We start from the raw sequence: 110893 nt of genomic DNA, 5'->3' as shown, positions 1-110893 counted from the left end.
CGGAGCCCGACTCGGCTGCAGCATCAGGACATGGAAATGCTGATGCTGGTGCTGCAATGACGGCAGCCAATGTACTGGACTGGATCGTGGCCCTCCTCGTCTGCTGGGCGAGCCTGACCGCAATCTTCGAGCCTCGGCGCGGTGCCTCGCAGTGCGACGTGCCCACCGCAACAAGCAGCGCGCCGCAAGTCTCACTGGCGACCCTGACGCAAGCGGAGATTGAGGAGATGATCCGCGACATGAAGCTGCATGATTGAACGGGATCGGCAAACCGCGAAAATCCTTCCTCGTCGTCCCCCAAATGAAACAGGGCGGCGCCGAAGCGCCGCCCTGCTCTGATTGCCGTTTGCTCGCCGCTTACTTCGCGAGATCGAAGCGGTCGGCGTTCATCACCTTGGCCCAGGCCGCGACGAAGTCGTTCACGAACTGCTCCTTGGCATCGGACGAGCCGTAGACCTCGGCGAACGCGCGCAGCTGCGAGTGCGAGCCGAAGATCAGGTCGACGCGGGTGCCGGTCCACTTCACCGCCTTGGTCTTGCGGTCGCGGCCCTCATAGACGCCCTGACCGGCATCGCTCCACACCGTGCCCATGTCGAGCAGGTTGAGGAAGAAGTCGTTGGTGAGCGTCCCCGGCTTGCTGGTGAACACGCCGTGCTTCGACTTCTTGGCATTGGCGCCGAGCACGCGCAGGCCGCCGACGAGGACCGTCAATTCCGGTCCGGTCAGCCGCAGGAGCTGTGCACGGTCGACCAACGCTTCCTCGGGCTGCAGGAACTGATGCTTGCCGCCGATATAGTTGCGGAAGCCGTCAGCCCGCGGCTCGAGCGGAGCGAACGATTCGACGTCGGTCTGGTCCTGCGTCGCATCGGTGCGGCCCGGCGTGAAGGGGACCTTCACATTGGTTCCGCCGTCCTTGGCCGCCTTCTCGATCGCAGCCGCGCCGCCGAGCACGATCAGATCGGCCAGCGAGACCTTCTTGCCGAACTCCTTCTGGATGGCTTCGAGCTTGCTCAGCACAGTCTTGAGCTGCGCCGGCTCGTTGACATCCCAGTCCTTCTGCGGCGCAAGGCGGATGCGTGCACCATTGGCACCGCCGCGCTTGTCGGAGCCGCGGAACGTGGAGGCCGAGGCCCAGGCGGTCGACACCAGTTCGGACACCGACAGGCCCGAGGCGAGGATCTTCGCCTTGAGCGCCTCGATATCCTTGTCGTCGATCACGGCATGGTCGAGCGCCGGTACCGGATCCTGCCAGATCAGCGTCTCCTTCGGCACCAGCGGGCCGAGGTAGCGCTGGATCGGACCCATGTCGCGATGCGTGAGCTTGAACCAGGCGCGGGCGAAGGCGTCCGCGAACTGATCCGGATGCTCGTAGAACCGGCGCGAGATCTTCTCATAGGCCGGGTCGTAGCGCAGCGACAGGTCGGTGGTCAGCATCGTCGGGACATGCTTCTTCGACGGATCGAACGCGTCCGGAATGACGGCGTCCGCGCCCTTTGCCTTCCACTGCTTCGCACCCGCCGGGCTCTTCGTCAGCTCCCATTCGTACTTGAACAGGTTCTCGAAGAAGTGGTTGCTCCACTTGGTCGGGGTCTGGGTCCAGGTGACCTCGGGACCGCCAGTGATCGCGTCAGCGCCGACGCCGGTGCCGAACTTGCTCTTCCAGCCGAGACCCTGTTCCTCGATCGCGCCACCTTCCGGCTCCGGACCGATCAGCGACGGATCGCCCGCACCGTGGGTCTTGCCGAAGGTGTGGCCACCGGCGATCAGCGCAACCGTCTCCTCGTCGTTCATCGCCATGCGGAAGAACGTCTCGCGGATGTCCTTCGCGGCGGCGACCGGGTCCGGATTGCCGTTCGGGCCTTCCGGGTTGACGTAGATCAGGCCCATCTGCACCGCGCCGAGCGGCTCGGAGAGCTGGCGCTCGCCGCTGTAGCGCTCGTCACCGAGCCAGGTGCCTTCCGGACCCCAGTACAGCTCTTCCGGCTCCCACACGTCGGCGCGGCCACCCGCAAAACCGAACGTCTTGAAGCCCATCGATTCCAGCGCGACGTTGCCGGCGAGGATCATCAGGTCGGCCCACGAGATCTTGCGGCCGTACTTCTGCTTGATCGGCCACAGCAGCCGGCGCGCCTTGTCGAGGTTGGCGTTGTCCGGCCAGCTGTTGAGCGGGGCGAAACGCTGCTGACCGGCACCGGCGCCGCCGCGGCCGTCGGTGATGCGATAGGTGCCTGCCGAGTGCCAGGCCATGCGGATCATCAGGCCGCCGTAATGGCCGAAGTCGGCCGGCCACCACTCTTGCGACGTCGTCATCAGGGCCGTGAGGTCCTTGATCACGGCATTGAGATCGAGGGACTTGAATTCCTTGGCGTAGTCGAAGCCCTTGCCCATCGGATCGGACAGGCTGGAGTTCTGATGCAGCACCTGAACGTCGAGCGTCTCCGGCCACCAGTCACGATTCGTGTGCCCGCGGGGCCCGCCCGTGAATGGGCATTTGCCCGCGCCTTCGTCGGTTTTTGCGTCCATGTTTCTTCTCCGAGGTAGTGGATTCTGGAATGTGCTGGAGCTCTTCCAAGAGCGATTCTACGCGCCGCAATCCATCAGAGGAAATTGACTTTAATGATCGTGTCGATAAGATTATCTGATGATAAATGTCACACTCCGGCAACTCAGGTATTTTGATGCTCTGGCCCACCACCGCCATTTCGGGCGCGCCGCGGATGCCTGCGCGATCTCGCAGCCGGCGCTGTCGATGCAGATCCGCGAGATGGAACAGGCCGTCGGCGGCGTGCTGATCGAGCGCAATGCGCGGCAGGTGACGCTGACGACATTCGGCGAGGACCTGCTGCGCCGCGTGCGCGACATCCTGCGCTCGGTCGACGAGCTCGGCGACTTCGCGCGCGCCTCGCGCGACAAGCTTGCCGGACGGCTGCGCGTCGGCATGATCCCGACCGTCGCGCCATATCTGCTGCCGAAGGTGATCGAGAACCTGGCGCGGCTGCATCCCGAGCTCGACATCCATGTCCGCGAGACGCTGACGCCGAAGCTGATCAAGGAGGTCGCCGAGGGCCGGCTCGACACCGCGATCGTGGCGCTGCCGGTATCGGAACCGTCGCTGACCGAGGTCGCGCTGTTCTCGGAAAACTTCCTGCTGGTGCGGCCGGGCGAGGATGCCAAGACGCCGGTGCCGAGTGCCGAGATGCTGCGCGAGATGCGGCTCTTGCTGCTCGAGGAGGGCCACTGCTTCCGCGACCAGGCGCTGTCGTTCTGCAACATGCAGTCCTCGCCGCCGCGCGAGGTGCTGGACGCGAGCTCGCTGTCGACGCTGGTGCAGATGGTCGGCGCCGGCATCGGCGTCACCCTGATCCCCGAGATGGCGGTGACGGTGGAGACGCGCTCGGCGCCGGTCACGGTCTCGCGCTTCAAGCACCCGCAGCCGTCGCGCACCATCGGCATGGTCTGGCGCAAAACCTCTCCGCTCGCCGCGCAGCTCCAGCAGATCTCCGAGGTCGTCAGCCTCGCCGCCCGCGCCCTGCGCGCGCCGAAGCAGGACGGCGCCAAGGAGCCGGCGAAACGTGCGGGGCGAAGGAAGGTGGCGTGATCTCGGCTGTGTAGCGGAGACGATGCCGTCGGTGTTTAACGCACCAAGCGCGCCACGCTTACAGCAGTCGTCCCTGCTTTCGCAGGGACGACATCGAACATGTTGCGTGGTCTGGGAATCATACGTCCGCATTCTCGCGGCGAATGACGAGATGAGGCGGCGGCGCCCTACTTCTCCAGATACTTCTTCATCTCGGCGATCAGGCCGTCGCGCAGTTCGGGGCGCTTGAGGCCGAAGGCGATGTTGGCGCGGAGGAAGCCGGGCTTGGAGCCGCAATCGTGACGCTCGCCCTCGAACTCCACGCCGTAGAACTTCTGCGTCTTGGCAAGACCGATCATCGCATCGGTGAGCTGGATCTCGCCGCCGGCGCCGCGCTCCTGCGTCGCCAGGATGTTGAAGATCTCCGGCTGCAGGATGTAACGGCCGGTGATCGACAGGTTGGACGGCGCGGTGCCCTGCGGCGGCTTCTCGACCATGCGATCGACCTCGAAGATGTTGCCGGTGCGTTTGCCGACGCTGCAGATGCCGTATTGATGGGTGAGTTCGTCGGGCACCGCCTCGACCGCGATCAGGTTCGACTTGTCACCAAGCCTGCTCGCGGCGTCGATCATCTGCTTGAGGCAGCCCGGCGTGTTCAGCACCAATTCGTCCGGCAGCACCACCGCGAACGGCTCGTTGCCGACGATATCGCGCGCGCACCACACCGCGTGGCCGAGCCCGAGCGGCGCCTGCTGCCGGGTGAAACTCATCGCGCCGGCCTCAGGCTGGTTCTGCGCCAGGATATCCTGCTCGGTCTTCTTGCCGCGCTGCGCCAGCGTGGTGTCGAGCTCGAACATGCGGTCGAAGTGATCCTCGATGACACCCTTGTTGCGGCCGGTGACGAACACGAAATGCTCGATGCCGGCTTCCCGGGCCTCGTCGACCACGTACTGGATCAGCGGCTTGTCGACGATCGTCAGCATCTCCTTCGGCATCGCCTTGGTGGCGGGCAGCACGCGGGTACCGAGACCGGCGACGGGGAATACGGCTTTGCGGATCTTCATGGGATTATCGGAAGCCTTGAAATGGGTGGGACGGCGGCACGAAATGAATCATGCCTTTGGTACCCCGTTTTGCAGCCGCCAACAAAGGCGGATGTGTGGTGCGGCTTAATTCCGCCGTTCCCGTCAGCCAATGCGGGCCGCAACAAAATCTCGCCCTTGTTAAGTTATTGGAAACCGTGCCGGGGCCTTCTGGAACAGCACGATTTTGACAGGCACACGACAAATGCGCGCGATGGGAACATCAAGGATCAAGCTTTTCAGCGCGAGCCTGATCGCTCTGGGCCTGCTGCTGCCCGGCAGCACGCAAGCCCAGTCGGCGGGCAACGGCCTGACCAACCTGATCGACAGCATCTTTTCCGGACCGAATGCGACGCCGCCGCAGGCCGCGACAGGACAGGATGGCGCAGCGCCGCCGTGGAGCGGTGAAGACGGCGCCTCCGGCCATCCGCTGATGACGGCTGCGGCGATCCGCCAGGCCGCGTCGGACTTCCCGAACTGCGTCGCAGCGATGTGGCCAGATGCCGCACGGCGCAACATCAGCCAAGAGAATTTCGAGCGCTTCACCGCCGGCCTCACGCCCGATCTGCGCATCATGGACCTGATGGATTCGCAGCCGGAATTCACCAAGGCGATCTGGGATTATCTCGACATCCTGGTCAGCGACACCAGGCTCGCCAAGGGCCGCGAGATCCTTGCGAAATACAAGCCGCAGTTCGATGCCACCGAGAAGGCCTATGGCGTCGACCGCTACATCATCGCGGCGATCTGGGGCATCGAGTCGAACTACTCGACCCAGATGGGCGATCGCAACGTGGTGCAGTCGACCGCGACGCTCGCCTGCATCGGCCGCCGTCAGGCCTATTTCAAGGACGAGTTCCTGTCGGCGCTGGAAATCCTCAACCGCGGCGACCTCAGGCCCGAGCAGATGCGCGGCTCCTGGGCCGGCGCGTTCGGCCCGACCCAGTTCATGCCGACCGCGTTCAAGCGCTATGCCGTCGACGGCGATGGCGACGGCCGCCGCGACGTCGTCGACAATCCGAGCGACCTGATCGCCTCGACCGCCAACAATCTGAAAAAGGACGGCTGGCAGACCGGCGCGAGCTGGGGCTACGAGGTCGTGCTGCCGCAGGGCCTCAATTACATGCTGGCCGACCGCGCCAAGGCGATGCCGCTGTCGCAATGGGAGCATCTCGGCCTCAAGCGGCCGAACGGCCAGCCGTTCCCGCGGCCGTCCGACAAGGCCTATCTGCTGGCGCCGGCCGGCGCCGAGGGGCCCGGCTTCCTGATGCTGCAGAACTTCCGGGTGATCATGAAGTACAACCCGGCGGAAGCCTATGCGCTCGCCATCGGCCATTTCGCCGACCGCCTGCGCGGCGGCCAGCCCTTCGCGCAGCCCTGGCCGCGCCAGGAGCGGGTGCTGTCGCGCGCCGAACGGCTGGAACTGCAGCAGCTGCTCGCCCAGCGTGGCTTCTACAAGGGCACGCCCGACGGCCAGTTCGGCGGCCAGACCCGCGAGGCGCTGCGCGGCTTCCAGGTGTCGATCGGGGCGCCGGCCGACGGCTTTGCCACATCAGAGGTGCTGGAGCGGCTGCGGGGGCGGTAGGGCTGAAGCCGCAGGCTGGCCCAGCCCGTAGCCCGGATGGAGCGCAGCGAGATCCGGGGTTTTCGCATGCGGTTCGTCTGGTCCCGGATTACGCTTCGCTCCATCCGGGCTACGGGCCATTCGCGGCCACAAGCTCCCTGTACCTCTCCCGCTTGCGGGGGAGGTGCCCCGGTTCCGTCGCCGCGACATCCGCCCCCTCCCCCCCCCAAAAGTAACCGTGAAATCCGATATTTGCCGGCTGCCTTGACGGCGGCCGAAGGCACCCGATTTATGGTGGAAAAGCTGCCCGCTTGCGGCCCGATTCCGCTAGTATGCTCACGTACTTCCAGATCATTTGCGACCGAACGCGATGCGAGAGCCAAAGTCCTTTTTGCGCATATTCACCGAAGCCGGCCCGCTGGTCGCGCTGACGGTGGCGCTTGCGCTGTTGATCGGCATCGCCCAGCCCGCCTCGGCGCAGTTCTTCGGCTTCCCCGGCTTCGGCGGCGGACCGCCGCAACCGCAGCGCCGCGCTCCGCCGCAGCACGGCGGTGGCGGCTGGTTCGGCGGTGATTTCTTCGCGCCGTTCCAGCAGCAGCAGCCGCAATCATCGCAGCCGCAGCGGCCGCGCGAGGATTTCTCGCGTGCCCCGGCACCGGCCAAGCGCGAGGCCGCCGCCGAGCGCAACGTGCTGGTCATCGGTGATGCCATGGCCGACTGGCTCGGCTACGGCTTGGAGGATGCCTATTCCGACCAGCCCGACATGGGCGTGATCCGCAAGCACAAGACGGTCTCCGGCCTGATCCGCTATCAGCCCAAGGGCGATCCGGCGGATTGGGCCGCGGCCGCGAAGGGCATTCTCGCCACCGAGAACCCCGACGCCATCGTCGTGATGCTCGGCCTCAACGATCGCACCGCGATCCGCGAACCCGTCGTGGAGAAGAAGGTCGACAAGAAGGACGAGAAGAAGGACGCGCGCGGCAAGCCGGAGGCCAAGCCCGGCGACAAGCCCGATGCCGCCGCCAAGAATGATGGCAAGCCCGCCGATCCCGAGCCGCCGGCCGACGACGCCGACAACGATCAGCAGGCCGCGCCGGAAAAGACAGCGCGCTCGCCCAACGGCCTCTATGAATTCCGCGACGACCGCTGGGTCGAGCTCTACGGCAAGAAGATCGAGGAGCTGATCAACGTGCTGAAGAGCAAGGGCGTGCCGGTGCTGTGGGTCGGCCTGCCTGCGATCCGCGGTCAGAAGGGCACGTCGGACATGTTGTTCCTCGACGCGCTCTATCGCGACGGCGCCGGCAAGGCCGGCATCACCTATGTCGACGTCTGGGACGGCTTCGTCGACGAGGCCGGCCGCTTCATGCAGAAGGGCCCGGACTTCGAAGGCCAGCCCCGCAAGCTGCGTACCGATGACGGCGTGTTCTTCACCAAGGCCGGCGCGCGCAAGCTCGCGCATTATGTCGAGCGCGAGGTGACGCGCCTGCTCGCGGTACGCTCCGGGCCGATCGCGCTGCCGAGCGAACCGGCGACGCCGGACACCAGCGCCGAGCCCGGCAAGCCCGCGCCGCGGCCGCTGGCAGGCCCGGTGCTTCCGCTGGTCGCCTCCACGGTCGGCACCGATCAATTGCTCGGCGGACCGGGTTCGCGGCCCGCCGCCGTCGATGCGCTCGCCGCGCGCACGCTGGTGAAGGGCGAGGCGCTGGCACCACCCGCCGGCCGTGCCGACGATTTCGCCTGGCCGCGCCGCGAGATCGGCCGCGAGCAGGCCAAGGGCGATGTGCCGGTTGCGGCGGCGACGCCAGCCGCGCCGGCGGGCGGACCGGCCAATCCGCCGCCCTCGACCACGGCGATCGCGCCCGACGGCTCGATCATCACCGCCCCGAAGCCGCCAAGGCGTCTGTTCCGTCCGGCCCAGACGCAGGCCCAGCCGCAACAGCAGCCGCAGACACAGCCCTGGCTGCGCGATTTCTTCGGGTTCGGCGCGCCGCAGCAGCGCCCGCTGGTCGCTCCGCCGCCGCGTCCGCCGCGCGGTGTCGGACAGCGGGCCGCAGTGCCGGGGAATCCGTGGCAGTAAGCCGCGCACACGCGCGACCAGCTGACCGATGACTGGAAATTTGAGGGCGGGTCGGGCGAAGCCGTAACCCGCCGATGTCTTGCGCGGCGAGATGGCAGGTTACGCTGTCGCCGATCCGACCTGCGGTTTCGTCGTATGGCTCGCTCAGCCGTAATAGCGCCAGCGCGAGGGCGGCGGGCGGCGCGGCTGGCGCGTCATCAGGAGCGCGAGCGCAAAGCCGATGCCGCCGGCGATCAGCAGCGATCCCAGCGGGTTCTCCTGCACCGCATGCGCAATTGCCTTTTGTCCGCTGCGAACGGTCTCGCCGCGATGCTCATAGGCGTCCTTGAAGGTATCTTTGGCGTAGTTGACCGCGGTGTCGGCGGCGTCGCGGGCGGCGTCCTTGGCCTGGCCGTAGAGATCCTGCACCGAGCCTGCGGCTTCGCGCACGCGGCCCGAGGCTTGGGTCTGCGCATCGCCGGTCGCATCGCCGACTGCGCCTTCGGCCTTGCCCGCGAACTCCTTCGCCGTTCCGAAAATCCGATCCTTGTCCATCGTCACGCTCCCTGATCTGTCCGGGAGCTAACCGGGAAACGGCGCGCAGGTTCCTGTGGTTACAGGATCAGCCCGCCGTCGACGACGATGGTCTGGCCGACGATGTAGGAGGCGAGCGGCGAGGCCAGGAACAGCGCGGCGCCGGCCATGTCGGCGGGCGTGCCGAGACGCTTCAGCGGAATGCGCTCGAGCGCGCCTTCGAGACGCTTCGGATTTGCCGTGGTCGCCTTGGTCATCTTGGTGTCGACGAGGCCGGGCGCGATGCCGTTGACGCGGATGCCGTTCTCCGCCCAGGCCTCGCCGAGCGTGCGCGTCAGCCCGACGGCGCCGGTCTTCGAGGCGTTGTAGGCCGGATTGCCCATGGTGGAATGATAGGCCGCGGTCGAGCTTACGATGATCAGCGAGCCCTTAGCTGCGCTCAGCATCGGCTGGAATTTGGTGGCGCAGGCCATCAGGCTCATCAGGTTGACCTCGAGCACCTTGCGAAAACCCTCCATTTCGAATTCCCCGCGGCGGTAAATCACCGCGCCCTGCGCCAGCACCAGCACGTCGAGCCGATCGAACGACGGCCTGAAGGCCTCGATCGCCTGCGGGTTGCTGACATCGAGCTGCGCGTAGGCGAGGCCTTCGAGATGCGAGCCTTCCTCGGTGGAATAGTCGCTCGCCTGCGCGCGGGTGCCGCAGATCGCGACGCGCGCGCCCTTGGCGCGGAACGCCTGCGCGATGCCGTTGCCGATGCCGCTGGAGCCGCCGACCACCAATATTTGCTTGCCGCCGAAATCGAGCTCGTTCATCGCGCGTTCCTCTCTCGTGCTGTTGTCTTGATTGAGCATGATCCTTTTCGGAAAGCCAGCCGGGAAACTTGCGTTAACGCGCTGCGCGCATGCCGATATCGGATCAGTGGTTTGACGTATCTTGCGATCGGTGCCAGCGTTGCCGTCTCCTACAACGCAGAAAATCAACGGGGGGTCGGTGATGTCCGAATACAAGCAGCTCAGCCGTTCGGTGAAGGGCCTCACCGTTCTCGTCACCGGCGCCGCCAGCGGCATGGGCCGCGCCACCGCGCGGGTGTTCGCCGATGAAGGCGCCAATGTCGCGGTTACCGACCTCACCGAAGAAGGCACGCAAGCGGTGGCGAAGGAGATTTCGGCAAGCGGCGGCTCGGCGAAGGCCTGGACGCTCGACGTCAGCGATCGCGACGCCATCACCAAAGTCGTCAACGATGTCGCCGCGCATTTCGGCGGGCTCGACATCATCGTCAACAATGCCGGCATCTCGGTGCGGGTGCCGATCGACGATCCCGCTTACGAAGACGCCTGGGCCAAGGGCATCGCGGTGATGCTGACGGCGCATCCGCGCATCATCCGCGCGGCACTGCCATACCTGCGCAAGTCGCGCTCGCCGCGCATCGTCAACATCGCCTCGACCGAGGCGCTCGGCGCGACCGCGCTGCACAGCCCCTACTCCGCGGCGAAAGGCGGCGTCACCAGCCTGACCCGCTCGCTCGCGGTGGAACTGGGACGCGAAGGCATCACCGTGAACTGCATCTGCCCGGGTCCGATCCGCACCGCGATCACCGACCGCATCTCCGAGGAGCACAAGACGCTCTACGCCAAGCGCCGCACCGCGCTCGCCCGTTACGGCGATCCGGAAGAGGTCGCGCACATGACGCTGAGCCTGTGCCTGCCCGCCGCATCGTTCCTGACCGGCGCCGTGATTCCGGTCGACGGCGGGTTGATGGCGCGGAATGCCTGATCCGCGCGCCGCCGCGAAGCGTTGACAGCGCGCGCGCGGTGAGTAGCCTTCCCGTCAAACGAAGCGGGAAAGCCGCCCGCGACAGACGGGGAGATACGCCAATGACGGTCCTGATCCGGCAGCTTCACAAGCATTTCGTCGGCGAGGTCTCCGGCGTCGATCTGCGCAAGCCGCTGACGCAGCAGGAAGCGATCGACATCGAGGCCGGCATGGACAAATACGCCGTGCTCGTGTTCCACGGCCAGGACATCTCCGACGAACAACAGATGGCATTCGCGCTGAATTTCGGCGAGCGCGAAGATGCGCGCGGCGGCACGGTGGCGAAGAAGGAGGACTATCGTCTTTCCGCAGGGCTCAACGACGTCTCCAATCTCGACAAGGACGGCAAGCCGCTACCGAAGGACCACCGCACCCATCTGTTCAACCTCGGCAACTGCCTGTGGCACTCCGACAGCTCGTTCCGGCCGATCCCGGCGAAATTCTCGCTGCTGTCGGCGCGCGTGGTGAACCCGAAGGGCGGCAACACCGAATTCGCCGACATGCGCGCCGCCTATGACGCGCTCGACGACGAGACCAAGGCCGAGATCGAGGACATGATCTGCGAGCACTCGCTGATGTATTCGCGCGGCTCGCTCGGCTTCCTCGACTACACCGAAGAAGAGAAGCAGATGTTCAGGCCGGTGCTGCAGCGCCTGGTGCGGACGCATCCGGTGCACGGCCGCAAGTCGCTGTATCTGTCGTCGCACGCCGGCGCCATAAGGGGCATGAGCATGCCGGAGGCGCGGCTGCTGCTGCGCGACCTCACCGAGCACGCGACGCAGCCCGAGTTCGTCTATGTGCACAAATGGACGGTGCATGACCTCGTGATGTGGGACAACCGCCAGACCGTGCACCGCGTCCGCCGCTACGACCAGTCGCAGCCCCGCGACATGCGACGCGCCACGGTCGCGGGCACCCAGCCGACGGTCGCGCAGGAAGCGGCGGAGTAGCGGGCGCCGCCATCGTAGCCCAACTCACCGCTGTCGTAGCCAACCCAACAGCCGTCGTCCCGGGCAAGCCAACGGGTCGGCGCGAAGCGCCGCCCGATGACAGGTTCCGCGCGACCTGGGACCCATAACCACAAATGTGCGAGATTGCGCGACGCTGTGGCCCCAGCGAGGCGCCACAACCGCATGCGGTGGTTATGGGTCCGGCTTTCGCCGGGACGACACCGAGAACGCACCATCGCTCGCAAAAAAAGCAACGCGCTACGCGTGGCCGGCGTCGTTCGACAGCATGCCGGCCTCGATGCCGATCTTGCGCAAGGCGCGCGCGTATTTCTCGTCGACGTCGGTACCGAAGATCAACTCCGGATCAGCGTCGCAATGCAGCCAGCCATTGTGCTGGATCTCGTTCTCGAGCTGGCCCGGCGCCCAGCCGGCATAGCCGAGCGCGAGGATCGCGTGCTTGGGCCCGGCGCCCTTGGCGATCGCCTTGAGAATATCGACGGTCGCGGTGAGCGAGATGCCGTCGTCGATGTTCAGCGTCGCATCCTGAATGTAGAAGTCGCTGGAATGCAGCACGAAGCCGCGGCCGGTGTCGACCGGGCCGCCCTTCATCACCTTCATCATCTCGGCATTCTCGGGCAGCTGGATCTGGTCCGACTTCTCGATGATGTCGAGTTGCACCAGGAGCCCGGGGAAATCGATGCTGCCGGCCGGACGGTTGACGATGATGCCCATCGCGCCCTCGGAGGAATGCGCGCACATGTAGATCACGGAGCGTTCGAAGCGCGGGTCGTCCATGACAGGCATCGCGATCAGCATCTGGCCGTCGAGATAGCCGCCTTCGGCGGCATGGGCACCGACGGCCGGGCTTCTGCCGGCGGCGGTCTTGCGAGTCTTGCCTGGTTTGCCTTCAGGGCGCATCCGCAAAGGCCTTTCCTGCTGATTTGGCATCCTGATATCGGGTGGCGGTTCTGTCAATCAACCATCGACCGCCGTGCGGCGATGCATCACAAGCAATTCAATGGTTTGCACCGAAAGTTGCAGGTAAAGACGTCTCATGATCGTCATAGTTCCCTTGCGGGCCGCATTTGGCGTCGCCGCCCTGTTTTCCGTCGCATGTATGGCAACGGAGGTGCGCGCCGACGACGCCTCGCCGTGGCAACAGGACACGCATTCGGCGGTGCGGCTGCTCGCCGGATCGCGGAGCGGCGCGGTGCTGCTTGGCGGCATTGCGTTCCGGTTGCAGGACGGCTGGAAGACCTATTGGCGGACGCCTGGCGATTCCGGCGTGCCGCCCCGGTTCGATTTCTCCAGGTCGGATAACGTCGAGGCGGTTACCGTGATGTGGCCGGCGCCGCGGCAATTCGACGACGGCGCCGGCGGCACCTCGCTCGGCTACAAGCACCAGGTGGTGCTGCCGCTGCGCATCGTGGCGAAGAATCCCGACAAGCCGCTGGTGCTGCGCGCTGACATCAACTACGCGGTGTGCGAGAAGCTGTGCGTGCCGGTAGAGGCGAAGGCCGAGCTGGCGTTCGCGAGCGTCGCATCGACCGAGGACGCCGCGCTGTCGGAAGCGCTCAACGCGGTGCCGAAGCCCGCCAATATCGGCGACCCCATCCCGTTTTCGATCCGCGACGTCAAGCGCAACGGCAAGAACAACGTGCTGGTCGATGTCAGCGCGCCCGAGAGCAAGGACCTCAGCCTGTTCGTCGAGGGGCCGACGCCCGACTGGGCGCTGCCGGTGCCCAAGCTCGTCGAACACGCGCCGCCGGGCGTGAAGCGCTTCTCCTTCGAGCTCGACGGCCTGCCGCCCGGCGCCAAGGCCGACGGCGCCGCACTGAAGCTGACGCTGGTCGGCGGCGACAAAAGCTACGAATTCAATATCAATTTGAATTGAGCCGCAGGGTCATTCCGGGGCGATGCAGCGCATCGAACCTCAAGGGCGCAATTGCGCCCGAGGGAATCTCGAGGTCCCCCGGTGCGCAATTGCGCACCTGAGGTTCAGCGCTTCGCACTGCCCCGGGACGACCCCGAGGGGGTGCAGTCGCCGAACCCAATATTAACGTTTCGTTGATAGATCGGAGGCCATTGCCGCCGTGCGGCGCTTTAGGAATTTTCCGCCTTGGCTGTGATGGAGACACAATCCGCAACCTCTGCGCCATTGGGCCGGGTCGCACGCCTGCGTGACCTCGCCGCGCGCGCGCTCGGCGGCACCAAGGAGGCGTCGGTCACCAAGCGCCTCGCCGGCATGATCTTCGCCATCCGCGTCGTCAGCGCCGCCATCGCCTATCTCGCGCAGATCCTGCTGGCGCGCTGGATGAGCGGCTCGGACTACGGTATCTATGTCTATGTCTGGACCTGGGTGCTGCTGCTCGGCAGCACCATGGATTTCGGCATCGCGCCCTCCGCGCAGAAGATCATTCCGGAATACCGCGCCCGCGGCGACCTCGCGGCGCTGCGCGGCTTCCTCTCCGGCGGCCGCTGGGTGGTGCTGGCGACGTCCAGCATGGTCGCGTTGCTGCTCGCCGGCGTGATCCACCTCGCTTCGCCCTGGATCGATCCCAACGCAATCGTGCCGCTCTATATCGGCTGCCTGACCTTGCCGCCCTTCGTCGTCGCCAACACCCAGGACGGCATCTCCCGCGCGCATGACTGGATGCAGCTCGGCCTGATGCCGCAGTTCATCGTGCGGCAGGGGCTGATCATCGCCCTGACCGCCGGCGCGCTGGCGCTCGGCCTCAATCTCGGCGCCACCGCAGCGATGATCGCGAGCGCGGCCGCGGCGTACATCGCGGCGATCGGCCAGATGGTCGTGCTCAACCGCCGCCTCGCCGCCCATCTCGGGCGGGGCGAGAAGACCTACGACGTCAAGGGCTGGTTCGCGATCTCGCTGCCGATCATGCTGGTCGAGAGCTTCTATCTCCTGCTCGGCTACACCGACGTGCTGATGCTGCAGCAGTTCCGCTCGTCCGAGGAGGTCGGCATCTATTTCGCCGTGGTGAAGACGCTGGCGCTGGTGTCGTTCGTGCACTACGCAATGGCGGCGACCACCGCGCACCGCTTCGCCGAATACAATGCGCTCGGCGACAAGGACCGGCTGTCGGCCTATGTCGCGCACGCCATCAGCTGGACGTTCTGGCCCTCGCTGTTCGCGACCGTCGCCCTGCTGGCGTTCGGCAAGCCGCTGCTGTGGCTGTTCGGCCCGAAATTCGTCGACGGCTACAGCATCATGTTCGTCGCCGCGATCGGACTCGTGGTGCGCTCGGCGATCGGGCCGGTGGAGCGGCTGTTGAACATGCTCGGCCACCAGAGCATCTGCGCCACCGCCTATGCGGTGTCGTTCCTGATGAATGTCGGGCTCTGCATCGCCCTCGTCCCGCGCTACGGCGGCATGGGCGCCGCCGCCTCGACCTCGCTGTCGCTGACCTTCGAGACGATCCTCTTGTTCTATGTGGTGCGCTCACGCCTCGGGCTGCACGTGCTGGCGTTCGGCAGGCGGCGGCCGGCGTCATAGCATTCCGCCGGGCGCGGCCTAATGCGATGGCATGCCCGCCGCCGGACTGGAACACCTGCCTGACCGCGTTCAGCCTTGCGCCGGTCAGGCGCGCCTGATGTCCGCCTGCCCCCAATCGTGGCCGGCAACCATGCGGCGGAAGAACCACAGCACGGCCGGGCAGGCCAGGAGCACCGCGGCGCCGAAGTCGAGCGCCGCGCTGGCGGAGCCGACCGCGGTGGAGAGCCTTCCTCCGATCGCCGGTCCCGCCAGCATGCCGGCGTAGTAGACGGTGTAGAATATTCCCATTCCGATCGGCCGCGTCTTCTGCTCAAGCACACACGCAGGCAGGCTCATGATCGGACCGGCAGGCAGGCCGCAGAGGATTCCAAGAGCGATGACGACGGGAAGCACAGTGCCGCTGCGCGACAGGAGCAGTGTCAGGAGCGCGAAGGCGACGCAGCCCGTGGCCAGGATGACCTCGCCGCGCCTGGTCCGATCGGCGAGGAAGCCGCCCAACGGCACCGAAAGGGCTGCGAGCCAGAGCACGATACTGATGGTTGATCCGGCTGCGGCGCCGGACCAGCCCTGCTCGACAAGCATCGACGGACCGAAACTGAAGATCATCGCAAAACCGATGTTGTAGAGACACCAGATCAGGCCGGCGGCAGTCACGGCGCAGATCGTATCGGCGGTCAGGCTGCGGCGCCCGCTTTCAACCGCGACCGCCGCATCCGGCGCGCGATAAACCAGAGCAATGAGGCCAAGACCGATCAGGATCACCCCGGCGACGGCAAGATTGACGGCATGGAGGCCGAGCGTGGCTCCGATTGCCGGCAACAGCATGAGAGCGACTGCGATGCCGGCCGGCCATGAGTTGATGAAAATGGCCATCGCGGTGGCGATTTCCCGGCCGGCAAACCAGTCCGCGACCATCTTGGTCATCAGAACGTTCAGGAGGACGCCGCCGATGCCGGCAGTCAGTCGGCCCGCGATCTGCGCGCTCCACGACGTTGACGCGGTCATCAGCAGTTCGCCTGCCAGCATCATCAGGAGGCCGGCAACGACCACCACCTTGTCGCCATAGCGGCGGCCGATCGCGCCGCCAGGCAAGGCAAGCAGGGCGCCCGGCGCGAAGTAGAGCCCGATCAGAACGCCGATATCGGCCAGGCTCGCGCCCAGACCCTGGCTGAGCTGCGGCGCGATGGCCGCGACGCTCTGAAACTGAAAGGCGATGGTGGCACGAGCGGCGAACAGAGCAGCAAGAATGGTCCAACGGCTTCGCATTTGGATTTTCTCCGATGCCCTGAACTATGTCGTCGGCTTGATATTCTGGTTCAGGCGGAAGAAATTCGTCGGATCATATTTGTTCTTGAGCGCGACAAGGCGCGCGTAATTTTCGCCATAGGCGTCGCGCACCCGGTCTTCGCCCTCATCCCCCAGATTGTTGGCATAGACACCGCCGGTCGAATAGGGCCTGACGGCACTCCACAGCTCGCGCGCCCAATGCATGTTCGCCTCGTCGCCGGCCGGATCGTCCCAGATCGCGACCGGAAAGCAGTCGAACGCCGCATCCCGGTTTGCGTAGGGCGAGCTCGATACCGGAACCCGTGCAATTGCGCCGCCGACATGCTGGAGGACCAGCAAGGACGAGGTGTTGGGGGCTCTCGCATAGGCGTCGAGCAGCGCGTCGATCGCGCCCGCACCGATCTCGCGCAGGAACTGCGCCTTCCAGTAATAGCGACGTCCCCGCGGAAACAGGGCATCGCCACCCGATTGGATCTCGAGATAGGGGACGGTTGCGAGGCGCGTCTCGACGGGCGAGCCGAACTTGACGATCGGCGAAAGCGCGCGCTCCCCGTCACGATGCGAGCCGACGTAGCAACCGGAGATGTTGAAGAACCGGTCGCCCGACGGCAGCGTCACAAGGGCCGCATCGACGTTGACCTCATCGGCAGCGTTTCGCGCGAACTCGTCGTAGAACCGCATGGCCTCGCGCGCCTGATCGTAAGGATAAAGCGTTGACGCGACCGGCAACGACGTGCCGATCGGATGCAACCGGTATTCGAACGCAGTCACGATGCCGAAATTGCCGCCGCCGCCTCTCAAGCCCCACAGCAGGTCGGGGTGTTCGGTCGCGCTGACCCTCAAGACCTGTCCCTCGGCTGTCACCACTTCGGCGGCAATCAGGTTGTCGCAGGTCAACCCGTATTTTCGCCCGAGCTTGCCGAAGCCGCCGCCAAGCGTCAGCCCGGCGATGCCGGTGTCGCTGTTGACCCCCATGGTGGTCGCCAGACCGTGCGCCTGCGTAGCACGATCGAATTCGCCGAGATCGAGGCCGGCCTCCGCGCGCGCGGTGCGCCGGACCGGATCGACATCGATGCGTTTCATCCGCGACAGGTCGATGACGATGCCGCCGTCACAAACCGAGAGGCCAGCGACATTGTGGCCTCCGCTGCGAACGGCCACCGGGAACGTGCGGGTCCGCGCGAACGTCACCGCCTCGACCACGTCCCGGGTATCCGCGCAGTAGGCGATCATCGCCGGCCGCCTGTCGACGGCACCGTTCCAGACCCTGCGCGCCTCGTCGTAACCGGCGCTCCCGGCGAGGACCACCTGACCCTTGAGCCGTAGCTGGGAGGCGGGCCGAAGCTCGGAATGCGATTTGCCCATCACCTCGTCATATGGCTGCCGCTGCTCCATCCGATTTGCTCCTCGCCACGAATGCCCTTGCCATCATCTCACGGCGTGCCAAATCGTCCTGAATCCGATCGGAAAAAGTTGCGAAAATTTGCCGAAAAGGGATGGCTCCAAGCGATGGCGACGACGCCCACTTGCGCACAGCTCGCGATGTCGTCCACCCCGGCCCGCTGCCTCCAAAACAAAAGCCGGCCCTGATCCAATCAGGGCCGGCTCGTTCTGAGGCCGCCAAATCGCGCCGGAGAATTACTCCGCGGTCCAGCCGCCGTCGATCGAGTAGTTGGAGCCGGTGATCTGCGCGGCGTCGTCGCTGCACAGGAACAGCGCAAGCGCTGCGACCTGATCGGAGGTCACGAACTCCTTGGTCGGCTGCGCGGCGAGCAGCACGTCCTTGATGACCTGCTCCTTGGTCATGTTGCGCGCCTTCATGGTCTCCGGGATCTGGTGCTCGACCAGCGGGGTCCAGACGTAGCCCGGGCTGATGCAGTTGCAGGTGATCTTGTGCTGCGCGAGCTCCAGCGCCACCGTCTTGGTGAGACCGGCGATGCCGTGCTTGGCCGAGACATAGGCCGACTTGAAGGGCGATGCGACCAGCGAGTGCGCCGAGGCGGTGTTGATGATGCGGCCCCAGCCGCGCTTCTTCATGCCGGGCACCGCGGCGCGGATGCCGTAGAACGCCGACGACAGATTGATCGCGATGATCGCTTCCCACTTCTCCGGCGGGAATTCCTCGATCGGCGCAACGAACTGGATGCCGGCATTGTTGACGAGGATATCGACCGAACCGAAAGTCTTCTCGCCGAGCGCAATCATATCGGCGATCTCGGCCGGCTTGGTCATGTCGGCCGGCGAATGCACGGCCTTGACCTTGAAGTCGGTCTCGATGCCCGAACGCTCCTTCTCGATATCGGCCGGAACGCCCATGCCGTTGAGAACGATATTGGCGCCGGCACCCGCGAAGGCGCGCGCGATCGCCAATCCGATGCCGCTGGTCGAGCCGGTCACAACGGCGGTCTTGCCTGTCAACGTACCCATTATCGGTCGCTCCTATTTGCTTGCGGGGGGTGTGGGTTCATCCCCCGTGAGGTCGTAAGTCACCATGGTTTCCCCGGACTGCGGCCGTTCTAGCCATTCTTTGTGACGCATCGACAAATGCACGTCGCGGACGCCCGCGCCCCAGTGCTCGACCATCGCAACATGGGAGAAGTCGTAGTCCTTCGAGGAGCTCTCGTAGTTCTTGCTCTTGTAGATCAGGTGAACCACCGTGACGGTGTTCTCCTTGGACGCCTTGCGCAGCAGCTCCACCGACGGATCGTTCTTCAGATAATCGGGCAGCTTGCCGATCAGGTCGCGCACCGCCATGCGGGCGTTGTGGATCTGCCTGTTCTTGTCGGTGTTCATCCGCGTCCGGCTGGAGTAGCGGATGTCCTTTTCGCGCTCGGCGGCCTCCAGCAGCGTCTCCGGCAACGGCCCGCGCGCGCTGAACAGATCGACCTGGAAGATCAGGAGATCACGGCTGATCTCCTCGTCGAGCACGAAGTCGAGCGGGGTGTTCGAGGCGATGCCGCCGTCCCAGTAGTGCTCGCCCTCGATGACGACGGACGGAAAGCCCGGCGGCAGCGCGCCCGAGGCCATGATGTGCTCGGGGCCTATCTTCTTGCCGAGCTTCCTGAACTCGTAATTGTCGAAATAGCGGAAATTGCCCGAGGTGACGCTGACCGCGCCGACCGACAGGCGCATCTTCAGATCGTTGATGCGGTCGAAATCAACGAGGCCCTCCAGCGTCTTCTTCAGGGGCGCGGTGTCGTAATAGCTCAGCGACTGCGAGCTGCCGGGCGGCCACAGCGGCGCCGGCGGGATCCGCGGCGTGAAGAAGCCGGGCACGCCGAAGGTCGCGATGATGGCGGCGCTGGTCTCGTTGAACAGCGAGCGGGCGCGTTCATGCTTCGAGACCGGATTCCACGGCACCGGCGCCGACACCATCTCCCAGAATTCCTTCAGCCGCGGCACGCGCTTGGCCGGCTCGTTGCCGGCGATGATCGCGGCGTTGATGGCGCCGATCGAGATGCCGGCGATCCATTCCGGCTCGAAGCCGGCGTGACAGAGCGCCTGAAAGGCGCCGGCCTGATAGGAGCCGAGCGCGCCGCCGCCCTGAAGAACCAGCACGCGCTGCGCTTGCGCAGGCGTCGAGGCCGGCGCGGAATCCGAAGTATCCATTCGTAACCGTTGGGTCAGGAAATGACTTGAGACGCACCGTGGCGGCTGTTCGCCGCGGCGTCAATCAACGAGATTCGGAGCTCTTTGCTTGAGCATGACCTTCCCGGAAAACCGCCTCACACTTTTCCGGATCATGCGCCAGATCACGCGGAATTTATCGAGATCAGGTTGCCGCCAAAATGAGCGTCCAGAACACCTTGTACTTGGTGTTTGGAGCATAGACCGCCGCGATGCCCATTTTTGTGACACCGCTCTTCAGCATATTGGCCTTGTGCGGCGGTGAATCGCGCCAGCCCGAAAAGGCTTCGGCCAGCGTGTGATAGCCGGCCGAGATGTTCTCGACCGCCACCGCCGCTGGATACCCCCCGGCCTGCAGCCGCTTGCCGAGCGGGGCCTTCACGTCGTGGTCCATCTTGTTGCGGGCGGCCATCGCCTGCGACTGCTGCTCGGCGAGCTTGGTCAGGTCCGGATCCACCGCGACGGTGCCGAGACCATTGTTCTGGCGGTACTGCGAGAACATGATCGCGGCGGCCTGGCTGTCCAGCACCGCGCCGGGCTGTGCCATGTTGAGATACATGGCCGGTTCTTCCGGGAGTTTGGTGTCGGCGGCGCAGCCGGCAAGCACCAGAAGCCCGAACAGGGCGACCGTCGTCCGTTTCACTTTTGAGAACCCCCAAGGTTGGCCTGCCGTTGTTGCATACCAACCGTGGCTGAATGGTGAACAGCGGCTAACTTTTGGCCACACAAAACGCCGTCATTCCGGGGCGCTGCGGTTGCATCGAACCCGGAATCTCGAGATTCCGGGTTCGGTCCTGCGGACCGCCCCGGAATGACGGGTGAGATCGTTGGCCCGGTAGCCCGGAGGCAGCGGAGCGCAATCCGGGACAGCCCATCGGCGGAGCGAGGGGGCTACGGCTCTACTCCTGGGCGGCAAAGATCCGGTAGCGGCGGGGCTGCAGGGAGACGATTTCGCCGGCCTGGAGCTCTCGGTCGCGGGGGGCGTCGATCTCGATCACGGTCTTGCCCTCGCTCCCCGACAGCGCCACCTCGGCGCGCTGGATCGGGCCGAACGAACGGACATGCCGGATGGCGCCTTCCAGGGCGCCCGTTCCGGCCGGGCCGACCGCCATGTCGTGGCGGCGGACGAACAGTTTTGCCGCGCCCGATGCCGCGCCGAGCGCCGGAATGTTCAGGGGACGGCCGTCCAGCCGCACCGCATCGCCGGCGACGTCGACCGGCAGCACGATAGATTCGCCAATGAAGCCGTGCACGAAGGCGGTCGCCGGATTGTCATAGACCTCGCCGGGCGAGCCGATCTGCTCGATCTTGCCCTTGTCCATCACCACGACGCGGTTGGCGACTTCGAGCGCTTCTTCCTGGTCATGGGTAACGAAGATCGAGGTGACGTGGATCTCGTTGTGCAGCGAGCGCAGCCATTGCCTGAGCTCCTTGCGCACCTTGGCATCGAGCGCGCCGAACGGCTCGTCGAGCAGGAGGATCCGCGGCTCGATCGCGAGCGCGCGCGCCAGCGCGATGCGCTGGCGTTGGCCGCCGGACAATTGGCTGGGATAGCGGCTGGCCAGCCAATCGAGCTGCACCAGGTCGAGCAGGTTCTTGACGCGGGCGCGGATCGTCGCCTCGTCCTTGCGGATCGCGCGCGGTTGCACGCGCAGGCCGAAGGCGACGTTCTCGAATACCGTCATGTGCCGGAACAGCGCGTAGTGCTGGAACACGAAGCCGACCTGGCGCTCGCTGGCGCCGCGCGAGAGCGCATTCTCGCCGTCGATCGCGACCTCGCCCGAGTCAGGCCAGTCCAGGCCCGCGATGATGCGCAGCAGCGTCGTCTTGCCGGAACCCGACGGACCGAGCAGGGCCAGCAACTCGCCGTCGGCGACCTTGAGATCGACATTGTCGAGCGCGGCAAAGCTGCCGAACGTCTTTACGATATTCTTGACGTCAATCGCCATCGGGCACCTCTGCCTCGTCGAGCCGCCGCTCGAGAACGGTCTTCGCCACCAGGGTGATCAGCGCCAGCATCGCGAGCAGCGACGCGATCGCGAACGAGGCGACGAACTGGTATTCGTTATAGAGAATTTCGACCAAGAGCGGCATCGTGTTGGTCTCGCCGCGGATGTGGCCGGAGACGACCGACACCGCGCCGAACTCGCCCATCGCGCGCGCGTTGCAGAGCAGGACGCCGTACAGCAGGCCCCATTTGATGTTGGGCAGCGTGACGCGGAAGAAGGTCTGCAGGCCGGAGGCGCCGAGCGAGATCGCCGCCTCCTCTTCCTGGGTGCCCTGCTCCTGCATCAGCGGGATCAGCGCGCGCGCCACGAAGGGGAAAGTGACGAAGATCGTCGCCAGCGCGATGCCGGGGACCGCGAACAGGATGTGGACGTTGTGGGCCTGCAGCCACGGCCCGAAATAGCCCTGCGCGCCGAACAGCAGCACGAAGACCAGGCCCGAAATCACCGGCGAGACCGAGAACGGCAGGTCGATCAACGTGATCAGGAAGGTCTTGCCGGTGAACTCGAACTTCGAGATCGCCCAGGCCGCGATCACGCCGAACACGAGATTGAGCGTGACCGAGATCGCGGCAATCAGCAGCGTCAGCTTGATGGCGGCGAGCGCCTCGGGCTCCGCCAGCGCCGCGAGATACGCGCCGATCCCCTTCGAGAAGGCCGACGCAAACACCACGACCAGCGGCAGCACGACGAAGATGCTAAGGAAGGCGATCGCCAGCGCGATGATGATGAAGCGGATCGGGCCGGGCTCGGTGCGCAGATTGCGCTGCGCCGTCCCCGGCTCCGCGCGCGCGATCTCGAGCCGCGGCGCCGGCGCCGCCACGCTGACATCGGTCGCGGGTGCGTAAGTCCGCAGTTGCGTGGTCGAGGTCACCAATCCCGTCTGCATCGACATCTTGAGACCTCAATGCACGGGGATGCGGGCTTGCGCCCAGCGCTGCAGCCGGTTGATCAGGAAGATGATCAGGAACGAGGCCACCAGCATCACGACCGCGATCGCGGTGGCATCAGCATAGCGGAATTCGGACAGCCGGATCACGATCAACAGCGGCGCGATCTCGGAGACATTGGGCAGATTGCCCGCGATGAAGATCACCGAGCCGTATTCACCGATGGCGCGGGCGAAGGCCAGCGCGAAGCCGGTGAGCAGCGCCGGAATCAAACTCGGCAGGATGACGCGAAACACCGTGTGCCACCGATTGGCGCCCAGGCTCGCCGCCGCCTCCTCGATCTCGGGATCGAGATCGATCAGCACCGGCTGCACCGTACGCACCACGAACGGAATGCCGATGAAGATCATCGCGATGAAGATGCCGATCGGCGTGAATGCGACCTTGATGCCGAGCTCGGCGAGCGGCGCGCCGAGCCAGCCCTTCTGGGCGAACAGCTGCGTCAGCGCGACGCCGGCGACCGCCGTCGGCAAGGCAAAGGGAATATCGACGATGGCGTCGAACAGCCGCCGGCCCGGAAAACGGTAGCGCACCAGCGCCCAGACGATGATGGTGCCCATCACCAGGTTGACGCAGGCGGCCGCAAACGAAAGCCCAAACGAAATCTTCAGGGCGTTCAGGGTGCGGCGGCTGGTGATGATGCCCCAGAACTGGTCGAGGCTGAGCTCGAACGTCTTGAGGAACAGCGCGGCCAGCGGAATCAGGATGATAACGGAGAGCCATGTCAGGGTCAGTCCCATGGTGAGACCGAACCCCGGCAGGGTACTGCGCCGTGCAACCGCTGTGCTCACATATCCCCCTGATAATCCGATCAGTTCTTGTAAATCTGATCGAAGATGCCACCCTCGGCGAAGTGCTCCTTCTGCGCCTTGGTCCAACCACCGAAAACGTCGTCGATGGTGAAAAGTTCAACCTTGGCGAAGGATTTTTCGTACTCCTTGGCGATCTCGGGATCGCGCGGCCGGTAGGAGTTGCGCGCGGCGATCTCCTGGCCCTCCTTGGTGTACCAGTACTTCAGATAGGCTTCGACGACGCCGCGGGTGCCTTTCTTGTCGGCGACCTTGTCGACGACGGCCACCGGCGGCTCGGCCAGGATCGATTGCGCCGGCGCCACGATCTCGAACTTGTCCTGGCCGAATTCGCGAAGCGCCAGAAAGGCTTCGTTCTCCCACGCCAGCAGCACGTCGCCGACGCCGCGCTCGACGAAGGTGACGGTCGAGCCGCGCGCGCCGGTGTCGAGCACCGGGACGTTCTGATAGAGGTCGGCGACGAACTTCTTCGCCTTGTCGACTGATCCGAACTTCTTCTGAGCATAGCCCCAGGCGGCGAGATAATTCCAGCGCGCGCCGCCCGAGGTCTTCGGGTTCGGCGTGATGACGCTGACACCGGGCTTGATCAGATCGTCCCAATCCTTGATGCCCTTGGGATTGCCCTTGCGCACCAGGAACACGATGGTCGAGGTGTAGGGCGAGGCATTGAGCGGCAGCCGCTTCTGCCAGTCGGCCGCGATCAGGCCCTTGCCCGCGATCGCATCGATGTCATAGGCAAGCGCCAGCGTGACGACATCGGCCTGCAATCCGTCGATCACCGAGCGCGCCTGCGAGCCCGAGCCACCATGCGACTGCTTGATCTCGACGCTCTTGCCGGTTTCCTTCTGATAGGCCGCGGCGAACGCCTTGTTGAAATCGACATAGAGCTCGCGCGTCGGATCGTACGACACGTTCAGCAGCGAATAGTCGGCCGCAAAGGCCGAGCTCGCCCACAACAGTCCCGCGACCAGCGGCAGGATACGACGGATCATTTCTGTCTCCATTCAACCTGAGAAATGTCAGGGAACACGCAAGACATAACTCACGGCGAAGTGGTCTTAAGTCAACGAAACCGGTTTTCTTTGTTTTCGGCGGCGCAGCGCGCTTGTGCTACGAAGTCGCCGCACTGCGAAGGCTTTGTCGCGTCGCCAAATCACGATGAACCGTCATCGCGATCGAGCGCCCCGCTCCATGCCCTATGACATCTTCATCGTATGGATGCCGCATTCCGTCTTGGCCCGGCCGCGCCAGCGGCCGTCGCGCGCATCTTCGCCGGCAGCGGACCGGCTGCTGCAAGGCATACACCCGACCGACTGATATCCCGATGCGACAAGTGGATGCGGCGGCAGCTTGCCGAGCGTGTAGATCGCCTCGATCTCCTCGCGGGAGACGTTGGCGAACGGATTGAATTTCAGCCTGACGCCGTCATCCTCGACAACCGGGATGTCGGCACGGGCACCGCCCTGAAAACGCTTGCGGCCGTTGATCCAGCCGGCGAACGGCTTCAGCGCGCGCGCCAGCGGCTCGACTTTGCGGATGCGGCAGCAGGCGTCGGGATCGGTGAACCACAATTCGCGGTCCGGATCCTGGCGCGACAGCGCTTCCTCATCGGGCCTGATCGAGCGCACGTCGGTGAGGCCGAGCGTTTTGATCAGCGTGTCGCGATAAGCCAGCGTCTCCTCGAACAGCCAGCCGGTATCGAGAAACACCACCGGGATCGCCGGATCGACATCCGCCATCACCTTGAGCAGCGCGGCGGACTCGGTGCCGAACGACGACACCAGCGCCACCTTCTCGCGGCCGAGCGTCTTGACCGCGGCTGCGATCACCTCGGCTGGCGAGGCCGTGCGCAGCGCACGATCGAGCGCATCGGCCGCGGGCAATGCGGTCGGCTCCACTGCGAGCTCTGGTGCAAGCGTGCTCACTGGCCGGCGCTCTCCGAGTGACGCAGCTGCATGCGGCGGTTGAGTGCGGTGACGCGGCCGTCGCCGGTCGGCTGGTAGAACACCGAATAGCGCTTCATGGTCGCGGCGAACGCGTCCGCGTCGGCATCCTTCTTCACCTCGAAGGCATCGAAGCCGGCGCGCGTCATGAACACGAACTGGTCGCGCAGGATCTGGCCGGTGGCGCGCAGCTCGCCGTCATAGCCGTAACGCTCCCGCAGCAGGCGCGCCTGGCTGTAGGCGCGACCGTCGCGGAAGGTCGGAAACACCAGCGCGACCGAGGCCAGCCGATCAAGATGCGGCACGAGATCGTCGAGATTGCGGTTGTTCGGCCAGATCACGCCGGTTTTGCCGGGACGACGCAGCAGCGCCTCCGGATCGGCGAGAAAGCGCTCGGCGCTCACCAGGACCGCGCCGTCGCCCGGCAACTCGGCGCCGTCGGCGACATGCACGAACAGATCGGTGGTGATTCTTCCCTGCTTAACGAGTGGCATAGACCCGCTCCCTGATAGGCTCGACGCCCAGACGCTTCACCGTATCGACGAACAATTCCTCGGGACGGTCGCGCAGCGCGAGATAGGCTTCGACAATGTCTTCGATCACGTCGGCGACTTCCGCATAGGGAACGGCCGGGCCGATCAGCGTTCCCAACTGCGCGTTCTCGTCGGCGCGGCCGCCGATCGTGATCTGGTAGAACTCCTCGCCGTTCTTCTCGACGCCGAGAATGCCGATGTGGCCGACATGGTGATGGCCGCAGGCATTGATGCAGCCGGAGATGTTGATGTGCAGCCGCCCGATCAGGTCGGCGGTGTCGTGGTTGGCGAAACGCCGCGTCAGCTCCTGCGCGATCGGGATCGAGCGTGCGTTCGCCAGCGAGCAGTAATCCAGCCCGGGGCACGCGATGATGTCGGTGAGGAGGTTGACGTTCGGCGTCGCGAGGCCGAGGCGGTCGAGTGCCTTGAACAGCTGCGGCAGGTCGCGCTTGGCGACGTGCGGCAGCGCCAGGTTCTGCTCGTGGCCGACGCGGATCTCGCCGAACGAATATTTGTCGGCGAGATCGGCGACCGCGTCCATCTGCTCGGCGGTGGCATCGCCCGGAGGGCCACCGACCGGCTTCAGCGACAGCGTCACGATCGAATAGCCCTGCACCTTGTGCGGCGCGACCGAGTTCTTGCGCCAGCGCTCGAACAGCGGATCATGCGCGGCCTGCTTCAACTCGTCCGGCATGTGCGGCAGCTTCTCGTAAGGCGGATAGGAGAAGCGCGAGCGGACCTCCTCGATGGCGGCGTGATCGAGCGTCAGCCCGACATCGCCCATCGCCTTCCACTCCTCCTCGACTTCCCTAGCGAACTTCTCGATGCCGAGCTCGTGCACCAGGATCTTGATGCGCGCCTTGTAGATGTTGTCGCGGCGGCCATACTGGTTGTAGACGCGCAGGATCGCCTCGACATAGCTCAGGATGTCGCGGCCGTGCACGAACGGCTTGATGGTCTTGGCGATGAACGGCGTGCGGCCGAGGCCGCCGCCGACCAGCACCTCGAAACCGGTCTCGCCGTCGGCGTTCTTGTGCAGCCGCAACCCGATGTCATGGATCTTGATCGCGGCGCGATCGTGCTCGGAGGCCGTGATCGCGATCTTGAACTTGCGCGGCAGGAACGAGAATTCCGGATGCAGCGTGGTGTGCTGGCGCAGGATCTCCGACCAGATCCGCGGATCCTCGATCTCGCCGGGCGCGACGCCGGCCCACTGGTCCGACGTGACGTTGCGCATGTTGTTGCCGGAGGTCTGCATCGCATGGATGCCGACTTCCGCGAGATCGGCCAGCGCGTCGGGCAGCTCGGCGAGCTTGATCCAGTTGAACTGGATGTTCTGCCGCGTGGTGAAGTGGCCATAGCCGCGATCGTAGCGGCGCGCCACATGGGCGAGCCGGCGCAGCTGCTTCGACGACAGCGTGCCGTAGGGAATCGCGACGCGGAACATGTAGGCGTGCAGCTGCAGGTACACGCCGTTCTGCAAGCGCAGGATCTTGAATTCGTCCTCGGTGAGCTCGCCGGAAAGGCGGCGCTTCACCTGGTCGCGGAATTCCGAAACACGCTCGTTGATCAGCGTGCGGTCGAGTTCGTCATATGCATACATGATGGATGAGCCTTACGCCGGCACCTGGAGATCGATCGTGACGCCCTTGGCGCGGATGTGTTCGCGAAGATTGCCCGGCTTGAGCTTGCCGCCGTCCTTGAGCTCGACCGGCGCGATGTAGGGGCCGACCGCACCGACATCGTCGGCGGTGGCTTCGGCCAGCAATGCGCGCGCATCGTCGGAGGTGCTGACGACAGCAGAATCGGACAGTTCGGTGGACCAGCCTTGCTTGGCGGTTCGATACACCACGGCACCATCCCAAGTGCGGTTGGCGGTCACCACGGAGGGGCCCGTGATCCTGATTTTCTTCTGTTCAAGCGGAGAGGTCATTCGGCAGCTTTCAGCAGTTCGGAGAACATCTGGTTGGAGAAGAGTTGGGTGACGTTGGACCGGCTCCACGGCGCGGAATGCGCGACCACGTCGCCGATGATGAGAATGGCGGGACCGCCATCGACCTGTTTGACGAGCTCGGGCAGCCGCGCCAGCGTGCCGACCGCGGCCTTGGCATCCGGCCGCGTGACGCGCGCGAACACGCCGACCGGCGTCTCCGGCGAGCGGCCCGCGGCAAGCATGCCTTCGCGGATCGAGGGCGCCGCGGTCATGCCCATATAGACGACGACGGTCATCTTCTTGTCTGTCAGCACCGACCAGTCGACGACCTCGGCATCGCGCGCCTTGTGCGCGGTGAGGAAGGTGATGCGCAGCGCCTCGTGCCTGAAGGTCAGCGGCACCTCGAACTGCGCGGCCGCGCCCAGACCGGCGGAGACGCCCGGAATGATGGAGTAAGCGACGCCGGCGTCGCGCAGCGCCTCGATTTCCTCGCCGCCGCGGCCAAAGATAAAGGGATCGCCGCCCTTCAGCCGCACCGCGCGCTGGCCCGACTGCGCGGCCTCGATCATCAATGCGTTGATGGCGTCCTGGCCGATGCCGGGCTTGCCGACGCGGCGGCCGACCGGGATCCGCGTGGCATCGCGCCGGATGCGGTCGAGAATTTCAGGCGACACCAATTCATCATAGAACACGACGTCGGCATCCTGCAGCGCGCGCAACGCTTTCACCGTGAGCAGATCCGGATCGCCGGGACCGGCGCCGACCAGCGTCACGTGACCAATGGCTTTGCCTTCCGCGCTCGCGCCGGCGAATGCGGCGGGATCGGAGATCGCGTGCAGCGCCTGCTCGGCCTCGTCCTTGCGGCCGGCCAGCACCAGCGCAGCGATCGGGCCGTCGACGATGCGCTCCCAGAAGCGGCGGCGCAGCGGAAACTCTTCGATGCGGGCGTGGATCGATTTGCGGACGCCGCCGATGAAGCCGGCGAGATCGCCGATCCGCGCCGGCAGCACCGCCTCGATCTTCTCGCGGATGCGGCGCGCCACCACCGGCGACGTGCCGCCGGTGCCGACCGCGACCACGACATCGCCGCGATCGACGATCGCCGGCATGATGAAGGTGGAGTGTACGAGGTCGTCCATCACGTTGACCGGCAGGCCGATCGCTTTGGCGCGCACCGACATCGCAACACCGATCTCGCCTGCGCCGGCACAGAGGACGGCGATGACATCGGAGAGATCGGCGGTGAGCGGATCGCCTTCGGCGCGCTCGATCCGCGCGGCGTCCTCCGCCGTGAGACCGGCAATGTCATGGTCGCCGTCGGTCGCGTACCAGCGCACTGCGGCGCCGGCGGCTGCAAGCAGCCGCAGCTTGGCGCGCGCGAGGTCGCCCGCTCCAACGAGCAGCACCTTGCCGCTTTGCAGATCCAGAAACACCGGCAGATATCGCATCAGACGCTCGCTTCCCCAATTTGGGGGTTGACTGAAATTATTTTCTATTTATCTCTCGATCAAGCCCAGCAAAGAGAAAATTATTTCTTCTCTATTGCAGCGCAACTTTAGAATTTTCAACTCCACAGGCCAAGGCCAAGAGATGCATCTTCTCGACAACGAATCCGTCGCCGCCAGGACGCGGTCCGCAGCCCTTAGCAATGCATCTTCCGTGCCGGGGATTCCTGCCAATCAGGACTCTCCGTCGATGGATCATCTCGACGAGCTGGAGGCCCAGAGCATCTACATTTTGCGCGAGGCGTTCGCCCGGCTGAAGAAGCTCGCGCTGCTGTGGTCGCTCGGCAAGGATTCCAACGTGATGATCTGGCTGGCGCGCAAGGCGTTCTTCGGCCGCGTCCCGTTCCCCGCGCTGCATGTCGACACCGGCAAGAAATTTCCGGAGATGTACGCGTTCCGCGATCGCTTCGGAAAGGAATGGGACCTCGACCTGCGCGTTGAGCCCTGCCCGCCGATCGACAGCGTCGACCCGACTTTGCCGCCGGCCGCGCGCTCCGCCGCGCGCAAGACCGAGGGGCTGAAGCTCGCGCTCAACAAATTCGGCTTTGACGGATTGATCGCCGGCATCCGCCGCGACGAAGAGGCGACGCGCGCCAAGGAGCGTGTGTTCTCGCCGCGCGGCCTCGAGGGCGAATGGGACGTCCGCGACCAGCCGCCGGAGTTCTGGGACCAGTTCAACGCCTCGCCGCCGCAGGGCGCGCATTTGCGCATCCATCCGATCCTGCATTGGACCGAGGCCGACATCTGGGCCTACACCAAGCGCGAAGGCATTCCGATCATCCCGCTCTATCTCGCCAAGGACGGCAAGCGCTACCGCTCGCTGGGCGATGCCGACATCACCTTCCCGGTCGCCTCCACCGCCGCCAACATCGACGAGATCCTCACCGAGCTCGACGGCACCAAGGTCCCGGAGCGCGCCGGCCGCGCGCTCGACCACGAGACCGAGGATGCGTTCGAGCGGCTGCGCGTCGCCGGCTATCTCTGATCGACACTCGAAGCAACACCTGACTCCAAGCAACTTGGCTTCCCACTTCGTGCGAGCGTTCCGATGAACATGATCCTTCCCACCGCCTCGATCTCGGCAACGCCCAACGGCACGACGCGGCCGCAGGTGCGCATCGTCATCGTCGGCCATGTCGATCACGGCAAGTCGACGCTGGTCGGGCGCCTGCTGCATGAGACCGGCAGCCTGCCGGACGGCAAGCTGGAAATGCTGAAGGCGGTGAGCGCGCGGCGCGGCATGCCGTTCGAGTGGTCGTTCCTGCTCGATGCGCTGCAGACCGAGCGCGACCAGGGCATCACCATCGACACCACGCAGATCCGGTTCCGCACCCGTTCGCGCGACGTCGTGCTGATCGACGCGCCCGGTCACGCAGAGTTCTTGCGCAACATGATCACCGGCGCCTCGCAGGCCGACGGCGCGGTGCTGATCATCGATGCGCTCGAAGGCGTGCGCGACCAGACCAGGCGGCACGGCTATCTCCTGCATCTGCTCGGCGTGAAGCAGGTCGCGGTCGTGGTCAACAAGATGGACCGCGTCGAGTTCAGTGCCGACCGCTTCAAGGAGATCAGCGACGAGATTTCCGCGCATCTGATCGGCCTCGGCGTGACGCCCACGGCGGTGATCCCGATCTCGGCGCGCGACGGCGACGGCGTCGCCGAGCGCACGGCTCGGATCGACTGGTACCAGGGACCGACCGTGGTCGAGGCGCTCGATGCGCTCGAGCCGGCACGCCCGCTGGCCGAGCTGCCGCTGCGGCTGCCGGTGCAGGCGATCTACAAGTTCGACGACCGCCGCATCGTGGCAGGCCGCATCGAGTCCGGCAGCCTGAAGGCCGGCGACGAGATCGTGATCATGCCGACCGGCAAGATCGCGCAGGTCAAGACCGTCGAGAGCTGGCCGGTGACGCCGGTGGGCACGCCGCAGGGCGCCGGGCGCTCGGTCGGCATCACGCTCGACCGCGAGCTGTTCCTCGAGCGCGGCGACATCATCGGACATTCCGGGCAGAGCCCGCGCGACACGCGCCGCATCCGCGCCCGGATCTTCTGGCTGCACGACAAGCCGCTGACCAAGGGCGAGCAGATCCTGATCCGGCTCGGCACCAAGGAAAGCCGCGCCACCGTGGTCGCGATCGAAAAGGCGGTCGATCCCGGCGCGCTGTCCAACGAGGAGAACACCGCGATCGCGCGCAACCATGTCGGCGAGATCGACATCTCGCTGGCGCAGCCGGTTGCTACCGATCCCTACACCGACAATCCGCGCACCGGCCGCCTCGTCATCGAGGTCAACGGCCGTATCGCCGGCGGCGGCCTCGTGCTGTCGGTCGACGCCGGCCGGCCCGCGGTGCCGGTCGATATCGTGCCGGTGGGGTCCGCGCTGCGGCCGGACGAGCGCTCGGCGCGCTACCACCACAACGGCGCGGTGATCTGGCTGACCGGCCTGCCCGGCTCGGGCAAGTCGACCCTGGCGCGGGCGCTGGAGCGACGCCTGTTCGGCAATGGCGGCTCGCCGATCCTGCTCGATGGCGACACGCTGCGTGCCGGGCTGAACGGCGATCTCGGCTTCTCGCCGCAGGACCGCGCTGAAAACATCCGCCGCCTCGCCGAAGTCGCGACCCATCTGGCGCGCAACGGCCATATCGCCATCGTCGCCGCGGTCTCGCCATCGGCCGCCGACCGTGCGGCAGCTCGCCGTATCGCCGACAGCGCGTTCCGCGAGATATATGTCGCGACGCCGGCCGAGGTCTGCGAGACCCGCGACCCCAAGGGCCATTACGCCAAGGCCCGCTCCGGCGGATTGCCGTCTTTCACCGGCATCACCAATGACTACCAGCCGCCGACCGGCAATGAACTGACCATCGACACCTCGAACCGCTCGGTCAGCGATGCCACCGACGAGATCGAGCGGATGCTGGCCGCGACCGGCATCCTGTTCGACGAACTGACCGACCTCGCGGCGAATATCTAGGCGGCATGGCCTCCTCCTCTGGGGGGCCTTCTCAGAGCCGTGGCTTTAGGGCTAAAAGGGCCGTGAACGCGGCCCTTTGGCGCGTTTTTTGCTGATTTCTTCTGAAAACAGCCCCTAAACGCCCCATTTCTTTGAGAAAGCCCATCATGACTCGTGTCGATGCCCATGGATTGAAGATCGCCCCTGTCCTGTTCGATTTCATCGCTAAGGAGGCGACGCCGAAAACCGGGATCGCGCCCGACGCGTTCTGGGCAGGACTAGCCGCCATCATCCAGAAGCTCGGACCGAAGAACCGCGAGCTGCTCGCGGTCCGCGACGCGCTGCAGGCCAAGATCGACGACTGGCATCGCGCCAACAAGGGCAAGGCGTTCGACATCAACGCCTACACCGCGTTCCTCAAGGACATCGGCTACCTGCTGCCCGAGCCCGCGACCCACAAGGTCGAGACCGCAAATGTCGACGAGGAAATCGGCAAGATCTGCGGCCCGCAGCTGGTGGTGCCGCTCACCAACGCTCGCTACGCGCTGAACGCCGCCAACGCGCGCTGGGGTTCGCTGTACGACGCGTTCTACGGCACCGACGCGATCCCGCACGATCCGAGCGAGGCTGGCCGTGGCTACAACAAGGCCCGCGGTGACAAGGTGATCGCCAAGGCGAAGGCGTTCCTCGATGCCGCCGTGCCGCTTGCGACCGGAAGCCACACCGACGTCACCTCCTACGCCGTGATCGCGGGCCAGCTCTCGGTCAAGCTGAAGAGCGGCAATTCGACCGCGCTGAAGAACGCCGCCCAGTTCGCCGGCTATCAGGGCGACGCCGCCCAGCCTTCTGCGATCCTGCTCGTCAACAACGGCATGCATGTCGAGGTCAAGATCGACCGCAGCAACGTGATCGGCAAGGATGACCCGGCCGGCGTCGCCGACATGATCCTGGAATCGGCGGTCTCCACCATTCTCGACATGGAAGACTCGGTCGCGGCCGTCGACGCCGAGGACAAGGTGCTGGTCTATCGCAACACGCTCGGCCTGATGAACGGCACGCTGTCGGCCGATTTCGAGAAGGGCGGCAAGACGCTGACCCGCTCGCTCAATGCCGACCGCGTCTACAAGAAGCCCGACGGCAGCGAGCTGAAGCTGCACGGCCGCAGCCTGCTCCTGATGCGCAACGTCGGCCACCACATGTTCACCGACGCCGTGCTCGACGCCAAGGGTGAGGAGATCCCGGAAGGCATCCTGGATGCCGCGGTCGCCGGCCTGCTCGCGATCCACGACCTCAAGGGCAATTCCAAGGTCAAGAACAGCCGCACCGGCTCGGCCTATATCGTCAAGCCGAAGATGCACGGCCCCGACGAGGTGACGCTGACCTGCGACCTGTTCGCCGAGGTCGAGAAGATGCTCGGCCTGCCGGAGAACACGCTGAAGGTCGGCATCATGGACGAGGAGCGCCGCACCACGGTCAACCTCAAGGCCTGCATCCAGCGCGCCTCCAAGCGCATCATGTTCATCAACACCGGCTTCCTCGACCGTACCGGCGACGAGATCCACACCTCGATGGAAGCGGGTCCGATGATCCGCAAGAACGACATGAAGGCGCAGCCTTGGATCAAGGCCTATGAAGACTGGAACGTCGACAACGGCCTGATCGACGGCCTGCCCGGCCATGCCCAGATCGGCAAGGGCATGTGGGCCGCCCCCGACAAGATGGCCGACATGCTGGCGCAGAAGATCGGCCATCCGCAGGCCGGCGCCACCACCGCCTGGGTGCCGTCGCCGACCGCGGCCACGCTGCATGCGCTGCACTATCACCAGGTCAACGTGATCGCCCGGCAGCAGGAGCTCGCCAAGGGCGGCCCGCGCGCAAAGCTCTCCGACATCCTCACCATTCCGGTGTCGCAGTCGAACTGGGCGCCCGACGATGTGAAGCAGGAGATCGACAACAACTGCCAGGGCATCCTCGGCTACGTCGTGCGCTGGATCGACCAGGGCGTCGGCTGCTCCAAGGTCCCCGACATCCACGATGTCGGCCTGATGGAGGACCGCGCCACGCTCCGTATCTCGAGCCAGCACCTCGCGAACTGGCTGCATCAGGGCGTCATCACCAGGGACCAGGTGATGGAGTCGCTGAAGCGCATGGCCGTCGTCGTCGACAAGCAGAACGCCGGCGATGCCCTCTACAAGCCGATGGCGCCTTCATTTGATGGCGTTGCCTTCAAGGCGGCCTGCGACCTGATCTTCGAGGGCCGCACGCAACCGAACGGCTATACCGAATACATCCTCACCGCGCGCCGCCGCGAGGCCAAGGCCCCGGGCTGATCCGCAAGCGATCGCAACGACTAAGCAAAGCCCCGGTGCGAGCCGGGGCTTTTTTGTTGGCACCGCGAGCCCGCCGTCGCAGGGCGCACTGCCAAAATATCGAAAACAACCCCATGCAAAGGAGCCGGCGGACATGGCAACTTGACATTTGCGGTATTATTCTACTATTCCGAAATTGTGCGGCCTTGTGGCCATCCTTCGAGACGCCCCGCCATTGGCGGCTCTTGGGATGACGAGGTGATTGCGCAGCTTGCTCGGTGCCGCGCATGCGGGTGATCCAGTATTCCAGAGGCCGCAGAGCTTGAGCCGAGAGGCCGCGGCGTACTGGATCGCCCGGTCCATGTGCGCAATTGCGCACAGGCCGGGCGATGACAGCGGTGTATCCACGTCAGTGCGAGGAGCGAAGCGACGAAGCTAGAACACCGCCAAATATTTCAGCAGCGAGACGATGCCGATGATGATGACGACGGCGCGTGCAATCTGCTTGGCGCGGCCGTCGAGCGGCAGCATGTTGATGAGATAGAGAACGAGAATAACGACAAGGAAGGTGACGAGTACGCCGACGAGCATGGAGAGCCCCCTGATGGCATCGGTGAATGTGCTGTTCGTCCGTTGCTAACGTGCAGGAGGCGGGCCGGTTCCGCGCCGGGAACCGAAAGCGGCCGGCCGCGTGTGATCGACGCTACTCGCGTGCCACCACCGCCGGCCGGCCATATTTGGCGCGGATGCGATCCGGCGCCGGCGTGAAGTTGAGCTGCGCACCGCGCCGGTCCGGACGGCTCACCGACATCAGACCATCCTTGCCGGCGACGATGTCGCCCTTGCGCAAGGTTGGGTCGTCTTCAATCTTGATCGCCGCCAAGCCGACCGAGTCCTTGCCGTTGCAGGTGCAGCCCGAGACCATCTCGTCGCGATAGCGGAACGCGTTCGGCAGCTCGGAATACGGCTTGCCGTCTTCCGTCGCGGCGTTGTCGATACTGCCGCCATAGACCACTTCGGTCGCGCTCGCCGGGCAGAAGCTGTTGCAGCTTTCCGCCTTGCTCTGGTTGCCGGTCGCCGCAAGCGGGAAATAGCGGCCGTCGCAGGTCCGCACGCAATAGGCCTGGCCGACGTCATAGCGCGGACGGCGCTCGATCCGCGGCGCCATCGGCGCCGGGCCGTCGTCGAACGGCATCCGGATCACCGGCGGGCGGCCATGCATGAAGCCGCCGAACAGTTGCGAGAAGAAATCCTGAGCTTGCGCCGCAGGCGCAAGGGACAGGCCGAGCAATGCCGCCGTCCCGAACGCCCAGCGCCTCACGTGCCGTCTCACCATCACCGACCCCGGTACAATGCCGATCCCTGAAGCACGACGAGATTGGATCATCGTCGCGCTTCAGCTTGTTGTTCGTGCATGATCTTTTCGAAAAACCGCCTCGCACTTTTCCGGATCATGCTCAGTACAACGAGGAAGCCGTCGGGATGTTCATCGCCTGACGCCCGGAAGGCAGCGTCATCGCTGCGGGGCGCGGCCGCGCCGCGGCCGGGCGGACCGAAATCTGCGTCGTGGTCGGGCCGATCTCGCGCGCAGCGAGGTGCGGCGCGTTCTTCGGCAGCACCACGACCCTGGTGCCGACATCGACCCGGCTGAACAGGTCGGAAACGTCTTCATTGGTCAGGCGGATGCAGCCGGACGAGACGAACTTGCCGATCGTCGACGGATCGTTGGTGCCGTGGATGCGGTATTCACTGGAGCCGAGATACATCGCGCGCGCACCCAGCGGGTTGCCCGGGCCACCGGCCATGAAGCGCGGCAGATAGGGCTGGCGCCTGATCATCTCGGCCGGCGGATGCCAGTCCGGCCATTCCGCCTTGCGGCTGATGCTTTGCACGCCGGCCCAGGTGAAGCCTTCGCGGCCGACGCCGACGCCGTAGCGGATCGCCCGGCCGCCGCCGAGCACGTAATAAAGTGCGGTGTTGCCGGTATCGATGATGATGGTGCCGGGCGCCTCAGTCGTGTTGAGGGCGACGGTGGTCCGGCGCAGCCGCTCCGGCAGCGCGCCGTCCTCGCCGACCCCACTCGAAGGGTCGTTCATCACCTCGTCGGCGGGAAATGCGCCCGGTTGCGTCGACGCATAGCCGAGCGCGGAAGAGCGGACCTGGGCGCTGGCCGACGTGCTGACGACAAGCGGCGTCACCAACAGGACGCTGCCGATGGCAAGAGTGTGGGCAAGGGTGCGCGCGGCGCGCGACGCAAGCCGGCGGCTGGAAACAGACTGCTGTGTCATGTGCTGCCCCTGGACGGGATGCGCATCGTGGTGATGCGATGCCGGGCCAACGCGCATGGCCGCGAGTCAGTTCCGCCGCGAATCGTCGCGAGACCGCGATTGTCAACCCGTCACGTCTCACGAAGCCGCGATGGAACTTTTTCCGCAGCGATCAGTTGTCATCGCGCAATTCGGCGCGCGGGGCGACCACGCGACGGGTTTGTTCGTCCTCACGCGGGAGGAGTTCGGTGCGCGCCTTTCCGAGTGAAGACCTGCTTGGCAATGCGCCCGAAGGCACGCCCGTCCCCGACAGCAAAATCGAACTGCCGCCGGTTGTCAGCCGCGCCGAGGCCGTCGCCTTCGCATTGATCGCCCTGCTGGTCATTGTCGTTGTGGCGGTGCTCTATTTCGCACGCGCCTTCTTCCTCCCGATCACCATGGCTTTCATCGTCGGCACCATGCTGTCGCCGGCGGCGAGCATGCTCGAACGCTATCGGATCCCGCGCGCGCTCGGCGCGGTCGTCATCGTGATCGCGGTCGGCGCCGCCGTCAGCTTCATGGTCGGGCTGATCGCCTCGCCGGTGATGGAGTGGAGCACGCGGCTGCCCGAGCTCGGCGCGATCCTGAAGGAGAAGCTGCATGTGTTCGACCGGCCGCTCGCGCTGTGGCAGGAATTGCAGACCATGGTCGGCGGCTCCGATACGCTGGCCACGCTCCAGCTGCCGAAATTCGAGTGGGTGCAGCCGACGCTGGAATTCCTGTCGCCGACCTTCGCCGAATTCCTGCTGTTCATCGCGACCCTGATCCTGTTCATCGCAAGCTGGAAGGACCTGCGCCGCGCACTGGTGATGGCCTTCAGCGAACGCACGGCGCGGCTGCGTACGCTGCGCATCCTCAACGAGGTCGAGACCCATCTCGGCAATTATCTGTTGACGGTGACCATGATCAATGTCGGCGTCGGCATCGTCACCGGCGCGATCTGCGCGGCAACGGGCATGCCAAATCCGGCCGGGCTCGGTGCGCTCGCCGCGACGCTGAACTTCGTTCCGATCATCGGGCCGGTCGCAATGTTCGTCGTGCTGGTCGCGGTCGGCATCATCTCCGCTCCGACCATCGGCGCCGGGCTGATCGCGCCGGCATGTTTCGCGGTCGTGACCTTCCTGGAAGGACATTTCGTGACGCCGACGATCGTCGGCCGCAGGCTGTCGCTGAACGCGCTCGCGGTCTTTCTGGCGCTGGCGTTCTGGACCTGGCTGTGGGGTCCGATGGGCGCCTTCCTGTCGTCGCCGCTCTTGATCGTGGCGCTGATCGTCAAGGAGCATTTGATGCCGGTCAATTCGCCGCAGCTGCCGGAAGACTAGCCTTGGTTTCGTATCGGGAACCATGCACAGCGCGGCGCGTTTTTGTTCCAGCACGCAAGTTCTCCGGGAGCTTTTCGATGTCGAGCACGGACAGCGCATTTGGGATCAAGAACATGACGGACAAAGCGACCTACGAACGCCTTGAAAAGGATGTCACCGCCGTGAAAAACGATATCGCCGCCCTCACCGAACAGATCACCGACGCGCTGAACTCGTTTGCCAACAACGCGGGCAAGCAGGCCCGCCGCCGCTACAAGGATGCGCGCGCAAGTGCGGAAGATACGCTCGACGACATGTCGGAGCGCGGCAGCGCGATGATGGGCGCGGCGCAGGATGCCGCATCCTCGATCGAGGAATCGCTGGAAGATATGATCACGCAGCGGCCGCTGGCGACGGTCGGCCTTGCGCTCGGTCTCGGCTTCCTGATCGGCGTCACCTGGCGCCGCTAGGCAAATTGCGGTCTCCGGGGGGATGAGGCCCATGGTGGCGATCATGCGAAAACCACCGTTCTGGATGCGATGGCGGCGCTGGCGCGCCGCCGCCGCGTTTGTCGATGCGCTCTTCAGGGCAAGATTCAACGCAAGATTCAAGGCTAGAATCAAGGCAGGGCTGGTCGATGCTTCAGCGGCTGATCAATGACGTCAAGGATTCCACCGGCAACGCGCTGCGGCTGACGTCGCTGGCCGCGGCCGCCGCGATCGCGCTGTTCATCACCATCGCCTTTCTGTGCGCGGCCGCCTTCGTCTACGTGCTGCAGCATTACGGGCCGGTCGAAGCGTGCCTCGCCGGCGCCGCGCTGTTTCTTGTCGTTACGTTGATCGTCGCCAGCGTCTACGTCGTGCGCAAGCGCGAAATGCGCCGCCGCGCCGAGAAGGCGGCAAAGGCCGCTGCGGCCAATGTGTTCGCCGATCCGGTGGTGGTCGCGACCGGCCTGCAGATCGTGCGGGCCATCGGCGCGAAGCGGCTGATCCCGCTCCTGGCGGTGGGCGGCCTCGCGCTCGGCCTGATGGCAAGCCGCAGCGCCAGCAGCAGCGAGGCGGACGAGGAGGAATAGGACCGACCATCACCACGCACTGCTGTCATCGCCCGGCTGGACCCGGCGATCCAGTACGCCGCGGCCTATCAACCAACAACAACTGTCTCTGGAATACTGGATCGCCCGGTCAAGCGGGCGATGACATCGTGCAAGGGGTCTCAGGTCACGCAGCGGCCGGGCTGCAGCAGCTTGGCCACTTCGGTCAGCACGCTGACCACGGGCTCGCAGGCCACCTTGCGGGTGTCGCCGGGCCGGGCCCGAGCCGGCGCTGCTGCGGGGCGATGGCGCGCCTCTTCCCTGGCCATGGGGACGCGAACCAGCACCGACGTATCGGGAAGCCGCTCGACCTTCAGCGCAACAGTCCGGCTCGGCAGGCCGGTGACTTGAGCCGTGGCACGGTCGGTCTTGGCGGCGCGATTGACGGCGCTCTCCGGCGCCAATGCGGTGGTGACCTGCTGGCCGCCGATGAGATCGTGGCCAGATGCCAGCTGGACGGCGCCAAGCGTTAGCCCAGCCGCCAGCGCAGCGAAAATTCCCATCTGAATCTTTGACATGGTGATGTCCCTCGCCCCATGGAAATTCGCTCGACGATCCCTTGGCGATCCCGGACACAACGCGAACGAAACCCGCGGGGTTCTCGCGTCCAGCCATCACTTAACCGTGTACGAAAATATTTTCACTTGCCCGGAACGACTCAGGGGGTCTGCGAGTCTTTGGAAGAGCCGGTTATTCCCCCTGCCCCATTGACCGGCGACGTAGGGCGCGACCGTGGTGATGCCGGTCGCGCCCTGCTCTTTTTCTGGGATGCCGCGAACATATGTCAGCCGGCCTGTCGCTCACCGGTCGCAATCGAAAACCTGAAGCCAAAAGCCCGGTCCTGACCGTCCACGTCAGGCATTGTCGTTCGATGGTATGTCCTGGGATCGAACTACCGTCACTTCACGGCATGACGGGCAACGGCCGACGTGAAACTTGATTCCGGTGGTCTGGTCGTCGACGAGCATCAATTCGCTCAAGGGCTCACCGCATTTGCAGGTGATCGTTTTCTGATCGGCAAAGTACATCTGACATTCTCCATAAACTTGGAGATTTCTCGTCGTCGGGGCGAGCTCGTTTGCGCCGTGCTCGCCCCTCGCTTCCGCTCCTTCTCGTTCGGTCAGATCCGGGCCGTCCGGATGGTTGGTGTGGCTCCTGGCGCTTATTTCGAAGCGGATTGTGCCTTCCGTGACTCCGCGGCTTCGCGCGCCTGCCGCTCGGCCTTGAGGCGCTGGAAGTTGTCGTAGAACGCCTTCTCGTTGGCGCGATGCTCCTTCATCGCCTGCGATGCGTCTTGCTGACGCTGCGCATCACGGTCCTTGCGCTGCTGGGGAGTAAGATTCATACGACCTCCGACTAAGCTCTTGAATCAACGCTGGATTCAACGCACGAGGCCGGAAAAGGTTGCACCTTGGGAAGGAACTGGGTCTATTTGCGCAGGCTCGCCCAGACGCCGCCGAGGATCAAAAGACCGCCAACCAAATGGATCAGCTTCGGCGGCTCGCCGAGGATGATCCAGGACAGCAGCGCACTTGCGACCGGTGCGACGTAGAGCACCAGCGAGCTCCGCACCGAGCCGAATCTCGCGCCGAGCCAGGCGAAGCCCGCATAGGCGATCAGGCCGGGCACGAGGCCGGCGAAGACGTAGGCCTCGAACGCCCGGGTGTTGAACACCTCCGCCGGCGCAGCCCACATTTCCTGCAGCGCCGGCGGCAGCGAGCACAGCGCGCCGGCCGCCGAGAACAGGCTGACCCGCGCCAGCAGCGAGGCGCGCGGCGCGACGCGCGACTGCAGCAGCGTGTAGCCGGACCAGCCGAGCATCGCGCACACCACGAGGAGATCGCCCCAGGCTGCGCTCGATTGCGTCAGCGTTTCCAGATGACCGCCCGAGACGATCAGGAGCGCGCCGCCGAGCGCCAGCGCCGTGCCGAGCCATTGCAGCGGACCGATATGCTCGATGCCGAGCGCCGCCGAGATCAGCAGCACCATGATCGGCGACAGCGCGAAGATCAGCGCGATGTGGATCGCCGTGGTCGTGATGCCGGCGATGTAGACCGGGGCGCCGCACAGGAACATGCCGAGGAACCCGGCGGCGAGGATCGGCCAGAGGTTCTGCGCCAGCGGGATCTTGCCGTCGCGGATCGCTGCGATCGCAAACGGCGCGAGGCCGATGGCGATGATGCTCCAGCGGAAGAAGGCCAGCGAAAACGGCGGCACCGAGCCGGCAAGCCCGCGCGCCAGAACCTGGTTGGAGGCCTGCCCGACCGCGACCAGGATGAATCCGGTGAGCGCGACCGCGTCCTCCCAGCCTTTGGCGGGGCGGCTGACCTGCGCTTTCGGCGGCTCCGCATCCATGACACCGCCCCCTCAGCCGGCGCGCGATCGGCTCACACGTCCGCTATTGCTCGGCCGCCTCGCGCTCCATGTCGCGGCCGGCGAGATCCTCGCCCTGCATGTTGGCGTATTCGCGCGCCATCTCGCGCATCAGGAATTTGGCGGGGACGTCGTGATAGCTGCCGTGATCGTTGACATACTGCATGTAGGCGCGCCCTTCGCCGTCGAAGGGATGCAGCAGCGCGTCGGCGTGGCCGTCGAAATCGAGCGGCTTGACGCCGAGCTTGGCGCACAGCGTGTCGTTGAAGGTCGGGGTCGCCTTGCGCCAGGCGCCGTCGACGAACACTTCGGTGAAGCCGTGCCAGGTGAACAGGTCCGAGCCCATGCTCTGGCGCAGCTTCTCGGTGGTGAGATGGTTGCGCACGTCGGCGAAGCCGACACGCGCCGGGATGCCGTGGACCCGGCAGGCCGCGGCATAGAGCGCCGCCTTGCCGACGCAGTAGCCGTTGCCGGCGGCGAGCACGCTCGAGGCCCGGTAGCTCTCGGGCGTGCGCATGCTGACATAGGGGTTGTAGCGGATGCCGTCCCGCACTGCGGTATAGAGCCGGCGCGCCTTGTCGCGCGCGCTGGCGTCAGACGGAACGGCGGCGCGGGCGAACGCCTCGACGGCGGGATGGTCGCTGTCGACATATTCGCCAGGGTCGGTGTAGAGGCGGCTGATCGTATCGGGAAGATGCTCGGTCATGGCATAAGTTTAGCAAGCCATCTGCGCAGTTCAATGCAGCAGGTGCGGCCCTCCCGCAGCCCTGCCCCGCCAGAGCCTCGTCCGTTCCAATTGGATCGGAACGGGGTCTCTTGATTTTGGTTTTGACGCGTTTTCTTCACGCGAACCGGTGCCCACTTCGCTCGAAAACGCGCTAGTTCTCGAAGTGTTCGTCCAACCGCGGTGACGGGTAGCTGCGCCGCTTCGCCTTGAAATATTGGCGTGCGAAATGGATGCCGATCCCGATCAGGAACGGCGGCGCGAGCGCGGCGGCGATCATCAGCGCGGTGATCGACTTCGGCGTCACGATGTCCAGCACCATCGACGCCAGCAGCCACAGCGTGGCAGCAATCACCGCGACGTCGACGTGCTTCATTCCCGGTCTTTCCCTTGGTCCCTGGCTACCATCCGGGTTCCATCCTACCGGCTGGCCCCGGACGCGCCAAGGATTCCGGGCGGCAGACGGCACCTCGGGCCCTTCACTTTTTTGGAACGGCGCTTGTTTGGAACGGCGCCTGCGCGGGCCACGTTCATCCAGATCGAACCTTGATCAACCGAGCACGGAGGCCGCGATGGGCAACTCCAGTGACATCCACAGCGGCGTCGACCGTCCCGCCAGCCGGAACGGCGTCAACGATCCCGTCGGCGGGGTCGATGTGAAGCGAACCTTCGACGACAACCAGACGCCGCATGAACGCGCGCAATGGGCCGCCGATGTGCGTGCCGACCCCTCGCCTCGGCGGGACGAACCGTTCCTGCCCGAAGCGCTGCGACGGCCGCCGACCGCGCCGCTCAATCCACGCACCGGCCGCCGTTCAACTGACTAGGCTGTGAACGCCCGCACCAGCAGCAGCCCGCCGAACAGCGAGAGAATCGAGAGCGCGACGGAGGCTGCGATATAGGCGCCGGCCGCCCATAGCTCGCCGCGCTGTATCAGCACGATCGCGTCGAGCGAGAAGGTCGAGAAGGTGGTGAAGCCGCCGCAAATGCCGACGGTAAGAAACACCCGCGTCACCTGGCCGGCATTCCAGCTCAGCGCGAACGACTCCGCAAAAACGCCGATCAGGAACGAACCCACGATATTGATCACCACCGTGCCCCAAGGGAATTCCGTGCCGACCAGGCGCCCCGCGCCGATCGCCACCAGATAGCGCGCGACCGATCCCAGCGAACCGCCGATCGCGACCGCCGCCAACAACTGAACGTTCAATGCTCCGCCTTTCCGGCTCGCCATTCGACGAAGCCCGCCACCAACCCAAGCACGAAGGTCGCGGCGACCAGCTCGCCCGACGCGTCGACCAGCAAGGCGGCGACACCGACGAGCCAGATCGACCCGACCAGCGACAATGCGATTGAGAGTGAACCAGGAAGACCCGTCATGTGCTGTCCCTTCTCATTCGCGGGACACGGCGGATCGGCGGTGGCGCATGCTCCTACCGACGCTGTCGCGCCCGGTAGGAGTCATCAGCCTCGCGGCGGTTATCGGGGGGACTCCATCCCCATCAACATGGCGATGGTAAGGGAGCGGAGCGGCAGGAGCAAGTGGGCGCCCGCCGTTTCGCTTCTCGGCTTAGCTGGTGGTCGACAGCATCGCGTTCAGCTCGACGGCTGTCCGAAGCTGCTCGATGCGCGCGACAACCTGCTCGCGCTCAGCTCCGCGCGGCAATTCAGCGAGCCGGCGTTCAAGTCGCACGCGATGTTCCTCGAGGCGCTGCTCGAATGTGTGGGGTTCAGATCGCTTCCGCTTTTGAATCGTCCTCTGCATTATCGACCTTTGGCGGTTGAAGACCGGGGCTGTTGGCCCAGCGGTCCAGTTGCTCGATGACTTTCGCGTGGCTCGGGCGCCGCGGTTTCGGGGCTTCCGGCTCCTCGGATAGCTTGCGGGGAAGCTTGACTTGGTTGGCCATGGCATCTCTCCAGCATCATAACGAGACGAGCCGCCTGATCGTTCCCTTTTTTTTACATAAGCCTTTGATTTTATTTGATAATCCTACTAAATCAGCGTCTTTGCCTCAACCGATGGAACCCAACGCGAGTTGGGCGGTTTAGCAAGTTACTCAACAAGCTAAGTCCGGGTGTTTTGCGATGAATGAGCTTCGCGCTGAACGTCTTCAGGTCATGCTGTCGCCGGAGGAGTTGGCAGCCCTCGACGACTTCCGCTTCAAGCACCGCATGCCGACCCGCGCTGCGGCGGTCCGCGAACTGCTCAAGCTCGGTCTGGCCGGCGTCGGCACCGATGGGGCGGCAGGGGTGAAATCGAGCGATTATGGGGTGTTCAACCGGGGGCCCGATGGGCACACCCAGAGCGACGCGTCGCCGGAGGATTGACGACGCGTTGGCGTTGATGTGGCGGTTCAGCCCGCGGCGAACAGGTCCACAATCGACTTCAGGATGCACACCACGAGGGCCGACGCGAACATCGCCGTACCGAGATCTGCGAGATAAAGCAGTTGCGCCCTCTGCTCCGCGTCAAGCCGCGCGATCGCTTTGCGCATGGCCAAGCTCCCTTTTTCGGGAGAACGCGATGCGCCGATGTCCGTTCCCTCTCTTGCGTCAGGTCCGCTGCAGCGCCAGCGTCACGCCGCCGAGCGTCAGCGCCATGGCGCCGATCTCGCGCAGGCCCAGCGGCTCACCGAGAATGATCGCGGCCGATACCACGCCGATGACCGGCACCAGCAGCATACCCGTTGACGCCGATGTCGGCGGCAGGCGGCGCAGCGTCTCGAACCAGGTGAGATAACAGATGCCCATCGGCATCAGCGTCATGTAGGCAAAGCAGCCGAGGCCGAGCGGCGTGATCGCGGCATAGTTCGGGTGCTCGAAGAGAATGCCGAGCAGGAGCATCACGAGACAGCCTATGCCGACCTGCCAGGCCACCACCGCGAGCGGCGACATCGGCAGCGGCTTGCGATTCAGCACATTGCCGAGCGCGAACAGGATGGCGCAGGCGAGCGCCAGCGCGATACCGGTCAGCTTGTCGGCGCTGAACACAAAGCCGTTGCCGCCGAGCAACAGCGCAACGCCGGCGACGCCCAGCACCAGCGCCGCAAGATCCCGCAGCGTCGGGCGGCAGTGCAGCACCGGCCAGGCGAACAGCATCGCCCAGATCGGCATCGTGTAGGCGAGCAGCGCGCCCTCGCCGACCGTGACGAATTTCATTGCGATGGTGCCAAAGCCCATCCAGGCAAAGACATTGGTGAAGGAAGCGAACAGCAACCGCGGGATCGCCTCGCGCGGCACGGCGAGCGACTGGCCGCGGGCCAGCGCCAGCGTGCCCAGGATCACCGCCGCGCAGGTGCCGGCAAGCCCGCGGGCGAACAGCGGCGGCCATTGCTGCAGCAACAGCTTCATCAGCGGCCAGTTCAGGGCCCAGCCGAACGCCGTCACCACCAGGCAGAGAAAGCCCACCGTTCTATCGCGCTGCGTCGTATCCATGGGCCGCGCTTAGCAGGCGAAGGCGCGGGATTCCACATCGCTTCGCGGATGAGGGGCACCTCGCGTATGCAGGGGCGCGTGGCATGCGCGAATAACCGGGCGTGGACCTTCGGACACCGCGCCGTCAGGCGAAGGTGCCGATCGTGACCCGCGGCCAGCCGTCGCTTTTCCGCGCGGCGGCAAGCCTCGCCGTCCAGGCATCGATCAGGCTTGCGATGAGCAGGCGGCCGGTGCCGCGCATGTCGGGCAGTTTCATGGTCGGCGTGCCGAGCGTCAGCGCGACCACGCCGTGGGTCGCCGCCAGCAGCGCGGTCGCGAGCCGCTGCGACAGGCCGGGCGCCGGCTCGGCGCCATGTGCCGCCAGAAATTCCCGCACCGAGATCACGAACAAGTCGTAGCTGCGGCGCGCGATCTCGGTCTCGCCGAAATAGACGCCGTCGGGAAAACGGCGGTCCTCGATCGTACCGGACATCGAGAACAGTGAGCGGAAGTGATCGGGATTGTCGGCCCAGTAATCGAGATAGGTTTCCATCACGCGCCGCAGCCGCAGATCGCGGTCGGCCGTCTCCGCGCGGACCCGCTCGAGGCGTTCGGCGACCGCCTCGAGGTTCTGCTGCTTCACCGCGAGCAGCAGCAGCAGCTTGGTCGGGTAATATTTGAGGACGGTGCCCTTCGAGTAGCCGATCGCGTCGGCGATCTTCTGGATCGACACGGTCTCCAGCGTGCCGGCGGCGAACTCCTTGCGCGCGGTCTCGAGGATCAGCGCCTTCAGCGCCGCCTTGTCGGCCTCCTGGCGCGCCCTGCGCTGAAAGCGCCGTGCGCCTTTGGCTCGCTCCACGATCAACATCCCCATCTGCCTTGCGCCTCCATGCCGCGCACCCGCCCCGATGGCAACCCCCGCCCTTGCAATATGCAAGTTAATTGACTATGGTCAATTAACTTGTGACAAGATGGGAGGATCCGATGAGCACCCATGTGAGTCCCCCTGCGAGCTCCCTTGCAGGCGAAATTGTCCGCAGCGATTTCGATCCGTTCAGCCCGTCGACGCGGGCCGATCCCTACGGCACCTATGCGGAGCTGCGCGCCGCGGCGCCGGTCGTCCGCCTGACCAGATATGACATCTGGGCGGTGCCGCGCTTTGCCGAGGTCAAGACGATCTTCGGAGACCATGTCAATTTCAGCAACGCCGGCGGCGCGGGACTTGCGAACCACTTCAAGGAAAAGCCGTGGCGGCCGCCGAGCATCGTGCTGGAAGCCGATCCGCCGCTGCACACCCGAACCCGCGCGGTGCTGGCGCGGATCCTCTCGCCCGGCGCGATGCGGCGGCTTGCCGATGATTTCAAGGCGATGGCGATGCGGCTGGTCGACGGGCTGGTCGAGCGCGGATCGTTTGACGCCATCAAGGATATCGCCGAGGTGTTTCCGGTCAGCGTGTTTCCCGACGCGCTCGGCATCGACCAGGAGGGCCGCGAGAACTTCCTGACCTATGGCGCGATGGTGTTCGCCGGCTTCGGGCCCGAGAACGACTATTTCCGCGATTTGATGCAGCAGGCGCCCCGCGTGCTGCCCTGGGTCGCGGCGCGCTGCCAGCGCGAGGCGCTGCGCCCGGGCAGTTTTGGCGCGCAGGTCTACGAGGCGGCCGACGCTGGGGAGATCAGCGCGGAGGAAGCGCCATTGCTGGTGCGTTCGCTGCTCTCGGCCGGGCTCGACACCACGATCAGCGCGATCGGCATGGCGCTGTACACGCTTGCGCGCCATCCCGAGCAATGGTCGCTGCTTGCTGCCGATCCGTCGTTGTCGCGCGCGGCATTCGACGAGACCCTGCGCTTCGATTCACCGGCGCCGTTCGTGTTCCGCACCACGCCGCATGACACCGAGATCGCAGGCGTCAGGATCGGCAAGCATGAGAAGGTGCTGCTGTTGCTCGCCTCCGCCAACCGCGACGAGACGCGCTGGGAGCACGCCGACCAATTCGACGTCAGACGGCGGCTCTCCGGACACATGGGCTTCGGCGTCGGCATCCACGGCTGTGTCGGGCAGATGGTGGCGCGGCTGGAGGCCGAGGCCGTGATCACGGCGCTCGCCGGCCGCGTCAAGCAGTTCGAGATTGCAGGCCCCACCGCCTTCCGCGACAGCTCGGGCCTGCGGGCGCTCGGCACAATGCCGGTCCGCGTGATGCCGAAGTAACGTCGCTAGCGAAGGTCTGCTCAAAAAAAACCGGCGTACCTTTCGGCACGCCGGTCTGGATTTTGCCGCTTGCGTAAGTTCAGCTCATGCCGATGCCGCGCGCGGCGTGCGGTTGCGCGAGTTGCGCTGGAAGAACAGCGCCTGGCTCGCCACCGCCGACACCATCGCCGGCTGGAACGGCTTTGAGATCAGGAACGCCGGCTCCGGCCGCTCGCCGGTCAGGAAGCGCTCGGGATAGGCGGTGATGAACACCACCGGCACCTCGAAGGTCCGCAGCAGCTCGTTGACGGCATCGAGGCCCGACGAGCCGTCGGCGAGCTGGATGTCGGCGAGGATCAGGCCGGGCTTCTTGTTCTTGGCAAGCGCCACCGCATCGGAATGCGTGCGCGCGACCCCGATGACGTTGTGGCCGAGATTCTTCACCAGGCTCTCGAGGTCCATGGCGATGAAGGTCTCGTCCTCGATGATCAGGACGTCGGTGGCGATCTCGGCGGCCATCTCGCGGCCGGCAGCATCGGTCAGCTTGCGCGTCTCGGCGATGTCGGTGCCGAGAATATAGCCGACCTCCTCCTCCGAAAAGCCCTCCAGCGACAGCAGCAGGAAGGCCTGGCGCGGCAGCGGCGTGATGTTGGACAGCCGCCGCTCCGGCGGCAGCGACAGCGTCGCCACGTCGGCATTGTCGTTGTTGTTCACCGACACCGAATTCCATATCTGGGTGAACAGCCGAAACAGGCCGGCGCGCGGCCCGTGGGTCTGATCCAGCAACGATCCATCCTGCAACAGGGCCTCGAGCATGGCCCCGACATAGGCGTCCCCCGACGCCTGATTTCCGGTCAGTGCGCGAGCATAACGGCGCAACAGCGGAAGGTGTTCGGCAACGATCTGCGATCGGGACATTCCCACTCCATCCTTGTTCGTGAGGCCTTTGGCCTGAAACCCGTTGTCTGGGGGCGACAGAATCCAGTTCTGGGACGACCCCGGTTCCCCTGCATGCCCGACTACGCGCGAAAGCCGAAAAAGTTCCACGAAATAGTTCCAGCATTCCGGAACTTTCTGCGCAACTTCGCATTAGCTCCTAACCGACGAGGCAACGCGGCCAGCCTCTTTTTTCGAGGAAACGACTTGGAAATCAGAGACTTAACTCCCGGGGAAACGTGGATCACATCATGAAGGAAGTAAAGAAGCAGGGCGGTCTCAACGCCGAGATTCAATCGAGAATCGGCCACCAGCTTCGCGCCATGTACGATGACGTGGTGCGACAGGGCGTACCCGACCGCTTTGCGGAGCTGATCCGCAAACTCGACGGGCCGGAGGCAGCGGCTGCGGCGGTCGCCGGGGGCGATACCGACAAGAACAATGGAGGGGACTAATGCCTCTCACGAATGAACTTCGCGACGATATCCTTGCGTCGGTCCCGAGCCTGCGCGCGTTCGCGATCTCACTGTCCGGTAATGGTGATCGCGCCGACGACCTGGTGCAGGAGACCCTGCTGCGCGCGATCGCCAATATCGACTCGTTTCAGCCCGGCTCGAACCTCCCCGCGTGGCTGTTCACCATTCTGCGCAACCTGTTTCGCTCCGACTACCGGAAGCGGCGGCGCGAGGTGGAGGATGCCGAGGGCAATTATGCCAAGACGCTGAAGAGCCAGCCTTCGCAGGCGGCGCATCTGGAGTTCGAGGAATTCCGCGCCGCGCTCGAAAAGCTGCCGCAGGACCAGCGCGAGGCGCTGATTTTGGTCGGCGCGTCCGGCTTCTCCTACGAGGATGCCGCGGCGATCTGCGGCTGCGCGGTCGGCACCATCAAGAGCCGCGTCAACCGCGCGCGATCGAAGCTCTCCGCGCTGCTCTATGTCGACAGCGCCGAGGATTTCGGTCCCGACAACACCGTGCGCGCCGTGATCGGCGGCAATGGCGGCTGAGCGCGACCGCGACGATAAACAGGAAAGGCGGCCCGCGGGCCGCCTTTTTATGTTGGCCTGCAAGGCCCGGTGACGCTCAGCGCGCCGTCAGCTGGCCATCGCCGTCTTGACGGAGGCCGGCTTGAAGCCGTTTCTCAATTCGAGGATCTTGGCTGCGATTTCGGTCACCGGGACCGGATGACTGAGCAGGAAGCCCTGCGCCTCGTTGCAGCCTTCGGCCCGCATATGATCCAGCTGCTCGACGGTCTCGATGCCCTCCGCGATCGTGGTCATGCCGAGGCTTCTGCCGAGGCTGATGACGGCGCGGACGATCGACTTCGATCCATGGGTTGCGGTCGCGTCGCGCACGAAGGATTTGTCGATCTTGAGCTTGTCGAACGGGAAGCTGCGCAGATAGCTCAGCGACGAATAACCGGTGCCGAAGTCGTCCAGCGCGATGCGCAGCCCCTGCGCCTTCAGCTTGTGCAGCGTTGCAAGGGTCTCGTTGCTGTTCGCGAGGAACACGGACTCGGTGATTTCGAGCTCCAGCCGGCGCGGCGACAATTTTGACGCCGCGAGCGCGTTGACAACGACGTCGATAAAGTCGGCATCACGAAACTGGACCGCGGAGACGTTGACCGCGAGCTTCATCTCGCCGGGCCAGGTCGTCGCCTGTTCGCAGGCGCGATTGAGCACCCATTCTCCCAGCGGGCCGATCAGGCCGATCTCTTCGGCGATCGGGATGAACTGGTCCGGCGACACCAGCCCGCGCTTGGGGTGATGCCACCGCAGCAGCGCCTCGAAGCCGCAGATGCGGTCGAGATGAAGATCGTAGAGCGGCTGGTAGTACAACGAGAACTCGTCCTTGGCCATCGCCTCGCGAAGGTCGAGCTCGAGCGCCCGGCGCCGCTGCAGGCTGGCGTCCATCGCAGGCTCGAAGAAGCGCCAGGTGCCGCGGCCTTCCATCTTGGCGCGGTACAAGGCGACGTCGGCGTTCTTCAGCAGCTTCTCGCCGGTGGTGCCGTCGCCCGGCGACATCGAGATGCCGACGCTGCATCCGACGACGACGCGATGCCCGTTCAGCTCGTAGGGCGCACCCACGCATTCCACGACGCGGCGCGCGAGGCGTTCGGCCTCGTCTCCGCCCTGGACGCCACACTGGATGACCGCGAACTCGTCGCCGCCCAAACGCGCGACGGTGTCGACCTCACGGACGCAGGCGTTGAGCCGGTCCGCGACCGCACACAGCAGTTCGTCGCCGACCGGATGCCCGAGCGTGTCGTTGACCTGCTTGAAATTATCGAGATCGAGGCAGAACACCGCGAAGCCGAGTCCGCGGCCGACCTGTGCAACCGCCAGCTCGATCCGCTCGGCCAGCAACGTCCGGTTCGGCAGCTTGGTCAGCGCATCGTGGCGGGCCATGAACGCGATCTGCGATTCCGCCCGTTGCTGTTCGGTGACGTCCTCGCAGGTGACGAGCCAGCCGCCATCCGATGTCGGCCGCTGCGCGATCGCAATGATCCGTCCATCGCTGAGATGCTGCAGATAGTTGCCGTCGTGCTGGGCCATCGACCGCTCGCGCTCCGCCAGCAGGTCGGCGACGGTCCGCTCGCCGTGATTGCCGGCGGCGATGCTGAGGTCGAGCACCTCCTCCATGGTCATTCCGGGAATGACAAGCTCCGGCGATATATCGAAGATCTCGCAGAACCGGCGGTTGGCGACCTGCAGCCGCGCCTCGCTGTTGTAGAGGCACAGCCCCTGCGACATGTGCGTGAGCGCCGCGTCGAGCCGCAGATTGGTTTCATGCAGCTCGGCCTTCTGCTGCTTCAGCGCGGAGATGTCGCTGTAGACGAGGACGACGCCGCCCTCCTGCGTCTCGCTGCGGCTGACGCGCAGCCAGCGTCCATCCGAAAGCTGCGCCTCGCTCGCAAAGCCGTCGATGTCACCATCGGCGGGCGCCAGGCTGGCGGCATCGAGCGGATTCGACTGCAGAAGTTGCGGCGAGAGACGGATCAATTCACTCGCGCGCGAGTTGGCCAGCGCGACCTGGCCATCCGCGTCGAGCAGCACGACGCCCTCACGCGACGTTTCAAGCGCATCGGAAAGCCGTGCCTGCGCCGAGCGGCGTTGCGATACCTCTTGATTGACCATCCGCCGGATGTTGTCGCGCATCGTTTCCATGGCTGTCAGAAGCGTGCCCAGCTCGTCGGTACCGCCCTTCGGGATGGTCGCGTCGAGGTCGCCGCCGGCGATGCTTCGCGCGGCCCGCGATGCGATCGCGACCGGTCCGATGATGCGGCGCGCCAGCAGCCAGGAAAACAGGGCCGACAGAAACAGCGCGACGGTCAGCCCGGCCACGTTGAGCTGCAGGTCCCGCTTGATCGTCGAGAGCGCCTTTTGCCGGAACAGAAAGCCATCGCCGGCCGTATAGTTGACCAGCAGCTCGACCTGCTGGCTGACGATCTTGGAGTAGCGATCGACATCGCCGACCGTCGCACCCGGTTCGCGCGGATCAGCCGCCGCGCTTCCCTCCGTGGACGATCCGATCGCGCGTCGGTGCAGCGCCATCCAGGCGTCGGCGGCTTCCTGAACCTTTGCGGCGGCTTGCGCGGCGCGCGAGGATTGCGACCGATCGGCGGCAATCGCCAGGTCTTCCGAGAGCGTCTTCGCGAGCTTTTCAATCTGGTCATCGAGATTGGCGCGGATCTCCGGATCCGTGGTCAGCAGGCGTTGCGACGAGGCGACCCGCATCGTGGCGAAATCCGCACCGGCCGCGCGTGCATAGTTGATCGACATCAGGGATTCGTCGAACGTCTTGGCCACCAGATCGCCGGCATGGCGGATGCCGAGGATGGAGTATCCGCCGAGGGCAACCGCAACGGCGCTCATCGCAAGGCAAAAAATCAGAATCTGGCTGCGGATCGAACCCTTGGTCAGGGCAAGACGCGAAAGGCAGCCGGCCGCGAACCGAAAGGCCGCACCGCTCTTTACCTTGAGGTTGCCAAATAGGCTGTCCATGCCCGCGTTTCGCCGTAGTGCTCGATACTCAAGCTACGCAGAAACGCGCAGCACTGCGGAAAATAACTGTCTGCTCAAAATTGCCTTAGTAGTGACTGGAACTCATGCTGAAATCGTTAAGATCAGCTGGCGATAATCACCCTTACAGGTAATCCGGGAGCGACATTTGCAGCCCGGGATAGCCGATATTTGGTGTTCGAGCTTCAGCGGGGGTCTCATGCAGTCAGGCTTGTTGCGCGCCTTGCGCCTAAGCCAGTTCGGCCGCGTGCCATTTGCGGCGGCGATCGTTACGGGAGCGCTTGCGGGAGCCGCTTTGGGCGCAGCCCCTTATGTCATTTCGCAGAAGGATCGTGAATTCAAACCCGCGCAGATCTCGATCAAGCGGGGCGAGGTTTTACGATTCGTTAACGATGACGGTGAACTGCTGCATCACGCTTATTTGAGCACCGAGACGTTCAGTTTCGACTCGGGCGACCAGCAGCCGGGCAGCAAGTTCGACGTCACCTTCTCGGTGCCCGGCGACTACACGGTGCTGTGCGGCATTCATCCGAAGATGAAGCTCGCCGTCCACGTCGCCAAATAGCCGCCCCAGGCGGCGGCGATCTACAGGACCGACGTCTTGAAGATCGCAGCGTGGCCGAAATAGTAGACGAACAAGGTCACCGACAGCGCGGCACAGAGCGCGACCGGGGCAAGCCACGGCGCACGACGGTCGCGCGGCAACACCTTGTTGTCGGCGACAATCGCAAGCAGGACGGCGATGATCGCCGAATGGCCGATCGTGTCGATCTTGCCGAATTCGAAGCACGCGCTGATGAACATCCCCGTCAGCACGGTGGCGGCGCAGCGCCGGATCAGCGGCGTCCAGATCAAGGCAAAGGCGAGCGTGAATTCCACCATGCCGGCAGCGCGCATGTAGAACTCGTTGTCGAAGCCCAGCGTCATCGCGGAATGCTCGATCAGCAGCGGGAAGCTCCACTCCGGATAGGCCCATTTTTCGACCGAGGCCCACATCAACGTCACCGCGGCGGCGTAGCGCATCACGTCGATCGGCCGGATTCCGAACAGATCCTTGTTCAGCCCAACGAGCGCGAGATAGGCGGCAACACCGAGGAAGATCGGATAATCGGCGAGGTGAAAGGCACCATAGTCGCGCACGCCGATCCCGAACAGGACCACCATCCCCGCCGCCGACAGCGGCAGCGTGCGTCGTGAAAGCATCCCGGCAGCGATCGCAAGCTGCAACGCGCCGACGTACGGCGACGTCGTCTTCAACTCGGGCGTCAGCAGGATGCCGCCCACGGCCCAGATCGAGATGAAGAAGAACGCACAGACGGCGCGCATCATCAATTCGGTGCGCAGCCGCAGTCCCTCGGTGACGCGGTCCATCACACGGATCGTGGCATCACCCAGCGAGGTGGGCTCGATCAGGCAACCCGCAAACAGCCAGAAGACCGCGACGCCGAGCAGCAGCTCGAAGTCCAGGCAAAGGACATTCTCGAGTCCGCGGGGCTGACCGGCGACATCGTAAGCACAAAACCATTTAACATGTGCCTCGGCACTGCGCGCGGCGACGACACAAAACAAAACCGCTGCAAGGCACGTGGCGAAAAAGGAGCGCACCGCCGAGACGGCATCTCGCGCCCATCCACTAAACATTGAACCAACCGCCCACACACTTAAGGACTTGTTTAACTTATATCAAATTTTAAGTTTTGCGCCTGCCGGGACACCCCATGGTTGCATTGTGGTTAATCGGGGCTGGCGAGCCCCCGGCCTGTCCCTTAGTGCGGTATTTACAGCCGGTTCCCTCAAATTTTAGCTAATTCCGGCACGGGAGCTCAATTCAACTGTCGTAGTGAAATCCGGACAAATCGGATCGGGAGGCCGGTAAAGTGTTCGGAGCGTTGAGCGTCGTAAGTATCGGGGTGGGGTCGGCCCTCGCCTACATGACAAGATCGTCGGCTGCGCGTACAGCGACACTCGAGACCTGCGCCGGCGCATTCGTGATCGTCGGGCTCGGCCTGCTGGGCGCAGCGCTGCCGCACCTGTCCTGAACGAACCTCGTCTGAACCGCGTCGGGCCGAGGTCAGCGCGGCAATTTGGGGACTCCTGCCACCGGCGGGGCCGTTGAGGTCAGGGTTTGCAGGAAGGCGATGAGATCGTTCTTCTCGCCTGCCGTCAGCGACAGCGGCTTGATGTCGGGCGATCGGCTCGGCCGATCGATCCCGCCCTTGTTGTAGAGCTCGATGACATCTTCCAGCGTCGCCATCGATCCGTCGTGCATATAGGGCGCGCGGCGCGCGACGTCGCGCAATGTCGGCGTCTTGAACGCATATTTCAGCTTCGCCGAGGTCGGAAAGAAACGGCCGCGGCCGATGTCATGGCCCTTGGCGGTACCGATATCCTGGAAGGATCCGTCGGAAAACGACGGGCCGCTGTGGCAAGCCGAACAACGCGCCTTGCCGTTGAAAAGCTCAAAGCCGTGCTGGGCTGGCTTGCTTATGGCGGTATCGTCGCCCTTGATCCAACGGTCGAACGGAGCCTCGCCTGCGATGATAGAGCGCTCGAAGGTCGCCAATGACGCCTCGATCCTCGGCCGCGTGATCGCGCCGTCTCCGAACGCGTGGGTGAAGGCATCGACATAGCCGGGGATCGCCGACAGTCGCGCGATCAATTCCGGCTCGGTCATGTTCAGGTTCGCCGGACTGAGGATCGGCCCGAACGCAACGGATTCCAGATCCTTGAACTTGCCGTCCCATCCCAGCGGCTCGAAGAAGGCCACATCGATCAATGTCGGCGAGCGGATCGGCAGGCCCTTGGGATCCTCACCGATGGCACGCGGAAGGCCGTCGGCCCATGAAAGGGACGGCCTATGGCAGCTCGCGCAGGAGTGCGTCTTTGACCTCGACAGCAGCGGATCGAAGAACAGCAGCTGCCCAAGGGTGGATTTCGCCTCCGAATAGGGATTGCTGCTCGGGAACGGAACGACGTCCGGCCGCCGATACCTGGCACGGATTGTCGCAGGGTCGCTAGGTGCCGTCGCCGGGGTCAAGGCAAGCGACAGCCCTACCGGCAAAACTGCCGCGAGCAAGGTCAGGCTGACCCAAAGCCTCATCGGGGTCCTCAGACGGTATCCTGCTCGGTATATGCCCAAGCAAGCTCAACGAAGTTTTAACAAACGGTTGCGGTCTATTACGGATGCCGGGCATTGGTCACGATGACGCGGGGCCTGCGCGCGCCTGATTTCGATCAATCCGCGCGGCGGCCTGATCACACAACCTGAGGCAGCCGCTACTTCTTCACCGGGCGCAGCGGCGCGGAGAACTGTTCGGTGCGGTCGCGCTCGGTCATGTCGACGACGGTGTCCATCGGCGCGGTCAGTTCATAGACATAGGAGACGTCGGTGAAGTAGCGCTTCGCAGTGCCGCCGAGCGCCTCGGGCGCGACACGGTCGAGCAGGATCAGGCCGAAGTCGCTGTCGGCCCGCCGCGTCGCCTGGCTGGTATTGAACTCCTCCCAGCGGAAATGGAAGACCAGGTCGACATCCTCGCCGACGACCTCCCAATTGGCGACGATGTGGGGGTGCTTGCCGACCAGCGACAGCCCTTCGTCGGAATGCGAGGCGAGCTCGAAGAACAGCAGCGACAGCGATTGCGCGGCGCGGGCGCTGACGGTGATGTCGGGACCGTTCACCGCGATCCGGTCGGCATGCGGGATCGAGCGCGATTCGAACAGGCCCTTCAGCTTGACGCCCTGCCACTGGCTCTCGCTGAGCAGCGTGACGACGTTCGACATCGCGTGGATGCGCCCGATCAGGAGCTCGCGCGCGACGTCGATATCGGCGCCATGCCGCAGCGTGCGGGTCACGATCGACTGGATCACCGCGAGGATGTTCTTGACGCGATGGTTGAGCTCGTCGATCACGGCGGTCAACCGTCGCTCGAAGCCGATGCGGACCTCGATCTCGCGGCTGAGGCGCAAATTGTTGTAGGCGACATAGCCGAACAGGCCGCAGACGATGCCGGTCAGCGCGAGGCCGATCGCCGCGACGATGGTCGCGGTCTGCTGCGCACGCACCGTGGCGTTGCTCTTGGCGTAATAGTCGAGCGACCAGTCACGGCCGCCGAACGTCACCGTGCGCACCATCGACGGCACCGGGCCGTCCTGGCGCACCGCGCGCGAGGTGACGATGCCCTGCTCGTTGGCGGTGAACTCGTCATTTGAATCGCGCGGATCCTTCAGCGCCACCGCGAACAGCGAGCTGTCGTCGTTGGTCAGCATCAGCGACGACAACTCATAGGAGAAGGTGATGAAGCCGGCCGGCTCGGATGCGCCCTCCTGGAACACCGGCGCGGCGAGCACGACCCCGACCGGGCCGTTCTGCCGCAACAGCGGCACCGGGTCGGAGGCCACCGGCTTGGCGTTGGCCATCGCCCGCGCCAGCATCGGGCCCACCACCGAGTGGCGGTCGAAGGCGCGGCCCGGAATGCTCAGGGTCTCCGGATTGCGCGGCTCGACGTCCATCAGCACATTGATCGGCTTGTCGAGCGCCTTGAGGTCAAGCGCCTGGTCGTCGAAATCCCGGATGGTCGGATTGGTGAAGCCGTTGGCCTTCAGCTCGGCCTCCGCCGCGGCGAGCTCGTCCGGCTTGAGCCGCGCGATCCAGGCGGCGACGACGAAATCGGTCTTGAAGGCGTAGATCGCCGAGCGCAGCGGCTGCAGCATGTTGGCCTTCACCATCGACGGCGCCCGGAACAGCCCCGAGGCCACCCGCGCCAGCAGCTCGCGCTCGGTCAGGCGGTCCTGCACCAGGCTGGCGTGGACGTCGATCGCACGCGCCAGCGCGATGCCGTCGATCGCGAGCTCCTGATCGTGCACCCGATAGGCGGCAAGACCGGAGAGCAGAACTCCGATCAGCGCAATCAAGGCAACGATGAAGCCCAGTCGAACCACACGCTTACTCGGCAATCAGGGGGTCGCGAAAGGGGACGGAAGGCATCTGGCTTCTGCAAGGGCGGCGACAAATCGGGATGCGATGAAAGCCCGCCGCAAAGGAATATGGAATAGCGATCATCGGTCCGCAACAGGAGCCGGTCGGCAACATTAACGACGACGCCACCCGGCGGTCTTTGGCGGCGCCAACGGTTGCTAATCGTCAAAGTTGGAAATTGTTCCGGCTATTGCGCAGCTTTTTTGCGGCGGCCGTGATCACCGTTACCGACGCCGCCACAATGATTAACGTCAGCTTGCCTTGACCTTGCCCTGCGACCGAAGGCCGCCCTTCGTCTCGATGAAGCTGATGATGCGATCGAGGCCGTCGCTCTTCTTCAGGTTGGTCATGACGAAGGGCCGCTCGCCGCGCATCCGCCTGGCGTCGGTGTCCATCTTCTCGAGCGACGCACCGACATGGGGTGCGAGATCGATCTTGTTGATCACCAGGAGGTCGGATCGCGTGATGCCGGGGCCGCCCTTGGAGGGGATCTTGTCGCCGGCGGCAACGTCGATGACGTAGATCGTCAGATCGGCCAATTCCGGCGAGAAGGTCGCCGCCAGATTGTCGCCGCCGGATTCGATCAGCACCAGATCGAGGTCGGGGAATTTCGCCCGCATGTCGGCGACCGCGGCGAGATTCATCGAAGCGTCCTCGCGGATCGCGGTGTGCGGACAGCCGCCGGTCTCGACACCGGCGATGCGGTCCGGCGTCAGCGAGCCGGAGCGCACCAGAAACTCGGCATCCCATTTGGTGTAGATGTCGTTGGTGATCGCGGCGATGTCGTAGCGCTCGCGCATCGACTTGCAGAGCAGGTCCATCAGCGCGGTCTTGCCGGAGCCGACCGGACCGCCGACGCCGACGCGAAGTGGGCCGTGGGAAGTGGGCATATCAGGTGCTCTCTCCGTTATCGTCGTCCCGGCGCAGGCCGGGACCCATTACCACCGAATTGAATTGTTCCGCGAAGCTGGGGCCGCAGACTTGCATAACCACAGAGGCCATGGTTATGGGTCCGGCGGCTTTCGCCGGGACGACGCGGCAGTATAGCGCATCATGACCGGAACAGCCTCGTGTACTGCGTCTCGTGACGCAGGCTTGCGAGATCGGCGCGAAAGGTCGCGCCGCCGGGATCGTCGAGCGAGGCCGCGTCGGCCCGCGCTGCGGTCGCGGCAACGACCGGCTCGAGATCGGCCAGCACGCGCTGGCTGTCGGTCTGCCCGAGCGGGATCAGCCGACTGCCCGCGGAAATCCAGTTCGAGAGCACGGCATGCAGGAAGGCGTGCAGCGCCGGCGCAAGCCGAACGCCGTGCGCGGCGCTGACGAGGCCGACTGCGACCGGATAGACGATCGGTCCGTCGCAAGCCGCGATCATCGCGTCGAGGCCGGGTGAATTCCAGGCGGCACGGGCAATCTCGATGAAGGCGCGCCCCTGCGTCGTGGTCTCGAGCTGCCGCTCGCGCGACGGCACGAAGGCCGCGGCAAGCTCGGCGATCTCCTTCAGCCCGGCATGATTGGGCTGCAACGCCGCACGAAAACTCTGCGCGAGAAATACGGCGTCGCAAAATCCGCTGCCGTCGGAAAGCATCGCGGCGAGCCAATCGCGCAGCGACGCGGCATCGGTGATGTCGCCGGCCTCGACCGCCCATTCGATGCCGCTGGAATAGGCGAACGCCCCCACCGGAAAGGACGGCGACAACCATGTCATCAGCCGGTACAGCGCGGCCGCCTCGTCCTCCGCCATCCCGCCGCACAGCACGGCGGGATCAGGCTCATTTGTGGTCATGAGCATGGGAGTGGTCGTGGTGATGATGGGCATGCTCGCAATGCTCATCATGATGATGGTGGTTGTCATGGTCGGGCCCATGATCATGGCCATGGTGGTGACCGTGATCATGCGCATGGCTGTGGACATGATCGTGCCCGGTGTGACCATGCGCGTGCGCGTCGGCATGCGCATGCTCGGCATAGGCGCCGCCCTCGGGATCGAACGGCGCCTCGATCTCGATGACACGGGCCCCTAACCCCTTCACCATCGCCTCGATCACGTGATCCCTGCGGATGCGCAACCCCTTCGGCATGATCTGCGTCGGCAGATGACGGTTGCCGAGATGCCAGGCGACCCGGATCAGATGATGCGGATCGCTGCCGCGGATTTCCGCGAGCGGCTCGGGAGCTGCGACCACCTCGACGAGGCGGCCGTCCTCCAGTACCAAGGCATCGCCGCCGCGCAAAGCTGTGGCGTTTTCGAGATCAAGCAGGAATTCGAGCCCGCGCGTCCCGGTCATCACCATCCGCCGCCGGTGCCGGTCGTCGAAATCGAGCACGACGGTGTCGGCTGCCGCTTCCTTCCAGCGATGCTGTCCCAGGACCTTGGTGGCGCGGATCATCGATGCCTCAGAGCTTCTCGACCTTGGCGTCGCTGATGATCTCGATCACCGTCGGCCCGGTCTTCATGTTAGCGGAATATTCGCGCCAGACCTTCATGTGCGGCGCCCTGGCATGGGCGTTGAGATCCTCGCGGCTCTCCCAGCGCTCGACCACCACATAAAGGTTGGGATCGTTGACGCTGACATTGCCGTCATAGGAGATGCAACCCTTCTCCTTGCGGGTCTCGACCGTGCAGGCCCTGTGCCCCTTGATGAAGTCGTCCTTGTTCTCCGGCTTCATCGGCGTGGTGGCGATGACATAGATCATGCTGTTGCTCCCGTTCTTCTTATTTTAGCGGACGTCGACCTTCTCGGGCGTGATCACCTCGATCTTCGGCGGCGCGGCCATGCATTTCACCGCGACCCGGCCGAACGTCTTCATGTGCTCGGCGGCGCGATGCGGCACGAGCGCCTCCGCGTTCTCCCACTGCTCGACGAACACCATCTTGCTGTTGTCGGTGACGCTCTCATGCAGATCGTAGGCGATGTTGCCGGGCTCCTTGCGGGTTTCCTTGATGCAGGCCGTCGCCGCGGCGATGAATTCGGCGCGGGTCTCGGGCTTGATGGTCAGCGTGGCAACGACGTAAATCACGGAAATTCCTCCCGGTTTTCTTTTCTAGGTGAGATACCGGGTTGGGTTTTAGAACATAAAATAGCGTTGTGCCATGGGCAGCACCTCGGCCGGCGCGCAGGTCAGCAGTTCGCCGTCTGCGCGTACCTCATAGGTCTCGGGATCGACCTCGATCTCGGGCGTCGCGTCGTTATGGATCATGCTTGTCTTGGAGATCTTGCCGCGGGTGTTCTGCACCGCGTAGAGCTTCTTGCTGATGCCGAGCTTGCGGGCGAGACCGCCGCTCGCCGCGGCCTTCGAGGTGAACACCACGGAAGACGCGGTGAGCGACTTGCCGAAGGCGGCGAACATCGGCTGGTAATGCACCGGCTGCGGCGTCGGGATCGAGGCATTGGGATCGCCCATCGGCGCCGCCACGATCGAACCGCCCTTGATGATGCAGTCCGGCTTGACGCCGAAGAACGCCGGCGACCACAGCACAAGGTCCGCGAGCTTGCCCTTTTCGACCGAGCCGATCAGCTTCGACACGCCGTGCGCGATCGCGGGGTTGATGGTGTACTTTGCGATGTAGCGCTTGACGCGGAAATTGTCGTTGTCGTTGCCCTTGTCCTGCGGCAGCGCCCCGCGCTGCTTCTTCATCTTGTCGGCGGTCTGCCAGGTGCGGATGATGACCTCGCCAAGCCGGCCCATCGCCTGCGAATCCGACGACATCATCGAGAGCGCGCCGAGATCGTGCAGGATATCCTCGGCGGCGATGGTCTCCTTGCGGATCCGGCTCTCGGCGAAGGCGAGGTCTTCGGCGATCGACGGATCGAGATGATGGCACACCATCAGCATGTCGAGATGCTCGTCGATGGTGTTGCGGGTGAACGGCCGCGTCGGATTGGTCGAGGACGGCAGCACATTCTTGAGGCCCGCGATCTTGATGATGTCGGGCGCGTGGCCGCCGCCGGCGCCTTCGGTGTGGAAGGCATGAATGGTGCGGCCCTTGAAAGCCTTGATCGTGTCCTCGACGAAGCCGGATTCGTTCAGCGTATCCGAATGCAGCATCACCTGGACGTCGTAATCGTCGGCCACCGAGAGACAGGTGTCGATCGCGGACGGCGTGGTGCCCCAATCCTCGTGCAGCTTCAGCGCGCAGGCGCCGGCCTTGATCATCTCGACCAGCGCCGCCGGGCGGGAGGCGTTGCCCTTCCCGGAGATGCCGAGATTGACCGGGAAGGCGTCGAACGACTGGATCATCCGCCCCATGTGCCAAGGGCCGGGCGTGCAGGTGGTGGCAAAGGTGCCGTGCGAGGGGCCGGTGCCGCCCCCTAACATCGAGGTGACGCCACTCATCAGCGCGTGCTCGATCTGCTGCGGGCAGATGAAATGGATGTGGCTGTCGAAACCGCCCGCGGTGAGGATCTTGCCCTCGCCGGCGATCACGTCGGTGCCGGGGCCGATGATGATGGTGACGTTGGGCTGGATGTCGGGATTGCCGGCCTTGCCGATCGCCGCGATCATGCCCTCCTTGATCGCGACGTCGGCCTTCACGATGCCCCAGTGATCGACGATCAGCGCGTTGGTGATGACCGTATCGGCCGCGCCTTGCGCGTTGGTCACCTGCGACTGCCCCATGCCATCGCGGATCACCTTGCCGCCGCCGAACTTCACCTCCTCGCCATAGGTGGTGAGATCCTTCTCGACCTCGATGATCAGGTCGGTGTCGGCGAGCCGCACCCTGTCGCCAGTGGTCGGCCCGAACATGTCGGCATAGACGGAACGTTTGATCTTCACGGACATGTCAGCCCCCAGTTTCAGCCAGCGCGGCCCTGGCGCGCGCAATGGTGTCGTCGAAAATGCGGTCGAGCCGCGGATTGATGCCCCGGCAACCGGCAACGACCTTGTCGGCCCAGGCCGCATAGTCGGCGAGATCGTCGCGCTCGTCCTTGCTTGGATGCGGCACGATCCGCGCGCCGATATTGCTGATCTTGTCGGCGATCTTGATCAGCTTTGCATCGGGAGATTTGTGCGGAGCATCCTCGATCTGCCTCTGCCGGCGGGCAGCCTTTGGCAGACGCATGTCATCGGTGCATTCGGCCACCAGCGAGGCAACGCGCGCGCTGAACTTCCGCGCGAGTTCCTCGCGCGTGGTCTCGGTGTCCTCGATGGTGTCGTGCAGCCAGCCTGCCGCCACCAGCTCGGCATCGGCGCCATCGGTCACCTGCGCCAGCAGGTTCGCGACCTCTGCAAGGTGGTTGATGTAAGGCTCGCTGCCCCGTCCCTTGCGCGCCATCCCGTTGTGACGGCGCGCGGCAAGCTCGGCAGCTTCGGAGACCAGGCGGACTGGGGGAAGCATGCTGCTACAGCGCTCCTCTGCAGAGGCGCGCGTTGCAGATCCGCGTTGCACCAGGTTGCCAAATCTCTGCGGTCAGCGTCCGGGGCTTACCCCTCTCCCCAACCCTCCCCCGCAAGGGGGGAGGGAGCCTGGCCGATGTGCTCACCTCACGTCGCCCCACCACTGCTCCGCGCCGCATCACAGCTTCTCCGCTCCATCGGGATCAGATGTAAGGGAGCTACCAGCGGTAAAGTTCCCTCCCCTCTTGCGGGGGAGGGTTAGGGAGAGAGGTGCCGCTTGCACAGCAGCTTCCGCGATGCGGAGAACGACGCCCTCCAGATTTTTCAACACATCGTCGTTGGTAAAACGAATGACACGATAACCGCGCGACGTGAGCCACGCATCCCGCCGGTCGTCATGACGGATGCGTTCCTCGAAATCATGACTCTCGCCGTCGACTTCAACGATGAGCTTGCAGGCATGCACAACAAAATCGGCAATGTAATTGCCGATCGGCGCTTGGCGGCGAAAGTTGAGACAGGCGAGACGGTCGGCTTTCAGATGCCGCCACAGCAGCGTCTCCGCACGCGTCATCGTACGGCGGAGCTGCTTGGCGCGATCGCGCCGGATGTCGCTCACTTGAGTGTGCGGCATACCCCTCTCCCCACCCTCCCCCGCAAGGGGGGGAGGGTGCCTGACCGGCGTGCTCACCTTACTATCGACCATCGCAGGAACTCTCGTCGCGTCGGAGCCGAATTAAAGCTTCCCCTTCACCTCGGCGCGAAAACCGTGGATCACGCGCTTGCCGGCGAGCGCGACGAGTTGGACGTCGCGGGTCTGGCCGGGTTCGAAGCGGACGGCGGTGCCGGCGGCGATGTCGAGGCGCATGCCGCGGGCTTTCTTGCGGTCGAATTTCAGCGCCGGGTTGGTCTCGAAGAAGTGGTAGTGCGAGCCGACCTGGATCGGACGGTCGCCGGTGTTGGCGACCGAGAGCGTCACAGTCTTGCGGCCGGCATTGAGCTCGATCTCGCCGTCCTTGATGAAGAGTTCGCCGGGGATCATGTCGCGCTCCTATCGGATCGGCTCGTGCACGGTGACGAGCTTGGTGCCGTCGGGGAATGTCGCCTCGACCTGGATGTCGTGGATCATCTCCGGGATGCCATCCATCACCTGCGCGCGGGTCAGGACCTTGGCACCGGCCTGCATCAGATCGGCGACGGGGCGCCCATCGCGCGCGCCTTCGACGATGAAATCAGTGATCAAGGCCACCGCTTCGGGATGGTTCAGCTTGACGCCGCGCTCGAGCCGGCGCCGCGCCACCATGGCCGCCATCGACACCAGGAGCTTGTCCTTTTCGCGGGGAGACAAATTCATGCGAGCACTCTGATCGTTCTTGAAAGGTCTAGTTGAGCCACAGCCGCGGCAGCGGGACAGTGGAGGCGCGGCCGAGCACCGTCATCATGTCGGCGCGCAGCCGGGCCGCATCTTGGGCACAGAAGCGGGCCATTGCAAAGCCATTCCAGGCGGAGATGCCGACCTCGCCGCCGAAGCTGTCCGACGCCTCGCGGATGCGCTCGACCAGGGCTTCGTCGCCCGGCACGATCAGCGCCGTGCCGATCGCGCAGCCGCCATTGGCAATCGCGGGCCTTGCGAGCTTCTCGCCGATCTCGCCGTCGAGCCTGACGGTCTCGGCAAACACCAGCCTGCCGCCACGCCGCATCCGCCAGCGATCGACAAATTCGCCGTGCCGCATGATCTCGCCCATCGCGGCCCGGCCGAACACCACGATCTCGCAGAGCAGGAGCGAAGCACCCTCGGCAAGGTCGATGTCGAAGCCGCGGTGAATGCGGGCACGGTCGAACAGGATGGTTTCCTGCGGCAGCCAGGAGAGATGCGCGCCTGCGGCAACGGTCAGCGCGATGTCGATCCGTGCCGCCGCTGCCGGTGCGCGATAGACTTTCTCAGCCGCCGCCGTGGTCAGGGTCAGCCGAGCGCCCTCGCCGGCCGCGATCGCAATCTCGAAGCGGTCCCCGCCGGCAATGCCGCCGGCGGTGTTGACGAACATGGCCGAGAGACCGTCGTCCTCCGGCGATGGGAAGCGGACGCGCAGCGAGCCCGACTCATGCAGGTCGCCGCGGCGGGTGGCGTGGTCCTTCAGATGCACGCCAAACCGGACCGCGCCCCGGGCGCGGTTTGCCGCAAACGTCGCCGCTGCCGCGCCTGCGATCCCGGTCCGCATTCCCCGACGCTCCCTTCGCGCGCCACGACAGGCGGCGTCACATCCTGTTCACAGCGCCATCTGGCGGCTGATCTCGGCGGGATCGAGGCTTGCGCGGTCGCAGGCGTATTTCACCGCACCCCGGTCCATCACCGCAAAACTGTCGCCGAGTTCGCAGGCAAAGTCGAGATATTGTTCGACCAGCACGATCGCGATGTTGCCGAGGTTGCGCAGATAGGAGATGGCGCGGCCGATATCCTTGATGATCGAGGGCTGGATGCCCTCGGTCGGCTCGTCGAGCAGCAGGAGCTTTGGCCGCATCACCAGCGCCCGGCCGATCGCGAGCTGCTGCTGCTGGCCGCCGGAAAGGTCGCCGCCGCGGCGGCCCAGCATGGTCTCCAGCACCGGAAACAGCGAGAACACGTCGTCGGGAATGTTGCGGTCTTCGCGCTTCAGCGGACCGAAGCCGGTCTTCAGGTTCTCTTCCACCGTCAGCAGCGGAAAGATCTCGCGGCCCTGCGGCACGAAGCCGATGCCGCGCCGCGCCCGTTCATAGGGCTTGAGCGCGGTGATGTCCTTGCCGTCGAAATTGATCGCGCCGGACGCAATCGGATACTGGCCGACCATGGCGCGCAGCAGCGAGGTCTTGCCGACGCCGTTGCGGCCGAGCACGCAGGTCACCTTGCCCGGCTCGGCGGTCAGCGATACCCCGCGCAGCGCCTGCGCCGCGCCGTAATAGAGGTTGATGTTGTCGATCTTCAGCATCGCCCTAGCGCCCCAGATACACTTCGACCACCCGCTCGTTCGACGACACCTGGTCGATCGAACCTTCGGCGAGCACCGTGCCTTCGTGGAGACACGTCACCTTGACGCCGAGCTCGCGCACGAAGGTCATGTCGTGCTCGACCACCATGATGGTGTGGTTCCTGTTGATCTCCTTCAGCAGCTCCGCGGTCAGATGGGTCTCGACATCGGTCATCCCCGCGACCGGCTCGTCGACCAACAGCACCTTCGGATCCTGTGCCAGCAGCATGCCGATCTCGAGCCATTGCTTCTGGCCGTGCGACAGGCTGCCGGCGAGGCGGTTGCGCGCATCGGTCAGGCGGATGGTCTCGAGCACCTTGTCGATCCGTTCGGATTCCGCCTTGCTGCCGCGCCAGAACAGCGTGCCGCGTACGGAATGATCGACATTGAGCGCGAGCAGCAGATTGTCCTGCACGGTCTGGCTCTCGAACACCGTCGGCTTCTGGAATTTGCGGCCGATGCCGAGCTCGGCGATCCGGGTCTCGTCGAGCCGGGTCAGGTCGACGGTGCCGTCGAACAGCACCGTGCCCTCGTCCGGCTTGGTCTTGCCGGTGATGATGTCCATCATCGTGGTCTTGCCGGCGCCGTTCGGGCCGATGATGGCGCGCATCTCGCCGGGCTCGAGCGCCAGCGACAGATTGTTGATGGCGTGGAAGCCGTCGAACGAGACGTGCACGCCGTCGAGATAGAGCATGGCCGAGGTGGCGCGGGTATCCATGACGTTCATCTGCCTACTCCGCCGGGTTCGGTGCGCCGACGCCGTCTTCGCGCGCCGCGCTGTCCCTGTCGGCCGCGATGGCCGCACTGCGCCGCGTCTCGCGCCAGCTGCTGAAGGTGCCGACGATGCCTTTCGGCAGCAGCAACGTCACCAGGATGAACAGCGCGCCCAGCATGAACAGCCAGTACGGTGCGAGCGGCCCCGAGGTGAAGAACGTCTTGGCGTAGTTGACGACGACGGCGCCGAGCGCCGCGCCGACCAGCGTGCCGCGGCCGCCGACCGCGACCCAGATCACCGCCTCGATCGAGTTGGCGGGCGCGAATTCGCTCGGATTGATGATGCCGACCTGCGGCACGTACAGCGCACCGGCGACGCCGGCCATGCAGGCCGACAGCGTGAACACGAACAGCTTGTAGGATTCGACGCGATAGCCAAGGAAACGGGTCCGGCTTTCGGCATCGCGCACCGCAATCAGGACCTTGCCGAGCTTCGAGGTCACGATCGCGCGGCAGATCAGGAAAGCGATGATCAGCGCGAGGCAGCTCAGCAGGAACAGCGCGGCGCGGGTGCCTTCGGCCTGCACGTTGAAGCCGATGATGTCCTTGAAGTCGGTCAGCCCGTTGTTGCCGCCGAAGCCGAAATCGTTGCGGAAGAACGCCAGCAGCAGCGCATAGGTCATCGCCTGGGTGATGATCGACAGATACACGCCGGTGACGCGCGAGCGGAAGGCGAGCCAGCCGAAGCAGAAGGCGAGCAGACCCGGGACCAGCAGCACCATCAGCGCGGCAAACCAGAACTTGTCGAAGCCGTACCAATACCAGGGCAACTTGCTCCAGTTCAGGAACACCATGAAGTCCGGCAGGATCGGGTTGCCGTAGACGCCGCGGCTGCCGATCTGGCGCATCAGGTACATGCCCATCGCGTAGCCGCCCAACGCGAAGAACGCGCCGTGGCCGAGCGAGAGGATACCGCAATAGCCCCAGATCAGATCGATCGAAAGCGCGAGGATGGCGTAGCAGACATATTTGCCCCACAGCGCGACCAGATAGGTCGGCACCTGGAACATCGAGCCCTGCGGCAGCAGCAGGTTCGACAACGGGATCAGCACGCCGATCGCGGCGACGATCAGGACGAACGCGGTCGCCGCGCGGTCGAGCGAACGGGTGAGGATGTGCGGCGTCATGCTTCCACCGCCCGCCCCTTGAGCGCGAACAGGCCGCGGGGCCGCTTCTGGATGAACAGGATGATCAGCACCAGGATCGCGATCTTGCCGAGCACCGCACCCGCGACAGGCTCGAGGAACTTGTTGGCGATGCCGAGCGTGAAGGCGCCGACCAGCGTGCCCCAGAGATTGCCGACGCCGCCGAACACCACGACCATGAAGCTGTCGATGATGTAGCTCTGGCCGAGATTCGGGCTGACATTGTCGATCTGCGACAGCGCCACGCCGGCGATACCGGCGATCCCCGAGCCGAGGCCGAAGGTCAGCGCGTCGACGCGCGAGGTGGCGATCCCCATCGAGGCCGCCATGCGGCGGTTCTGGGTCACCGCGCGCATTTCGAGTCCGAGCGCGGTGTAGCGCAGCATCGCCAGCAGGATGGCAAACACCGCGAGCGTGAAGCAGAGGATCCAGAGCCGGTTATAGGTGATGGTGATCTGGCCGAGCTCGAAGGCGCCGCTCATCCAGGAGGGGTTGCCGACCTCGCGGTTGGTTGGACCGAACGCGGTGCGCACCGCCTGCTGCAACACCAGCGACAGGCCCCAGGTCGCAAGCAGCGTCTCCAGCGGACGGCCGTAGAGGAAGCGGATGATGGTGCGCTCGATCACGACACCGATCAAGCCGGCGACCAGGAAGGCGAGCGGCACCGCGATCAGCAGCGAGTAGTCGAACAGCGCAGGATAGCGGCTGCGGATCACCTCCTGCACCACGAAGGTGGTGTAGGCCCCGAGCATCACCATCTCGCCATGCGCCATGTTGATGACGCCCATCACGCCGAAGGTGATGGCAAGCCCGATCGCGGCGAGCAGCAGCACCGAGCCGAGCGACAGGCCGTACCAGGCATTCTGCACCATCGACCACATCGCCAGATTGCTCTGGATCGAGGACACCGCGCTCGCGGCCGCGTTGGCGACCAGCGGCGGCTGGTCGGTGCCGAGCCCGGTGAGCAGCGCCAGCGCCTCCTGATCGCCGCGCGCCTTGACCACGGCGACGGCGTCGAGCTTGTCGCTGTCGGATGCGTCCGACTTGAACAGGATGATGGCGGCGCGTGCCTCGGCGAAGGCCTGCTTGACCGACTTGACGCTCTCCTTGGCAAGCGCGCTCTCCACCGTCGGCAGCAAATTCTCCTCGTGGCTTTTGAATACCGACTGCGCGGCGGCGAGGCGCTTGGCCGGATCCGGCGACAGCAGCGTCAGGCCGCCGAGCGCGGCCTCCACGGTGCGGCGCAGGCGGTTGTTGAGGCGGACGGCGGCGGCGTTGTCGGGCAGCTTGTCGACGGCAGCACCCGTTGTAGCGTCGACGATCTTGCCGTCGGTCCGCGTGATGAAGACCTTCTTGCTGTCGGGATCGGCCGACAGCCGGCCGTCCTGCAGCGCGCTGATGATGGGCGAGGCCAGCGCATTGCCCGACGCAGCAACCTCACCGATCGCAGCCTCGGTGTCGGAGAACTCGTCATTGGCGAATTTGGCGACCGAATCCTCGAACGGACCAGCCAGAGCCGGCGCAGCAAGGCAGCTCAGCAGCACGATCGAGAGAAACAGCGCACGAAAACGATCAATACAATTGGCGAACACGTCAGTACCCCGGCAGGAGTGTGAGGAGAAGGCGGCGAGCTGTGCCGCCTTCTCCAGGTTCTTGGATGGTTGTGTCGTGTCGTTGATCAGGTCAGGAGTTCAGGAGCCCTCTTGTTAGGAGCCCTGGCCGCCGCACTTGTTGGTCTTGGTGTTGTAGTTGCCGCACTTCTTGCCGACCCAATCGCCGATCAGGTCCTTGGAGCCCTCGAGCTCCTTCGACCAGGCGTCGCCGGCCACCAGGCCCGGGGTCTTCCAGACCACGTCGAACTGGCCGTTGCCCTTGATCTCGCCGATGAACACCGGCTTGGTGATGTGGTGGTTCGGCAGCATCTTCGACACGCCGCCGGTCAGGTTGGGCGCCTCGATGCCGGGAAGCGCATCGATCACCTTGTCCGGATCGGTCGACTTCACCTTCTCGACCGCCTTCACCCACATGTTGAAGCCGATGTAGTGCGCTTCCATCGGATCGTTGGTCACGCGCTTCGGATTCTTGGTGTAGGCCTGCCACTCCTTGATGAACTTCTCGTTCGCCGGGGTCTTGATCGACTCGAAGTAGTTCCAGGCGGCGAGATGGCCGAGCAGCGGCTTGGTGTCGATGCCGGCGAGCTCTTCTTCGCCGACCGAGAACGCGACCACCGGGATATCGGTCGCCTTGATGCCCTGGTTGCCGAGCTCCTTGTAGAAGGGAACGTTGGCGTCGCCGTTGATGGTGGAGACCACCGCGGTCTTCTTGCCGGCCGAGCCGAACTTCTTGATGTCGGCCACGATCGTCTGCCAGTCGGAGTGACCGAACGGCGTGTAGTTGATCATGATGTCGTCCTGGGCGACGCCCTTCGACTTCAGATAGGCTTCCAGGATCTTGTTGGTAGTGCGCGGATAGACGTAGTCGGTGCCGGCCAGCACCCAGCGCTTCACCTTTTCTTCCTTCATCAGATAGTCGACGGCGGGGATCGCCTGCTGGTTCGGCGCAGCGCCGGTGTAGAACACGTTGCGCTCGGACTCCTCGCCCTCATACTGCACCGGATAGAACAGGATGTTGTTCAGCTCCTTGAACACCGGGAGCACGGATTTGCGCGACACCGAGGTCCAGCAGCCGAACACGACCGCAACCTTGTCCTTGGTGATCAGCTCGCGCGCCTTCTCCGCGAACAGCGGCCAGTTCGATGCGGGGTCGACCACGACGGGCTCGAGCTTCTTGCCGAGCACGCCGCCCTTCTTGTTCTGCTCGTCGATCAGAAAAAGGATCGTGTCCTTCAGCGTGGTTTCGCTGATGGCCATGGTGCCCGACAGCGAGTGAAGGATGCCGACCTTGATGGTGTCGTCGGCCGCGTGTGCGGGCGCAAGCGGCGAGGACGCAGCCAGGCCCAAAACCAGGCCGGCCGTCGCCGCGAGCGCGCGGCGGCGGGTCATCGTCGCTATTCCGTGAGTAAGCTGAGTAAGCATGAAATGTCGTCTCCCTGACGCAGGCGTGAACGCTTGCGAAACGGCCGCATGGCCGCCTGCGGTTAAGGGAATCGCAAGAACTGTGCCACGGTGCGCAGGCACCTTAAGCCAATGTATCGGCTAGATAATTTCGTGAGTTCCGGGCAAATACGGAAGCCGCTTGCTCAATCATTGAGCCGCCAACTTGACTGTCGAAAGAGCAATCAGATCATTTTGTAGGCAAAATCGACGTCTTGGCTAAATTTACGGCATCGATTTGTGACAGTTTGCGCGATGGTTCAGCGACCTCCGGGCACCAAAGACGGCGATCTCATCTTGAAACCGCCCAGTTCCTGGTCCATATCTTCGCCATGCCCGCGAGAGTCGCGGTGCCTTCGCGAGCTGCGTGTTCAAGCCGCCCCAAGCGGCTTCTGGCTCGCCTTCCAGCTAACCCAGCTTGACGCCCCAGACACGCGGGTGTCCCCGAATGCCTTCCAGCGCTTCCGGCCGATATGGGCTGGGACGACGATGGCTTTTATGGAAAGAACCACCTTTTGACCTCCTTTCAGGATTTCGGCCTCGCCGATCCCATCGCCCGCGCGCTTCGAGAAGAGAATTATCTCACGCCGACCCCCATCCAGGCACAGACCATCCCGCTAGCCCTTGCCGGCCGCGACGTCGTCGGCATCGCCCAGACCGGTACCGGCAAGACCGCCTCCTTCGCGCTGCCGATCTTGCACCGGCTGCTTGAAAACCGCGTCCGCCCGCAGCCCAAGAGCTGCCGCGTGCTGGTGCTCTCGCCGACGCGCGAACTGTCCGGGCAGATCCTCGACAGTTTCAACACCTATGGCCGTCACATCCGGCTGTCCTCGGCGCTCGCCATCGGCGGCGTGCCGATGGGCCGCCAGGTCCGCGCCGCGATGCAGGGCGTCGAGGTCATGGTCGCCACCCCCGGCCGCCTGCTCGACCTCGTGCAGAGCAACGGCCTGAAGCTCAATCAGGTCGAGTTCCTGGTGCTCGATGAGGCCGACCGCATGCTCGACATGGGCTTCATCAACGACATCAGGAAAATCGTCGCCAAGCTGCCGGTCCGGCGCCAGACGCTGTTCTTCTCGGCCACCATGCCCAAGGACATCGCCGAGCTCGCCGAGGCGATGCTGCGCGACCCGGCCCGTGTGGCAGTGACGCCGGTGGCCTCGACCGTGGATCGCATCGCCCAGCGCGCGATCCAGGTCGATTTCGCGGCCAAGCCGACGGTTCTCGCCCAGCTGCTGAAGCAGGAACCGGTCAACCGCGCCCTGGTCTTCACCCGCACCAAGCACGGCGCCGACAAGGTGGTGAAGAGCCTTGCCAAGGCCGGCATCGAGGCCAATGCGATCCACGGCAACAAGTCGCAGAACCACCGCGAGCGCACGCTGGCGGCGTTCCGTTCCGGCGAGATCCGCACGCTGGTGGCGACCGATATCGCCGCCCGCGGCATCGACGTCGACGGCGTCAGCCACGTCGTGAACTTCGACCTGCCCAACGTCCCGGAGACCTACGTCCACCGCATCGGCCGCACGGCGCGCGCCGGGGCCGACGGCGTCGCGATCTCGCTGATCGCCGGCGCCGAGGAGATGGGCTATTTGCGCGACATCGAGCGGCTGATCCGGATTACCGTGCCGCGGGAAGACCGCCGCACGCAAGGCGGCTCCCCTGGCGGCCGCGAGGCCACAGCGCCGGCGCAGGCCACCCACCCGCACCGGGGCGGCCGTTCTGCGCCCCGCGCGCACAATGTCCGTGGGAATGAGGCCGCTCCGGGCGCAAAAGGCCCTCGCCGCCGCCGCCGTCGAGGTGGTAATAATGGCGCGCCGCAGACGAGCCGGGGCGAGTCGCCGCGTCCGTCGCAGGCCGGCAACAGCGAAGGCATTCAGGGCGTCGCCTTCTTGCATCGCGAGAGCCGGCCGAATCCGCAACACAACCGCAACAACCGACCGAAGCACTAGCCGTCGCTCGATCTGGAGAAACATATGGCTAAGGAAGAGCTGATCCAGTTCGAAGGACTGGTGACCGAAATCCTCCCCGACGCTCGTTACCGGGTGCAACTCGATGCCGGGCACGAGATCGTCGCCTACACCGCCGGCAAGATGAAGAAAAACCGCATCAAGACGCTGGCCGGCGACCGCGTTACGATCGAAATGTCGCCCTACGATCTCGAAAAGGGGCGCCTGATCTTCCGGCACAAGGACGAACGTCCGAGCGGCGCGCCCGGCGGCCCGCCGCGGGGCGGAGCCCAGCGCGGCGGCCAGTTCCGCCGCCGGTAAGCGGGGTATTGCAACCGCTGCGGGCATGATGTCCTGATGTCCTGCGCACAATTGGCCGGCGGCTGCGCCGGCCAAAAAATCGCGCACGTCAGGATTGTTTTCAGGATTGTTTTGAAGCCTTCTATCGAATAATATCCTACCCATCGATTTTCGGCCGGACGACATTAGCCAATACCGGTACAGCCGGTTCAGACGCTGACGACCCTTCCAAAAATTCGATCTCACCACCCCGCCGATCAGCGGGTCTTGAACTTGTATATCTGAGAAGGGACTACCCACGTGAGCATGGGAACCGTGAAGTGGTTTAACGCGACCAAGGGCTACGGCTTCATCCAGCCGGATGAAGGCGGGAACGACGTGTTCGTGCACATCAGTGCAGTCGAGCGCGCCGGCCTTGGCACTCTGCGTGAAGGCCAGAAGATCTCCTACGAGATCGTGGCTGACCGCCGTTCCGGCAAATCCTCGGCCGACAATCTGCGCGCCGCCGGATAAGCCGATTTCCCGGGAGCGCGAAGCTCCGGGAAATTGTCGTTAAAGCATCAAGGGCCGCACCTTCGGGTGCGGCCCTTTTTGTTTGCGAGTCTGCCGCCGCGGCCCGGAGCACGATCCGGAAATGCGCGAAGCGGTTTTCCTCGCGACAAAGGCGGAACGCGTTTGCGCGGAGCTCGCGCTTGAGCAACGAGCTCAAGCGCGATGACGATTCAACCTCATCTCATCGCGCTTCAGTAGGTCGAGCAGGTCGTCGGCATGGTGGCGGACGTCGGGGCGTAGAACACGCAAACCGACTGCCGCGGCCTGGTGAAGGCGACGTCGGTGAGATTGATGCCGCTCTTGGCCATCACATAGCCGACCGTCGGAACGTATTTGTAGCTGACTTCGCTGAAGATCAGATAGGTGCCCGCAACCAGCAGCGCCGCCGGCACGACGCTGGTCACGACATCACCCTGACTGCGGCTCGAGGCCGTCAATGTGGCCTGCGTGGCGCCCGCGGCCATCACCCCGGCCTTGCTCCACTGGATCCGCGCGACCTTCGAGGCGTCGACGTAGATTTCCGACAAGGTGACCTTGGTCGGCGTCGGATCGTACGGCGTCATGATGCCGACGCTGGCGCTGAAGAAGTTCTGCAGGTCGGCGTCCACCACCTGCGTCGACTGCGAGGTCAGGTCCGACGCGGCGCGCGCCATCAAGGTGACCTTGCGGTCGACCGCGACGCCGGATGAAAACTCGACGGTGCCGAAGAACAGCACCAGCATCAGCGGCAGGACGAAAGCGAACTCGACGGCGGCAAGGCCCCGGCGGTCATTGCAGAGGGCCGCGACGGAGCGCAGCAAGGCCGCTGCCCGGGTTTTCATGACGTTGCTCATGAGCATGTCGCCCCGGCGGTCCCGGACGGCTCGTTCTTGAATGTCGCGGTCGCGGTCAGCAACCGCTTGCCGTTGGCGAGGTTGGCGACATTGAAGCCGAGCTTGGTGACGAACAGCGGCCACTGATAGAACAGCCGGACCACCACGACGTCGCCGTCCTTGCCTGGACACCATTTCATGGTCGGAATGAATGCGTTGTTGGCATCGATCGGAGGCGCGATGTTGACGCTGCTGAAGCCCGTCGCAGCGGGATAGCTGCGCACGTCGACCGATATGCCGTTGGCACAATCGAACAGCGCGCTGACCTGGCTGCAGACGAAGTTCTTGAACTGCTGCTGGGTATAGCTTGCGCCCTGCGCCTGACCGGTCATGATCATGCGCGCCGAATCCTGCGTCACCGTCTCCAGCACCTGGCTCGCGAAGAAGATCATCGCCACTTCGATGATCGCAAACAGCAGTCCGAAAAACAGCGGCGCGACCATCGCGAATTCGACCGCGGTCGCGCCACTGCGGTTTCGGCGAAAGCGATGGAGAAGGCGCGCGAAGGAATGAGCGGGCAGCGACATCAACGACCCCGGATCAACATGGCGGCAACAACTACCCAAGACTCATTGTCGAAGTATTTCGGCGGATCGAGACAGAGCGACCCGATCCGTCAGGCTTTTATTAACCATGTCGGATGAACCGCCTGCGGCCGGCGGCTGCCCCGGCGTGCGAAGCGCCGGCGCGGACACGCGTTAGTTCTGCGGCTTCGCGGCCGCGCCCGAGCCGGAGGCCTGGCTGTTGAGCGAGCCGGCCTGGTCCATGGTCGACTTGAAGTAGGTCTCGCCGTCGCCGAGGGTGATGCGGCGCTGGCAGACCGGCATGCAGCTGTAGGTCTCGCGATCGACGCCGCGATAGACGGTGACAAGCTGGTCGGTCGGACCCTCGACCTGGATCTGGCGATCCACCAGCACCTGGCCGGAGCGGTCGAGTGCGATGAAGTTGGTCGCGCCGTAGCCCTTGCCGGTCACGACGACAACGCCGCCATTCTGCAGGGTGACGTCGGCGATCAGCGGGTTGCCGACCACGATGGTGGAGATGCCGCCGGGCAGCTTGACGAGCTTGGCCTGGTCGACATTGACCGCAATCCGGTCCGGATCCGGCGCTGCCGTTGCGAATGCGGGCCACAGCAGAACGGCTGCGGCCAGCGAGATGAATCCAATGCGCGCGACGGCGCGAATACGCTGGGATTGAAACGACATATCCTACCCCGGGACGTTAACAAGCCGGCAAAAAGCGATACGCAGCGGACCGGCGCCCGACGCAGGCAAATCTGACGGCAATTCATTTAAGAAGAGCAAAAATCGACCGCTGAATTGCGCGGATGTCACGACTTCCGGAAACGGATCGGCCAACGGCCCGGTGATCCCGCGGAAAAACGTCCCCGCGGGGACCGCCGCCTAAAGCGTGATCCGGAAAAGTGCGATGCGGTTTCCCTCGCGACAAACGCGGAACGCGTTTGCGCGGAGATCATGCTCAAACAAAGAGCTAAGGCGCGATGACGTTTCAACCTCATCACATCGCGCTTCAGCCGGCGGCACGCACATGCACCACCACGCGATCGTCGGCGTAGAGGCGCTGCCATCCAGCGATGTGATCGAGAAATCTGGAGGCGGGCGTTGCCGGATCGAGCATCACCGCATCGATTCTGTAGGTCTTGAGCAGATCGAGGAAGCCGCTGACGTCCTTGAGCTGGAGCGCACGGTAATAGGCCATCTCGAAGTCCTCGCCGTAAAGCTCGGCACGGCCATCGACGAACACCGGCACCTGACGCCAGATCAGATAGCCGCCGAACTGCAGATCATTGAGCACGCGCTGCACGTTGTGCGCCTTCAATGCGTCGACGGCAGCAGCGGGCGAATGGATCGGCGGCGGCGACATGTCGCGACGCACCGCAATGAACCAGGTCGAGGCGCAGAGCGCGGCGATCAGCATCGCGGCCGGCGTGGCCTTCAGCCGGACCACGCTTGCGGCACGCAGGCCGAACTGGGTTGCCACCGGCGTCAGCACGGCCAGCGGCAGCAGCAGCGCGAAGAGCTCGAGATTCCTGACGTGGGATAGCGCCATATGCAGCAGGCCCAGCGCCAGGATGATCCGCGGCAGCGGCAGCTTCACCCCGCAATAGAGCGCCGCGCCGATCAGGCCGAGAATGGTCAGTTCGAACGCATCGACGTGGCTGAAACTCGCCGGCATCCACTCCGCGATGAGATGCAAGAGTTCACCGAGGCTGAGAATCCTCAGCGAGGCGAGGATCGTCCCCCAGCCATAGGGCGTCACGCAGCACGCGGCCAGCGCGCCGAGGCCGAATGCGGCCCAGCGCAGCGCCAACGGCAATCTTTGCGCCGGCGCCGCATTCCACAGCGCATCGAGCGCGAAGGCGCCGGCCAGCACCAGGCCGAACAGAAAACCGCCATGCAGATTGGCCCAGAGCGCGATCAGCGGCAGCAGCCAGAACGAGGGGGCCTCGCGGCGTTCGCTGGCGACCATCAGGCCGTTCGCCCAGACCATCATGATCGGCAGCGCAAGCACATGGGGACGGGCCAGCAGATGGCCGCATGTCAGCACCAGCGCCGCCAGCGCGATCAGGCTGGCGTAGATCGCCGGCAGCGCGCGGCTGAGGATCGCGGTGAGCAGCGCGAAGGTGGCGGCGCCGCAGGCCGCGGCCAGCGCCGCGGGCCCGGTCCACCCGGCAAGGTCGTAGGCCTTCGCGAACAGGACCTGCGCCAGCCAGGACGACGACACCCAGGGCTCACCGGCCTTGGTGAAGGAATAGATATCGACCGACGGCAATGCGCGGTGATCGAGGATCCACCGGCCGACGGCAATCTGCCAGTAGGTGTCGGAATCGGCGAGCAGCCTGTCGCCGACGACCAGCAGCAGCGCATAGACGCCGCACGCCATCCAGAACCAGGCCGGGACTTCGGCGAACACCGAGGCCCGCGCCTGCGGGACGGTTGCGGTCTCAGCACTCATGCGCGCACGGTCCGGTCAATGACGGAACGGATAGGCCAGCTGTCCGCCGATTTCGGCCGGCACGCCCTGCTCGGCGTCGACGCCGTAATCATCCGGAAGCTTGCCTTCGGGCATGCGGAATGTCCCGAACAGAATGTCCCAGAGCGGAAACGTGCCGGCGAAATTGGTGTCGCCACCCTCCTCCAGCGCAGTGTGATGCCAACGATGAAACACCGGCGTGGCGATCACATATTTGAACGGACCGAGCGTCCAGTTCAGGTTGGCGTGCACGAAGGCGGAGTGGAATGTGGTGAAAGGACCGACCCACAGCATGATGTTCGGCGAGATGCCGGCCATCAGCAGGATCACGTCGACCGAGATCGTGCCGATCAGCAGATTGACGGGATGGAAGCGCGCCGCCGAGATCCATTCGAGATCCTCGGAGGAATGATGAATGGCGTGGTACTTCCAGAAGCCGCCGCCGTGAAACATCCGGTGCAGCCAGTACAGCATGAAGTCGGAAGCGACCAGGAAGATGATCGATTGCAGCCAGAGCGGCAGCTGCGCCAGCGGGCCGTGTCCGTTTTCGTAGAACGAGATCAGCTCGTCGGCACCGTGCACGTCGAACACCGCGGCCGCGCCCACCACCAGCAGCCCGATGCGCAGCACGCGGGCGAATACCGGCACGAAGAACCAGTAGCAGATGTCCGTGACCAGCTCGCGCTTCTGCCACCACGGCTTGCCGGGATTGCAGGCCCAGAAGTGGGTCAGCACCGTGAAGAACAGCGCGAGGCCGATCGTGATCGGCACCACCCTCATCATCGTCTGGCCGAGCATCTCGATGACTTCGATCGGAAGGGTGGACATGGCAGCCTCATATTACGGAAGCCCCATGGGTATAGATGTGCGCTTAAGGAGCCGTGAATAGGTCCCAAGCGCCCGGTCGCAGCAACAGTCTGCAATTTTAGCGCACCGCTTAATGCCAAATTTACTGTGCGCAACAACAGCGGGTTCCCGCAGAGTTTATGCGATCAAATTAACTGCGCCGAAATCGTCCAACACTAGGGTGCCGCAATGGTCACGGTGCTGAGAACGCCGGCGAGACCAAATCTAGTTCGACCAGCCACGTGTACACAGGAGTGATTTTATGAAGAACCTCGTTTCGCGCTTCGTGAAGGACGAATCGGGCGCGACCGCCATCGAGTACGGCCTGATCGCCACCGGTATCGCCATCGCGATCATCGCTGCAGTCAACGGCGTCGGCACGAAGCTCTCGGGTACCTTCAACTCGATCTCGGGCTCGCTGAAGTAAGCCGGCTTCGATGAATTCGCAGCAAAGGTCCCGGCGATCCCGGGACCTTTGCTATTTGTCGGGGGCCGATCGGCAGCCTCCGTTGATGGTGCCGGCGATCCTTTTCCGATTGTTCACCATTGGCCGCTAGCGTCGGGTCTCGACCGCAGCTCCAGCTTGACGGCATGAATTCATGATCCTCGACATCGCACGCTTGATGCTGTTTCCGGCCCTGATGGCCTTTGCGGCGGCGAGCGATCTCTTGACCATGACGATCCCGAACCGGATTTCGCTGGCGCTGGTGGCGGGCTTCTTTGTCCTGGCGCCGCTGACCGGGATGGGCGTCCACGAGATCCTCACCCATGCCGGCGCAGGCGCGCTGGTCCTCGTGGTGGCGTTCGGCATGTTCGCGATGGGCTGGGTCGGCGGCGGAGACGCCAAGGTCGCGGCCGCGGCCGGCCTGTGGTTCGGGTTCGAGCATCTGCTGCCCTATCTGGTCTTTGCGTCGCTGTTCGGTGGTGCGCTGACCGTGCTCTTGCTGCAGCTGCGGCAATGGCCCCTGCCCTACCCGCTCGCGTCCCAGGCTTGGCTCAGCCGCCTGCACGACAAGCAGACCGGAATTCCCTACGGCATCGCGCTCGCCCTCGGCGCCCTCCTGATCTATCCCGAGACGGACTGGATCAAGACGATCGATCTCGCGCACTTCGCGATGCGCTGAGAAAGCAGCGGTAACCGCCCGTTAAGGCGATTTAGATACGCCTCATTAACCATGCTTTGACGAATAGCTGGTCAACTCCCATCACGGCGGCGGCAGCGTCGCGGCGTCATGTGGAAAGTGAAGCGTAATGGATAAGGCCCGCATTCTGGTCCTGGCAATTGCAGGCTGCGCCGGCCTTGCGGCGCTTTATTTGGCGAGCGGAAGCGACGACAAGCCGGCGGCCCCTCCGCCAGTCGCGCAGCTGCCGACCGTCGACATCCTGGTCGCGCGTAGCGACATCGGCCTCGGCCAGGCAGTGAAGGCCGAAGATCTGCAGTGGCAGACCTGGCCGGCGGCGACCGCCAGCGCCAGCTTCATGCGCAAGGACAGCCACGCCGACGCCATCAAGGACGTCACCGGCTCGATCGCGCGCGCCCCGTTCATCCAGGGCGAGCCGATCCGCGAGCAGAAGCTCGTCAAGGCCGACGGAAGCGGCTTCATGGCCGCGATCCTGCCGAGCGGCATGCGGGCGGTATCGACTGAAATCTCTCCCGAGACCGGTGCCGGCGGCTTCATCCTGCCGAACGACCGGGTCGACGTCCTGCTGTCGAAGCGGGACAAGAATCCCGACCGCAACGGCGCCGACATCGTCAATTCCGAGGTCATCCTGACCAATATCCGCGTCCTTGCGATCGACCAGGCGCCGAAGGAGAAGGACGGCACCAACGCACTGATCGGCAAGACGGTGACGCTGGAGCTGAAGCCTGACCAGACCGAGACGCTGGCGCGCGCGCGCCAGAGCGGCGTCCTGTCGCTGGCGCTGCGCAGCATCGCCGACAACAACGGGACCGACGTCAGGACCGACGACAACCACCAGAGGCGCGGTGAGACCATCAACGTCATCCGCTTTGGCGTTGCCAACCAGGCAACGATGCAGAAGTGACCATGAGGACACAGGTGATGAAGGGCGGGGCAACTCAACGGACGATGCGGGCCTTCATGGTCCGCGCATTGTCGTTCTCGGCCGTCGCGGCGCTCACGCTCAACCCGGCACTGACGCCGGTGGTGGCGAGCGACTACCGCGCCGCTCCCGCCGCGGCCGACGGCCAGATGAACGCCCGCTTCCTCGCACTCGGCGTCGGCAAATCGGTGGTGATCGATCTGCCGAGGGACATCAAGGATGTGCTGGTCGCCGATCCCAAGATCGCCAATGCCGTGGTCCGCTCTGCGCAACGCGCCTACATCATCGGCGCGACGGTCGGCCAGACCAACATCGTGTTCTTCGACGCCGCCGGCCAGCAGATCGCGGCCTATGACATCGCGGTCAAGCGCGACCTCAACGGCGTGCGCGCGGCCCTGCGCGCCGCACTGCCGAATGCCGATATCCAGATTGAGGGTGTCGGCGAGGGCGTCATGCTGACCGGAAGCGCGGCGAGCCCGATCGAAGCACAGCAGGCCGGCGAGATCGCCACGCGGCTGGTCGGCAGCGCCGACAAGGTCGTGAACTCCATCACCGTTCGCGGCCGCGACCAGGTGATGCTGAAGGTGACGGTCGCCGAAGTCTCGCGCAGCCTGATCAAGCAGCTCGGCATCGACCTCACCGCGAACCTCAATTACGGCACCACCGTGGTGAAGTTCACCAACAACAACCCGTTCACGGCGAACAACGCAGCGCTGGTGCCCGGCAACGCCCTCACCACATCGTTCGGCGCGGCTCCATCGGTATCGGCGACGCTCCGTGCCATGGAAAGCGCAGGCGTGGTGCGGACGCTCGCCGAGCCGAACCTGACCGCGATCTCCGGCGAATCGGCGACCTTCATCTCGGGCGGCGAATTTCCAATTCCGACCGGCGTGACCTGTCAGACGACGACGGGAGGCGCGATCGGGAATTGCGTTCAGACCGTCAGCTTCAAGAAATTCGGCATTTCGCTCAACTTCACGCCCGTGGTGCTGACCGAGGGACGGATCAGCCTGCGCGTGATGACGGAAGTGTCGGAAGTCTCGACCGAGAACTCGCTGACCGGCGGCGCGGGCGGAACGACGATCCCCTCGATCAAGACCCGGCGCGCCGAGACCACGCTGGAAATTCCCTCGGGCGGCTCGATGGCGATGGCCGGCCTGATCCAGGACCAGACCAAGCAGGCGATCAATGGCCTTCCGGGGCTGGCGTCGCTGCCGGTGCTCGGAACGCTGTTCCGCAGCCGGGACTTCGTCAACAACCAGACCGAGATGATGGTGCTGGTGACGCCCTATGTCGTTCGCGCGGTGGCGCAGAAGGACCTGTCGCGTCCGGACGACGGCTTCGCCAACGCGTCAGATCCGCAGGCCGATCTGCTGGGCAGCATCAATCGCGTCTACGGCGTACCCGGCCGCACCGAGCCGGCGCGGAATTACCGCGGCACTTACGGCTTCATTACGGACTGAGGCGGACGATGACACAGACCACATCCAGGACATCCGCCGGTTACCAGCGCGGCATCGCTCTCGCCGGGGCGCTCGTCAGCCTCGCGATGACGCTGGGCGCCTGCCAGCACGCCGCCGACAACAGTTTCGCGATGGTGAACGCGCCGGCCGACTATCGCCAGCGTCACCCGATCGCGGTCACCGAGGCTGATCGCTCGATCGTGGTCTTCGTCGGCCGCAGTCGCGGCGGCCTGACTGCGGAGCAGCGCGCCGAGGTGATGGGGATGGCGCAGGACTGGATGCGCGAGGGAACTGGCGCCGTCACCATCGACGTTCCTGCCGACACGCCGAACGCACGGACCGCCCAGGAATCGCTGCGCGAAATCCAGGCCACGTTCGCCGCCGCCGGCGTGCCGCCGCGCGGGATCCTCGTTCGCAAATACCGTCCCGAGGATCCGCGCCAGATGCCCGCGATCCGCGTGAACTATCCGAAGATGAAAGCGGTCGCCGGGCCGTGCGGCCTCTGGCCGGAAGATCTCGGCCCGTCGATCCACAACGGGTCCTACATCGAGAACAAACAGTACTACAATTTCGGCTGCGCCAATCAGCGCAACCTCGCCGCCATGGTCGAAGACCCGACCGACCTCGTGCAGCCGCGCGCGGAGACCCCTGCCTATACGTCGCGTCGCAACATCGCCTTCGACAAGTATCGCAAGGGCACCACCACCGCCACGAGTTATCCCGAGTCCGACAGGGCCAAGCTAAGCGACACAGGAAAATGATCACCTACGCGCAGCAAAACTCCGAAGAGCAGACGGACGCCCCGCCGCAGGCCGTGGACGACCATATTGCTCCGGCGCCACGGGTTTCGGTCCAGGCGTTCTGCGAAACGGTCGAGACCGCTGCCGCCGTGCAGTCGGCGGGCGAGGATCGCCGGCTGGCCAAGGCTCACCTCAAGATCCAGATGGGCGGCATGGCGGCCGCCATCGAGGCCTATCGCTCGGCGCCGACGCCCAACGTCATCATCCTCGAGACCGAGGGCCGCGGCGACATCCTGGCCGGCCTCGATCAGCTCGCAACGGTGTGCGACGCCGGCACCCGCGTGGTCGTGATCGGCCGCGTCAACGACGTGACACTGTATCGCGAGCTGGTGCGCCGCGGCGTCAGCGATTACGTCATCGCGCCGGCTCATGCGATCGACGTGGTGCGCGCGGTCTGTAACCTGTTTTCGGCGCCGGAAGCCAAGGCAGTCGGCCGCATCGTCGCTGTCGTCGGTGCCAAGGGCGGCGTCGGCGCCTCGACCATCGCCCACAATGTCGCCTGGGCGATTGCCCGCGATCTGGCGCTCGATTCCGTGGTCGCCGACCTCGACCTCGCCTTCGGTACAGCCGGCCTCAACTATAACCAGGATCCTGCGCAGGGCATCGCCGACGCCGTGTTCTCGCCCGACCGCGTCGATACCGCCTTCGTCGACCGCCTGCTGTCGAAATGCACCGACCATCTGAGCCTGCTGGCGGCGCCGGCGACGCTGGACAAGGTCTACGATTTCGGCGCCGAGGCGTTCGATGCGATCTTCGATACGCTGCGGACCACGATGCCCTGCATCGTGCTCGACGTGCCGCATCAATGGTCCGGCTGGACCAAGCGCGCGTTGATCGCGGCCGACGACATCCTGATCGTGGCGGCGCCCGACCTCGCCAATCTGCGCAATGCCAAGAACATGTTCGACCTGCTCAAGGCGTCGCGGCCCAACGACCGCGCACCGCTGTACTGCCTGAACCAGGTCGGCGTGCCGAAGCGTCCCGAGATCGCGGCCGGCGAGTTCGCCAAGGCGATCGAAAGCCAGCCGATCGCCGCCATCCCGTTCGATCCGCAGATCTTCGGTTCCGCCGCCAACAACGGCCAGATGATCGCGGAGATTTCCGCCAATCACCGCGCGGTCGAGATGTTTCTGCAGATGGCGCAGCGGCTGACAGGCCGCGGCGAGACCAAGAAGCCGAGGGGGTCCTTCCTGTCGCCCCTGCTCGAAAAGCTGCGGTCCAAATAGTGGTCCGCGTGGAGTCAAGACGTCGTGTTTGGTAAGCGTAGCGGAAACGATGGGGACGTGCGGGCACCCAAGCCCGCGTTTCAGACGCCGGAGCCTGCCGGCGCCCCGGCGATGTCGCGCGAGTCCGTCGCACCGGCGATCTCGTCGCCGCCGCTGGCGCCGAGCAAGCCACCGCCTGCCCCCGCCGTCGAAGCCCGCCGCTCGGACAACTACTACCAGGTCAAGGCGACGATCTTCGGCGCCCTGATCGAGGCGATCGACCTTGCCCAGCTCGCCAAGCTGGACAGCGAATCGGCGCGCGAGGAAATCCGCGACATCGTCAACGAGATCATCGCGATCAAGAACATCGTGATGTCGATCGCCGAGCAGGAGGAACTGCTCGACGACATCTGCAACGACGTGCTCGGCTACGGCCCGCTGGAGCCGCTGCTGTCGCGCGACGACATCGCCGACATCATGGTCAACGGCGCAGGCACCGTGTTCATCGAAGTCGCTGGCAAGATCCAGCGCACCGGCATCCGCTTTCGCGACAATCAGCAGCTTCTCAACATCTGCCAGCGTATCGTCAGCCAGGTCGGCCGGCGCGTCGACGAATCCTCGCCGATCTGCGACGCCCGCCTCGCCGACGGTTCCCGCGTCAACGCCATCGTGCCGCCGCTGGCGATCGACGGGCCCGCGCTCACCATCCGCAAATTCAAGAAGGACAAGCTGACGCTGGAGCAGCTCGTCAAGTTCGGCGCGATCACCCCCGAAGGGGCGACCATCCTGCAGATCATCGGCCGCGTCCGCTGCAATGTGATCATCTCCGGCGGCACCGGCTCGGGCAAGACCACGCTGCTGAACTGCCTGACCAACTATATCGAGCACGACGAACGCATCATCACCTGCGAAGACGCCGCCGAACTTCAGCTGCAGCAGCCGCATGTGGTGCGGCTGGAGACCCGGCCGCCGAACATCGAGGGCGAGGGCCAGGTGACGATGCGCGAACTGGTCCGCAACTGCCTGCGTATGCGCCCGGAACGCATCATCGTCGGCGAAGTCCGCGGCCCCGAGGCGTTCGACCTGTTGCAGGCCATGAACACCGGCCACGACGGCTCGATGGGCACGCTGCACGCCAACAATCCGCGCGAAGCGCTGTCGCGCTGCGAATCCATGATCACCATGGGCGGCTTTTCACTTCCGTCCCGCACCATTCGCGAGATGATCTGCGCCTCGGTCGACATCATCGTGCAGGCCGCGCGCCTGCGCGACGGTTCGCGCCGCATCACGCACATCACCGAGGTGATGGGCATGGAAGGCGACACCATCATCACCCAGGATATCTTCCTCTACGACGTGGTCGGGGAAGATGCCAACGGCAAGATCATCGGCAAGCACCGCTCGACCGGCATCGGCCGGCCGCGCTTCTGGGAGCGTGCGCGCTACTACAATGAAGAGAAGCGGCTTGCGGCGGCGCTGGACGCCTCCGACGCGCCGGCGCCGGTCTAGGGGAACGCAGGATGCAGACGCAAACTCTGGCTCTCGCCTTCCTCGCCGCCACGACGGTGGGCGGCATCGCCTGGGTCTTCCTGTATCCCTACCTTTCGGGGGAGAAGAAGGCCGAGTCGCGCCGCGCGTCGGTGGCGCGCAGCGAACCCACGACGACACGAAACGCCGACCGCACGCAACGCTCCCGCCGCGAGCAGGTCGAAGGATCGTTGAAGGAGCTCGAGGCGCGGCGGCAGAAGGACAAGAAAGTGCCGCTCGGCCTGCGCATCTCGCAGGCGGGACTGGAGTGGTCGGAGCAGAAGTTCTGGATGATCTCCGGCGCTCTCGGCCTGTTCGGGTTCGGCGCGGCATTCCTGGCCGGCGGCGGCATGCTCGGCGCGGCCGGCATCGGCTTTGCCATGGGTCTCGGCGTGCCGCGCTGGCTGCTCGGATTCCTGAAGAAGCGGCGGGAAAAGGCGTTCCTGAAGGCGCTGCCTGACGCCGTCGACGTCATCGTGCGCGGCATCAAGGCCGGCCTGCCGCTGTTCGAATCGCTCAAGGCGGTCGTCAACGACGCGCCGGAGCCGCTGCGCAGCGAGTTTCTCGCCATCATCGAGACCCAGGCGATCGGCATGCCGCTCGGCGAAGCCTGTGCCCGGCTCTACGAGCGGATGCCGCTGCCGGAAGCCAACTTCTTCGGCATCGTGATCGCGATCCAGCAGAAGTCCGGCGGCAATCTGTCGGAAGCGCTCGGCAACCTGTCGAGGGTGCTGCGCGACCGCAAGAAGATGGCCGAGAAGATCCAGGCGATGTCGATGGAAGCGAAGGCTTCCGCCGCCATCATCGGCTCGCTGCCGCCGATCGTGATGATCCTCGTGTTCCTGACGACGCCGGACTACATCGCCCTGCTGTGGACCAATTCGATGGGCCAGCTCATGCTGGTCGCCTGCGCGATCTGGATGTCGATGGGCGTGCTGGTGATGAAGAAGATGATCAACTTCGATTTCTGACGGTGCAGCATGATTGATATTCTGGTCGCCAAGCTCCACGACGTCAGGTTCATGACCATGCTGCTTGCCTTCTTCGCGGCAAGCGCGACGGTCTACACGCTGGTGATGCCGCTGCTCGCCGGCGGCGATCTCAACAAGCGCATGAAGGCGGTTGCCAGCGAGCGCGAACGCCTGCGGCAGCGCGAGCGCGAGCGTCTTTCCAAGTCGGAAAAAGTGACGCTGCGCCAGACGCCGAAGCAGGCCGTCTCCAAGATGGTGGATGACCTGAACCTTACCAAATGGCTGGCTCAGGAAGCGGCGATCGAGAAGCTGGTGATGGCGGGCTATCGCGGCCACGCTCCATATGTCTACTTCCTGGCAGCGCGTGCGGTCACGCCGATCCTGATGCTGATCGGCGCAATCATCTATACGTTCTTCATTGCCGGCGCGAACTGGTCGCTCACGCTCAAGATCGGCATTTGCGTCGGCGCGGCCTATGCCGGCCTGCAGGCGCCGATGCTGTTCCTGAAGAACGCGATCACCAAGCGCCAGCTCCAGATCAAGCGCGCCTTCCCGGATTCGCTCGACCTGCTGCTGATCTGCATCGAGTCGGGCATGTCGGTCGAGGTCGCATTCCGGAAAGTGGCCAACGAGATCGCCGGGCAATCGGTCGCGCTGTCGGAGGAGTTTGCGCTGACGACCGCGGAACTGTCCTATTTGCAGGATCGCAAGACCGCCTACGAGAACCTGGCGCGCCGCACCGGCCTCGAAGGCGTGAAGTCGGTGTGCATGGCCTTGCAGCAATCCGAACGCTACGGCACGCCGCTCGGCCAGAGCCTGCGCGTGATGGCGCAGGAAAACCGCGACATGCGGATGAACGAGGCCGAGAAGAAGGCCGCGGCGCTGCCGCCCAAGCTGACGGTGCCGATGATCCTGTTCTTCCTGCCCTGTCTGTTTATCGTGATCCTCGGCCCGTCCTACATCAAGATCGCCACCATGCATTGATGCGTCGCCTGCGCCGGCTGCCTCTCTCCTTCCCCCTGAAAAGGGGAAAGGTCGGGATGGGGGTCGACCGCAGACGCCGCTGCGCGTGGAGAGATGATCCCCCACCCGCTTTGCTCTGGCGAGCCAAGCGACCTCCCCTTTTCAAGGGGAGGTGGAGCTGCCACGTTTGGTTTAGTCGTCCTTGGCGACGACCGGCGCCGCGCGCGATGCGGTCCGCGGCCCGTCCTTGCGGTTCAGCATGTCGCGGAGATAGGCGACGTTGGCCGCGGCCTCATCCGACGGCAGGTCGGCCTTGACGATTGTTTCCGCCTCCGCGAAGCGGCCCTGCAGGCCGACGACCAGCGCAAGGTTCTGCCGGATCCGGGTGTCGGCGCGGGCGCTGGCATAGGCCTGGCGCAGCGTCTCTTCCGCTTTCGGCAAATCCTTGGTCAGCATGTAGGACAGGCCGAGATTGGACAGCACCGACGGCTCGTCCGGAGCCAGCCTCAGCGCACTGGCGTAATAGCGCCGTGCCTCCTCGTGCCGGTTCATCTTGTCGAGCGTGGTGCCCTGCACCGACAGGATCCGCCAGTCCGGATTGTCCGGGCTGTGCGCGCGACTCAGCACGTCGAATGCAGCCTGCGAATTGCCGTTGTCGGCCAGCGCGCGGCCATAGGCAGCGAGCAGCGCCTTGTTGCCGGGGTTGGCGATGGTGGCCTGCTCGAGCACGGCGCAGGCCTGCGAGCGCTGTCCGGTCATGCGCAGGGCCTGGCCGTAGCCGACCGCGGCCGCGACATCCTTGGGATTCTTGCGATAGCGCTCGCCATAGACCTCGACGGCGCGGCGCGGATCATCGGGCGTGGGATCGGACCGGGACGTGATCGATCCCGCCACGTCGGACATGGTCTGGCAACCGCCAAGCCCTGCGGCCAGGACCGCCAGGAGGGCTGCGGAAGCGAGATGCCGGGTCAGATTGGACTGTCGACGCATGGCACTGTGACTCACGAAATCGGGCGAACGGTTCCAGCCGAGCGTGCCAGCAATAGACTGTTAACCCTAACGTCTGGTTAACTGGCGGCGCTGGCAGCCGACTCTCCGGTTCCGGCCCTGCACGTCCCGTGAACGGTTGGCGCGCTACCATCCGCGGCGAAAGGCGTGTAGTAGCCCACCAACGACGCCAGAACCGCCGAGAGCCGCATGCCATCCGTGTTCGAAACCGCCCCCACGACCGCCGCCACGCCGATCACCTTCGTCACCAAGGCGACATGGGATGCGATCCAGGGCGAGCTGCCGACGCCGGCGCGCCAGTTCGCGGCAGCCAATGACTTTGCGGCCAAGCCCGGCAAATTGCTCGTCCTGCCGGCGGCAGACGGCGGCATCGCGCAGGTGCTGTTCGGTCTCGAGGACGCCGACCACAAGGCGCGCGATCCGTTCCGGCCGGGCGCCCTGCCCGGCTTGCTGCCGCCGGGCGTCTACCGGTTCGCCAACGCACCGCATGACACCAGACTTGCGGCACTCGCCTTCGCACTCGGCTGCTATCGCTTCGGCCGCTATCGCACGAACAAGGTCCCCGAGGTCCGCCTGGTGCCGCCCGATGGCATCGACACGGCGGAGATCACCCGGATGGCGGATGCCGCGGCGCTGGCGCGCGATCTCATCAACACGCCGTCCAACGATATGGGGCCGGCCGAGCTCGCCGACGTGGCGCGCGACCTCGCGACGCGGTTCGGTGCGGCCTTCAATTGCATCGACGGCGACGAGCTCGCGCAGAACTTCCCGCTGATCCACGCCGTCGGCATGGCGTCGACACGCGCGCCGCGGCTGATCGAGCTGAGCTGGGGCGACCCCGCCCATCCGAAGGTGACGCTGGTCGGCAAGGGTGTCTGCTTCGACACCGGCGGGCTCGATCTCAAGCCGTCGAGCGGCATGCTCATTATGAAGAAGGACATGGGCGGCGCCGCCAACGTGCTGGCGCTGGCCCAGATGGTGATGGACGCGAAGCTGAAGCTGCGGCTGCGCGTGCTGATCCCGGCGGTCGAGAACGCGGTGGCCGGCAACGCGTTCCGCCCGCTCGACATCTTCAAGTCGCGCAAGGGCATCACTGTCGAGATCGGCAACACCGACGCCGAAGGGCGGCTGGTGCTCGCCGACGCGCTGGCGCTCGCCGACGAGGAGACGCCGGATCTGCTGGTCGATCTGGGCACGCTGACCGGCGCCGCGCGGGTGGCGCTGGGCCCGGATCTGCCGCCGTTCTACACCAATGACGAGGCGCTTGCCGGCGACGTCGCATCTTGTGCGAAGAGCGAGAACGACCCGTTGTGGCGGATGCCGCTATGGCCGGCCTACGACGCCTGGCTCGACTCCAAGACCGCCGACATCACCAACGCACCTTCGGGTGGTTTCGCGGGCTCGATCACCTGCGCGCTGTTCCTGCAGCGCTTCGTCGAGCACGCGAGGAGCTGGCTGCACGTCGACATCTACGGCTGGACGCCGTCGGCAAAGCCCGGCCGCCCCGAAGGCGGCGAGTGCCAGGCCGCGCGCGCGATCTACAAATTGCTGAGCCAGCGCTATGCATGATGTCAGACTGACGCCGGCCCGTGACGACCTCGCCGCGAAATATCTCGAGGGCAAAGTCAAGGCCTTGCGCTTCGTCGAGGGCGAAGTGCTTGAGGTCGGCGAGGCCATCGCGCCGCTGCGCCAAGCGCCGGCGAGCGATGCCGAACAGATGACGCAGGCGCTCCGGGGCGAGCGGGTCACGGTCTATGATCGCAACGGCGAAGGCTGGGCCTGGGGCCAGCTCGCCGATGACGGCTATGTCGGATGGATTCCCGAGGCCGCCCTGACGACGCCCGGCGCCGCCCCGACGCACAAGGTCACGGCGCTGCGCACGCTGGCGTTTCCGGGCGCGTCGATCAAGCTGCCGCCGGTCGAGGCGCTGGCGCTGGGGACGAAGCTTGCGATCGTCCGCGAGGACGGCGCGTTCGCGGTGACCCGCGAAGGCTGGCACCTGCCGCGCCGGCATCTCGCGCCGCTCGATACGATGGCAGGTGATTTCGTCGCGATCGCCGAGCAATTCGTCGGCACACCGTATCTTTGGGGCGGCAAATCGAGCCTCGGCATCGATTGCTCCGGCCTGGTGCAGATCGCGCTGACCGCCGCCGGCACCGGCTGCCCGCGCGACAGCGACATGCAGCAGGACGGGCTCGGCCGCGAATTGACGGCTGCCGAATCGAAGCAGCTGCAACGCGGCGACCTGATCTTCTGGAAGGGCCATGTCGCGATCGTGCGCGACGCCGCGACGATCGTGCACGCCAACGCGCATCACATGGCAACGGCGGTGGAGAATACGCACGCAGCAATCGCGCGGATCAGAGCGGCCGGCAGCGAGGTTCAGGCGATCAAGCGGCTTTGATTGGCGCGACGGCGTGTCACCGTCATCGTGAGGAGCGCGTCTCGAAGGATCGACGGCCCCACCCGGGCCACGCCACCCTTCGAGGCTCGCCCAGCGGCGCAATTGCGCCGCAAGGCTCGCACCTCCAGCGACAAAGGCGAAGCCTTTGCGTGGGGATGACGTGGAACGAGAAAGAGTTACGTCGCCACCGCCCCGTCGCCGGCCGCTTCGATGCGGAACGCGGCGGCGAACAACGCGCGGGTGTAGTCGCTCTTCGGATTCTTGAACAGCTCGGAGGCCGGTCCCTCCTCCTCCACCTTGCCGGATTTCATCACGATCAGATGGCTCGCCAGCGAGGCGACCACGCGCAGATCGTGCGAGATGAACATATAGGTGAGATCGCGCTTGCGCTGCAGGTCGCGCAGCAGGTCGACCATCTGGGCCTGGAACAACATGTCGAGCGCGCTGGTCGGCTCGTCCAGCACCACGAAGTTCGGCTCCAGCACGACCGCGCGCGCGATCGAGATGCGCTGGCGCTGGCCGCCCGAGAACTCGTGCGGATAGCGGAAGCGCCAGTCGGGATCGAGCCCGACATCCTTCAAAGCCTTGATCACCCGCGCCTCGCGCTCCTCGCGCGACAGCTGCTTCTGGTGCACCTCGAGGCCCTCGGCAATGATGTCGGCCACCGACATGCGCGGGCTGAGCGAGCCGAACGGGTCCTGGAACACGATCTGCATGTCGCGGCGGAACGGCCGCATCTGCTTGAAGCGCAGGCCCTGGATGTCGTTGCCGAGGAACACGATCGGACCGTCGGAGGAAATCAGCCGGAGCAGCGCGAGCCCGAGCGTGGTCTTGCCGGAGCCGGATTCGCCGACCACACCGAGCGTCTCGCCCTTGCGCACCGCGAGGCTGACGCCATCGACCGCCTTGATGTGGCCGACGGTCGAGCGCAACAGCCCGCGCTTGATCGGAAACCAGACCTTGAGATTGTCCGCCGCCATCACGACCTCTGCGCCCGGCTGCGGCGGCGCCGGATCGGGCTTCGGCTCGGCGGCAAGCAGCGCCTTTGTATAGGCGTGCTGCGGCGCGGTGAAGACCTGCTCGACCGGGCCCTGCTCGACGATCTTGCCGTTGTTCATCACGCAGACGGTGTCGGCGATGCGGCGGACGATGCCGAGGTCGTGGGTGATGAACAACAGGCTCATGCCGAGCCGCGCCCTGATCTCGGCCAGCAGCGCCAGGATCTGCGCCTGCACGGTGACGTCGAGCGCCGTGGTCGGCTCGTCCGCGATCAACAGATCGGGCTCGTTGGCGAGCGCCATCGCGATCATCACGCGCTGGCGCTGGCCGCCGGACAATTGGTGCGGATAGCTCTTGAGCCGGGTCTCCGGCTCAGGGATGCCGACCTGGCCCAGTAGCTCCAGCGTCCGCGCCCGCGCCGCCGCGCCACTGATGCCCCGGTGCAGCGACAGGATCTCGCCGATCTGGGTCTCGACGGTCTGGAGCGGATTGAGCGAGGTCATCGGCTCCTGGAAGATGATCGAGATGTCGTTGCCGCGGACCTCGCGCATCTCCTGATCGGACGCGGTCAGGAGGTCGCGGCCGCGGAAGCGGATCGCGCCGGTGGGATGCGACGCCGTCGGATAGGGCAGCAGCTTCAGCACCGACAGCGCGCTGACGGATTTTCCCGAACCGGATTCGCCGACCAGCGCGACGCACTCGCCACGCCTGATCGAGAACGAGATGCCGTCGACCGCAAGCGCGCGGCCGAAGGCGACCGAGAGATCGCGGACATCGAGCAAAGGCTGGTTGGTCGCGTCCATGCCTCAGCCCTTCGAGAACGTCTTGCGTGGATCGAAGGCGTCGCGCGCGGCTTCGCCGATGAAGATCAGGAGCGACAGCATGATCGCGACCGAGAAGAAGCCGGTGAGGCCGAGCCACGGCGCCTGCACGTTGGCCTTGCCCTGCGACAGCAACTCGCCGAGCGAGGGCGAACCGGGCGGCAGGCCGAAGCCGAGGAAATCCAACGCCGTCAGCGTCATCACCGAGGACGAGACGATGAAGGGCAGGAACGTCATGGTCGCGACCATCGCGTTCGGCAACAGATGGCGGAACATGATCACGCCGTTGGAGACGCCAAGCGCGCGCGCCGCCTGGATGTATTCGAAATTGCGGCCGCGCAGGAACTCGGCGCGCACCAGGCCGACCAGCGACACCCAGGAGAACAGCAGCAGGATGCCGAGCAGGATGAAGAAGCCCGGCGGCAGCACCGCCGAGATGATCAGGAGCAGATAGAGCGAGGGGATCGCGGTCCAGATCTCGATCAGCCGCTGGAAGATCAGATCGGTCCAGCCGCCGAAATAGCCCTGCACGCCGCCGGCGGCGATGCCGATGACCGAGGACAGGATGGTCAGCGTCAGGCCGAACAGCACCGAGATGCGGAAGCCGTAGATCAGCCGCGCGACCACATCGCGGCCCTGATCGTCGGTGCCGAGCCAGTTGTATTCGAGGTCGCGGCAGCCGGTCAGTCCCTTCCGCTTCACCACGTCCTTGCACTGCTCTTCGGTCAGGAGCCAGGTCGGCTTCGACGGCACCGCCGTCGGCGGGTCGAGGTTGCGGCTATCGTAGGAGTAACGGATCGGCGGCCAGATCATGCTGCCGCCCTTGGCGGCGATCTGCTTCTGCAAGTAAGGATCGCGATAATCGGCCGCAGTCTCGAAGTCGCCGCCGAAGGTGGTCTCGGCGTAGGTGAAGATCACCGGCCAGTAGAGCTTGCCGTCATATTTGACGACCAGCGGCTTGTCGTTGGCGATGAAATTGGCGAACAGCGACGCCACGAACAGCACGAGGAAGATCCAGAACGACCAGTAGCCGCGGCGATTGGCCTTGAAGTTCTGCCAGCGCCGCCTGTTCAGCGGCGACGGCGAAAAGCCGTGCCGCGTGGCGGGCACCGCCTCGCCGAGCGGCGATTGCGTCGAGGTCTCGACCGGTTGGGGCGCGAGCATCGTCATCAGACCTCCCGCGCTTCGAAATCGATCCGGGGATCGATCCACATGTAAGCGAGATCGGAGAGCAGATTGACCACCAGTCCGACCAACGAGAAGATGAACAGCGTCCCGAACACTACCGGATAGTCGCGGTTCAACACGCTCTCGAAGCCAAGCAGGCCGAGCCCGTCGAGCGAGAAGATGGTTTCGATCAGCAGCGAGCCGGAGAAGAACGCGTGGATGAACGCGCCCGGGAAACCCGCGATCACGATCAGCATGGCGTTGCGGAAGATGTGGCCGTACAGCACCTGGCGCTCGCTGCAGCCCTTGGCACGCGCCGTCATCACATATTGCTTGCGGATCTCGTCGAGGAACGAGTTCTTGGTCAACAGGGTCATGGTGGCGAAGGCACCGAGCGCCATCGACACCAGCGGCAGCGTCAGGTGCCAGAAATAGTCGATGATCTTCCAGTACCAGGGGAATTGCGCCCAGCCGTCCGACGTCAGGCCGCGCAGCGGAAAGATATTGAGGAACGAGCCGCCGGCAAACAGCACGATCAGGAGGATCGCGAACAGGAAGCCCGGTATTGCGAAGCCGATGATGATCGCCGCCGAGGTCCAGGTGTCGAACCGCGAGCCGTCCTGCACCGCCTTGCGGATGCCGAGCGGGATCGAGATCAGATAGGTCAGCAGCGTCATCCAGATGCCGAGCGACATCGAGACCGGCAGCTTTTCCTTGATCAGCTGCAGCACGCTGACGCTGCGGAAATAGCTGTTGCCGAAGTCGAACCGCGCGAAATTCCACACCATCAGCGCGAAGCGCTCCGGCGCCGGCTTGTCGAAGCCGAACTGCACCTCGAGCTTCTTGATGAAATCAGGATCGAGGCCCTGCGCGCCGCGGTATTTCGAGTTGATGGCCGCGCCGTCGCCCGCGCCCTGGCCGCGCTGCGCGCCGAAATCGCCGCCACCTCCCGACACGCGCGACGTGCCGCCGGTGTCGGCGCCGTTGATCTGCGCGATGACCCGCTCGACCGGACCGCCGGGGGCAAACTGCACGACCACGAAGGAGACGAACAGAATGCCAAGCAGCGTCGGCAGCATCAGGAAGATACGTCGGACGATATAGGCGCTCATCGGCTACTTCGCCTGCTCGAGCTTCGCGGCCTTGGCCGCATCGTACCACCAATTGTCGGGCGCACCGACGCCCGCATATTTCGCCGGCTTCTCCGGATGCCCGAACTGGTCCCAATAGGCGACGCGGTGCTTGTTGGAATACCATTGCGGCACCCAATAGCGGCCGGCACGAAAGGCGCGATCAAGCGCACGGCAGGCAAAGGTCAGGTCCGCCCGCGTCTCGGCAGCGATAGCTTTTTCGATCAATGCGTCGATCGCCGGGTTGGCAACGCCCGCCAGATTGTAGGAGCCCTTGGTTGTCGCGGCCTGGGACGAGAAGTAAGGCCGCAGACTGTCGCCCGGCGTCGCCGACATGGATATACGCTGGGTCGTCACCTCAAAATCGAAAGCCTCGACACGCGCGCGATACTGCACGGCGTCGATCTGCCTGATGTTGGCATCGATGCCAAGCGGCTTGAGATTCTTGATGAAGCTGGCGTGATGCGGCTGGAAAGTCGGCTCATCGAGCAGGAACTCGATCGTAAGCGGGTCGCCGTTAGGCAATCGCCGCTTGCCATCCTTGACGACGCATCCTGCCTCGTTGAGCAACTGCGTCGCCTTTCGCAACAGCGCGCGGTCCTGTCCCGATCCATCCGACACCGGTGGCACAAAGGGCTCGCCGAACACCTCATCCGGCACTTGGCCGCGGAATGGTTCGAGCAGTTTCAATTCCTCGGGCGAAGGTAGTCCACTAGCCACCATGTCCGAATTCTGGAAAGGCGAGACGCTGCGCGCATAAGCGTCGTACATGATGGTCTTGTTGGTCCACTCGAAATCGAAGGCATAGATCAACGCTTCGCGAACGCGCGGGTCTTTGAACTTGTCGAGACGGGTGTTAATGAACCAACCCTGCCCCCCGGACGGCGTTTCGTCCGGCAATGTCTCGCGCTTGACCCGCCCATCCTTGATAGCCGGGAAATCGTACCGCGTCGCCCAGACCCGGGACGTGAATTCCTCGCGAAACAGATAATTCTTGCCCGTGAAGCCTTCGAACGCGACATCGCGATCGCGGTAGAACTCGTAGCGCACGGTGTCGAAATTGTAACTGCCGCGATTGACCGGCAAGTCGGCCGCCCACCAATCCTTGATGCGGTTATACTCGACGTAACGATTGACCTCGAACTTGCCGACCATGTACGGCCCGGAGCCGAGCGGAACTTCGAGCGTGGACTCATCAAACTGCCGATTCGCGTAATAGGCCTTGGAGAAGATCGGCAGCCCCGCAACATAAAGTGGCACGTCGCGCGCGCGATTAGGCGCGAAGGTCACGATCACAGTGCCGTCGTCGGGCGCCTCGGCCTTCACGAAATCGCGCAGTTGCACCACGATCAACGGATGCCCCTTCTCCTTCAGCGTGTTGAGCGAGAAGGCGACATCCTGCGCAATCAGTTTCGAGCCGTCATGAAACCGTGCCTCGGGCCGCATCGTGAAGCGGTAGGTGAGCTTGTCGGGAGAAATCGAGACCGATCTTGCGGCCAGGCCATACATCGCGTCAGGCTCATCAGCCGCGCGTGCCATCAACGAATCGAAGGTCATCTCCATGCCCTTCGCGCCTTCACCCTTGAGGATAAACGCGTTGAACGAGCTGAACGTAAAGAAGGACTGGTTGTAGGCGCGGGTCGAGGGGATCATTGAGAAGGCCCCGCCCTTCGGCGCCTTAGGATTGACGTAGTCGAATTGCCGAAAATCCGCCGGATACTTCAGGTCGCCGAACACCGACATGCCGTGCATCTCGGTTCCGTTGTCGGCCACCGCCGGTGCAGCACGCAAGCCTGCAGCACTCAACGCACCGATGCCGAGACCGAGTGCGTGCCGACGGGAGAATAGCGCCATGCGCGAATCCTTGAGTTTTATGAACGCTTGAGCTTGGCCGCCTTGTCGGCGTCGTACCACCAAATCGCCGGAAACCCCGATTGTCCATATTTGGGCAATTCAGTCGGACGGCCGAAGCGATCCCAGCGGGCTGTACGGACCTTAGGATAGTTCCATTGCGGGACGACGTAGTGGTTCCACAATAACACGCGATCGAGCGCTTTCGTCGCCGCGACGAGATCTTCGCGATCCGTCGCAAAAATCACCCGCTCGACCAGCTTGTCGATTATCGGGCTCTTGATGCCGGCAAGATTGCGCGATCCGGCTGTGTCCGCAGCTTTCGATCCCCAGTATTCACGCTGCTCGTTGCCGGGCGACAGGGATTCCCCCCAGGACCCGACGACGATGTCGAAATCCCAACTGCGAACCCGATTCTCATATTGGATCGGATCAATCGTGCGCACGGTGACCGAAAATCCGAGCCGCTCGAGTGCCGGCTTGTAGGCCAGCATGACCCTTTCGAATTTCGGATCCTCACCCAACAATTCGATCGAGAACGGCTCGCCGCTCCTCGAATCCACGAGCTTCCGATCTCGTACTTCGTAGCCGGCCTCCTTGAGCAGACGCGATGCTTCCCGGAGGTTTTCGCGCACGGCCTCGGGATTGCCGCCGACAGGGTTGGTATAGGCCGTTGTGAATACTTCAGCTGGCACCTGATCACGCATGGATTCAAGGATGGCTAATTCCTTGCCTTGCGGCAGCCCAGTCGCCATCAACTCCTCGGCGCCATCAAAGTAGCTAATGATGCGCTTGTATTGGCCGAAGAACAGCAGCTTGTTGACCTCCTCGAAGTCGAACGCGTAGTTCAGAGCGCGGCGAACACGGGTATCCTTGAATTTGGCGCGCCGCTGGTTCGGGACAAAGGCCTGCATGATGCCCGAACTGCGGTTCGGAAACTCTTCCAGCACCACGCGCTTGTCGGTGACCGCCGGAAAATTATAGGCGGTCGCCCATGCCTTCGCGCTGTTCTCCAAACGCCAATCGATCTGATCGCCCTTGAATGCCTCGATCGCAACCGTCGGATCCCTGAAGTATTCGTAGCGAAGTTCGTCGAAGTTGTTGCGCCCCACATTGATCGCGAGATCCCGCGCCCAATGGTCCTTGACGCGCTCCAGAGTCACAGTCCGCCCTGCGACAAATTCCTTGATCCGATACGGTCCCGACCCCAACGGCTGCTCCAGCGTTGTCGCGGAGATATCGCGCTTGCGTCCTTGGCTATCGGTGCCTTCCCACCAGTGCTTGGGCAAGATCGTAAGCTGGCCCACGATCTGTGGCAGTTCGCGGTTGCCCGGCATATCGAAGACAAATTTCACTTCGCGATCGCTAAGCTTCTCCGCCCTCACGACATGGCTGTAATAGGCGGAAAACATCGGGTGATGCGTCTTGAAGGCGTCGAGCGAGAAGATCACGTCTTCCGGTGTAACCGGCGCTCCGTCATGCCACTTTGCCTGAGGGCGCAGACGGTAAACGACAGAGGAGAAGTCGTCCGGGTAACTTGCGGCCTCCGCGAGCGATCCGTACTCCGTTGAGACTTCGTCGAGCGAAGGCGTCGTCAGCGATTCATAAATCAAGGCGACAGCGCCCGCGATGGAGCCTTTCACACCCGAGACGACAATGTTGAAATTATCGAAAGTGCCGATTGCGATTTGCCGGACAAGGCCCCCCTTCGGGGCATCCGGATTGACGTAGTCGAATCGCTTGAAGTCAGCCGGGTATTTCACATTGCCGAAGAGCGACAACGCGTGCCGCCATTTTAGCTCGTTCGGGCCATCGTCGGCGAGTGCCGGCGTGATCGCCGGTAGGCCGGCATTGAATCCGAGCACTGGAGCCACTGCTGCCAGTGCGCTGCCCTGAAGGAGGTGTCGTCGGGTGATTGCCAAATCCGGAATTCCTGTTGCTTACCCCGCCTAGATGGACCTCAATATACGGCAACGGTTCGACCGTTTACGTTGCTTTTTCCTAATGATAGCCGGTCCGGAACCGATCCGCTGCGGCGAAACGTCTCGATAACAACCCCTGCAACCCCAAAAGGGGACGACCGTTCCCCCATGCAAAAACGGCCAGGCATTGCCTGGCCGTTTCGTCCGCATGCTTGCGCGAAGCAAATCGTTACTTCGAGGCGGTCGGAAGCGGAGCCGGGTGCTCCGAGTTCGAATTCAGATAGGCGATGATGTCGGCCCGCTCGCTGTCCTTCGGCACGCCGGCAAAGCCCATCGCGGTGCCCGGGACGAAGCCCTTCGGGTTGGTCAGGAACTTGTTGAGGTCGTCGAACGTCCACTCGCCGCCTTTGCCCTTCATCGCGGCCGAGAAATTGAAGCCGCGGCCCTCGCCCTTCTTCTCGCCGACGACACCGAACAGGTTCGGACCGACGCGGTTGGGACCACCCTTCTCGAAGGTGTGGCAGGCCTGGCACTTCTTGGCGGCCGCCGCGCCCTTCTCGACGGACGCGGTCTGCAGCAACTTCTCGATCGGCTCGGACGAGGTCGCAGCGGCCTCGCCGCCACCGCCATGGGACTCTTCCTTCACCGCGATCTCAAAACCCGGCTTCTCCGGCAGCTTCGGCGCGAATTTCGCGCTGGCGGCAAAGCTCATCACCAGGACGACGATGCAGGTGCCGAGAACTGCACCGAGGATTTTGTTGAGTTCGAAGGAGTCCATTTTGGGTCAGGCTCCGGGCCTTGAATGTCGACTTCAGGCCGGGAATACGGCCGCGGGGAAAGACCTGGGAATCGGCCTTATCGCACCGCCCCAAGCAGGGTTGAGATATCGGTTTGCCCGCGCTCTGGCAACCCGTATAAACGCGCCGAATTCAACCTCCTCCCCGGCAATTTCCGCAGGCCGGACGGGCCCCGACACGAATGACCCAACCTCGTACCTTGGTGCTGATTCCGGCCCGCATGGCCGCCACCCGGCTGCCAGGAAAGCCGCTGCTCGAGATCGCAGGCCGGCCGATGATCGTCCATGTGCTGCGGCGGGCCGAGGCGGCGGGCATCGGCCGGGTTGCGGTTGCAACCGACACGGCCGAGATCGCCGATGCGGTGAAGGCTGCCGGCGGCGAGGTCGTGATGACCCGCTCCGACCACCCGTCCGGCTCGGACCGGATTTATGAAGCGATGACGACCCTCGACCCCGACGGCCATGCCGAGATCGTGGTCAATCTACAGGGCGATTTCCCGACCATCAGCCCCGAGACCATCCGCAGCGTGATGCCGGCGCTCGACGATCCCGCAGTCGACATCTCGACCCTGGCCTCGCGCATCCATAGCGAGGAGGAGGATCAGGCCCCCAGCGTCGTCAAGGCGGTCGGCTCGACGATCGGGCCGAACCGGTTGCGCGCGCTGTATTTCACCCGCGCCACCGCGCCTTATGGCGATGGGCCGCGCTACCATCATATCGGCCTCTACGCCTACCGCCGCGCCGCGCTGGAGCGGTTCGTGGCGCTGCCGCCCTCGCCGCTGGAGCAGCAGGAAAAGCTCGAACAGCTCCGCGCGCTGGAGGCCGGGATGCGGATCGACATCACCATCGTCGACACTGTCCCGCGCGGCGTCGACACCCCGGCCGACCTCGAAACCGCCCGGCGGATACTTTTCAAAGCCTGACTGGCATCTCTTTGTTGAGCATGATCTTTTCGGAAAACCGGTTTCCACTTTTCCGGATCATGCTGCTAAAAGGCCACCCATGACCAAGAAGCTGAAAATCGCGTTCCAGGGCGAGCCTGGCGCCAATTCCCACATCGCGATCGTCGAGGCCTATCCCGACGCCGAGCCGATGCCCTGCCCGACCTTCGAGGACGCGCTGGCGGCGATTTCCTCGGGCGAGGCCGATCTCGGCATGATCCCGATCGAGAATTCGGTCGCCGGCCGCGTCGCCGATATCCATCATTTGCTGCCCGCTTCGGGCTTGTTCATCGTCGGCGAATGGTTCTTGCCGATCCGCCACCAGCTGATGGCGATCAAGGGCACCAAGCTCGCCGACATCAAGAGCGTGGAGAGCCACGTCCACGCGCTCGGCCAATGCCGCCGCGTCATCCGCAAGCTCGGCATCAAGCCGATCGTCGCCGCCGACACTGCCGGCAGCGCCCGCGACATCTCCGAGCGCGGCGACAAGAGCGTGGCGGCGATCGCCTCCCGCCTCGCCGCCGATATCTACGGCCTCGACATTCTCGCCGAAGACATCGAGGACGAAGCCCACAACACCACCCGCTTCGTGGTGCTGGCGCGCGAGGCCAAATGGGCCGCGCAGGGCTCGGGGCCGCTGGTCACGACTTTTGTCTTCCGGGTGCGCAATTTGCCCGCCGCGCTGTACAAGGCGCTGGGCGGCTTTGCCACCAACGGCGTCAACATGACCAAGCTCGAAAGCTACATGGTCGACGGCAATTTCTTCGCCACGCAATTCTACGCCGATGTCGACGGCCACCCCGACGACCGCGGGCTCGCCTTTGCGCTCGAGGAATTGAAATTCTTCTCGCGCGAATTCCGCATCGTCGGCGTCTATCCGGGCCACCCGTTCCGCGCCACCTTCAGCGAGACGCAGGACTGACGCAGTCGTTCCGGGGCACGCGAAGCGTGAACCCGGAATCTCGAGATTCCCCGATGCGCCATTGCGCATCTGAGGTTCGATGCTGCGCATCGCCCCGGAATGACGGGGTCAGGCCGCCGCCCTCTTCGCGAGCCCGAACGCCTCGGCGAGCAAGCTGTACGACTTCTTTCGCGCCGCGTGGTCGTAGACCGCTGATATCACCATCAGCTCGTCGGCCTGGGTCGCCGCGATCAGCGGCTGCAGCCTCGTCATCACGGTTGCGGGGCTGCCGACGAAGAGGCGGGCGCGGTTGCGCGCGATCGAGGCGCGCTCGGCGTCGGTGTAGGGATAGGCTTCTGCCTCTTCGACGCTAGGCAGCGGCAGGTGCTGGCCGCGGTCGCGGCGCAGCCGGTTGAGATCCATCGACAGTGCAAGCCGCTCGGCCTCGGCGTCGGTCTCCGCCGTGACGACGGCGACCGCCAGGATCGCCTGCGGCGTCGCGCGCCAGCCCGACGGCTTGAAGTGCGCGCGGTAGTTCGTCATCGCCGCAATTGCATCGTGAGTGGCAAAATGATGCGCGAATGCAAAGCCCATCCCGACCTGGGCCGCGAGCTCGGCGGAATAGTCGCTCGAGCCGAGCAGCCAGATCGGCGGCAGCGGCGAGTCGTCCGGCATCGCCACCACATTATTGTAGGGATGGCCGGATGGAAAATCGCGCGTCTCCCACAAGGTCAGCTCGTGCAGCCGCTCGAGGAAATCATCGCCTTCGCGGCGATCGAGCCGGCTGCGCAGCGCGTAGGCGGTGGCGCCGTCGGTGCCGGGCGCGCGGCCGAGGCCGAGATCGATGCGGCCGGGAAACAGCGCCTCCAGCATCTTGAAGCGCTCGGCGACGACGAGCGGCGCATGGTTCGGCAGCATCACGCCGCCGGAGCCGACACGGATATGCTGCGTCACCGCCGCGATCTGCCCGATCATCAGATCGGGGGCCGGGCTCGCGACGGAAGCGAGGTTGTGGTGTTCGGCGAGCCAATAACGTGTGTAGCCGAGACCATCGACATGGCGCGCCAGGTCGATGCTGTTGCGGAGCGCAGCGGCCGGCCTGGTGCCGGTGGTGACGACGGACAGGTCGAGGACGGAGAGCGGAATCATGGCCCTCAACCTAGTGTGGCGCCACGAGGCGACAAAGGCCCCGGCCGCGCAGACCAGTCCCGCAGCGGAACGTCGGCGCCAGCAGCCACCGATCTTGGGACGATATACGACAATTCATTAATGCACTAAGATACCCACAATCGATTTCGGCCTCCAATCACTTACATAATCCATATTATGCCAATATATTCAATTAATTAATGCCGCCATCGCGAAACTACCGAATTGCCCACCGAGCGTTCTCAATAGCCAATTTTTGCCGAATCCGCGCCGCGAATGGGCAATTTCCCATATCCGATGGGCTGTTTGATCCAACGCATTTGGCTTATCTTAGGGCCTTCATATCCAGGCTGGGACGCCTGCCCTCCAGTTGCGGAGCCTTTGCGTATCATGACCGAGACCATTTCCTCCGTGCCGAACGCACCGCGTGCGCCCAAGGGGCCGAAAATCTCCTTCGAGTTCTTCCCGCCGAAGACCGAGGAGATGGAGCGCAATCTCTGGGAGACGATCAATCGCCTGGCGCCGCTGACGCCGAACTTCGTCTCGGTCACCTACGGCGCCGGCGGCTCAACCCGCGAGCGCACCCATTCGACCATCACACGCATCCTGCGCGAGACCGACCTGCTGCCGGCTGCGCATCTGACCTGCGTCAGCGCCTCGCGCGGCGAGATCGACGACATCGTCGACCGCTATCATGAGGTCGGCGTCCGTCACATCGTCGCGCTGCGCGGCGATCCGCCCGGCGGCATCGGCACGCCCTACTTCACCCATCCGGACGGCTACCAGAGCTCGGCCGAGCTCGTCGCCGGGATCAAGCGGCGCCACGCCGACATCGAGATCTCGGTGTCCGCCTATCCCGAGAAGCATCCGGAAGCGAAGGATTTCGACGCCGACATCGACACGTTGAAGGCCAAGGTCGACGCCGGCGCGGCGCGCGCGATCACCCAGGTGTTCTTCGACAACGACCTGTACCACCGCTACGTCGACCGGGTGCGCGCGCGCGGCATCGAGATTCCGATCGTGCCAGGCATCATGCCGATGCACAATTTCAAGCAGGCGCGCAATTTCGTGACGCGCGCCGGCACCAGCGTGCCTGACTGGCTCGCCGAGAAGTTCGAGGGCCTCGACAACGACGCCGAGACCCGCAAGCTGGTCGCCGCCACCGTCGCCGCCGGCCAGGTGCAGAAACTGTTCAAGCACGGCGTCGACACCTTCCACTTCTACACCATGAACCGCGCGGACCTCGTGTTCGCGATCAGCCACCTGCTCGGCATCCGGCCGAACGGTGCCCAGAAAGCTGCCTGACACATGTCCGTTCCCGTTTCCCCCAAGCGTAACGCTTTGCTCGCGGCTGCCCGCGAGCGCATCCTCGTGCTCGACGGCGCCATGGGCACGATGATCCAGGGCCTGCAGTTCGACGAAGCCGCCTTCCGCGGCGCGCGGTTTGCGGACTTCCACCGCGACATCAAGGGCAACAACGATCTGCTGATCCTGACCCAGCCCGAGGCGATCACGGACATCCACGCCGCCTACCTGCGCGCCGGCGCCGACATCGTCGCGACCAACACCTTCTCCTCGACCTCGATCGCGCAGGCCGACTACGACATGTCGGACCTGGCCTATGACCTGAACCTGCAGGGCGCCCGGCTTGCGCGCGCCGCCGCCGAGCGGGTGAGCGCCGAGGACGGCAAGCCGCGCTTTGTCGCCGGTGCGCTCGGCCCGACCAACCGCACCGCCTCGATCTCGCCCGACGTCTCCAATCCAGGCTATCGCGCGGTCACCTTCGACGATCTGCGCAAGGCCTATGGCGAGCAGGCCAAGGGCCTGCTCGACGGCGGCGCCGACCTGCTGCTGGTCGAGACCATCTTCGACACGCTGAACGCCAAGGCGGCGCTGTACGCGATCTCCGAGATCATCGAGGAGCGCGGCATCGACGTGCCGGTGATGATTTCCGGCACCATCACCGACAAGTCCGGCCGCCTGCTTTCCGGACAGTTGCCGGAGGCGTTCTGGCATTCGGTGCGGCACGCCAGGCCGATCACGATCGGCTTCAACTGCGCGCTCGGCGCCGAAGATCTGCGCGCGCACATCGCCGATATCGGCCGCGTCGCCGACACGCTCGTGTGTGCATATCCGAACGCCGGCCTGCCCAACGAATTCGGCCAGTATGACGAGACGCCGGACTACATGGCGCGGCTGATCGGCGAGTTCGCCGCCGCCGGCCTCGTCAACATCGTCGGCGGCTGCTGCGGCACCACGCCCGACCATATCGCGGCGATCGCCAGGGCGGTCGCCCCGCACAAGCCGCGCGTGGTGCCCGAGATCGCACCGCGGCTCAGGCTGTCCGGCCTCGAGCCGTTCACGCTGACCGACGCCATCCCGTTCGTGAATGTCGGCGAGCGCACCAACGTCACCGGCTCGGCGCGCTTCCGCAAGCTGATCACCGCCGGCGACTACACCGCCGCGCTTCAGGTCGCGCGCGACCAGGTCGAGAACGGCGCCCAGGTCATCGACGTCAACATGGACGAGGGCCTGCTCGATTCCGAGGCGGCGATGGTGACGTTCCTCAACCTCGTCGCCGCCGAGCCCGACATCGCACGCGTGCCCGTGATGGTCGATTCCTCCAAGTTCCACGTCATCGAGGCCGGCCTGAAATGCATCCAGGGCAAACCGATCGTGAACTCGATCTCGCTCAAGGAGGGCGAGGAGAAGTTCATCCATGAAGCGACCGTCGCCAAGCGCCACGGCGCCGCCGTGGTGGTGATGGCGTTCGACGAAACCGGCCAGGCCGACACGTTCAAGCGCAAGACAGAGATCAGCAAGCGCGCCTACGACATCCTGGTCGGCCGGCTCGACTTCCCGCCCGAGGACATCATCTTCGATCCGAACATTTTTGCGATCGCGACCGGCCTCGAGGAGCACAACAATTACGGCGTCGACTTCATCGAGGCGACGCGCTGGATCCGGGCGAACCTGCCCGGCGCCCACATCTCCGGCGGCGTCTCCAACCTGTCGTTCTCGTTCCGCGGCAACGAGCCGGTGCGCGAGGCGATGCATTCGGTGTTCCTGTATCACGCGATCCATGCCGGCATGGACATGGGCATCGTCAATGCCGGACAGATGATCGTCTATGACGACATCGACCCCGAGCTGCGCCAGACCTGCGAGGACGTGATCCTCAACCGCGATCCCGGCGCCTCCGAGCGACTCTTGGCGCTGGCCGAAAAATTCCGCGGCAAGGAGAAGCAGACCAAGGAGCAAGATCTCGCCTGGCGCGAATGGCCGGTCGAGAAGCGGCTGTCCCATGCCTTGGTGCACGGCATCACCGAGTTCATCGAAGAGGACACCGAGGCCGCCCGCCAGAACGCGTCCCGTCCGCTCGACGTCATCGAGGGGCCGCTGATGGCCGGCATGAACGTGGTCGGCGATCTGTTCGGCGACGGCAAGATGTTCCTGCCGCAGGTCGTGAAGTCGGCCCGCGTGATGAAGCAGGCGGTCGCCTATCTGATGCCGTTCATGGAGGAGGAGAAGGCCCGCAACCTCGCCAACGGCATCACCGGCGGCCGCAACGCCGCGGGCAAGATCGTGCTCGCGACGGTGAAGGGCGACGTCCACGACATCGGCAAGAACATCGTCGGCATCGTGCTCCAGTGCAACAATTTCGAGGTCATCGACCTCGGCGTCATGGTGCCCGCCAACAAGATCATCGAGACCGCCAGGGCCGAGGGCGCCGACATCATCGGCCTGTCCGGCCTGATCACGCCCTCGCTCGACGAGATGAGCTTCCTCGCCGGCGAGCTGCAACGGCAGGGCATGAACCTGCCGCTCCTGATCGGCGGCGCCACCACGAGCCGCGTGCACACCGCCGTGAAGATCGACCCGAACTATCCGGGCGGCCCGGTCGTGCATGTCAACGATGCGAGCCGCGCGGTCGGCGTCGCCTCCTCGCTGCTGTCGGCCGAGAAGAAGCAGGCCTACGCCGCCGAGGTGCGCGCCGAATACGCCAAGATCTCGACGGCGCATTTCCGCGCCCAGGCCGACAAGAAGCGGCTGAAGCTTGGCGAGGCCCGCGCCAACAAGGTCGCGATCGACTTCGCGGCGGCGCCGCCGAAGAAGCCGGCCTTCTTCGGGCTGAAGAGCTTCGATGCCTACGATCTTGCCGAGCTCGCCGACTACATCGACTGGACGCCGTTCTTCCAGACCTGGGAGCTGACCGGCCGCTTCCCGGCGATCCTCGACGACCCCAAGGTCGGCGAAGTCGCCCGCTCGCTCTATGCCGACGCGCGCAAGATGCTCGACGCGATCATCAAGGAGAAGTGGTTCACCGCCCGCGCCACCATCGGCTTCTGGCCGGCCAACGCCGTCGGTGACGACATCGAGGTCTATGCCGACGAGACGCGGAAGCAGAAGATCGCGACCTTCCACACGCTGCGCCAGCAGCTCGAGAAGCGCGAGGGCCGCTTCAACGCCGCGCTGTCCGACTTCATCGCGCCCGTCGAGACCGGCGTGCCCGACTATATCGGCGGCTTCGTCGTCACCGCGGGGATCGGCGAGGATGCGGTCGCCGACCGCTTCAAGAACGCCAACGACGACTACTCCTCGATCCTGTGCAAGGCGCTGGCCGATCGCCTGGCCGAAGCCTTCGCCGAGCGCATGCACCAGCGCGTGCGCAAGGAGTTCTGGGCCTATGCGCCGGGCGAGGCGTGGTCGGCCGACGAACTGATCCTCGAGAAATACGACGGCATCCGGCCCGCGCCCGGCTATCCGGCGCAGCCCGACCACACCGAAAAGCGGACGCTGTTCGCGCTGCTCGATGCCGAGAACACGGCCGGCGTGAAGCTGACCGAAAGCTTTGCGATGTGGCCGGGCTCGTCGGTCTCGGGCCTGTACTTCTCGCATCCCGAAAGCTTCTACTTCGGCGTCGGCAAGATCGAGCGTGACCAGGTCGAGGACTACGCCGCGCGCAAGGCCATGACGGTCGCCGAGATCGAGCGCTGGCTGGCGCCGGTGCTGAACTACATCCCCGCGCAGGACGGCGCCAAGGGACCGGCGATTGCGCCCGCCGCGACGCCCGCCAACGACGCGGAACTGGCCTCGCATCCGCAGGGCTGCACCTGCGCGGTGCACCTCGCCTGGCGCAAGAAGAAGGTGGGGGCGGGATAGGCTCGCCAAGACTTGTCATCGCCGGGCTTGACCCGGCGATCCATCTTCCAACAAGCTTCTGGCGAAGATCGATGGATGCCCGGGTCAAGCCCGGGCATGACGTGAGGGGTGCACTCCATGCAGTTCTTCTCCTTCTGGCGCTCGCTGGCGAGCTTTCGGGTACGGATCGCGCTCAACCTCAAGGGCGTGGCCGCCGACGTCGTCTTCGTCGATCTCGATGCGGACGCGCATCGCACCGATGCCTATCGCAAGATCAATCCGCAGATGGCGCTGCCGGCGCTGTTGACCGACGACGGCACGGTGCTGTTCCAGTCGCTCGCGATCATCGACTGGCTCGACGAGACTTTTCCGACGCCGCCGCTGCTGCCGGCGGATGCGCTCGGCCGCGCCCGGGTGCGCGGGCTGGCGCTGATCGTCGCCTGCGAGGGCCATCCGCTGCTGACGCCGCGGGTGCGCCGCTATCTCGATCGCGAGCTCGATCTGCGCGACAGCCAGCAGAACGCCTGGCGGCGGCACTGGACGGTCGAGACGCTGGCCGCGCTCGAGGGCCACCTCGCCGGCCACAAGGCAACCGGCCGGTTCTGCCACGGCGATGCGCCGACCCTTGCCGACATCTGCCTGGTCGGCCACGTCACGGCGGCGATCAACCAGCAGATCAGCCTGTCGCCCTGGCCGACCGTGAAGCGCATCCACGAGACCGCCATGGCGCTGCCGGCGTTCGCCAAGGCGCATCCGTCCGCGCAGCCGGATACACCGGAAGCGATGCAGGCGAAGTAGTTTGCGAGCGCGTTGCAAAGGACAGGCAGAGGCGCAAACGTGTGCGCGGCTCTCTCTCGACCGTCATGCCGGCGAAGCCCGGGACGACACTGAGTGTGTTGCACGGGCTGTGAGTGATGCCTGCGCACCCGGTGCGCAATTGCGCACCGGGGAATGACGACGGAGGGAGATGACGGTACGCCGCCCTAACCGCTCGGCGGCGCCAGCGGCTGCACGATCTCCTGGAACGGCGGCAGCGCCTCGCAGCGCGCGGCGTGGGCCTTGAGCGCCGGATAGCGCGCATCGAACAGATGCGAATGCGCCTCGCCGGTGAAGCGCAGCGCGCAGGCCACCGCGATGTCGGCATGACCGATGCGATCACCCAGCCAATACGGCGACGGAACCGCCGCGCGCTCCTGCTCCAGCACCGCGAGCACGCCCGCGATCTGCGCCTCGCAACGCTCGACCCAGAGTTTCAACTGCTCCTTGCGCAGAACGCGCTCATAGACAAGGCTCACCGCCTTGTCGGCGAGCCCGGTCGCCAGCGCCGTGATGCGCAGGTGCTTGCGCCGCTCGGGCCCCGAACGCGCGATCATCGCCTTGTCCGGCCCGACCAGTTCGTCGAGATAATCCAGGATCGCACCGCTCTCGATCAGCGCCTCGCCGTCATCGAGCACCAGCGTCGGCACCCGCCGCACCGGATTGTAGGCCGCAACCTTTTCGGCATCGCCGAAGGTCGACCACGGCTTGTGCTCGAACGACAATCCATAGAGCCGCAGCGCGATCGCGGTGCGGCGGACAAAGGGCGAGTCGTACTGGCCGATCAAAAACATCTGTCATCTCGTCGGTCATGCCGCGGCAGGGCGCTGCCCTCGAAAGCAGGACTTTCGAGGTGTGGCGGCCACGCCGGGTCAAAGGCTGCGCTTTGGACTATCCTAGATGGGTTGCGCCGCGTTGCAACACGCGGAGACATTCCGATGAAGCATTGCCTGGCGTTAATTCTGCTGAGGCAGCCGTTGCTCGCTCAGCGTGCCGTTCCTGCCTGGTGCGCAACGGGTCCCGCGTTGCGCTTACGCTTGCCCGGGACGACGGCAGAGCAGCTACCCAATCACCGGCACATGCCGCGCCGCATCCCGCGGCAGTTTGCCGTCGAGCCTGGGATCGTCGGCCACCTCGATCTGCCGCAGGAACGGACGGAATCCGGAGCGCTGGTAGAACGCGACGGCCGAGGGATGATCGAAAGTGCAGGTGTGCACCCAGACGCGGCTGACGTCGCGCGACCAAGCGATCTCGAGCGCGCGGTTCATCAGGAAGCGCGCGGCGCCGGTGCCGATGAATTCTGCCGTGACGCCGAAATAGAGCAGCTGGCATTCGCCGGGCACGCTGAAATCGAGTTCGAGCAGACCCTCATCCTGGCCGTCGACGGCGAGCCCGTAGAGCTCGTTGCCGGGGGCGTGGATCCGCGAGGCGAGATCGGAATCATCGAGCGCGGTGCGGGTGAACCACAGCCACTCCTCGCCGACCCGGCGGTAGATATCGCGATACCAATCGAGCGCGGGCGGATCGATCTTGCGCAGGCGCCATGCACCGGGCGGATCGTCGCGGCGCGGCGGGCGCGCGGTCATTTCCAGATGGGTGACGACGGCAGCGATTTTGCCGTGGGGGATGTCGGAATAGCCGTCGGGCAGCAGCATTAAGCGACCTTTGTTTCCAAGCTGTCGGCGGGAGATAACCGCACGTCGCCGCAGATGCAATGCGACGCTGCGCACAGTGCCTGGTCAGGAAAAACAGACGAGGCAGCCAGCCCTA

Annotated in this window: 111 protein-coding genes and 1 riboswitch; of the genes, 40 read left to right on the top strand and 71 right to left on the bottom strand. The window is 65.0% G+C overall.

Features of this window, described 5'->3' with window-relative positions:
* Positions 1 to 257, top strand: a 257-nt coding sequence (locus E2I15_RS36710; protein ID WP_246729481.1) for a hypothetical protein, incomplete at its 5' end; no start/stop codon positions are given.
* Between the two features lie 100 nt (positions 258 to 357).
* Here the strand turns inward: E2I15_RS36710 and katG are convergent.
* Entirely contained in the window at positions 358 to 2523 is a 2166-nt protein-coding gene (gene katG, locus E2I15_RS36705) for a catalase/peroxidase HPI (RefSeq protein WP_137476699.1), read from the bottom strand.
* A gap of 118 nt (positions 2524 to 2641) precedes the next feature.
* On the opposite strand from katG, the gene E2I15_RS36700 reads away from it, so the two are divergent.
* Positions 2642 to 3598 (top strand): hydrogen peroxide-inducible genes activator, encoded by a 957-nt coding sequence (locus tag E2I15_RS36700; RefSeq protein ID WP_137476698.1) that lies wholly within the window; start codon positions 2642 to 2644, stop codon positions 3596 to 3598.
* 167 nt (positions 3599 to 3765) lie between these two features.
* Here E2I15_RS36700 and galU read toward each other — a convergent pair whose 3' ends face one another.
* On the bottom strand, positions 3766 to 4641 hold the full coding sequence (gene galU / locus E2I15_RS36695; protein ID WP_016845617.1) for a UTP--glucose-1-phosphate uridylyltransferase GalU: 876 nt from the start codon (positions 4639 to 4641) through the stop codon (positions 3766 to 3768).
* A gap of 223 nt (positions 4642 to 4864) precedes the next feature.
* Between galU and E2I15_RS36690 the strand changes: the two genes are divergently transcribed.
* Together E2I15_RS36690 and E2I15_RS36685 are read left to right on the top strand one after the other, a co-directional pair.
* Positions 4865 to 6244: a lytic murein transglycosylase gene (locus tag E2I15_RS36690; RefSeq protein ID WP_137476697.1), complete on the top strand. Its 1380-nt coding sequence runs from the start codon at positions 4865 to 4867 to the stop codon at positions 6242 to 6244.
* Between the two features lie 349 nt (positions 6245 to 6593).
* The gene (locus E2I15_RS36685) at positions 6594 to 8300 is read left to right on the top strand and encodes an SGNH/GDSL hydrolase family protein (protein ID WP_137476696.1); all 1707 of its coding nucleotides are present in this window, start codon (positions 6594 to 6596) and stop codon (positions 8298 to 8300) included.
* Between the two features lie 144 nt (positions 8301 to 8444).
* Here E2I15_RS36685 and E2I15_RS36680 read toward each other — a convergent pair whose 3' ends face one another.
* Both E2I15_RS36680 and E2I15_RS36675 read right to left on the bottom strand, forming a co-directional pair.
* Positions 8445 to 8834, bottom strand: a complete 390-nt coding sequence (locus E2I15_RS36680; RefSeq protein WP_137476695.1) for a CsbD family protein — start codon at positions 8832 to 8834, stop codon at positions 8445 to 8447.
* Between the two features lie 59 nt (positions 8835 to 8893).
* Positions 8894 to 9628 (bottom strand): SDR family NAD(P)-dependent oxidoreductase, encoded by a 735-nt coding sequence (locus E2I15_RS36675; protein WP_137476694.1) that lies wholly within the window; start codon positions 9626 to 9628, stop codon positions 8894 to 8896.
* Positions 9629 to 9809: 181 nt separating this feature from the next.
* On the opposite strand from E2I15_RS36675, the gene E2I15_RS36670 reads away from it, so the two are divergent.
* Together E2I15_RS36670 and E2I15_RS36665 are read left to right on the top strand one after the other, a co-directional pair.
* Positions 9810 to 10589 carry an SDR family NAD(P)-dependent oxidoreductase gene (locus E2I15_RS36670; RefSeq protein WP_155262765.1) on the top strand — a complete coding sequence of 260 codons (780 nt, stop codon included), beginning with the start codon at positions 9810 to 9812 and terminating at the stop codon, positions 10587 to 10589.
* A 101-nt stretch (positions 10590 to 10690) separates the two neighbouring features.
* Positions 10691 to 11578, top strand: a complete 888-nt coding sequence (locus tag E2I15_RS36665; protein WP_137476693.1) for a TauD/TfdA dioxygenase family protein — start codon at positions 10691 to 10693, stop codon at positions 11576 to 11578.
* Positions 11579 to 11836: 258 nt separating this feature from the next.
* Here the strand turns inward: E2I15_RS36665 and E2I15_RS36660 are convergent, their stop codons facing one another.
* Positions 11837 to 12496 (bottom strand): YqgE/AlgH family protein, encoded by a 660-nt coding sequence (locus E2I15_RS36660; protein WP_137476976.1) that lies wholly within the window; start codon positions 12494 to 12496, stop codon positions 11837 to 11839.
* A 136-nt stretch (positions 12497 to 12632) separates the two neighbouring features.
* Between E2I15_RS36660 and E2I15_RS36655 the strand changes: the two genes are divergently transcribed.
* On the top strand, positions 12633 to 13472 hold the full coding sequence (locus tag E2I15_RS36655) for a protein-disulfide reductase DsbD domain-containing protein (RefSeq protein WP_137476692.1): 840 nt from the start codon (positions 12633 to 12635) through the stop codon (positions 13470 to 13472).
* 225 nt (positions 13473 to 13697) lie between these two features.
* Entirely contained in the window at positions 13698 to 15089 is a 1392-nt protein-coding gene (locus tag E2I15_RS36650; protein ID WP_422109809.1) for an oligosaccharide flippase family protein, read from the top strand.
* Positions 15090 to 15173: 84 nt separating this feature from the next.
* Here E2I15_RS36650 and E2I15_RS36645 read toward each other — a convergent pair whose 3' ends face one another.
* From E2I15_RS36645 to cysG, 14 genes are all read right to left on the bottom strand, one after another.
* Positions 15174 to 16355, bottom strand: a complete 1182-nt coding sequence (locus E2I15_RS36645) for an MFS transporter (RefSeq protein WP_137476691.1) — start codon at positions 16353 to 16355, stop codon at positions 15174 to 15176.
* Between the two features lie 24 nt (positions 16356 to 16379).
* On the bottom strand, positions 16380 to 17771 hold the full coding sequence (locus tag E2I15_RS36640) for an FAD-binding oxidoreductase (RefSeq protein ID WP_137476690.1): 1392 nt from the start codon (positions 17769 to 17771) through the stop codon (positions 16380 to 16382).
* A 243-nt stretch (positions 17772 to 18014) separates the two neighbouring features.
* Positions 18015 to 18803: a 3-hydroxybutyrate dehydrogenase gene (locus tag E2I15_RS36635; protein WP_137476689.1), complete on the bottom strand. Its 789-nt coding sequence runs from the start codon at positions 18801 to 18803 to the stop codon at positions 18015 to 18017.
* 12 nt (positions 18804 to 18815) lie between these two features.
* Positions 18816 to 19985, bottom strand: coding sequence for a DUF3734 domain-containing protein (locus E2I15_RS36630; protein WP_137476688.1), 1170 nt, complete (start codon positions 19983 to 19985; stop codon positions 18816 to 18818).
* Between the two features lie 163 nt (positions 19986 to 20148).
* Positions 20149 to 20646, bottom strand: a complete 498-nt coding sequence (locus E2I15_RS36625) for a CAP domain-containing protein (protein WP_137476687.1) — start codon at positions 20644 to 20646, stop codon at positions 20149 to 20151.
* 256 nt (positions 20647 to 20902) lie between these two features.
* On the bottom strand, positions 20903 to 21952 hold the full coding sequence (locus tag E2I15_RS36620) for a sulfate/molybdate ABC transporter ATP-binding protein (protein WP_137476686.1): 1050 nt from the start codon (positions 21950 to 21952) through the stop codon (positions 20903 to 20905).
* Complete coding sequence (cysW, locus tag E2I15_RS36615; protein WP_422109808.1) at positions 21942 to 22904, bottom strand: sulfate ABC transporter permease subunit CysW; 963 nt, start codon at positions 22902 to 22904, stop codon at positions 21942 to 21944. Before cysW ends, E2I15_RS36620 begins: the two co-directional genes overlap by 11 nt.
* Positions 22905 to 22913: 9 nt before the next feature.
* Positions 22914 to 23720 carry a sulfate ABC transporter permease subunit CysT gene (cysT, locus tag E2I15_RS36610; RefSeq protein ID WP_028342242.1) on the bottom strand — a complete coding sequence of 269 codons (807 nt, stop codon included), beginning with the start codon at positions 23718 to 23720 and terminating at the stop codon, positions 22914 to 22916.
* Positions 23721 to 23770: 50 nt separating this feature from the next.
* The gene (locus E2I15_RS36605; protein WP_170991392.1) at positions 23771 to 24760 is read right to left on the bottom strand and encodes a sulfate ABC transporter substrate-binding protein; all 990 of its coding nucleotides are present in this window, start codon (positions 24758 to 24760) and stop codon (positions 23771 to 23773) included.
* Between the two features lie 204 nt (positions 24761 to 24964).
* Positions 24965 to 25666, bottom strand: coding sequence for a phosphoadenylyl-sulfate reductase (locus E2I15_RS36600; protein ID WP_422109811.1), 702 nt, complete (start codon positions 25664 to 25666; stop codon positions 24965 to 24967).
* A gap of 23 nt (positions 25667 to 25689) precedes the next feature.
* Positions 25690 to 26205, bottom strand: a complete 516-nt coding sequence (locus E2I15_RS36595; protein WP_028334723.1) for a DUF934 domain-containing protein — start codon at positions 26203 to 26205, stop codon at positions 25690 to 25692.
* Positions 26192 to 27847 (bottom strand): nitrite/sulfite reductase, encoded by a 1656-nt coding sequence (locus tag E2I15_RS36590; protein WP_137476683.1) that lies wholly within the window; start codon positions 27845 to 27847, stop codon positions 26192 to 26194. Before E2I15_RS36590 ends, E2I15_RS36595 begins: the two co-directional genes overlap by 14 nt.
* A 12-nt stretch (positions 27848 to 27859) precedes the next feature.
* On the bottom strand, positions 27860 to 28177 hold the full coding sequence (locus E2I15_RS36585) for a DUF2849 domain-containing protein (RefSeq protein WP_028334721.1): 318 nt from the start codon (positions 28175 to 28177) through the stop codon (positions 27860 to 27862).
* A complete protein-coding gene (gene cysG / locus E2I15_RS36580) occupies positions 28174 to 29625 on the bottom strand; it encodes a siroheme synthase CysG (RefSeq protein ID WP_137476682.1) in 1452 nt (483 codons plus the stop codon). Before cysG ends, E2I15_RS36585 begins: the two co-directional genes overlap by 4 nt.
* Before the next feature lie 247 nt (positions 29626 to 29872).
* On the opposite strand from cysG, the gene cysD reads away from it, so the two are divergent.
* The 3 genes from cysD (at position 29873) to E2I15_RS36565 (ending at position 34959) form a co-directional block, all read left to right on the top strand.
* A complete protein-coding gene (cysD, locus tag E2I15_RS36575) occupies positions 29873 to 30667 on the top strand; it encodes a sulfate adenylyltransferase subunit CysD (protein WP_016845216.1) in 795 nt (264 codons plus the stop codon).
* A gap of 63 nt (positions 30668 to 30730) precedes the next feature.
* Positions 30731 to 32650, top strand: a complete 1920-nt coding sequence (gene cysC / locus E2I15_RS36570; RefSeq protein WP_137476681.1) for an adenylyl-sulfate kinase — start codon at positions 30731 to 30733, stop codon at positions 32648 to 32650.
* 146 nt (positions 32651 to 32796) lie between these two features.
* The gene (locus E2I15_RS36565) at positions 32797 to 34959 is read left to right on the top strand and encodes a malate synthase G (protein WP_137476680.1); all 2163 of its coding nucleotides are present in this window, start codon (positions 32797 to 32799) and stop codon (positions 34957 to 34959) included.
* Between the two features lie 414 nt (positions 34960 to 35373).
* On the opposite strand, the gene E2I15_RS36560 is transcribed toward E2I15_RS36565, so the two are convergent.
* From E2I15_RS36560 to E2I15_RS36550, 3 genes are all read right to left on the bottom strand, one after another.
* Positions 35374 to 35529: a Thivi_2564 family membrane protein gene (locus E2I15_RS36560; RefSeq protein ID WP_016842974.1), complete on the bottom strand. Its 156-nt coding sequence runs from the start codon at positions 35527 to 35529 to the stop codon at positions 35374 to 35376.
* 112 nt (positions 35530 to 35641) lie between these two features.
* Entirely contained in the window at positions 35642 to 36274 is a 633-nt protein-coding gene (locus tag E2I15_RS36555) for a DUF2865 domain-containing protein (RefSeq protein ID WP_137476679.1), read from the bottom strand.
* 121 nt (positions 36275 to 36395) lie between these two features.
* A complete protein-coding gene (locus tag E2I15_RS36550) occupies positions 36396 to 37226 on the bottom strand; it encodes a L,D-transpeptidase (RefSeq protein ID WP_170991391.1) in 831 nt (276 codons plus the stop codon).
* Between the two features lie 227 nt (positions 37227 to 37453).
* Between E2I15_RS36550 and E2I15_RS36545 the strand changes: the two genes are divergently transcribed.
* From E2I15_RS36545 to E2I15_RS36530, 4 genes are all read left to right on the top strand, one after another.
* Positions 37454 to 38566 carry an AI-2E family transporter gene (locus E2I15_RS36545; RefSeq protein ID WP_137476676.1) on the top strand — a complete coding sequence of 371 codons (1113 nt, stop codon included), beginning with the start codon at positions 37454 to 37456 and terminating at the stop codon, positions 38564 to 38566.
* Between the two features lie 77 nt (positions 38567 to 38643).
* Entirely contained in the window at positions 38644 to 39015 is a 372-nt protein-coding gene (locus E2I15_RS36540) for an ElaB/YgaM/YqjD family protein (protein WP_016842979.1), read from the top strand.
* A gap of 31 nt (positions 39016 to 39046) precedes the next feature.
* On the top strand, positions 39047 to 39205 hold the full coding sequence (locus E2I15_RS36535; RefSeq protein ID WP_155262764.1) for a hypothetical protein: 159 nt from the start codon (positions 39047 to 39049) through the stop codon (positions 39203 to 39205).
* Positions 39183 to 39620, top strand: coding sequence for a hypothetical protein (locus E2I15_RS36530; protein ID WP_137476675.1), 438 nt, complete (start codon positions 39183 to 39185; stop codon positions 39618 to 39620). Before E2I15_RS36535 ends, E2I15_RS36530 begins: the two co-directional genes overlap by 23 nt.
* A gap of 140 nt (positions 39621 to 39760) precedes the next feature.
* Here E2I15_RS36530 and E2I15_RS36525 read toward each other — a convergent pair whose 3' ends face one another.
* The 6 genes from E2I15_RS36525 to E2I15_RS36505 all read right to left on the bottom strand — a co-directional run bounded on the left by E2I15_RS36525 (position 39761) and on the right by E2I15_RS36505 (position 43111).
* Positions 39761 to 40156, bottom strand: coding sequence for a hypothetical protein (locus E2I15_RS36525; RefSeq protein WP_137476674.1), 396 nt, complete (start codon positions 40154 to 40156; stop codon positions 39761 to 39763).
* A gap of 336 nt (positions 40157 to 40492) precedes the next feature.
* Positions 40493 to 40666 (bottom strand): hypothetical protein, encoded by a 174-nt coding sequence (locus E2I15_RS38955; RefSeq protein WP_170991390.1) that lies wholly within the window; start codon positions 40664 to 40666, stop codon positions 40493 to 40495.
* A 134-nt stretch (positions 40667 to 40800) separates the two neighbouring features.
* Positions 40801 to 40983 carry a hypothetical protein gene (locus E2I15_RS36520; RefSeq protein WP_016842983.1) on the bottom strand — a complete coding sequence of 61 codons (183 nt, stop codon included), beginning with the start codon at positions 40981 to 40983 and terminating at the stop codon, positions 40801 to 40803.
* An 83-nt stretch (positions 40984 to 41066) separates the two neighbouring features.
* Positions 41067 to 41993, bottom strand: a complete 927-nt coding sequence (locus tag E2I15_RS36515; RefSeq protein ID WP_137476673.1) for a DMT family transporter — start codon at positions 41991 to 41993, stop codon at positions 41067 to 41069.
* A gap of 43 nt (positions 41994 to 42036) precedes the next feature.
* The gene (locus E2I15_RS36510) at positions 42037 to 42717 is read right to left on the bottom strand and encodes a transglutaminase-like domain-containing protein (protein ID WP_137476672.1); all 681 of its coding nucleotides are present in this window, start codon (positions 42715 to 42717) and stop codon (positions 42037 to 42039) included.
* Between the two features lie 172 nt (positions 42718 to 42889).
* A complete protein-coding gene (locus tag E2I15_RS36505; RefSeq protein ID WP_016844392.1) occupies positions 42890 to 43111 on the bottom strand; it encodes a hypothetical protein in 222 nt (73 codons plus the stop codon).
* Positions 43112 to 43307: 196 nt separating this feature from the next.
* Between E2I15_RS36505 and E2I15_RS36500 the strand changes: the two genes are divergently transcribed.
* Positions 43308 to 43562, top strand: coding sequence for a hypothetical protein (locus E2I15_RS36500; RefSeq protein WP_137476671.1), 255 nt, complete (start codon positions 43308 to 43310; stop codon positions 43560 to 43562).
* Here E2I15_RS36500 and crcB read toward each other — a convergent pair.
* The 4 genes from crcB to E2I15_RS38945 all read right to left on the bottom strand — a co-directional run bounded on the left by crcB (position 43559) and on the right by E2I15_RS38945 (position 44642).
* Complete coding sequence (gene crcB / locus E2I15_RS36495; RefSeq protein WP_246667899.1) at positions 43559 to 43945, bottom strand: fluoride efflux transporter CrcB; 387 nt, start codon at positions 43943 to 43945, stop codon at positions 43559 to 43561. The genes E2I15_RS36500 and crcB overlap by 4 nt on opposite strands.
* Entirely contained in the window at positions 43942 to 44115 is a 174-nt protein-coding gene (locus tag E2I15_RS36490; RefSeq protein WP_155262763.1) for a hypothetical protein, read from the bottom strand. Before E2I15_RS36490 ends, crcB begins: the two co-directional genes overlap by 4 nt.
* A gap of 68 nt (positions 44116 to 44183) precedes the next feature.
* Positions 44184 to 44245, bottom strand: a riboswitch (Fluoride riboswitch).
* A 60-nt stretch (positions 44246 to 44305) separates the two neighbouring features.
* Positions 44306 to 44428, bottom strand: a complete 123-nt coding sequence (locus E2I15_RS39620) for a hypothetical protein (RefSeq protein WP_276486339.1) — start codon at positions 44426 to 44428, stop codon at positions 44306 to 44308.
* Between the two features lie 37 nt (positions 44429 to 44465).
* Complete coding sequence (locus tag E2I15_RS38945; protein WP_170991388.1) at positions 44466 to 44642, bottom strand: hypothetical protein; 177 nt, start codon at positions 44640 to 44642, stop codon at positions 44466 to 44468.
* 178 nt (positions 44643 to 44820) lie between these two features.
* Here E2I15_RS38945 and E2I15_RS36485 point away from each other — a divergent pair, with 178 nt between their 5' ends.
* Positions 44821 to 45063 (top strand): hypothetical protein, encoded by a 243-nt coding sequence (locus E2I15_RS36485; RefSeq protein ID WP_137476670.1) that lies wholly within the window; start codon positions 44821 to 44823, stop codon positions 45061 to 45063.
* A gap of 26 nt (positions 45064 to 45089) precedes the next feature.
* Here E2I15_RS36485 and E2I15_RS36480 read toward each other — a convergent pair whose 3' ends face one another.
* From E2I15_RS36480 to E2I15_RS36470, 3 genes are all read right to left on the bottom strand, one after another.
* Positions 45090 to 45230, bottom strand: coding sequence for a hypothetical protein (locus tag E2I15_RS36480; protein ID WP_155262762.1), 141 nt, complete (start codon positions 45228 to 45230; stop codon positions 45090 to 45092).
* A gap of 58 nt (positions 45231 to 45288) precedes the next feature.
* Positions 45289 to 46170: a DMT family transporter gene (locus E2I15_RS36475; RefSeq protein ID WP_137476669.1), complete on the bottom strand. Its 882-nt coding sequence runs from the start codon at positions 46168 to 46170 to the stop codon at positions 45289 to 45291.
* Between the two features lie 124 nt (positions 46171 to 46294).
* Positions 46295 to 47017, bottom strand: a complete 723-nt coding sequence (locus E2I15_RS36470; protein ID WP_246667920.1) for a TetR/AcrR family transcriptional regulator — start codon at positions 47015 to 47017, stop codon at positions 46295 to 46297.
* Positions 47018 to 47133: 116 nt separating this feature from the next.
* Here E2I15_RS36470 and E2I15_RS36465 point away from each other — a divergent pair, with 116 nt between their 5' ends.
* Entirely contained in the window at positions 47134 to 48357 is a 1224-nt protein-coding gene (locus E2I15_RS36465) for a cytochrome P450 (RefSeq protein WP_137476667.1), read from the top strand.
* Positions 48358 to 48441: 84 nt separating this feature from the next.
* Here the strand turns inward: E2I15_RS36465 and E2I15_RS36460 are convergent, their stop codons facing one another.
* Positions 48442 to 49254: a response regulator gene (locus tag E2I15_RS36460; RefSeq protein WP_016847263.1), complete on the bottom strand. Its 813-nt coding sequence runs from the start codon at positions 49252 to 49254 to the stop codon at positions 48442 to 48444.
* A gap of 269 nt (positions 49255 to 49523) precedes the next feature.
* Between E2I15_RS36460 and E2I15_RS36455 the strand changes: the two genes are divergently transcribed.
* Positions 49524 to 49727, top strand: coding sequence for a NepR family anti-sigma factor (locus tag E2I15_RS36455; protein WP_018269610.1), 204 nt, complete (start codon positions 49524 to 49526; stop codon positions 49725 to 49727).
* Complete coding sequence (locus E2I15_RS36450; protein ID WP_016847265.1) at positions 49727 to 50275, top strand: sigma-70 family RNA polymerase sigma factor; 549 nt, start codon at positions 49727 to 49729, stop codon at positions 50273 to 50275. Before E2I15_RS36455 ends, E2I15_RS36450 begins: the two co-directional genes overlap by 1 nt.
* A gap of 87 nt (positions 50276 to 50362) precedes the next feature.
* Here the strand turns inward: E2I15_RS36450 and E2I15_RS36445 are convergent, their stop codons facing one another.
* The gene (locus E2I15_RS36445) at positions 50363 to 53272 is read right to left on the bottom strand and encodes an EAL domain-containing protein (RefSeq protein WP_137476666.1); all 2910 of its coding nucleotides are present in this window, start codon (positions 53270 to 53272) and stop codon (positions 50363 to 50365) included.
* 217 nt (positions 53273 to 53489) lie between these two features.
* Here E2I15_RS36445 and E2I15_RS36440 point away from each other — a divergent pair, with 217 nt between their 5' ends.
* Entirely contained in the window at positions 53490 to 53855 is a 366-nt protein-coding gene (locus tag E2I15_RS36440; RefSeq protein WP_137476665.1) for a methylamine utilization protein, read from the top strand.
* 20 nt (positions 53856 to 53875) lie between these two features.
* On the opposite strand, the gene E2I15_RS36435 is transcribed toward E2I15_RS36440, so the two are convergent.
* From E2I15_RS36435 to urtA, 19 genes are all read right to left on the bottom strand, one after another.
* Positions 53876 to 54859, bottom strand: coding sequence for a hypothetical protein (locus E2I15_RS36435; protein WP_137476664.1), 984 nt, complete (start codon positions 54857 to 54859; stop codon positions 53876 to 53878).
* A 502-nt stretch (positions 54860 to 55361) separates the two neighbouring features.
* Positions 55362 to 56390 (bottom strand): cytochrome-c peroxidase, encoded by a 1029-nt coding sequence (locus E2I15_RS36430; protein ID WP_137476663.1) that lies wholly within the window; start codon positions 56388 to 56390, stop codon positions 55362 to 55364.
* Between the two features lie 176 nt (positions 56391 to 56566).
* Positions 56567 to 58228, bottom strand: a complete 1662-nt coding sequence (locus E2I15_RS36425) for a CHASE domain-containing protein (protein WP_137476662.1) — start codon at positions 58226 to 58228, stop codon at positions 56567 to 56569.
* 288 nt (positions 58229 to 58516) lie between these two features.
* Entirely contained in the window at positions 58517 to 59155 is a 639-nt protein-coding gene (gene ureG, locus E2I15_RS36420; RefSeq protein ID WP_137476661.1) for an urease accessory protein UreG, read from the bottom strand.
* Positions 59156 to 59316: 161 nt separating this feature from the next.
* On the bottom strand, positions 59317 to 60054 hold the full coding sequence (locus E2I15_RS36415; protein WP_137476660.1) for an urease accessory protein UreF: 738 nt from the start codon (positions 60052 to 60054) through the stop codon (positions 59317 to 59319).
* The gene (locus E2I15_RS36410; protein WP_137476659.1) at positions 60035 to 60652 is read right to left on the bottom strand and encodes an urease accessory protein UreE; all 618 of its coding nucleotides are present in this window, start codon (positions 60650 to 60652) and stop codon (positions 60035 to 60037) included. The genes E2I15_RS36415 and E2I15_RS36410 overlap by 20 nt, the downstream gene beginning before the upstream one ends.
* A gap of 7 nt (positions 60653 to 60659) precedes the next feature.
* Positions 60660 to 60959, bottom strand: a complete 300-nt coding sequence (locus E2I15_RS36405) for a putative quinol monooxygenase (RefSeq protein ID WP_137476658.1) — start codon at positions 60957 to 60959, stop codon at positions 60660 to 60662.
* A gap of 24 nt (positions 60960 to 60983) precedes the next feature.
* A complete protein-coding gene (locus E2I15_RS36400) occupies positions 60984 to 61283 on the bottom strand; it encodes a putative quinol monooxygenase (protein ID WP_137476657.1) in 300 nt (99 codons plus the stop codon).
* A 48-nt stretch (positions 61284 to 61331) separates the two neighbouring features.
* Positions 61332 to 63047 (bottom strand): urease subunit alpha, encoded by a 1716-nt coding sequence (ureC, locus tag E2I15_RS36395; RefSeq protein WP_137476656.1) that lies wholly within the window; start codon positions 63045 to 63047, stop codon positions 61332 to 61334.
* Between the two features lies 1 nt (position 63048).
* Complete coding sequence (locus E2I15_RS36390) at positions 63049 to 63603, bottom strand: HD domain-containing protein (RefSeq protein WP_137476655.1); 555 nt, start codon at positions 63601 to 63603, stop codon at positions 63049 to 63051.
* A 177-nt stretch (positions 63604 to 63780) separates the two neighbouring features.
* Complete coding sequence (locus E2I15_RS36385) at positions 63781 to 64236, bottom strand: endonuclease domain-containing protein (protein ID WP_170991386.1); 456 nt, start codon at positions 64234 to 64236, stop codon at positions 63781 to 63783.
* 102 nt (positions 64237 to 64338) lie between these two features.
* A complete protein-coding gene (locus E2I15_RS36380) occupies positions 64339 to 64644 on the bottom strand; it encodes an urease subunit beta (protein ID WP_016847280.1) in 306 nt (101 codons plus the stop codon).
* A gap of 9 nt (positions 64645 to 64653) precedes the next feature.
* Positions 64654 to 64956, bottom strand: a complete 303-nt coding sequence (locus tag E2I15_RS36375) for an urease subunit gamma (RefSeq protein WP_137476653.1) — start codon at positions 64954 to 64956, stop codon at positions 64654 to 64656.
* Between the two features lie 28 nt (positions 64957 to 64984).
* Complete coding sequence (locus tag E2I15_RS36370) at positions 64985 to 65821, bottom strand: urease accessory protein UreD (protein ID WP_137476652.1); 837 nt, start codon at positions 65819 to 65821, stop codon at positions 64985 to 64987.
* Positions 65822 to 65869: 48 nt separating this feature from the next.
* Positions 65870 to 66565 (bottom strand): urea ABC transporter ATP-binding subunit UrtE, encoded by a 696-nt coding sequence (urtE, locus tag E2I15_RS36365; RefSeq protein ID WP_024581870.1) that lies wholly within the window; start codon positions 66563 to 66565, stop codon positions 65870 to 65872.
* Positions 66566 to 66569: 4 nt separating this feature from the next.
* Positions 66570 to 67331, bottom strand: coding sequence for an urea ABC transporter ATP-binding protein UrtD (gene urtD, locus E2I15_RS36360; RefSeq protein WP_137476651.1), 762 nt, complete (start codon positions 67329 to 67331; stop codon positions 66570 to 66572).
* Between the two features lie 4 nt (positions 67332 to 67335).
* A complete protein-coding gene (gene urtC, locus E2I15_RS36355) occupies positions 67336 to 68505 on the bottom strand; it encodes an urea ABC transporter permease subunit UrtC (protein ID WP_069279336.1) in 1170 nt (389 codons plus the stop codon).
* Positions 68502 to 70100 carry an urea ABC transporter permease subunit UrtB gene (gene urtB / locus E2I15_RS36350; protein ID WP_137476972.1) on the bottom strand — a complete coding sequence of 533 codons (1599 nt, stop codon included), beginning with the start codon at positions 70098 to 70100 and terminating at the stop codon, positions 68502 to 68504. Before urtB ends, urtC begins: the two co-directional genes overlap by 4 nt.
* A gap of 129 nt (positions 70101 to 70229) precedes the next feature.
* Positions 70230 to 71558, bottom strand: a complete 1329-nt coding sequence (gene urtA, locus E2I15_RS36345; RefSeq protein ID WP_137476650.1) for an urea ABC transporter substrate-binding protein — start codon at positions 71556 to 71558, stop codon at positions 70230 to 70232.
* Positions 71559 to 72091: 533 nt separating this feature from the next.
* On the opposite strand from urtA, the gene E2I15_RS36340 reads away from it, so the two are divergent.
* From E2I15_RS36340 to E2I15_RS36330, 3 genes are all read left to right on the top strand, one after another.
* Complete coding sequence (locus tag E2I15_RS36340) at positions 72092 to 73522, top strand: DEAD/DEAH box helicase (protein ID WP_137476649.1); 1431 nt, start codon at positions 72092 to 72094, stop codon at positions 73520 to 73522.
* 24 nt (positions 73523 to 73546) lie between these two features.
* The gene (gene infA, locus E2I15_RS36335) at positions 73547 to 73840 is read left to right on the top strand and encodes a translation initiation factor IF-1 (protein WP_016842649.1); all 294 of its coding nucleotides are present in this window, start codon (positions 73547 to 73549) and stop codon (positions 73838 to 73840) included.
* Between the two features lie 279 nt (positions 73841 to 74119).
* Positions 74120 to 74332: a cold-shock protein gene (locus E2I15_RS36330; protein WP_016842648.1), complete on the top strand. Its 213-nt coding sequence runs from the start codon at positions 74120 to 74122 to the stop codon at positions 74330 to 74332.
* Positions 74333 to 74562: 230 nt separating this feature from the next.
* Here the strand turns inward: E2I15_RS36330 and E2I15_RS36325 are convergent, their stop codons facing one another.
* From E2I15_RS36325 to E2I15_RS36305, 5 genes are all read right to left on the bottom strand, one after another.
* A complete protein-coding gene (locus E2I15_RS36325) occupies positions 74563 to 75192 on the bottom strand; it encodes a TadE/TadG family type IV pilus assembly protein (protein WP_246667898.1) in 630 nt (209 codons plus the stop codon).
* An 8-nt stretch (positions 75193 to 75200) separates the two neighbouring features.
* A complete protein-coding gene (locus E2I15_RS36320) occupies positions 75201 to 75770 on the bottom strand; it encodes a TadE/TadG family type IV pilus assembly protein (RefSeq protein ID WP_137476647.1) in 570 nt (189 codons plus the stop codon).
* A gap of 171 nt (positions 75771 to 75941) precedes the next feature.
* Entirely contained in the window at positions 75942 to 76448 is a 507-nt protein-coding gene (locus tag E2I15_RS36315) for a pilus assembly protein N-terminal domain-containing protein (protein WP_016842645.1), read from the bottom strand.
* Positions 76449 to 76773: 325 nt separating this feature from the next.
* The gene (locus E2I15_RS36310; protein ID WP_137476646.1) at positions 76774 to 78219 is read right to left on the bottom strand and encodes a hypothetical protein; all 1446 of its coding nucleotides are present in this window, start codon (positions 78217 to 78219) and stop codon (positions 76774 to 76776) included.
* A 15-nt stretch (positions 78220 to 78234) separates the two neighbouring features.
* A complete protein-coding gene (locus E2I15_RS36305) occupies positions 78235 to 79065 on the bottom strand; it encodes a sterol desaturase family protein (RefSeq protein ID WP_026192176.1) in 831 nt (276 codons plus the stop codon).
* Positions 79066 to 79345: 280 nt separating this feature from the next.
* Between E2I15_RS36305 and E2I15_RS36300 the strand changes: the two genes are divergently transcribed.
* The 9 genes from E2I15_RS36300 to E2I15_RS36260 all read left to right on the top strand — a co-directional run bounded on the left by E2I15_RS36300 (position 79346) and on the right by E2I15_RS36260 (position 88097).
* The gene (locus E2I15_RS36300; protein WP_016842642.1) at positions 79346 to 79510 is read left to right on the top strand and encodes a Flp family type IVb pilin; all 165 of its coding nucleotides are present in this window, start codon (positions 79346 to 79348) and stop codon (positions 79508 to 79510) included.
* A 172-nt stretch (positions 79511 to 79682) separates the two neighbouring features.
* On the top strand, positions 79683 to 80207 hold the full coding sequence (locus E2I15_RS36295) for an A24 family peptidase (protein ID WP_016842641.1): 525 nt from the start codon (positions 79683 to 79685) through the stop codon (positions 80205 to 80207).
* Between the two features lie 127 nt (positions 80208 to 80334).
* A complete protein-coding gene (cpaB, locus tag E2I15_RS36290; RefSeq protein WP_137476645.1) occupies positions 80335 to 81129 on the top strand; it encodes a Flp pilus assembly protein CpaB in 795 nt (264 codons plus the stop codon).
* Between the two features lie 2 nt (positions 81130 to 81131).
* On the top strand, positions 81132 to 82610 hold the full coding sequence (locus tag E2I15_RS36285) for a type II and III secretion system protein family protein (RefSeq protein WP_137476971.1): 1479 nt from the start codon (positions 81132 to 81134) through the stop codon (positions 82608 to 82610).
* Between the two features lie 8 nt (positions 82611 to 82618).
* Entirely contained in the window at positions 82619 to 83371 is a 753-nt protein-coding gene (locus E2I15_RS36280) for a CpaD family pilus assembly protein (protein WP_137476644.1), read from the top strand.
* Positions 83368 to 84636, top strand: a complete 1269-nt coding sequence (locus E2I15_RS36275) for a CpaE/TadZ family protein (protein ID WP_018269598.1) — start codon at positions 83368 to 83370, stop codon at positions 84634 to 84636. The genes E2I15_RS36280 and E2I15_RS36275 overlap by 4 nt, the downstream gene beginning before the upstream one ends.
* Positions 84637 to 84660: 24 nt before the next feature.
* Positions 84661 to 86124, top strand: a complete 1464-nt coding sequence (locus E2I15_RS36270; RefSeq protein ID WP_137476643.1) for a TadA family conjugal transfer-associated ATPase — start codon at positions 84661 to 84663, stop codon at positions 86122 to 86124.
* 11 nt (positions 86125 to 86135) lie between these two features.
* Positions 86136 to 87113 carry a type II secretion system F family protein gene (locus E2I15_RS36265; protein ID WP_018269597.1) on the top strand — a complete coding sequence of 326 codons (978 nt, stop codon included), beginning with the start codon at positions 86136 to 86138 and terminating at the stop codon, positions 87111 to 87113.
* A 9-nt stretch (positions 87114 to 87122) separates the two neighbouring features.
* Positions 87123 to 88097 (top strand): type II secretion system F family protein, encoded by a 975-nt coding sequence (locus E2I15_RS36260; RefSeq protein WP_137476642.1) that lies wholly within the window; start codon positions 87123 to 87125, stop codon positions 88095 to 88097.
* A 171-nt stretch (positions 88098 to 88268) separates the two neighbouring features.
* Here the strand turns inward: E2I15_RS36260 and E2I15_RS36255 are convergent, their stop codons facing one another.
* The gene (locus tag E2I15_RS36255; RefSeq protein ID WP_137476641.1) at positions 88269 to 89066 is read right to left on the bottom strand and encodes a tetratricopeptide repeat protein; all 798 of its coding nucleotides are present in this window, start codon (positions 89064 to 89066) and stop codon (positions 88269 to 88271) included.
* 207 nt (positions 89067 to 89273) lie between these two features.
* Between E2I15_RS36255 and E2I15_RS36250 the strand changes: the two genes are divergently transcribed.
* Positions 89274 to 90653 (top strand): leucyl aminopeptidase family protein, encoded by a 1380-nt coding sequence (locus E2I15_RS36250; RefSeq protein ID WP_137476640.1) that lies wholly within the window; start codon positions 89274 to 89276, stop codon positions 90651 to 90653.
* A complete protein-coding gene (locus tag E2I15_RS36245; protein WP_137476639.1) occupies positions 90646 to 91488 on the top strand; it encodes a C40 family peptidase in 843 nt (280 codons plus the stop codon). The genes E2I15_RS36250 and E2I15_RS36245 overlap by 8 nt, the downstream gene beginning before the upstream one ends.
* Positions 91489 to 91664: 176 nt before the next feature.
* Here E2I15_RS36245 and E2I15_RS36240 read toward each other — a convergent pair whose 3' ends face one another.
* The 6 genes from E2I15_RS36240 to E2I15_RS36215 form a co-directional block, all read right to left on the bottom strand.
* Positions 91665 to 93290, bottom strand: a complete 1626-nt coding sequence (locus tag E2I15_RS36240) for an ABC transporter ATP-binding protein (RefSeq protein ID WP_137476638.1) — start codon at positions 93288 to 93290, stop codon at positions 91665 to 91667.
* Between the two features lie 3 nt (positions 93291 to 93293).
* Positions 93294 to 94478: an ABC transporter permease gene (locus E2I15_RS36235; RefSeq protein ID WP_137476637.1), complete on the bottom strand. Its 1185-nt coding sequence runs from the start codon at positions 94476 to 94478 to the stop codon at positions 93294 to 93296.
* On the bottom strand, positions 94478 to 95587 hold the full coding sequence (locus E2I15_RS36230) for a microcin C ABC transporter permease YejB (RefSeq protein ID WP_137476636.1): 1110 nt from the start codon (positions 95585 to 95587) through the stop codon (positions 94478 to 94480). The genes E2I15_RS36235 and E2I15_RS36230 overlap by 1 nt, the downstream gene beginning before the upstream one ends.
* 3 nt (positions 95588 to 95590) lie before the next feature.
* On the bottom strand, positions 95591 to 97459 hold the full coding sequence (locus E2I15_RS36225; protein WP_137476635.1) for an extracellular solute-binding protein: 1869 nt from the start codon (positions 97457 to 97459) through the stop codon (positions 95591 to 95593).
* 17 nt (positions 97460 to 97476) lie between these two features.
* Positions 97477 to 99378, bottom strand: a complete 1902-nt coding sequence (locus E2I15_RS36220; protein ID WP_137476634.1) for an extracellular solute-binding protein — start codon at positions 99376 to 99378, stop codon at positions 97477 to 97479.
* Between the two features lie 229 nt (positions 99379 to 99607).
* Entirely contained in the window at positions 99608 to 100156 is a 549-nt protein-coding gene (locus E2I15_RS36215; protein WP_137476633.1) for a c-type cytochrome, read from the bottom strand.
* A 200-nt stretch (positions 100157 to 100356) separates the two neighbouring features.
* Between E2I15_RS36215 and E2I15_RS36210 the strand changes: the two genes are divergently transcribed.
* Both E2I15_RS36210 and E2I15_RS36205 read left to right on the top strand, forming a co-directional pair.
* Entirely contained in the window at positions 100357 to 101097 is a 741-nt protein-coding gene (locus E2I15_RS36210; RefSeq protein ID WP_137476632.1) for a 3-deoxy-manno-octulosonate cytidylyltransferase, read from the top strand.
* 79 nt (positions 101098 to 101176) lie between these two features.
* The gene (locus E2I15_RS36205; RefSeq protein WP_069279347.1) at positions 101177 to 102037 is read left to right on the top strand and encodes a prephenate dehydratase; all 861 of its coding nucleotides are present in this window, start codon (positions 101177 to 101179) and stop codon (positions 102035 to 102037) included.
* 108 nt (positions 102038 to 102145) lie between these two features.
* Here the strand turns inward: E2I15_RS36205 and E2I15_RS36200 are convergent, their stop codons facing one another.
* The gene (locus E2I15_RS36200; RefSeq protein WP_137476631.1) at positions 102146 to 103165 is read right to left on the bottom strand and encodes an LLM class flavin-dependent oxidoreductase; all 1020 of its coding nucleotides are present in this window, start codon (positions 103163 to 103165) and stop codon (positions 102146 to 102148) included.
* A 390-nt stretch (positions 103166 to 103555) separates the two neighbouring features.
* On the opposite strand from E2I15_RS36200, the gene metF reads away from it, so the two are divergent.
* The 3 genes from metF (at position 103556) to maiA (ending at position 109105) form a co-directional block, all read left to right on the top strand.
* Positions 103556 to 104470 (top strand): methylenetetrahydrofolate reductase [NAD(P)H], encoded by a 915-nt coding sequence (gene metF, locus E2I15_RS36195; RefSeq protein WP_137476630.1) that lies wholly within the window; start codon positions 103556 to 103558, stop codon positions 104468 to 104470.
* 3 nt (positions 104471 to 104473) lie between these two features.
* Complete coding sequence (gene metH, locus E2I15_RS36190) at positions 104474 to 108328, top strand: methionine synthase (RefSeq protein ID WP_137476629.1); 3855 nt, start codon at positions 104474 to 104476, stop codon at positions 108326 to 108328.
* A gap of 117 nt (positions 108329 to 108445) precedes the next feature.
* Complete coding sequence (gene maiA / locus E2I15_RS36185; RefSeq protein WP_137476628.1) at positions 108446 to 109105, top strand: maleylacetoacetate isomerase; 660 nt, start codon at positions 108446 to 108448, stop codon at positions 109103 to 109105.
* A 185-nt stretch (positions 109106 to 109290) separates the two neighbouring features.
* Here the strand turns inward: maiA and E2I15_RS36180 are convergent, their stop codons facing one another.
* Positions 109291 to 109917 carry a glutathione S-transferase family protein gene (locus E2I15_RS36180; protein WP_137476627.1) on the bottom strand — a complete coding sequence of 209 codons (627 nt, stop codon included), beginning with the start codon at positions 109915 to 109917 and terminating at the stop codon, positions 109291 to 109293.
* 267 nt (positions 109918 to 110184) lie between these two features.
* Entirely contained in the window at positions 110185 to 110778 is a 594-nt protein-coding gene (locus tag E2I15_RS36175) for a GNAT family N-acetyltransferase (protein ID WP_137476626.1), read from the bottom strand.
* Positions 110779 to 110893 lie beyond the last annotated feature (115 nt).

It is taken from the genome of Bradyrhizobium sp. BR2003, assembly GCF_009720285.1.
GTDB classification, from domain to species: domain Bacteria; phylum Pseudomonadota; class Alphaproteobacteria; order Rhizobiales; family Xanthobacteraceae; genus Bradyrhizobium; species Bradyrhizobium elkanii.
The sequence above is the reverse complement of the archived record's forward strand: the minus strand, read 5'-3'. Positions and strand labels throughout refer to the sequence as shown.

What these genes read in the sequence shown, in the direction of transcription:
- E2I15_RS36390 (WP_137476655.1), bottom strand. Translation starts at nt 63,603, where the DNA reads ATGCTTCCCCCAGTCCGCCTGGTCTCCGAAGCTGCCGAGCTTGCCGCG.
- E2I15_RS36315 (WP_016842645.1), bottom strand. Translation starts at nt 76,448, where the DNA reads ATGTCGTTTCAATCCCAGCGTATTCGCGCCGTCGCGCGCATTGGATTC.
- E2I15_RS36310 (WP_137476646.1), bottom strand. Translation starts at nt 78,219, where the DNA reads ATGAGTGCTGAGACCGCAACCGTCCCGCAGGCGCGGGCCTCGGTGTTC.
- E2I15_RS36490 (WP_155262763.1), bottom strand. Translation starts at nt 44,115, where the DNA reads ATGACGGGTCTTCCTGGTTCACTCTCAATCGCATTGTCGCTGGTCGGG.
- ureC (WP_137476656.1), bottom strand. Translation starts at nt 63,047, where the DNA reads ATGTCCGTGAAGATCAAACGTTCCGTCTATGCCGACATGTTCGGGCCG.
- E2I15_RS36205 (WP_069279347.1), top strand. Translation starts at nt 101,177, where the DNA reads ATGACCAAGAAGCTGAAAATCGCGTTCCAGGGCGAGCCTGGCGCCAAT.
- E2I15_RS36280 (WP_137476644.1), top strand. Translation starts at nt 82,619, where the DNA reads ATGACACAGACCACATCCAGGACATCCGCCGGTTACCAGCGCGGCATC.
- E2I15_RS36380 (WP_016847280.1), bottom strand. Translation starts at nt 64,644, where the DNA reads ATGATCCCCGGCGAACTCTTCATCAAGGACGGCGAGATCGAGCTCAAT.
- E2I15_RS36440 (WP_137476665.1), top strand. Translation starts at nt 53,490, where the DNA reads ATGCAGTCAGGCTTGTTGCGCGCCTTGCGCCTAAGCCAGTTCGGCCGC.
- urtE (WP_024581870.1), bottom strand. Translation starts at nt 66,565, where the DNA reads ATGCTGAAGATCGACAACATCAACCTCTATTACGGCGCGGCGCAGGCG.
- maiA (WP_137476628.1), top strand. Translation starts at nt 108,446, where the DNA reads ATGCAGTTCTTCTCCTTCTGGCGCTCGCTGGCGAGCTTTCGGGTACGG.
- E2I15_RS36535 (WP_155262764.1), top strand. Translation starts at nt 39,047, where the DNA reads ATGGTGGCGATCATGCGAAAACCACCGTTCTGGATGCGATGGCGGCGC.
- E2I15_RS38955 (WP_170991390.1), bottom strand. Translation starts at nt 40,666, where the DNA reads ATGTACTTTGCCGATCAGAAAACGATCACCTGCAAATGCGGTGAGCCC.
- E2I15_RS36520 (WP_016842983.1), bottom strand. Translation starts at nt 40,983, where the DNA reads ATGAATCTTACTCCCCAGCAGCGCAAGGACCGTGATGCGCAGCGTCAG.
- E2I15_RS36275 (WP_018269598.1), top strand. Translation starts at nt 83,368, where the DNA reads ATGATCACCTACGCGCAGCAAAACTCCGAAGAGCAGACGGACGCCCCG.
- E2I15_RS36640 (WP_137476690.1), bottom strand. Translation starts at nt 17,771, where the DNA reads ATGGAGCAGCGGCAGCCATATGACGAGGTGATGGGCAAATCGCATTCC.
- E2I15_RS36515 (WP_137476673.1), bottom strand. Translation starts at nt 41,993, where the DNA reads ATGGATGCGGAGCCGCCGAAAGCGCAGGTCAGCCGCCCCGCCAAAGGC.
- E2I15_RS36260 (WP_137476642.1), top strand. Translation starts at nt 87,123, where the DNA reads ATGATTGATATTCTGGTCGCCAAGCTCCACGACGTCAGGTTCATGACC.
- E2I15_RS36215 (WP_137476633.1), bottom strand. Translation starts at nt 100,156, where the DNA reads ATGGACTCCTTCGAACTCAACAAAATCCTCGGTGCAGTTCTCGGCACC.
- metF (WP_137476630.1), top strand. Translation starts at nt 103,556, where the DNA reads ATGACCGAGACCATTTCCTCCGTGCCGAACGCACCGCGTGCGCCCAAG.
- E2I15_RS36305 (WP_026192176.1), bottom strand. Translation starts at nt 79,065, where the DNA reads ATGTCCACCCTTCCGATCGAAGTCATCGAGATGCTCGGCCAGACGATG.
- E2I15_RS36465 (WP_137476667.1), top strand. Translation starts at nt 47,134, where the DNA reads ATGAGCACCCATGTGAGTCCCCCTGCGAGCTCCCTTGCAGGCGAAATT.
- E2I15_RS36560 (WP_016842974.1), bottom strand. Translation starts at nt 35,529, where the DNA reads ATGCTCGTCGGCGTACTCGTCACCTTCCTTGTCGTTATTCTCGTTCTC.
- E2I15_RS36265 (WP_018269597.1), top strand. Translation starts at nt 86,136, where the DNA reads ATGCAGACGCAAACTCTGGCTCTCGCCTTCCTCGCCGCCACGACGGTG.
- E2I15_RS36240 (WP_137476638.1), bottom strand. Translation starts at nt 93,290, where the DNA reads ATGGACGCGACCAACCAGCCTTTGCTCGATGTCCGCGATCTCTCGGTC.
- E2I15_RS36230 (WP_137476636.1), bottom strand. Translation starts at nt 95,587, where the DNA reads ATGAGCGCCTATATCGTCCGACGTATCTTCCTGATGCTGCCGACGCTG.
- E2I15_RS36405 (WP_137476658.1), bottom strand. Translation starts at nt 60,959, where the DNA reads ATGATCTATGTCATCGCCACCACGCCGATGAAGCCGGAGAACAAGGAC.
- E2I15_RS36480 (WP_155262762.1), bottom strand. Translation starts at nt 45,230, where the DNA reads ATGCGCAAAGCGATCGCGCGGCTTGACGCGGAGCAGAGGGCGCAACTG.
- E2I15_RS36505 (WP_016844392.1), bottom strand. Translation starts at nt 43,111, where the DNA reads ATGAAGCACGTCGACGTCGCGGTGATTGCTGCCACGCTGTGGCTGCTG.
- E2I15_RS36300 (WP_016842642.1), top strand. Translation starts at nt 79,346, where the DNA reads ATGAAGAACCTCGTTTCGCGCTTCGTGAAGGACGAATCGGGCGCGACC.
- E2I15_RS36550 (WP_170991391.1), bottom strand. Translation starts at nt 37,226, where the DNA reads ATGACACAGCAGTCTGTTTCCAGCCGCCGGCTTGCGTCGCGCGCCGCG.
- E2I15_RS36385 (WP_170991386.1), bottom strand. Translation starts at nt 64,236, where the DNA reads ATGCCGCACACTCAAGTGAGCGACATCCGGCGCGATCGCGCCAAGCAG.
- E2I15_RS36475 (WP_137476669.1), bottom strand. Translation starts at nt 46,170, where the DNA reads ATGGATACGACGCAGCGCGATAGAACGGTGGGCTTTCTCTGCCTGGTG.
- E2I15_RS38945 (WP_170991388.1), bottom strand. Translation starts at nt 44,642, where the DNA reads ATGGCCAACCAAGTCAAGCTTCCCCGCAAGCTATCCGAGGAGCCGGAA.
- E2I15_RS36235 (WP_137476637.1), bottom strand. Translation starts at nt 94,478, where the DNA reads ATGACGATGCTCGCGCCCCAACCGGTCGAGACCTCGACGCAATCGCCG.
- E2I15_RS36595 (WP_028334723.1), bottom strand. Translation starts at nt 26,205, where the DNA reads ATGCCACTCGTTAAGCAGGGAAGAATCACCACCGATCTGTTCGTGCAT.
- E2I15_RS36565 (WP_137476680.1), top strand. Translation starts at nt 32,797, where the DNA reads ATGACTCGTGTCGATGCCCATGGATTGAAGATCGCCCCTGTCCTGTTC.
- cysG (WP_137476682.1), bottom strand. Translation starts at nt 29,625, where the DNA reads ATGCGATATCTGCCGGTGTTTCTGGATCTGCAAAGCGGCAAGGTGCTG.
- E2I15_RS36540 (WP_016842979.1), top strand. Translation starts at nt 38,644, where the DNA reads ATGTCGAGCACGGACAGCGCATTTGGGATCAAGAACATGACGGACAAA.
- E2I15_RS36655 (WP_137476692.1), top strand. Translation starts at nt 12,633, where the DNA reads ATGATCGTCATAGTTCCCTTGCGGGCCGCATTTGGCGTCGCCGCCCTG.
- E2I15_RS36370 (WP_137476652.1), bottom strand. Translation starts at nt 65,821, where the DNA reads ATGCGGACCGGGATCGCAGGCGCGGCAGCGGCGACGTTTGCGGCAAAC.
- E2I15_RS36225 (WP_137476635.1), bottom strand. Translation starts at nt 97,459, where the DNA reads ATGGCGCTATTCTCCCGTCGGCACGCACTCGGTCTCGGCATCGGTGCG.
- E2I15_RS36525 (WP_137476674.1), bottom strand. Translation starts at nt 40,156, where the DNA reads ATGTCAAAGATTCAGATGGGAATTTTCGCTGCGCTGGCGGCTGGGCTA.
- katG (WP_137476699.1), bottom strand. Translation starts at nt 2,523, where the DNA reads ATGGACGCAAAAACCGACGAAGGCGCGGGCAAATGCCCATTCACGGGC.
- E2I15_RS36530 (WP_137476675.1), top strand. Translation starts at nt 39,183, where the DNA reads ATGCTTCAGCGGCTGATCAATGACGTCAAGGATTCCACCGGCAACGCG.
- E2I15_RS36325 (WP_246667898.1), bottom strand. Translation starts at nt 75,192, where the DNA reads ATGAAAACCCGGGCAGCGGCCTTGCTGCGCTCCGTCGCGGCCCTCTGC.
- E2I15_RS36690 (WP_137476697.1), top strand. Translation starts at nt 4,865, where the DNA reads ATGCGCGCGATGGGAACATCAAGGATCAAGCTTTTCAGCGCGAGCCTG.
- E2I15_RS36585 (WP_028334721.1), bottom strand. Translation starts at nt 28,177, where the DNA reads ATGACCTCTCCGCTTGAACAGAAGAAAATCAGGATCACGGGCCCCTCC.
- ureG (WP_137476661.1), bottom strand. Translation starts at nt 59,155, where the DNA reads ATGCCCACTTCCCACGGCCCACTTCGCGTCGGCGTCGGCGGTCCGGTC.
- E2I15_RS36320 (WP_137476647.1), bottom strand. Translation starts at nt 75,770, where the DNA reads ATGTCGCTGCCCGCTCATTCCTTCGCGCGCCTTCTCCATCGCTTTCGC.
- cysW (WP_422109808.1), bottom strand. Translation starts at nt 22,904, where the DNA reads ATGTCGATGCAGACGGGATTGGTGACCTCGACCACGCAACTGCGGACT.
- E2I15_RS36510 (WP_137476672.1), bottom strand. Translation starts at nt 42,717, where the DNA reads ATGACCGAGCATCTTCCCGATACGATCAGCCGCCTCTACACCGACCCT.
- E2I15_RS36670 (WP_155262765.1), top strand. Translation starts at nt 9,810, where the DNA reads ATGTCCGAATACAAGCAGCTCAGCCGTTCGGTGAAGGGCCTCACCGTT.
- E2I15_RS36485 (WP_137476670.1), top strand. Translation starts at nt 44,821, where the DNA reads ATGAATGAGCTTCGCGCTGAACGTCTTCAGGTCATGCTGTCGCCGGAG.
- E2I15_RS36410 (WP_137476659.1), bottom strand. Translation starts at nt 60,652, where the DNA reads ATGATCCGCGCCACCAAGGTCCTGGGACAGCATCGCTGGAAGGAAGCG.
- infA (WP_016842649.1), top strand. Translation starts at nt 73,547, where the DNA reads ATGGCTAAGGAAGAGCTGATCCAGTTCGAAGGACTGGTGACCGAAATC.
- E2I15_RS36250 (WP_137476640.1), top strand. Translation starts at nt 89,274, where the DNA reads ATGCCATCCGTGTTCGAAACCGCCCCCACGACCGCCGCCACGCCGATC.
- E2I15_RS36645 (WP_137476691.1), bottom strand. Translation starts at nt 16,355, where the DNA reads ATGCGAAGCCGTTGGACCATTCTTGCTGCTCTGTTCGCCGCTCGTGCC.
- E2I15_RS36445 (WP_137476666.1), bottom strand. Translation starts at nt 53,272, where the DNA reads ATGGACAGCCTATTTGGCAACCTCAAGGTAAAGAGCGGTGCGGCCTTT.
- E2I15_RS36295 (WP_016842641.1), top strand. Translation starts at nt 79,683, where the DNA reads ATGATCCTCGACATCGCACGCTTGATGCTGTTTCCGGCCCTGATGGCC.
- cysD (WP_016845216.1), top strand. Translation starts at nt 29,873, where the DNA reads ATGGATCATCTCGACGAGCTGGAGGCCCAGAGCATCTACATTTTGCGC.
- E2I15_RS36200 (WP_137476631.1), bottom strand. Translation starts at nt 103,165, where the DNA reads ATGATTCCGCTCTCCGTCCTCGACCTGTCCGTCGTCACCACCGGCACC.
- E2I15_RS36255 (WP_137476641.1), bottom strand. Translation starts at nt 89,066, where the DNA reads ATGCGTCGACAGTCCAATCTGACCCGGCATCTCGCTTCCGCAGCCCTC.
- urtC (WP_069279336.1), bottom strand. Translation starts at nt 68,505, where the DNA reads ATGACGCCGCACATCCTCACCCGTTCGCTCGACCGCGCGGCGACCGCG.
- E2I15_RS36635 (WP_137476689.1), bottom strand. Translation starts at nt 18,803, where the DNA reads ATGGGTACGTTGACAGGCAAGACCGCCGTTGTGACCGGCTCGACCAGC.
- E2I15_RS36285 (WP_137476971.1), top strand. Translation starts at nt 81,132, where the DNA reads ATGAGGACACAGGTGATGAAGGGCGGGGCAACTCAACGGACGATGCGG.
- E2I15_RS36245 (WP_137476639.1), top strand. Translation starts at nt 90,646, where the DNA reads ATGCATGATGTCAGACTGACGCCGGCCCGTGACGACCTCGCCGCGAAA.
- E2I15_RS36620 (WP_137476686.1), bottom strand. Translation starts at nt 21,952, where the DNA reads ATGGCGATTGACGTCAAGAATATCGTAAAGACGTTCGGCAGCTTTGCC.
- E2I15_RS36175 (WP_137476626.1), bottom strand. Translation starts at nt 110,778, where the DNA reads ATGCTGCTGCCCGACGGCTATTCCGACATCCCCCACGGCAAAATCGCT.
- E2I15_RS36555 (WP_137476679.1), bottom strand. Translation starts at nt 36,274, where the DNA reads ATGGTGAGACGGCACGTGAGGCGCTGGGCGTTCGGGACGGCGGCATTG.
- E2I15_RS36430 (WP_137476663.1), bottom strand. Translation starts at nt 56,390, where the DNA reads ATGAGGCTTTGGGTCAGCCTGACCTTGCTCGCGGCAGTTTTGCCGGTA.
- E2I15_RS36415 (WP_137476660.1), bottom strand. Translation starts at nt 60,054, where the DNA reads ATGCTCATGACCACAAATGAGCCTGATCCCGCCGTGCTGTGCGGCGGG.
- E2I15_RS36660 (WP_137476976.1), bottom strand. Translation starts at nt 12,496, where the DNA reads ATGCGCCCTGAAGGCAAACCAGGCAAGACTCGCAAGACCGCCGCCGGC.
- metH (WP_137476629.1), top strand. Translation starts at nt 104,474, where the DNA reads ATGTCCGTTCCCGTTTCCCCCAAGCGTAACGCTTTGCTCGCGGCTGCC.
- E2I15_RS36455 (WP_018269610.1), top strand. Translation starts at nt 49,524, where the DNA reads ATGAAGGAAGTAAAGAAGCAGGGCGGTCTCAACGCCGAGATTCAATCG.
- galU (WP_016845617.1), bottom strand. Translation starts at nt 4,641, where the DNA reads ATGAAGATCCGCAAAGCCGTATTCCCCGTCGCCGGTCTCGGTACCCGC.
- E2I15_RS36470 (WP_246667920.1), bottom strand. Translation starts at nt 47,017, where the DNA reads ATGTTGATCGTGGAGCGAGCCAAAGGCGCACGGCGCTTTCAGCGCAGG.
- urtA (WP_137476650.1), bottom strand. Translation starts at nt 71,558, where the DNA reads ATGCTTACTCAGCTTACTCACGGAATAGCGACGATGACCCGCCGCCGC.
- E2I15_RS36375 (WP_137476653.1), bottom strand. Translation starts at nt 64,956, where the DNA reads ATGAATTTGTCTCCCCGCGAAAAGGACAAGCTCCTGGTGTCGATGGCG.
- E2I15_RS36700 (WP_137476698.1), top strand. Translation starts at nt 2,642, where the DNA reads ATGATAAATGTCACACTCCGGCAACTCAGGTATTTTGATGCTCTGGCC.
- E2I15_RS36210 (WP_137476632.1), top strand. Translation starts at nt 100,357, where the DNA reads ATGACCCAACCTCGTACCTTGGTGCTGATTCCGGCCCGCATGGCCGCC.
- E2I15_RS36590 (WP_137476683.1), bottom strand. Translation starts at nt 27,847, where the DNA reads ATGTATGCATATGACGAACTCGACCGCACGCTGATCAACGAGCGTGTT.
- E2I15_RS36630 (WP_137476688.1), bottom strand. Translation starts at nt 19,985, where the DNA reads ATGGATACTTCGGATTCCGCGCCGGCCTCGACGCCTGCGCAAGCGCAG.
- E2I15_RS36500 (WP_137476671.1), top strand. Translation starts at nt 43,308, where the DNA reads ATGGGCAACTCCAGTGACATCCACAGCGGCGTCGACCGTCCCGCCAGC.
- urtD (WP_137476651.1), bottom strand. Translation starts at nt 67,331, where the DNA reads ATGAACGTCATGGATACCCGCGCCACCTCGGCCATGCTCTATCTCGAC.
- E2I15_RS36665 (WP_137476693.1), top strand. Translation starts at nt 10,691, where the DNA reads ATGACGGTCCTGATCCGGCAGCTTCACAAGCATTTCGTCGGCGAGGTC.
- E2I15_RS36675 (WP_137476694.1), bottom strand. Translation starts at nt 9,628, where the DNA reads ATGAACGAGCTCGATTTCGGCGGCAAGCAAATATTGGTGGTCGGCGGC.
- E2I15_RS36680 (WP_137476695.1), bottom strand. Translation starts at nt 8,834, where the DNA reads ATGGACAAGGATCGGATTTTCGGAACGGCGAAGGAGTTCGCGGGCAAG.
- E2I15_RS36460 (WP_016847263.1), bottom strand. Translation starts at nt 49,254, where the DNA reads ATGTCCCGATCGCAGATCGTTGCCGAACACCTTCCGCTGTTGCGCCGT.
- cysC (WP_137476681.1), top strand. Translation starts at nt 30,731, where the DNA reads ATGAACATGATCCTTCCCACCGCCTCGATCTCGGCAACGCCCAACGGC.
- E2I15_RS36450 (WP_016847265.1), top strand. Translation starts at nt 49,727, where the DNA reads ATGCCTCTCACGAATGAACTTCGCGACGATATCCTTGCGTCGGTCCCG.
- E2I15_RS36685 (WP_137476696.1), top strand. Translation starts at nt 6,594, where the DNA reads ATGCGAGAGCCAAAGTCCTTTTTGCGCATATTCACCGAAGCCGGCCCG.
- E2I15_RS36605 (WP_170991392.1), bottom strand. Translation starts at nt 24,760, where the DNA reads ATGATCCGTCGTATCCTGCCGCTGGTCGCGGGACTGTTGTGGGCGAGC.
- E2I15_RS36180 (WP_137476627.1), bottom strand. Translation starts at nt 109,917, where the DNA reads ATGTTTTTGATCGGCCAGTACGACTCGCCCTTTGTCCGCCGCACCGCG.
- cpaB (WP_137476645.1), top strand. Translation starts at nt 80,335, where the DNA reads ATGGATAAGGCCCGCATTCTGGTCCTGGCAATTGCAGGCTGCGCCGGC.